Source organism: Actinomadura chibensis NBRC 106107 (assembly GCF_001552135.1).
GTDB classification, from domain to species: Bacteria; Actinomycetota; Actinomycetes; order Streptosporangiales; family Streptosporangiaceae; genus Spirillospora; species Spirillospora chibensis.
Map to the genome: position 1 here is coordinate 171,122 of NZ_BCQP01000010.1, position 112,480 is coordinate 283,601.

General features: G+C 74.9%; 104 protein-coding genes and 1 pseudogene (2 of these 105 cut by a window edge). 62 read left to right on the forward strand and 43 right to left on the reverse strand.

What is annotated here, in order from left to right:
* Together ACH01S_RS05425 and ACH01S_RS05430 are read left to right on the forward strand one after the other, a co-directional pair.
* Positions 1-1,836: the 3' portion of a phosphoketolase family protein gene (locus tag ACH01S_RS05425; RefSeq protein WP_067885994.1), read on the forward strand. 528 nt of this gene lie to the left of the window's left edge; only the last 1,836 of its 2,364 coding nucleotides appear in the window; its start codon lies off the left edge, out of view; the stop codon is at positions 1,834-1,836.
* A complete protein-coding gene (locus tag ACH01S_RS05430) occupies positions 1,824-2,936 on the forward strand; it encodes an acetate/propionate family kinase (RefSeq protein WP_306303232.1) in 1,113 nt (370 codons plus the stop codon). Before ACH01S_RS05425 ends, ACH01S_RS05430 begins: the two co-directional genes overlap by 13 nt.
* A 51-nt stretch (positions 2,937-2,987) precedes the next feature.
* Here the strand turns inward: ACH01S_RS05430 and ACH01S_RS05435 are convergent, their stop codons facing one another.
* A complete protein-coding gene (locus ACH01S_RS05435) occupies positions 2,988-3,443 on the reverse strand; it encodes a pyridoxamine 5'-phosphate oxidase family protein (RefSeq protein WP_067885998.1) in 456 nt (151 codons plus the stop codon).
* A 148-nt stretch (positions 3,444-3,591) separates the two neighbouring features.
* On the opposite strand from ACH01S_RS05435, the gene ACH01S_RS05440 reads away from it, so the two are divergent.
* Positions 3,592-4,095 carry a GNAT family N-acetyltransferase gene (locus ACH01S_RS05440; protein WP_067886000.1) on the forward strand — a complete coding sequence of 168 codons (504 nt, stop codon included), beginning with the start codon at positions 3,592-3,594 and terminating at the stop codon, positions 4,093-4,095.
* 7 nt (positions 4,096-4,102) lie between these two features.
* On the opposite strand, the gene ACH01S_RS05445 is transcribed toward ACH01S_RS05440, so the two are convergent.
* Entirely contained in the window at positions 4,103-5,626 is a 1,524-nt protein-coding gene (locus ACH01S_RS05445) for a beta-N-acetylhexosaminidase (RefSeq protein ID WP_067886002.1), read from the reverse strand.
* A 104-nt stretch (positions 5,627-5,730) separates the two neighbouring features.
* Between ACH01S_RS05445 and ACH01S_RS05450 the strand changes: the two genes are divergently transcribed.
* Positions 5,731-6,888 (forward strand): MFS transporter, encoded by a 1,158-nt coding sequence (locus ACH01S_RS05450; protein WP_218010150.1) that lies wholly within the window; start codon positions 5,731-5,733, stop codon positions 6,886-6,888.
* 3 nt (positions 6,889-6,891) lie between these two features.
* On the opposite strand, the gene ACH01S_RS05455 is transcribed toward ACH01S_RS05450, so the two are convergent.
* A complete protein-coding gene (locus ACH01S_RS05455; protein WP_067886006.1) occupies positions 6,892-9,345 on the reverse strand; it encodes a tetratricopeptide repeat protein in 2,454 nt (817 codons plus the stop codon).
* Between the two features lie 179 nt (positions 9,346-9,524).
* Between ACH01S_RS05455 and ACH01S_RS05460 the strand changes: the two genes are divergently transcribed.
* The 6 genes from ACH01S_RS05460 (at position 9,525) to ACH01S_RS05485 (ending at position 14,503) form a co-directional block, all read left to right on the forward strand.
* Positions 9,525-9,980: a carboxymuconolactone decarboxylase family protein gene (locus tag ACH01S_RS05460; protein WP_067886008.1), complete on the forward strand. Its 456-nt coding sequence runs from the start codon at positions 9,525-9,527 to the stop codon at positions 9,978-9,980.
* Between the two features lie 8 nt (positions 9,981-9,988).
* On the forward strand, positions 9,989-10,420 hold the full coding sequence (locus ACH01S_RS05465; RefSeq protein ID WP_067886520.1) for an iron chaperone: 432 nt from the start codon (positions 9,989-9,991) through the stop codon (positions 10,418-10,420).
* A 151-nt stretch (positions 10,421-10,571) separates the two neighbouring features.
* Positions 10,572-10,952 (forward strand): Pepco domain-containing protein, encoded by a 381-nt coding sequence (locus ACH01S_RS44300; protein ID WP_169809211.1) that lies wholly within the window; start codon positions 10,572-10,574, stop codon positions 10,950-10,952.
* Positions 10,949-13,315, forward strand: a complete 2,367-nt coding sequence (locus ACH01S_RS05475) for an Hsp70 family protein (RefSeq protein ID WP_067886010.1) — start codon at positions 10,949-10,951, stop codon at positions 13,313-13,315. The genes ACH01S_RS44300 and ACH01S_RS05475 overlap by 4 nt, the downstream gene beginning before the upstream one ends.
* Positions 13,316-13,373: 58 nt before the next feature.
* The gene (locus tag ACH01S_RS05480; RefSeq protein ID WP_067886012.1) at positions 13,374-14,075 is read left to right on the forward strand and encodes a TetR family transcriptional regulator; all 702 of its coding nucleotides are present in this window, start codon (positions 13,374-13,376) and stop codon (positions 14,073-14,075) included.
* A gap of 38 nt (positions 14,076-14,113) precedes the next feature.
* Positions 14,114-14,503, forward strand: coding sequence for a phosphomannose isomerase type II C-terminal cupin domain (locus ACH01S_RS05485; RefSeq protein WP_246179171.1), 390 nt, complete (start codon positions 14,114-14,116; stop codon positions 14,501-14,503).
* Between the two features lie 77 nt (positions 14,504-14,580).
* On the opposite strand, the gene ACH01S_RS05490 is transcribed toward ACH01S_RS05485, so the two are convergent.
* Entirely contained in the window at positions 14,581-17,376 is a 2,796-nt protein-coding gene (locus ACH01S_RS05490) for a family 20 glycosylhydrolase (RefSeq protein WP_067886014.1), read from the reverse strand.
* A gap of 185 nt (positions 17,377-17,561) precedes the next feature.
* Positions 17,562-18,119, reverse strand: coding sequence for a VOC family protein (locus ACH01S_RS05495; protein WP_246237116.1), 558 nt, complete (start codon positions 18,117-18,119; stop codon positions 17,562-17,564).
* Between the two features lie 157 nt (positions 18,120-18,276).
* On the opposite strand from ACH01S_RS05495, the gene ACH01S_RS05500 reads away from it, so the two are divergent.
* From ACH01S_RS05500 to ACH01S_RS05520, 5 genes are all read left to right on the forward strand, one after another.
* Entirely contained in the window at positions 18,277-20,490 is a 2,214-nt protein-coding gene (locus ACH01S_RS05500; RefSeq protein ID WP_148344689.1) for an anthranilate synthase component I, read from the forward strand.
* Positions 20,491-20,721: 231 nt separating this feature from the next.
* The gene (locus ACH01S_RS44305) at positions 20,722-20,868 is read left to right on the forward strand and encodes a GPGG-motif small membrane protein (RefSeq protein WP_169809212.1); all 147 of its coding nucleotides are present in this window, start codon (positions 20,722-20,724) and stop codon (positions 20,866-20,868) included.
* A gap of 64 nt (positions 20,869-20,932) precedes the next feature.
* Complete coding sequence (locus tag ACH01S_RS05510; RefSeq protein WP_067886022.1) at positions 20,933-21,880, forward strand: SDR family oxidoreductase; 948 nt, start codon at positions 20,933-20,935, stop codon at positions 21,878-21,880.
* Positions 21,881-21,974: 94 nt separating this feature from the next.
* Entirely contained in the window at positions 21,975-22,376 is a 402-nt protein-coding gene (locus tag ACH01S_RS05515) for a ChaB family protein (RefSeq protein WP_083980354.1), read from the forward strand.
* A 41-nt stretch (positions 22,377-22,417) separates the two neighbouring features.
* Positions 22,418-23,098 carry a hypothetical protein gene (locus ACH01S_RS05520; RefSeq protein WP_148344690.1) on the forward strand — a complete coding sequence of 227 codons (681 nt, stop codon included), beginning with the start codon at positions 22,418-22,420 and terminating at the stop codon, positions 23,096-23,098.
* A gap of 10 nt (positions 23,099-23,108) precedes the next feature.
* Here the strand turns inward: ACH01S_RS05520 and ACH01S_RS05525 are convergent, their stop codons facing one another.
* The gene (locus ACH01S_RS05525) at positions 23,109-24,080 is read right to left on the reverse strand and encodes a helix-turn-helix transcriptional regulator (RefSeq protein WP_067886025.1); all 972 of its coding nucleotides are present in this window, start codon (positions 24,078-24,080) and stop codon (positions 23,109-23,111) included.
* A gap of 109 nt (positions 24,081-24,189) precedes the next feature.
* On the opposite strand from ACH01S_RS05525, the gene add reads away from it, so the two are divergent.
* Complete coding sequence (gene add / locus ACH01S_RS05530) at positions 24,190-25,215, forward strand: adenosine deaminase (protein WP_067886027.1); 1,026 nt, start codon at positions 24,190-24,192, stop codon at positions 25,213-25,215.
* A gap of 34 nt (positions 25,216-25,249) precedes the next feature.
* Here add and ACH01S_RS41865 read toward each other — a convergent pair whose 3' ends face one another.
* The 3 genes from ACH01S_RS41865 to ACH01S_RS05545 all read right to left on the reverse strand — a co-directional run bounded on the left by ACH01S_RS41865 (position 25,250) and on the right by ACH01S_RS05545 (position 29,319).
* Positions 25,250-26,494 carry a DUF1266 domain-containing protein gene (locus ACH01S_RS41865; protein WP_083980355.1) on the reverse strand — a complete coding sequence of 415 codons (1,245 nt, stop codon included), beginning with the start codon at positions 26,492-26,494 and terminating at the stop codon, positions 25,250-25,252.
* A gap of 52 nt (positions 26,495-26,546) precedes the next feature.
* Positions 26,547-27,173 carry a GAP family protein gene (locus ACH01S_RS05540; protein ID WP_067886029.1) on the reverse strand — a complete coding sequence of 209 codons (627 nt, stop codon included), beginning with the start codon at positions 27,171-27,173 and terminating at the stop codon, positions 26,547-26,549.
* An 85-nt stretch (positions 27,174-27,258) separates the two neighbouring features.
* A complete protein-coding gene (locus tag ACH01S_RS05545) occupies positions 27,259-29,319 on the reverse strand; it encodes a molybdopterin-containing oxidoreductase family protein (RefSeq protein ID WP_067886031.1) in 2,061 nt (686 codons plus the stop codon).
* A 148-nt stretch (positions 29,320-29,467) separates the two neighbouring features.
* Between ACH01S_RS05545 and thyX the strand changes: the two genes are divergently transcribed.
* Together thyX and ACH01S_RS05555 are read left to right on the forward strand one after the other, a co-directional pair.
* Positions 29,468-30,265, forward strand: a complete 798-nt coding sequence (gene thyX / locus ACH01S_RS05550) for an FAD-dependent thymidylate synthase (RefSeq protein ID WP_067886033.1) — start codon at positions 29,468-29,470, stop codon at positions 30,263-30,265.
* A 132-nt stretch (positions 30,266-30,397) separates the two neighbouring features.
* On the forward strand, positions 30,398-31,198 hold the full coding sequence (locus ACH01S_RS05555; protein WP_067886035.1) for an MmyB family transcriptional regulator: 801 nt from the start codon (positions 30,398-30,400) through the stop codon (positions 31,196-31,198).
* On the opposite strand, the gene ACH01S_RS05560 is transcribed toward ACH01S_RS05555, so the two are convergent.
* Complete coding sequence (locus ACH01S_RS05560) at positions 31,113-32,348, reverse strand: globin domain-containing protein (protein ID WP_067886037.1); 1,236 nt, start codon at positions 32,346-32,348, stop codon at positions 31,113-31,115. The genes ACH01S_RS05555 and ACH01S_RS05560 overlap by 86 nt on opposite strands.
* A 438-nt stretch (positions 32,349-32,786) precedes the next feature.
* Between ACH01S_RS05560 and ACH01S_RS05565 the strand changes: the two genes are divergently transcribed.
* From ACH01S_RS05565 to ACH01S_RS05575, 3 genes are all read left to right on the forward strand, one after another.
* Positions 32,787-33,557 carry a gamma-glutamyl-gamma-aminobutyrate hydrolase family protein gene (locus ACH01S_RS05565; RefSeq protein ID WP_083980356.1) on the forward strand — a complete coding sequence of 257 codons (771 nt, stop codon included), beginning with the start codon at positions 32,787-32,789 and terminating at the stop codon, positions 33,555-33,557.
* Between the two features lie 77 nt (positions 33,558-33,634).
* Positions 33,635-34,627: an alpha/beta hydrolase gene (locus ACH01S_RS05570; protein ID WP_067886038.1), complete on the forward strand. Its 993-nt coding sequence runs from the start codon at positions 33,635-33,637 to the stop codon at positions 34,625-34,627.
* Complete coding sequence (locus ACH01S_RS05575) at positions 34,608-35,405, forward strand: enoyl-CoA hydratase/isomerase family protein (RefSeq protein WP_067886041.1); 798 nt, start codon at positions 34,608-34,610, stop codon at positions 35,403-35,405. Before ACH01S_RS05570 ends, ACH01S_RS05575 begins: the two co-directional genes overlap by 20 nt.
* Positions 35,406-35,427: 22 nt before the next feature.
* Here ACH01S_RS05575 and ACH01S_RS05580 read toward each other — a convergent pair whose 3' ends face one another.
* The 3 genes from ACH01S_RS05580 to ACH01S_RS05590 form a co-directional block, all read right to left on the reverse strand.
* Complete coding sequence (locus ACH01S_RS05580) at positions 35,428-36,609, reverse strand: acyl-CoA dehydrogenase family protein (protein ID WP_067886043.1); 1,182 nt, start codon at positions 36,607-36,609, stop codon at positions 35,428-35,430.
* An 82-nt stretch (positions 36,610-36,691) separates the two neighbouring features.
* A complete protein-coding gene (locus ACH01S_RS05585) occupies positions 36,692-37,267 on the reverse strand; it encodes a TetR/AcrR family transcriptional regulator (protein ID WP_067886045.1) in 576 nt (191 codons plus the stop codon).
* Between the two features lie 97 nt (positions 37,268-37,364).
* Complete coding sequence (locus ACH01S_RS05590) at positions 37,365-38,180, reverse strand: SDR family NAD(P)-dependent oxidoreductase (protein ID WP_067886047.1); 816 nt, start codon at positions 38,178-38,180, stop codon at positions 37,365-37,367.
* A 173-nt stretch (positions 38,181-38,353) separates the two neighbouring features.
* Here ACH01S_RS05590 and ACH01S_RS05595 point away from each other — a divergent pair, with 173 nt between their 5' ends.
* Positions 38,354-40,474 carry a HelD family protein gene (locus ACH01S_RS05595; RefSeq protein WP_083980357.1) on the forward strand — a complete coding sequence of 707 codons (2,121 nt, stop codon included), beginning with the start codon at positions 38,354-38,356 and terminating at the stop codon, positions 40,472-40,474.
* 3 nt (positions 40,475-40,477) lie between these two features.
* Here ACH01S_RS05595 and ACH01S_RS05600 read toward each other — a convergent pair whose 3' ends face one another.
* Positions 40,478-41,041, reverse strand: coding sequence for a TetR/AcrR family transcriptional regulator (locus tag ACH01S_RS05600; RefSeq protein WP_067886049.1), 564 nt, complete (start codon positions 41,039-41,041; stop codon positions 40,478-40,480).
* Between the two features lie 82 nt (positions 41,042-41,123).
* On the opposite strand from ACH01S_RS05600, the gene ACH01S_RS41870 reads away from it, so the two are divergent.
* The 4 genes from ACH01S_RS41870 (at position 41,124) to ACH01S_RS05615 (ending at position 44,392) form a co-directional block, all read left to right on the forward strand.
* The gene (locus ACH01S_RS41870) at positions 41,124-41,522 is read left to right on the forward strand and encodes a nuclear transport factor 2 family protein (RefSeq protein WP_083980358.1); all 399 of its coding nucleotides are present in this window, start codon (positions 41,124-41,126) and stop codon (positions 41,520-41,522) included.
* Entirely contained in the window at positions 41,519-41,986 is a 468-nt protein-coding gene (locus ACH01S_RS41875; RefSeq protein WP_083980359.1) for a nuclear transport factor 2 family protein, read from the forward strand. The genes ACH01S_RS41870 and ACH01S_RS41875 overlap by 4 nt, the downstream gene beginning before the upstream one ends.
* Before the next feature lie 100 nt (positions 41,987-42,086).
* Positions 42,087-43,280, forward strand: a complete 1,194-nt coding sequence (locus tag ACH01S_RS05610) for an acyl-CoA dehydrogenase family protein (RefSeq protein ID WP_067886051.1) — start codon at positions 42,087-42,089, stop codon at positions 43,278-43,280.
* Positions 43,277-44,392: an acyl-CoA dehydrogenase family protein gene (locus ACH01S_RS05615; protein ID WP_067886053.1), complete on the forward strand. Its 1,116-nt coding sequence runs from the start codon at positions 43,277-43,279 to the stop codon at positions 44,390-44,392. Before ACH01S_RS05610 ends, ACH01S_RS05615 begins: the two co-directional genes overlap by 4 nt.
* 37 nt (positions 44,393-44,429) lie before the next feature.
* Here the strand turns inward: ACH01S_RS05615 and ACH01S_RS05620 are convergent, their stop codons facing one another.
* The 3 genes from ACH01S_RS05620 to ACH01S_RS41880 are packed head-to-tail and all read right to left on the reverse strand — an operon-like array spanning position 44,430 to position 46,517.
* Positions 44,430-45,281, reverse strand: a complete 852-nt coding sequence (locus ACH01S_RS05620; protein WP_067886055.1) for a 1-aminocyclopropane-1-carboxylate deaminase/D-cysteine desulfhydrase — start codon at positions 45,279-45,281, stop codon at positions 44,430-44,432.
* On the reverse strand, positions 45,278-45,922 hold the full coding sequence (locus ACH01S_RS05625; protein ID WP_067886057.1) for an adenylate kinase family protein: 645 nt from the start codon (positions 45,920-45,922) through the stop codon (positions 45,278-45,280). Before ACH01S_RS05625 ends, ACH01S_RS05620 begins: the two co-directional genes overlap by 4 nt.
* A 40-nt stretch (positions 45,923-45,962) precedes the next feature.
* Complete coding sequence (locus ACH01S_RS41880) at positions 45,963-46,517, reverse strand: universal stress protein (protein ID WP_169809213.1); 555 nt, start codon at positions 46,515-46,517, stop codon at positions 45,963-45,965.
* A 198-nt stretch (positions 46,518-46,715) separates the two neighbouring features.
* On the opposite strand from ACH01S_RS41880, the gene ACH01S_RS05635 reads away from it, so the two are divergent.
* The 10 genes from ACH01S_RS05635 to ACH01S_RS41890 all read left to right on the forward strand — a co-directional run bounded on the left by ACH01S_RS05635 (position 46,716) and on the right by ACH01S_RS41890 (position 55,348).
* Entirely contained in the window at positions 46,716-47,249 is a 534-nt protein-coding gene (locus ACH01S_RS05635; protein ID WP_067886062.1) for an XdhC family protein, read from the forward strand.
* A 160-nt stretch (positions 47,250-47,409) separates the two neighbouring features.
* Entirely contained in the window at positions 47,410-48,396 is a 987-nt protein-coding gene (locus tag ACH01S_RS05640) for a sigma-70 family RNA polymerase sigma factor (protein ID WP_255220078.1), read from the forward strand.
* 247 nt (positions 48,397-48,643) lie between these two features.
* Complete coding sequence (gene pcaH, locus ACH01S_RS05645) at positions 48,644-49,312, forward strand: protocatechuate 3,4-dioxygenase subunit beta (protein ID WP_067886066.1); 669 nt, start codon at positions 48,644-48,646, stop codon at positions 49,310-49,312.
* Positions 49,309-49,860, forward strand: a complete 552-nt coding sequence (pcaG, locus tag ACH01S_RS05650) for a protocatechuate 3,4-dioxygenase subunit alpha (protein ID WP_067886068.1) — start codon at positions 49,309-49,311, stop codon at positions 49,858-49,860. Before pcaH ends, pcaG begins: the two co-directional genes overlap by 4 nt.
* Positions 49,850-51,043, forward strand: a complete 1,194-nt coding sequence (gene pcaB / locus ACH01S_RS05655) for a 3-carboxy-cis,cis-muconate cycloisomerase (protein ID WP_067886070.1) — start codon at positions 49,850-49,852, stop codon at positions 51,041-51,043. The genes pcaG and pcaB overlap by 11 nt, the downstream gene beginning before the upstream one ends.
* The gene (pcaD, locus tag ACH01S_RS46610; RefSeq protein WP_306303233.1) at positions 51,040-51,810 is read left to right on the forward strand and encodes a 3-oxoadipate enol-lactonase; all 771 of its coding nucleotides are present in this window, start codon (positions 51,040-51,042) and stop codon (positions 51,808-51,810) included. Before pcaB ends, pcaD begins: the two co-directional genes overlap by 4 nt.
* Complete coding sequence (gene pcaC / locus ACH01S_RS46615; RefSeq protein WP_067886072.1) at positions 51,807-52,229, forward strand: 4-carboxymuconolactone decarboxylase; 423 nt, start codon at positions 51,807-51,809, stop codon at positions 52,227-52,229. Before pcaD ends, pcaC begins: the two co-directional genes overlap by 4 nt.
* 37 nt (positions 52,230-52,266) lie before the next feature.
* Complete coding sequence (locus ACH01S_RS05670; protein ID WP_246237117.1) at positions 52,267-53,103, forward strand: IclR family transcriptional regulator; 837 nt, start codon at positions 52,267-52,269, stop codon at positions 53,101-53,103.
* 52 nt (positions 53,104-53,155) lie between these two features.
* Complete coding sequence (locus ACH01S_RS05675) at positions 53,156-54,316, forward strand: 4-hydroxybenzoate 3-monooxygenase (RefSeq protein ID WP_067886074.1); 1,161 nt, start codon at positions 53,156-53,158, stop codon at positions 54,314-54,316.
* Positions 54,317-54,436: 120 nt separating this feature from the next.
* Positions 54,437-55,348, forward strand: coding sequence for a phosphatase PAP2 family protein (locus tag ACH01S_RS41890; RefSeq protein WP_246237118.1), 912 nt, complete (start codon positions 54,437-54,439; stop codon positions 55,346-55,348).
* Positions 55,349-55,374: 26 nt separating this feature from the next.
* Here the strand turns inward: ACH01S_RS41890 and cphA are convergent.
* A pseudogene (gene cphA, locus ACH01S_RS45735) lies at positions 55,375-57,936 on the reverse strand (cyanophycin synthetase); the annotation flags it as partial.
* Between the two features lie 2 nt (positions 57,937-57,938).
* The gene (locus ACH01S_RS05685) at positions 57,939-58,775 is read right to left on the reverse strand and encodes a cyanophycinase (protein WP_067886078.1); all 837 of its coding nucleotides are present in this window, start codon (positions 58,773-58,775) and stop codon (positions 57,939-57,941) included.
* A 122-nt stretch (positions 58,776-58,897) separates the two neighbouring features.
* On the opposite strand from ACH01S_RS05685, the gene ACH01S_RS05690 reads away from it, so the two are divergent.
* Both ACH01S_RS05690 and ACH01S_RS05695 read left to right on the forward strand, forming a co-directional pair.
* Positions 58,898-59,569 carry a QsdR family transcriptional regulator gene (locus ACH01S_RS05690; RefSeq protein ID WP_067886081.1) on the forward strand — a complete coding sequence of 224 codons (672 nt, stop codon included), beginning with the start codon at positions 58,898-58,900 and terminating at the stop codon, positions 59,567-59,569.
* A gap of 81 nt (positions 59,570-59,650) precedes the next feature.
* Positions 59,651-61,009, forward strand: a complete 1,359-nt coding sequence (locus ACH01S_RS05695) for an ABC1 kinase family protein (protein ID WP_067886538.1) — start codon at positions 59,651-59,653, stop codon at positions 61,007-61,009.
* Between the two features lie 31 nt (positions 61,010-61,040).
* Here ACH01S_RS05695 and ACH01S_RS05700 read toward each other — a convergent pair whose 3' ends face one another.
* Positions 61,041-61,886: a siderophore-interacting protein gene (locus ACH01S_RS05700; protein WP_067886083.1), complete on the reverse strand. Its 846-nt coding sequence runs from the start codon at positions 61,884-61,886 to the stop codon at positions 61,041-61,043.
* Positions 61,887-62,053: 167 nt separating this feature from the next.
* Between ACH01S_RS05700 and ACH01S_RS05705 the strand changes: the two genes are divergently transcribed.
* The 6 genes from ACH01S_RS05705 (at position 62,054) to ACH01S_RS05730 (ending at position 68,527) form a co-directional block, all read left to right on the forward strand.
* Positions 62,054-62,518 carry a nuclear transport factor 2 family protein gene (locus tag ACH01S_RS05705; protein ID WP_067886541.1) on the forward strand — a complete coding sequence of 155 codons (465 nt, stop codon included), beginning with the start codon at positions 62,054-62,056 and terminating at the stop codon, positions 62,516-62,518.
* A 149-nt stretch (positions 62,519-62,667) separates the two neighbouring features.
* The gene (locus tag ACH01S_RS05710; RefSeq protein WP_246237119.1) at positions 62,668-63,435 is read left to right on the forward strand and encodes a cyclase family protein; all 768 of its coding nucleotides are present in this window, start codon (positions 62,668-62,670) and stop codon (positions 63,433-63,435) included.
* On the forward strand, positions 63,432-65,114 hold the full coding sequence (locus ACH01S_RS05715; protein WP_067886087.1) for a thiamine pyrophosphate-binding protein: 1,683 nt from the start codon (positions 63,432-63,434) through the stop codon (positions 65,112-65,114). The genes ACH01S_RS05710 and ACH01S_RS05715 overlap by 4 nt, the downstream gene beginning before the upstream one ends.
* A gap of 81 nt (positions 65,115-65,195) precedes the next feature.
* Positions 65,196-66,041: an MIP/aquaporin family protein gene (locus ACH01S_RS05720; RefSeq protein ID WP_067886089.1), complete on the forward strand. Its 846-nt coding sequence runs from the start codon at positions 65,196-65,198 to the stop codon at positions 66,039-66,041.
* 29 nt (positions 66,042-66,070) lie between these two features.
* The gene (glpK, locus tag ACH01S_RS05725; protein WP_067886091.1) at positions 66,071-67,588 is read left to right on the forward strand and encodes a glycerol kinase GlpK; all 1,518 of its coding nucleotides are present in this window, start codon (positions 66,071-66,073) and stop codon (positions 67,586-67,588) included.
* A gap of 96 nt (positions 67,589-67,684) precedes the next feature.
* On the forward strand, positions 67,685-68,527 hold the full coding sequence (locus ACH01S_RS05730; protein WP_067886093.1) for a S1 family peptidase: 843 nt from the start codon (positions 67,685-67,687) through the stop codon (positions 68,525-68,527).
* Between the two features lie 28 nt (positions 68,528-68,555).
* Here the strand turns inward: ACH01S_RS05730 and ACH01S_RS05735 are convergent, their stop codons facing one another.
* Entirely contained in the window at positions 68,556-69,344 is a 789-nt protein-coding gene (locus tag ACH01S_RS05735) for a SigB/SigF/SigG family RNA polymerase sigma factor (protein ID WP_067886095.1), read from the reverse strand.
* Positions 69,345-69,729: 385 nt separating this feature from the next.
* Between ACH01S_RS05735 and ACH01S_RS05740 the strand changes: the two genes are divergently transcribed.
* A complete protein-coding gene (locus ACH01S_RS05740; RefSeq protein ID WP_067886096.1) occupies positions 69,730-70,131 on the forward strand; it encodes a DUF2267 domain-containing protein in 402 nt (133 codons plus the stop codon).
* 34 nt (positions 70,132-70,165) lie between these two features.
* On the opposite strand, the gene ACH01S_RS05745 is transcribed toward ACH01S_RS05740, so the two are convergent.
* Together ACH01S_RS05745 and ACH01S_RS05750 are read right to left on the reverse strand one after the other, a co-directional pair.
* A complete protein-coding gene (locus ACH01S_RS05745) occupies positions 70,166-71,404 on the reverse strand; it encodes a glycosyltransferase (protein WP_067886099.1) in 1,239 nt (412 codons plus the stop codon).
* A gap of 145 nt (positions 71,405-71,549) precedes the next feature.
* Positions 71,550-72,992 (reverse strand): MFS transporter, encoded by a 1,443-nt coding sequence (locus ACH01S_RS05750; RefSeq protein WP_067886100.1) that lies wholly within the window; start codon positions 72,990-72,992, stop codon positions 71,550-71,552.
* 108 nt (positions 72,993-73,100) lie between these two features.
* Between ACH01S_RS05750 and ACH01S_RS05755 the strand changes: the two genes are divergently transcribed.
* Complete coding sequence (locus tag ACH01S_RS05755) at positions 73,101-73,973, forward strand: helix-turn-helix transcriptional regulator (RefSeq protein WP_067886544.1); 873 nt, start codon at positions 73,101-73,103, stop codon at positions 73,971-73,973.
* Positions 73,974-73,998: 25 nt separating this feature from the next.
* Here ACH01S_RS05755 and ACH01S_RS45115 read toward each other — a convergent pair whose 3' ends face one another.
* Together ACH01S_RS45115 and mgrA are read right to left on the reverse strand one after the other, a co-directional pair.
* Positions 73,999-74,382, reverse strand: coding sequence for a DUF6343 family protein (locus ACH01S_RS45115; protein WP_218010151.1), 384 nt, complete (start codon positions 74,380-74,382; stop codon positions 73,999-74,001).
* A gap of 49 nt (positions 74,383-74,431) precedes the next feature.
* Positions 74,432-75,457 carry an L-glyceraldehyde 3-phosphate reductase gene (gene mgrA, locus ACH01S_RS05765; RefSeq protein ID WP_067886102.1) on the reverse strand — a complete coding sequence of 342 codons (1,026 nt, stop codon included), beginning with the start codon at positions 75,455-75,457 and terminating at the stop codon, positions 74,432-74,434.
* A gap of 141 nt (positions 75,458-75,598) precedes the next feature.
* Here mgrA and paaZ point away from each other — a divergent pair, with 141 nt between their 5' ends.
* Positions 75,599-77,656, forward strand: a complete 2,058-nt coding sequence (gene paaZ, locus ACH01S_RS05770) for a phenylacetic acid degradation bifunctional protein PaaZ (RefSeq protein WP_174564859.1) — start codon at positions 75,599-75,601, stop codon at positions 77,654-77,656.
* A gap of 137 nt (positions 77,657-77,793) precedes the next feature.
* Positions 77,794-78,738, forward strand: coding sequence for a LysR family transcriptional regulator (locus ACH01S_RS05775; RefSeq protein WP_067886104.1), 945 nt, complete (start codon positions 77,794-77,796; stop codon positions 78,736-78,738).
* On the opposite strand, the gene ACH01S_RS05780 is transcribed toward ACH01S_RS05775, so the two are convergent.
* From ACH01S_RS05780 to ACH01S_RS05790, 3 genes are read right to left on the reverse strand one after another with little or no spacing between them, the layout of a single operon-like run.
* Complete coding sequence (locus ACH01S_RS05780; protein WP_067886106.1) at positions 78,698-79,861, reverse strand: Glu/Leu/Phe/Val family dehydrogenase; 1,164 nt, start codon at positions 79,859-79,861, stop codon at positions 78,698-78,700. The genes ACH01S_RS05775 and ACH01S_RS05780 overlap by 41 nt on opposite strands.
* A complete protein-coding gene (locus ACH01S_RS05785) occupies positions 79,854-80,993 on the reverse strand; it encodes an NAD(P)/FAD-dependent oxidoreductase (protein WP_083980363.1) in 1,140 nt (379 codons plus the stop codon). Before ACH01S_RS05785 ends, ACH01S_RS05780 begins: the two co-directional genes overlap by 8 nt.
* Positions 80,994-81,003: 10 nt before the next feature.
* Positions 81,004-82,542, reverse strand: coding sequence for an aldehyde dehydrogenase family protein (locus tag ACH01S_RS05790; RefSeq protein WP_067886108.1), 1,539 nt, complete (start codon positions 82,540-82,542; stop codon positions 81,004-81,006).
* A 223-nt stretch (positions 82,543-82,765) separates the two neighbouring features.
* On the opposite strand from ACH01S_RS05790, the gene ACH01S_RS05795 reads away from it, so the two are divergent.
* On the forward strand, positions 82,766-84,946 hold the full coding sequence (locus ACH01S_RS05795; RefSeq protein WP_067886110.1) for a thiamine pyrophosphate-dependent enzyme: 2,181 nt from the start codon (positions 82,766-82,768) through the stop codon (positions 84,944-84,946).
* Here ACH01S_RS05795 and ACH01S_RS05800 read toward each other — a convergent pair.
* The 4 genes from ACH01S_RS05800 to ACH01S_RS05815 are packed head-to-tail and all read right to left on the reverse strand — an operon-like array spanning position 84,904 to position 89,465.
* Positions 84,904-85,644 (reverse strand): ABC transporter ATP-binding protein, encoded by a 741-nt coding sequence (locus tag ACH01S_RS05800; protein ID WP_067886112.1) that lies wholly within the window; start codon positions 85,642-85,644, stop codon positions 84,904-84,906. The two genes, ACH01S_RS05795 and ACH01S_RS05800, sit on opposite strands and share 43 nt — an antisense overlap.
* Positions 85,641-87,401 carry a branched-chain amino acid ABC transporter ATP-binding protein/permease gene (locus tag ACH01S_RS45740; protein WP_067886114.1) on the reverse strand — a complete coding sequence of 587 codons (1,761 nt, stop codon included), beginning with the start codon at positions 87,399-87,401 and terminating at the stop codon, positions 85,641-85,643. The genes ACH01S_RS05800 and ACH01S_RS45740 overlap by 4 nt, the downstream gene beginning before the upstream one ends.
* A complete protein-coding gene (locus tag ACH01S_RS05810; RefSeq protein WP_067886116.1) occupies positions 87,398-88,297 on the reverse strand; it encodes a branched-chain amino acid ABC transporter permease in 900 nt (299 codons plus the stop codon). Before ACH01S_RS05810 ends, ACH01S_RS45740 begins: the two co-directional genes overlap by 4 nt.
* 10 nt (positions 88,298-88,307) lie before the next feature.
* Positions 88,308-89,465, reverse strand: coding sequence for a branched-chain amino acid ABC transporter substrate-binding protein (locus tag ACH01S_RS05815; RefSeq protein WP_067886118.1), 1,158 nt, complete (start codon positions 89,463-89,465; stop codon positions 88,308-88,310).
* Between the two features lie 294 nt (positions 89,466-89,759).
* On the opposite strand from ACH01S_RS05815, the gene ACH01S_RS05820 reads away from it, so the two are divergent.
* The 8 genes from ACH01S_RS05820 (at position 89,760) to ACH01S_RS05855 (ending at position 97,707) form a co-directional block, all read left to right on the forward strand.
* Positions 89,760-90,737, forward strand: a complete 978-nt coding sequence (locus ACH01S_RS05820) for an ornithine cyclodeaminase family protein (protein WP_067886120.1) — start codon at positions 89,760-89,762, stop codon at positions 90,735-90,737.
* Between the two features lie 61 nt (positions 90,738-90,798).
* Complete coding sequence (locus ACH01S_RS05825; RefSeq protein ID WP_067886122.1) at positions 90,799-91,422, forward strand: helix-turn-helix domain-containing protein; 624 nt, start codon at positions 90,799-90,801, stop codon at positions 91,420-91,422.
* A 62-nt stretch (positions 91,423-91,484) separates the two neighbouring features.
* Positions 91,485-92,645: an NAD(P)/FAD-dependent oxidoreductase gene (locus ACH01S_RS05830; RefSeq protein WP_067886124.1), complete on the forward strand. Its 1,161-nt coding sequence runs from the start codon at positions 91,485-91,487 to the stop codon at positions 92,643-92,645.
* The gene (locus tag ACH01S_RS05835) at positions 92,642-92,944 is read left to right on the forward strand and encodes a (2Fe-2S)-binding protein (protein ID WP_067886126.1); all 303 of its coding nucleotides are present in this window, start codon (positions 92,642-92,644) and stop codon (positions 92,942-92,944) included. Before ACH01S_RS05830 ends, ACH01S_RS05835 begins: the two co-directional genes overlap by 4 nt.
* Positions 92,941-94,371: an FAD/NAD(P)-dependent oxidoreductase gene (locus ACH01S_RS05840; protein WP_067886129.1), complete on the forward strand. Its 1,431-nt coding sequence runs from the start codon at positions 92,941-92,943 to the stop codon at positions 94,369-94,371. The genes ACH01S_RS05835 and ACH01S_RS05840 overlap by 4 nt, the downstream gene beginning before the upstream one ends.
* Positions 94,368-95,297 (forward strand): dihydrodipicolinate synthase family protein, encoded by a 930-nt coding sequence (locus ACH01S_RS05845; protein ID WP_067886131.1) that lies wholly within the window; start codon positions 94,368-94,370, stop codon positions 95,295-95,297. The genes ACH01S_RS05840 and ACH01S_RS05845 overlap by 4 nt, the downstream gene beginning before the upstream one ends.
* Positions 95,297-96,298 carry a proline racemase family protein gene (locus tag ACH01S_RS05850; RefSeq protein ID WP_067886133.1) on the forward strand — a complete coding sequence of 334 codons (1,002 nt, stop codon included), beginning with the start codon at positions 95,297-95,299 and terminating at the stop codon, positions 96,296-96,298. The genes ACH01S_RS05845 and ACH01S_RS05850 overlap by 1 nt, the downstream gene beginning before the upstream one ends.
* A complete protein-coding gene (locus tag ACH01S_RS05855) occupies positions 96,298-97,707 on the forward strand; it encodes an aldehyde dehydrogenase (NADP(+)) (RefSeq protein WP_067886136.1) in 1,410 nt (469 codons plus the stop codon). Before ACH01S_RS05850 ends, ACH01S_RS05855 begins: the two co-directional genes overlap by 1 nt.
* A gap of 9 nt (positions 97,708-97,716) precedes the next feature.
* Here the strand turns inward: ACH01S_RS05855 and ACH01S_RS05860 are convergent, their stop codons facing one another.
* From ACH01S_RS05860 to ACH01S_RS05870, 3 genes are read right to left on the reverse strand one after another with little or no spacing between them, the layout of a single operon-like run.
* Positions 97,717-99,096 (reverse strand): NADP-dependent succinic semialdehyde dehydrogenase, encoded by a 1,380-nt coding sequence (locus ACH01S_RS05860; RefSeq protein ID WP_067886138.1) that lies wholly within the window; start codon positions 99,094-99,096, stop codon positions 97,717-97,719.
* A gap of 36 nt (positions 99,097-99,132) precedes the next feature.
* Positions 99,133-100,191 carry a lactonase family protein gene (locus ACH01S_RS05865; protein WP_083980401.1) on the reverse strand — a complete coding sequence of 353 codons (1,059 nt, stop codon included), beginning with the start codon at positions 100,189-100,191 and terminating at the stop codon, positions 99,133-99,135.
* Positions 100,192-100,228: 37 nt separating this feature from the next.
* Positions 100,229-101,062 (reverse strand): acyl-CoA thioesterase, encoded by an 834-nt coding sequence (locus tag ACH01S_RS05870; RefSeq protein ID WP_067886140.1) that lies wholly within the window; start codon positions 101,060-101,062, stop codon positions 100,229-100,231.
* A gap of 254 nt (positions 101,063-101,316) precedes the next feature.
* Here ACH01S_RS05870 and pgi point away from each other — a divergent pair, with 254 nt between their 5' ends.
* A complete protein-coding gene (gene pgi / locus ACH01S_RS05875; RefSeq protein WP_067886142.1) occupies positions 101,317-102,972 on the forward strand; it encodes a glucose-6-phosphate isomerase in 1,656 nt (551 codons plus the stop codon).
* A gap of 90 nt (positions 102,973-103,062) precedes the next feature.
* Here the strand turns inward: pgi and ACH01S_RS05880 are convergent, their stop codons facing one another.
* From ACH01S_RS05880 to ACH01S_RS05905, 6 genes are all read right to left on the reverse strand, one after another.
* Positions 103,063-103,314, reverse strand: coding sequence for an EF-hand domain-containing protein (locus tag ACH01S_RS05880; RefSeq protein ID WP_067886144.1), 252 nt, complete (start codon positions 103,312-103,314; stop codon positions 103,063-103,065).
* A 58-nt stretch (positions 103,315-103,372) separates the two neighbouring features.
* On the reverse strand, positions 103,373-104,116 hold the full coding sequence (locus ACH01S_RS05885; protein ID WP_067886146.1) for a sugar isomerase domain-containing protein: 744 nt from the start codon (positions 104,114-104,116) through the stop codon (positions 103,373-103,375).
* Complete coding sequence (locus tag ACH01S_RS05890; protein ID WP_083980366.1) at positions 104,109-104,591, reverse strand: PTS sugar transporter subunit IIA; 483 nt, start codon at positions 104,589-104,591, stop codon at positions 104,109-104,111. Before ACH01S_RS05890 ends, ACH01S_RS05885 begins: the two co-directional genes overlap by 8 nt.
* A complete protein-coding gene (locus ACH01S_RS05895) occupies positions 104,588-104,890 on the reverse strand; it encodes a PTS sugar transporter subunit IIB (RefSeq protein WP_067886150.1) in 303 nt (100 codons plus the stop codon). The genes ACH01S_RS05890 and ACH01S_RS05895 overlap by 4 nt, the downstream gene beginning before the upstream one ends.
* Positions 104,891-104,916: 26 nt before the next feature.
* Positions 104,917-106,350, reverse strand: a complete 1,434-nt coding sequence (ulaA, locus tag ACH01S_RS05900; protein ID WP_067886152.1) for a PTS ascorbate transporter subunit IIC — start codon at positions 106,348-106,350, stop codon at positions 104,917-104,919.
* Positions 106,351-106,506: 156 nt separating this feature from the next.
* Complete coding sequence (locus ACH01S_RS05905; RefSeq protein ID WP_067886155.1) at positions 106,507-107,238, reverse strand: GntR family transcriptional regulator; 732 nt, start codon at positions 107,236-107,238, stop codon at positions 106,507-106,509.
* Positions 107,239-107,365: 127 nt separating this feature from the next.
* On the opposite strand from ACH01S_RS05905, the gene ACH01S_RS05910 reads away from it, so the two are divergent.
* Both ACH01S_RS05910 and ACH01S_RS05915 read left to right on the forward strand, forming a co-directional pair.
* Complete coding sequence (locus ACH01S_RS05910; protein ID WP_067886157.1) at positions 107,366-108,691, forward strand: hypothetical protein; 1,326 nt, start codon at positions 107,366-107,368, stop codon at positions 108,689-108,691.
* A gap of 98 nt (positions 108,692-108,789) precedes the next feature.
* Positions 108,790-109,908 carry a carbohydrate kinase family protein gene (locus ACH01S_RS05915; protein ID WP_083980367.1) on the forward strand — a complete coding sequence of 373 codons (1,119 nt, stop codon included), beginning with the start codon at positions 108,790-108,792 and terminating at the stop codon, positions 109,906-109,908.
* A 3-nt stretch (positions 109,909-109,911) separates the two neighbouring features.
* On the opposite strand, the gene ACH01S_RS05920 is transcribed toward ACH01S_RS05915, so the two are convergent.
* Complete coding sequence (locus ACH01S_RS05920; protein WP_067886159.1) at positions 109,912-110,853, reverse strand: AraC family transcriptional regulator; 942 nt, start codon at positions 110,851-110,853, stop codon at positions 109,912-109,914.
* A gap of 81 nt (positions 110,854-110,934) precedes the next feature.
* Here ACH01S_RS05920 and ACH01S_RS05925 point away from each other — a divergent pair, with 81 nt between their 5' ends.
* A complete protein-coding gene (locus ACH01S_RS05925; RefSeq protein WP_067886161.1) occupies positions 110,935-111,786 on the forward strand; it encodes an NAD(P)H-binding protein in 852 nt (283 codons plus the stop codon).
* A 37-nt stretch (positions 111,787-111,823) separates the two neighbouring features.
* The gene (locus ACH01S_RS05930) at positions 111,824-112,327 is read left to right on the forward strand and encodes an anthrone oxygenase family protein (RefSeq protein ID WP_067886163.1); all 504 of its coding nucleotides are present in this window, start codon (positions 111,824-111,826) and stop codon (positions 112,325-112,327) included.
* 59 nt (positions 112,328-112,386) lie between these two features.
* On the opposite strand, the gene ACH01S_RS05935 is transcribed toward ACH01S_RS05930, so the two are convergent.
* Positions 112,387-112,480: the end of an alpha/beta hydrolase family protein gene (locus ACH01S_RS05935; RefSeq protein ID WP_083980368.1), read on the reverse strand. Its footprint extends 1,346 nt past the window's final position; only the last 94 of its 1,440 coding nucleotides appear in the window; its start codon lies beyond the right edge, outside the window; it ends in the stop codon at positions 112,387-112,389.

The following is a 112,480-nucleotide window of genomic DNA, read 5'->3' on the forward strand; positions in this document are numbered from 1 at the left end:
GAGACCGGTCCGCTGGCGACCGCCTGGCATTCCACCAAATTCGTCGACCCGGTTCACGACGGGGCGGTGCTGCCGATCCTGCACCTGAACGGCTACAAGATCGCCAATCCGGCGGTGCTGGCCCGCGTCCCGGAGGACGAACTGGTCCGCCTCTTCGAGGGGTACGGCTACGCCCCCATCGTCGTGTCCGGGGACGACCCGGCCATCATGCACCGGGAGATGGCCGGGGCGCTCGACCGCGCGCTCGACGAGATCGCCCGCATCCAGCGGACGGCGCGGGAGGCGGGCGCGGCGGACCGGCCCCGCTGGCCGATGATCGTCCTGCGGACGCCGAAGGGCTGGACGGGTCCGAAGGAGGTCGACGGCCTCCCCGTCGAGGGGACCTGGCGCGCCCACCAGGTGCCGCTCGCGGGCGTCCGCGACAACCCCGAGCACCTCGCGCAGCTTGAGGAGTGGCTGCGGTCGTACCGTCCGGACGAGCTGTTCGACGCCGCGGGCCACCCGGTCGAGGAGGTCCGCGCGCAGGCCCCCGAGGGCGGGCGGCGGATGAGCGCGAACCCGCACGCCAACGGCGGGCTGCTGCTGCGTCCGCTCGACCTGCCCGACCCGCGCGAGTACGCGGTGCCGGTGAAGGAGCACGGCCAGGCGGCAGCGGAGGCGACCCGCGTCCTGGGCGACTATCTGCGCGAGGTCGTCGCGGCCAACCCGTCCAATTTCCGCATCATGGGACCGGACGAGACCGCGTCCAACCGGCTGGGCGCCGTTTTCGAGGTCACCGACCGGGTCTTCGGGGGCGAGCTGCTCCCCACCGACGACCACCTGGCCCGGGCCGGACGGGTCATGGAGGTGCTGAGCGAGCACCTGTGCCAGGGCTGGCTGGAGGGGTATCTCCTCACCGGGCGGCACGGCCTGTTCAACAGCTACGAGGCTTTCATCCATATCGTGGACGCGATGTTCAACCAGCACGCGAAATGGCTGAAGGTCACGCGGGGGCTGGCGTGGCGGCGTCCGATCGCGTCGCTGAACTACCTCCTTTCCTCGCACGTGTGGCGGCAGGACCACAACGGCTTCACCCACCAGGACCCCGGTTTCCTCGACGTCGTCATGAACAAGAAACCGGAGATCGTCCGGGTCTATCTGCCGCCGGACGCCAATACCCTCCTGTCGGTCGGCGACCATTGCCTGCGCTCCCGCGATTACGTGAACGTGATCGTCGCCGGAAAGCAGCCCGCCCCGGTCTGGCTTCCGATGGACGCCGCCGTCGCGCACTGCACGCGCGGAATCGGGATCTGGGAATGGGCGTCCACCGACGGCGGAGCCGATCCCGACGTCGTGCTGGCGTGCGCGGGAGACGTCCCGACCCTGGAGACCCTCGCCGCCGCCGACCTGCTCCGCCAATTGTTCCCGGAACTGCGCGTCCGGGTGGTGAACGTGGTGGACCTCATGCGGTTGCAACCGGTCGAGGAGCACCCGCACGGGCTGTCCGACACCGAGTTCGACGCGCTGTTCACCACCGACAAGCCGGTCATCTTCGCCTTCCACGGGTACCCGTACCTGATCCACCGGCTCACCTACCGCCGCGCCGGGCACCACAACCTGCACGTCCGCGGCTACAAGGAGGAGGGGACGACCACCACGCCGTTCGACATGGTCATGCTCAACGACCTGGACCGCTTCCACCTGGTCATGGACGTCATCGACCGCGTCCCGTCCCTGGGCGGACGCGTCGCCCACATCAGGCAGCGCATGGCCGACGAACGCCTCCGCCTGCGCGCCTACACCCGCGAACACGGCCAGGACGCCCCCGAGATCCAGAACTGGACGTGGCCGCAGTGAGGGTCCTCACCGTCAACCCCGGCTCCAGCAGCGTCAAGTTCAGCCTGGTGGAGGCCGACGACACCGTGCGCGCGCGTGTCGAACTCGCCACGGGCGGGGCGGACCGGGAGGCCGAGCGGGTGCTGGCCTCCGTGGCGCGGCTGCCGCGGCCCGACGCGGTCGGCATCCGCTTCGTCCACGGCGGCCGCGACCACACCCGTCCCGTGGTGATCGACGACGAGGTCGCCAAGCGCCTGCACGCGCTGTCCGACCTGGCGCCGCTGCACCAGCCGCTGTCGCTGTACGCGCTCGGGGAGATCCGCCGGGCCTTCCCCGACCTCCCCGCCGTGGCCTGCTTCGACACCGCCTTCCACGCCACCCTCCCGGAGGCCGCCGCGACCTACGCGCTGCCCGCCGAATGGCGCGAGCGGTACGGGCTGCGCCGCTACGGCTTCCACGGCCTGTCGCACTCCTACGCCGCCCGCCGCGCCGCCGAGCTGCTGGGCGCCGACCCGTCCGGCCTGCGCCTGGTCGTGTGCCACCTGGGCGCGGGCGCGTCGCTGGCGGCGGTGGCGGGCGGCAGGTCCGTCGACACCACGATGGGGTTCACCCCGCTCGACGGGCTCGTGATGGCCACCCGGGCGGGCGGAATCGACCCCGGCATCCCGCTGTGGCTGCTGGCGCACGGCGTCCCCGCCGAGGAGCTGCGGGACGCCCTTGAGCACCGCTCCGGCCTGCGCGCCCTGGCAGGCACCGGCGACATGCGCACGCTGCGGTCCCGCGCCGCCGCCCACGACGAACAGGCGGTCGCGGCGCTGGCGGTCTACCACCACCGGCTGCGCGCCCAGGCCGCCGCGATGACCGCCGCCCTGGGCGGGATGGACGCGCTGGTGTTCACCGGCGGGGTCGGCGAGCACGCCCCCGAGACCCGCGGGCGGCTGGTCGCCGACCTGGCCTACCTGGGCGCCCGGCTCGACCCCGAGCGCAACGCCGCCGCCCGCGCCGACGCGGTGGTCAGCCCGCCGGACGCCCCGGTCGCGGCGGTCGTCGTCACCGCCCGCGAAGACCTGGAGATCGCCGCGGGCACCCGCGCGGCCCTGCCCGGCGACGGCCGCGGGTGAGCTTCCGGCCGGTCGACGCCCCGGAGGAGCCGCCTGGCGGAACGTCGCGGGTCAGGTGGATTCGTCCGCGGCGGGGTCGACGTGTTCGACGGTGACTCCGCCCGGGTGCAAGGGGATCCGGCGGCCGGAGACGCGGTCGGGAAGCAGCCGCACGAAGGACGCCTCGGGCCATCGGATCCATGGGGTGAGGGGCAGCGCCCGGAGCCGTTCGACCTCCTCGGGGTCGGTGACGATCTCGGGCCGGCCGGTGACGAGGACGCTCCACGCGGTCCGGAGAGCGGGTTCGAGGTCGTCGGCCTCGAAGGTGAGCGGGCGCCCGGCGCGGACGGCGTCGAGCTTGGCTCCGGGCGCGGTCATGAAGACGAGGGTGTCCCCGTCCACGACGAAGTTGACCGGGAGGACGTCGACGATGCCGCCGTCCTCGGCCCAGGCGATGCGGCCGACCTGGACGCGGCGGACCAGCGCCAGGCAGGTGGCCCGGTCGAGTGTTTCCAGGGCGGTGCTCATATGGCCTCGATTCGGATGCCGGGCCGTGAGCGGCACGGCGGCGGCGCGTTTTCCCACCCTAAGCCGAGATCCCGACGGCCGCGTCGCGCCCCACCGGTCGGGGCCTCTCGATGATCATCAACCAAGGGGAATGGCCGATAATGGCGTTGTGAGCGGATATCTGGTCCGGCCCGCGCGGGCCGGAGACGGCGGTGGACTGGCCAAGGCGTGGTCGGACTTCGCGGAGTACTACCGGGAGATCGCGCCGGAGGCGGTCCAGACGCCGCGCGCCGACGGGCTCGCGGAGTGGCTGGAGGGCAAGCTGCTGAGCGGCGGCGCCGACGTGTTCGGGCGCGTGTGCGACGCCGGGGGAGAGGCGGTCGGGTTCGTCCGCGCCTCGTTCCTGCCGCCGCACGAGGACGCGGAACGGCAGGTGACGCGGGAGGTCGCGGTGCCCCGGGTCTACGTCAACGCCCTCGCGGTGCGGCGCGACCACTGGCGCGGCGGCGCGGGCACCGCGCTGATGAGGTCGGCGGAGGCATGGGGCCGCGAACGCGGAGCACGGCTGATCAGCCTTGACACCCTCGCCGCCAGCCCCGTGTCCGTGCCGTTCTACGAAAAGCGGATGGGCTACGAGAGGCACGGCATCATCTTCAGCGGGCCGCTCGGCTGAGCCGTCCTCAGGCGGTGTGCCAGGGGCGGCGCGGCTTGCCGTGCATCCGGCCGGGGACGCCGGGCCGCCGCTGCCAGGGACGCGGCCCGGACGGCGGACGGTAGCCGACCCCGAGCGCGTCCAGGCGGGCGTAGTGCGCGCGGTCCATGCGGCCCTCGAAGCCGGCGACGTCGCGGTCGCCGGGGGCGGGCAGCGCCGACCAGGCGACCTCCGCGAACGCGGCGAGCCGGGGGAACACCTGGTAGTCGACGCGCGCCCGGTTCTCGGTCACCTCGGACCACAGGTTCGCCTGCGCGCCGATGACGCGGGCCGCGTGCGGCGTCCCGGCGAGGCTCGGCGGGACGGGCTCGAACCGGTAGACGTCCTGGAGCGTGTGCACCCAGCCGAACGGGACGGGCTCGTCCGGCCCCGGGTCCTGGACGTGGTCGAGGTACACCTCCTGCTGCGGGCACATCACCACGTCGTGCCCGGCCTTCGCCGCGGCGACGCCGCCCCGGTACCAGCGCCAGCACATGACGGCCGCGCCGTCGGCGAGGCCGCCCTCCAGGATCTCGTCCCAGCCGATGAGGCGGCGGCCCCGCTCGGCGAGCCACCGGTCGAAGTGGCGGATGATCCAGGACTGCATGCCGTCCTCGCCCGCGACCCCCAGCTCGCGGATGCGGGCCTGCGCGGCGGGCGACCGCCGCCACTGGTCCTTCACGCACTCGTCGCCGCCGATGTGGACGAACCGGCTGGGGAAGACGTCCAGGACCTCTTCCAGGACGTCCTCGAAGAACGACACCGCGGCGGCGGTCGGGGCGAGGACGTTGGGGTTGATGCCCCAGTCGGTCTTCACCTCCAGCGCGCCGGTGTCGACCACGTCGGCGTTCCCGAGCCACGGGTAGGCCGCGATGGCCGCCTGCGCGTGCCCGGGCAGGTCGACCTCGGGGACGACGGTGACGTGCCGCTCCGCCGCGTACGCGACGATCTCGCGCAGGTCGTCGCGCGTGTAGAAGCCGCCGTGCGGGCGCTCGTCCCACATCGGCGGGTCGCCCCAGCCCATCCGGGTGCGGCGCCGCCACGCGCCCACCTCGGTCAGCCGGGGGTACCGCTCGATCTCGACCCGCCACCCCTGGTCGTCGGTGAGGTGCAGGTGCAGGACGTTGAGCTTGTGGACGGCGAGCAGATCGACGTACCGGAGGACGTCGTCCTTGGGCAGGAAGTGCCGGGCGACGTCGAGCATGAGGCCGCGCCAGGCGAAGCGCGGAGCGTCCTCGACCGTCAGGTACGGGACGGCGGCCGGCTCCCGCTCGACGGGGGCGCGGCGGAACGCGTCCAGGCCGCGGAGCTGGCGGAGGGTCTGGCGGCCCCAGAACACGCCCGCGTCGTCCCCGCCGGTGATCTCGGCGCCCTCGGGCGACACGGTCAGCCGGTACGCCTCGGCGGCCAGGGACGGATCGAGCGCCGTCCGCACGCGCCCGCTGAACGGGCCGGACGCCCCGTCCCACTCGACCTTCCCCGGAAGCGGAATGAGGTCCACCGTGGTCGCCATTCGCCCGCCTCCGGACTCGGCCGTTCAGGTAAGGGACCCGACGACGATACCTTGGCCCCGTCGCGACACGCGGAGGTCCTGATCGTGATCCTGGAACCGGGCTGATGGCGCCGGAGGCGCCACCCGCGAGGCGGATGTGGCCGCTGTACGCGGCGGGGTTCACCACCGCCTTCGGCGCGCACGGCATCGCCGCGAACCTCGGCGGCCGCTCCGGCGACGCCGTCACCTCGCTGCTGGTGCTCGGCGGGCTGCTCGCCCTGTACGACGGCGCCGAGGTGCTGCTGAAGCCCCTCTTCGGGACGCTCGCCGACCGGATCGGGGCCCGCCCCGTCCTCGTCGGCGGGCTGGTCGCGTTCGCCGCCGCGTCCGCCGTCTACGTCGCCGCCGACGAGCCCGGGTGGCTGTGGGCGGCGCGGCTCGGCCAGGGCGCGGCGGCGTCGGCGTTCTCCCCGTCCGCGTCCGCGCTGGTCGCCCGCCTCAACCCGGCCGCGAAGCACGGCCGCGCCTTCGGCGGCTACGGCTTCTACAAGTCGATCGGCTACACCCTCGGCCCGCTCCTCGGCGGCGTCCTGGTGTGGGCCGGGGGACTGCGGCTGCTGTTCGCCGTGCTGGCGGCGCTCGGCGCGGCCGTCGCCGGGTGGGCCGTGCTCGCCGTCCCCGCCGTGCCGCCGCTGCCGCGGGCCCGGCAGACCGTCGTGGACCTCGCCCGCCGGCTGGCCGATCCCGCGTTCCTCGCGCCGACCGCCGCGCTCGCCGCCGCGACCGCCGCGCTGTCGGCGGGCGTCGGCTTCCTGCCCGTGTCCGGACGCGCCGCCGGGCTCGGCACGGTCGTCACCGGCGCCGCCGTGTCGGTGCTCGCGCTCTGCGCCGCGCTCGTCCAGCCGCGCGCCGGGCGCGCCTTCGACGACGGGCGCCTCACCGCCCGCTCCGGCGTCACCGCCGGGCTGCTCGCCACGGCCGCCGGGCTGGGCTGCGCGGCGCTGCCCGGCCTCGCGGGCCTGCTCGCCGCCGCCGCGCTGATCGGCGCCGGGACCGGGCTGATCACCCCGCTCGGCTTCGCCGCGCTCGCCGCCGCCACCCCGCGCGAGCGGCTCGGCCAGACGATGGGCGCCGCCGAGCTCGGCCGCGAGCTGGGCGACGCGGGCGGGCCGCTGCTGGTCGCCGCCGTCGCCGCGGCCGCCGCGCTCCCGTGGGGGTTCGCGGCGCTCGCCGTCGTGCTCGCCGCGGCCGCCCCCGCCTACCGCCGGGCCGCGCCGCCGTAGGGGTCAGGCGCCGAGGAGGTCCCGCGCCGCCGCGCGGTGCTCGGCCGCGGCGGACGGGTCGGACCCGTCGAGGACGGCCGCGATCCCCTCGTGCGCGAGCGCCTCGGCGTGCCGGTACCCGAGCCTCGGGGCCAGTTCCAGCGCCTCCCGGTGCAGCCGCAGCGCCTCGCCCGGCAGGCCCGCGAGGCGGCAGGTCTCCGCGTAGCCGTCCAGGAAGCGGATCTTCCAGTGCTCCTCGAACAGCTCGTCCAGCAGGGCGAACGCCTCGCGGTGCGCGGCGAGCGCGGCGTCGAACCGGCCCATCCGGCGCAGCGCGACGCCCAGGCAGTTGAGGCACCACGCCTCGTTGTGCCGGTGCCCGTCCTCGCGGGCCAGCTCCAGCGCCTCCCGCAGGTGCGCGACGGCCCGGTCGGGCTCCTGGTCCGCGACGGCCATGCCGAGCGTGATGCGGGCGGTCAGCGTGGGCGGCCACGCGGGGTCGGCGTGCGGGACGTCCAGCACCGCCCGGGCCAGCCGCGCCGCCTCCTCGCACCGGCCGAGCTGGAGCATCGCCCAGCCCTCGTCCGCGGTCGCGTGCGCCGCGCCCGCCGGGCAGCCCGCCCGCTCGTACAGCTCGCCCGCCCGCCGGAACAGGCCGAGCGGCTCCTCCACGCGGCCCTCGTCCCAGCGCAGGTGGCCGCGCCGCAGGGTCAGGTCGGCGGCCGTCCTCGCGTCCCCGGACGCGGCGACGAGCGGCGCCGCCGCCGCGTACGCGGCGTCCGCCTCCGCCATCCGCCCGGCGTTGTAGCGGGCGAAGCCGAGGTCGCTGTGCGCCTCGGCCAGCCGCAGCGGGTCGCCGAGCCGGCGCGCGGCCTCCAGCGACCGCTCGAACAGGACGTTCAGGTGCGTCGTCCCGCACCGCCGGGCGAAGAACGCCCGCATGAAGCGCGGCAGCTCGGTCACGTGGTCGTCGGCCCCGGCGGCGGCCGCCGCCTCGAAGACGGCCATCAGGTTCGTGTACTCGGCGCCGAACCAGCCGAGCGCCGCGTGCTTGCCCGCGAACTCCGGCACCGCGACGGGGCACCCGGCCGCGGACGCGTCCCGGTTCGGCGGCAGGTACGCCATCGCCGCGTCGGCGGCGGCCGCCGCGCGCACGTAGTAGCCGAGGACGCGGCCGAGCGCCGCGTCCCGCTCCGCCTCCGGGTCCTCCTCGGCGGCGGCGCGCCGCGCGTGCTGACGCACCAGGTCGTGCAGGGCGTACCGGCCCGGCGCCGGCTGCTGGACGAGGTGCGCGTCGAGCAGGTCCTCCAGCGTCGTGCGGGCGGTGCGCGGCGGGACGTCGGCCAGCGCCGCCGCCACGTACTCGTCGAACGTCGAACCGGGCAGCAGGCCGAGCAGCCGGAAGAACCGGCGGCCCGCCCGGTCGAGCTGGCGGACCGACATCGCGAACGCGGTGTCGAACTCGTCGGCGCCCTCGGCCATCCGCTCGACGAGGATGCCGACCGTCCAGCCGGGGCGGTGCCGCAGCCGGGCTGCGGCCAGCCGCAGGGCGAGGGGCAGGCGCCCGCACAGCCGCAGCACCTCGGCGGCGGACTCCGGCTCGCGCGCCAGCCGTCCCGACCCGGCGGGGTCGCCGCTGGCGCGGGCCAGCAGCTCGGCGCTCTCCTCGGGGGACAGGACGTCCAGCGAGACCGGGGGCGCCTCGTCCAGGTCGAGCAGCCGGTTGCGGCTGGTGATCAGGGCGACCGACGGCCCCGCGCCGGGCAGCAGCGGGCGGACCTGGTCGGCGTCCGCGGCGTTGTCGAGGACGACGACGGCCCGCCGGTGCGCCAGCTCCGACCGCCAGCACGCGGCCAGCGGCTCGATGCCGCCCTCCTGCGGGATCCGCTCGGACGGGACGTCCAGCGCCGCGAGCAGCGTCCGCAGCGCCGGGTCGGGGCCGAGCGGCTCCCGGCCGTCGGTGAACCCGTGCAGGTCGATGTAGAGCTGCGCGTCGGGGTAGGCGGGGGTGAGCCGGTGCGCGGCGTGCACCGCGAGGCACGTCTTGCCGACGCCCGCCATGCCGTCGACGGCGACGACGCGGCCCGCGTCCACGGCCGCGAGCACGGCGGCGAGCTCGGCCTCGCGCCCGGTGAAGTCGGGCACGTCGCGCGGCAGGTCGTTGCGGGGCGGGCGCGGCGCCCCGGCGGGCGGCGCCGGCGGCTGGACGTGGCGGCTGCTCCGCGGCGGCGCGGGCAGCGTGCTCGACGCCCGCTCCCACAGCGGGCGCAGCGGCCGGGGGTCGCGCTTGACCAGGCGGCAGAGCGCGAGCACCGCCGACCACGGCGGCACCGTCCGCCCGCTCAGATAGCGGGACAGCGACGACGAGCTGAGCCCCGTGTCGCGGGCGAGCGCCCGCACGCCGCGCCCCGACAGCTCCTGGAGCAGGCGCAGCCGCTCGGCCAGCTCGTCCCCGGGTTCCACCCGCTGTACGGCCACCGTGTCCCCGCCCCCTTCTGTCCCACGACGAACGAAACTTAGTAGGACGAATCCGCGCAGGTCAAAGCCGTGTCAGGTGTCCCACGGTGTCCCGCCGCCCTCGCCGCGCCGGGCCCGCTCGGCTGTTCTTGGGTCATGCCCCGCGGGGACGGGGCGCTGACCGGGAAGAGGAGAAGGACATGCAGGCTCGGATGCAGAACCCCGCGATGGTCCTGTCGGACGCGATGCAGCCCATCCAGCAGGTGTTCAAGGCCGCGCACGGCGGCGGCGTGGACGCGCGGACCCTGGAGCTGGTGCACCTGCGGGTCAGCCAGATCAACGGGTGCAGCGCGTGCGTCGACGCCGGAGCGAAGACGGCCCGGAAGGCGGGCGTGGACGACGACCGGCTCGCCGCCGTCGCCGCGTGGCGGGAGGCCCCGTACTTCACCGACGAGGAGCGGGCGGCGCTCGCGCTGGCCGAGGCCGCGACGCGGCTGGCGGACCGCCCGGACGCGGTGAGCGACGAGGTCTGGGACGCCGCCGCCACCTACTACGACGAGCGGCAGCTCGCCGCGATCGTCCTGATGATCGGAGTCACGAACATGTTCAACCGGCTCAACGCGACCACCCGGCAGATCGCCGGGGCGTGGGGGTGACCGGCTCCATGGCCTACGACGGGTTCACGGCCGACGAGCGCGCCGCGATGAAGGAGCACGCCCGCGAGCTGAAGAAGACCGCGCGGCGCGCCCCCGGCAGGGCCGGGGCGGACGGCGAGCGGGACGTCCGCGCGAAGATCGCCGAGATGGCGGCGGCGGACCGCGTCCTCGCCGAGCGGGTGCACGAGATCGTCCGGGCGGCCGCGCCGCACCTCGTCCCGAAGCTCTGGTACGGGATGCCCGCCTACGCCAAGGACGGCAAGGTGCTCTGCTTCTTCCAGCCCGCGCAGAAGTTCAAGTCGCGGTACGCGACGCTCGGCTTCAACGACGCGGCGAGCCTGGACGACGGCGCCATGTGGCCGACCGCCTTCGCCCTGACGGCGCCGACCGCCGAGACGGAGGCGAGGATAGGCGCCATGGTGAAGCAGGCGGCGGGCTGACCGCCCGCGCGGCGAGGAGTGGCCCGGGGAACGCTCCCCGGGCCGCTCGCCGTTTCCGCTCGCCGTTTCCGCGCGGCGGCGCCGCGTGGCCGCTAGCGGGCGCGGCGCGGCCCCGGTAATCGCATGCCCGCCGCCGGTGCCGAATGTGACAATGCGGACGACGGCCGGGCAGCGCGGAGAGGCGGCGGTAGTGGCGGACGAGAAGACCGTGGAGCAGGCGGGGCCCATCCCCGTGGTGGTCGCGGGAGCGGAGCCCGTGGAGGGCGAGAAGGGCCTGTTCTCGGCGGCGCGGGAGGCGGCGACCCGGGTGGCCGACGTCGACCCGGCGCGGCTCGCGGCGAACCTGGCGGCGTTCTGCGCGTCCGTCCAGGCGGCGATCGACCAGGTGCCCGAGCGGTCCGGGCCGTTCCGGCTGGAGAGCTTCGAGGCCGTCGCGGAGATCACCGCGGGCGGGCAGTTCCGGCTGGTCGGCTCGCTGCAGGGCCAGGTCAAGGGGGGCGTCAAGCTGGTCTTCGCGCGCCCGCCCGCGTGAACGGCGCGATCGTCGTCGGCTGCGCCGGGTACGAGGACCCGGACCTCGCGCCGCTGCGCTACGCGCACCGCGACGCCCGGCGGCTCGCGGAGGCGCTCGTCGCGTCGTGCGACGTCACCCCCGACACCCTGGTGGCCTTCCACGACGACGCGCCCGACCCCCGCCGCAGGCCGACGAGGACGAACGTGCTCCGCGCCCTCACCGACCGGAGCTGGCTCGACCGCGTCGACGGCGTCCTGTTCTTCTTCTTCAGCGGCCACGGGTTCCAGACGGCGGACGGCGCGCAGTACCTCCTCCCGATCGACTGCGTCCGGGGCGCGCTCGCCGACACCTCGCTCCGCTTCGACACGGTGGTGCGCCACCTCGGCGGCGCGCGGGCCGACCACTCGGTCCTGCTGCTGGACGCGTGCCGCAACGTCGTCGAGGGCGGCAAGGCCGCCGCGGACGCGCCGCCCCGGCTGGACGTCGCCGCGCTGTGCCCGCCCGGCATGGTGACCTTCTGCTCGTGCCGTCCCGGCCAGGTGTCCTACGAGGCGGAGTCGCTCCAGGGCGGGGTGTTCACCGAGGCGCTCTGCGAGGCGCTCGGCGAGCGCGGGCGCTGCCGGACGATCTACGAGCTGGACGGCTACGTCACCGCCCGCGTGCCGGAGATCGCGCGGGCGGCGGGCAGGCCCGTCCAGCGGCCCTACAGCAGGGTGGAGCCGCTGGACGTCCAGCGGCTGGAGATCGTGTCGGCGCGGCGGTCGAACGAGTGGCGGGCCGCGACGCCGATCGGCGCGGAGCGGCGGTCCGGCCGGGCGCCGCGGATCGCGGCGGACCCGCCGCGCGACCCGCTCGTCGCCGTCGACTTCGGCACCAGCTACTCGGCCGTGTCCTGGTCGGACGGCGAGACCGTCCTGCTGCCGGGCACGGACGGCCGGGCCCTCGTCCCGTCGGTCGTGCACTTCCTGCCGGGCCTCGACTACCTCGTCGGCTCCGCCGCCGTGGAGGCCGACCAGTACCGTCCCGAGGGGACCGTCAAGGAGGCCAAGCGGCTGCTCGGCACCGACCGCTCCTTCGCCGTGGACGGCCGGAGCGTCGCCCCGGAGCTCGCCGCGAGCCTCGTCATCCGCTCGCTGCGGCGCAACGCCGAGGAGGCGCTCGGGACGCCGGTGCGCCGCTGCGTGGCGTCCTATCCGGCGAACTTCGGCATCGTCCAGCGGAACGCGCTGGCCCGCGCGTTCGAGCTGGCGGGCTTCGACGTCGCCCGGCTCGTCGCCGAGCCCAACGTCGCCGCGATGAGCCTCGCCCGGATCCGCCCGGACTGGCACGGCACGTGCGCGGTCGTCGACCTCGGCGGCGGCACCTTCGACGTCGCGTTCATCGACTACGACGGGAACGACGAGTACGGCGAGCTGGTGTCGTGCGTCGTGCTGTCGTCGGCGGGCAGCGACAAGGTCGGCGGGCTCGACTTCGACCGGGCCGTCGTCCGCTACGCGCTCGGGTGGCTGCGGGACCGGTGGGGCCCGGACGCCCCGCGCGACCCCCATCTCGGCTGGCAGCTGCGCCGCGAGGCGCAGCGGGCGAAGCGGGCGCTCGGCGCCCGGGAGGAGACGTCCCTGCTCCTGCAGGACGTCGAGGTCGGCGACCGCGGCCTCCACGACATCAGCATCCCCCTGGACCGGGACGTGTTCCGGCGGCTGACCGCGCCGCTCAACGAGGAGATCCGGTCGGTCCTGGAGCAGGCGAAGCGCGCCTGGCGGGCCAGCTTCCTGTACGACCCGGACGCGCCCCCGCTGGTCCTGCTCGCCGGGCAGGGGACGAAGATCTTCACCGTCCGGGAGCAGCTCGCCGCGGCCGACCTCGGCGGGGAGGTCGTCGACCACTTCCAGGAGACCGCCGTCGTGCAGGGGCTCGGCAGCCAGGCGGGCGTCCTCACCGGCACGGTGAAGAACACGCTGCTGCTCGACCTGACGCGGCGCGGCATCGGCGTCCGCTGCGCGGACCGCCGCGGCGACCCGCCGCTGGTGACGGGAGACCCCGCGGCCGACCGCGAGATCATGCCGGTCGTCGAGCCGTTCACCACGATCCCGACCAAGCGCACCGAGTCCGTCCGGCTCGCGCCGCCGGGCGGCGCGTCCCCGCGAGCCCTCCAGGTCGCGCTGCAGGTCGTCGAGTACCTCGGGGAGGACGTCGAGGTCGTCGGGACGGTCCCGGTCGAGACGGGCCCGCGCGGCCGGATCGTCGAGGTCACCGTGGACATCGACGCCAACGCGACGATCGCCGTGTCCGTGCCCGGGCTCGACGGCCGCGAGCGCCACCGCCAGCTGAACAACTTCTTCCTCCGCCGCCAGGCGGGCCCGGCGTCCGCGCCGGGCGCCTGACCGGCGGCGCGGGGCGCTGGTGTTGTCACCGGGTAACACCGCCGATACCTTGCTGTCCATGACGAGCGCGGCGGGCGCCCGGACGCGGCCGGGACCGGGGGCGAGACGCGACCCCGGCCGCCGCCGCGCCCTGCTGGAGGCCGCCGACCGGGTGATCCGGCGGGAGGGCCCGGAGGCGTCCATGGCCGCGATCGCCGCCGAGGCGGGGATCAGCAAGCCGATCCTCTACCGCCACTTCGGCGACAAGAGCGGCCTGTACCAGGCGCTGGCCGAGCGGCACACGCGCAGGCTGGTCGAGGGCATCCGGGCGGAGTTCTCGCGCGGCGGCCCGGTGCGGGCCCGCACCCGCTCCACCATCGACACCTACCTGGCGACGATCTCCGAGAACCTCAACCTGTACCGCTTCCTGATGCACCGGGCGAGCGCCGAGGACACGGCCACGCACAGCGCGATGAGCACGATGATCCGCGACGTCGGCCGGGAGCTCGCCGAGGTGATGATCGCCGAGGGCGAACTGGCGGACCGGACCCGCGCCTACGTGTGGGGCCACGCGATCATCGGCATGGTGCAGACCGCGGGGGACTGGTGGCTCGACCACGCCGAGGTCCCCCGGGACGCCGTCGTGGACGGGCTCGTCGACCTCGTCCTCGGCGGGCTCCCGGCCGCCGTGTCCGCCGCGTCCGGCACGGCCCCGCCGGGCGCGTCCGGGGCGGGGGCCGCCCGGCCGCCCTCCGGATCGCGGTCTCCCGACGAACCGTGACCGCGCCATAATTCGCAGGACGACCCGACCAACCCGAGGTGACCGTGCAGACCGACGAGCGCGTGCAGACCGATGTGCGTCCCGAGCCCGCCGTGGAGACCGAGCGGCGGCCCTGGGGGAGCTTCGAGCGCTTCACGCTGAACGAGGCGTCCACCGTGAAGATCATCCACATGGCGCCGGGGCAGCGGCTCAGCCTGCAGCGGCACCGCGACCGCGACGAGCTGTGGGTGGCGCTCGACCCCGGCGCGGTGTTCGAGGTGGCCGGGCGGCGCATCCTGCCGGAGGTGGGGGAGCGGGTCCTGATCCGGGCGGGCGACACGCACCGGCTCGGCTCGACCGGCCCCGCGGTCCGCGTCATGGAGATCGCGTTCGGCCGCTTCGACGAGGACGACATCGAGCGCCTGGAAGACGAGTACGGCCGCGCCTGACCCGCGCGGCCCGCGCCCGCGCGAGGGCCGGGAATGGCCCGGCCGCCCGGAAGGGACGGGCGGCCGGGCCGCGGCGGCTACTGGAGGAGAGCCCAGTAGCCGGCGTCCTGACCGGGCACCTTGCCGGCGCCGGCCCGGGTCGCCCGGAACAGCTCGCCCTGGTGGCGGACGAGCGCGCCGGGCTGGTAGGAGGTCCCGCTCTGCCAGGCGGGCAGCCCGACCTGGGAGATGCGGCTGGTGCGCCCGTCCGCGGCGCGGGTGCGGGTCAGCGCGTACGCGCCGACCTTGACCGGCGCGGTGTAGGGCAGCCACTTCGCGCCGTCCGTCGAGTACTCCAGCGCGAGGCCGGGGTCACGGACGTTCGCCGACAGCGTCCCGGCGTCGATCTTCGCGCCGGGCGGCGGGACGCGGTAGTTCACGCCGGTGCCCGACAGCCCGACCGGCCGGTAGAAGGACAGCAGCGGGAACGTCTTCTGGCCGAGCGTGTTGGTGAAGACCTTCCACGCGGCGTCCATCTTGTCCGGCGCGGGGGTTTCGCGGTTCCAGGCCCGCTCGGCGGCGCCGAGGAGCTTCGGGAACGCCTGGTACTCGCGGATCCCGGGGGCCTTGCCGTTCTCCGCCCAGAGCTGCGCCTCCAGGCCGAGGATGTTCTTCCTGCCCTCGGGGGTGAGCTTCGTCCAGGACGGGTTCGGCGTGATCGGGTTGCCCCAGCGGTCCTCGGTCGCGTTCGCGTAGACGTTGTACGGCTGGTAGGTGAAGGTGCTCTTCTCGTCGACGTAGGCGGCCCAGTAGTAGCCGGGCTCGTCCGGGTCCTTGTTGTAGGCGAGGTCCATGTAGAGGTTCGTCGCGTGGGCGAGGATCACCGGGGTGCCCTCGTTGGCGAACCGGTACGCCCAGTCCTCGCGTCCCCAGCCCCAGACGTTCTGCCAGGGCAGCGGGGCGAAGCCCTTGAGCCGGAACTTGGTGGTCGGGTTGGTGATGTCCTCCCACCCGGCCGTGCTGGCGGCGACGCCGTGCGCGATCTCGTTGTACCGCGCGAAGAAGAGCTCCTTGAGCTCCTCACCGGACTTGCCCGCCGTCTCGGGGTTGGCCTTGCACGCCGGGGACCCGGACCACCAGTTCTCCTGCGGGCCCGGCGGCTCGTCGCCGCCGAGGTTCAGCCGGTTCAGCGGGACGCCCGCCCGCTGGTACATCTTGCCCACCTCGGAGACGACCAGGGACAGGAACTTGTAGGTGCTGTCCAGGCAGGGGTTCGCGAGGTTGTCGTTGTAGTACTGGACGCTGACGTGCTTGCTCGTGTCCGCCGGGTCGAGCAGCCGGTAGGTCGAGTCGTGCGTCCGCTGGTACCGGCGCTCCATCGACTGGACGGCCGCCCGCGCGTGCGCGGGGAAGTTCAGCTCGGGGACGACGTCGATGTGCCGCTCGGCGGCGTACCGCAGGATCTCCTCGAAGTCCTTGACGGTGTAGTAGCCGCCGCCCTTGCCGACGAAGTTCAGCGTGTCCTGCTCGAAGCCCTGGTAGGCGGGGGCGCGCCCGAGGTTGGCCTCGGTCTCGTTCTTCGCCTTGCCGGAGACGCCGTCGCCGCCGCCGAGGTCGTTCACCGACCCCATGCCCTGGTGCAGCGCGCCGGTCTCCTTGAGGTCGAACGCGCGTTGCGACCCGAAGTCGGTCAGTTCGGGCAGCCCGGGGATCTGGAGGCGCCAGCCCTCGTCGTTGGTCAGCCCGAGGTGCAGCCTGTTGAGCTTGGTGAAGCTCATCAGGTCGAGGAACTTGAGGATGGTCTGCTTGGTCTCGAAGTGCCGCCCGGTGTCGATCTGCAGGCCGCGGTAGCCGAACAGCGGGGCGTCGGCGATCTCGGCGAGCGGCACGTCCACGGTGGCCTTGCGGTGCCTGCCCGCGGCCGCCTTGTAGCTCGCGGCCGGGATGAGCTGCCGCAGCGTCTGGACGCCGTACAGCACGCCGGCGTTGTCGGTCCCGACGATCCGGACGCCGTCCTTCGTGGTGGTCAGCGTGTAGCCCTCGGCGTCGGGTTTGCCGTCGCGGTCGACGTCCAGCTTCGGGTCGACGGCGAGGGTGATCGGGGCGCCCTTGTCGCTCGCGACGTCGGTGAGGGCGGAGCGCAGGTAGCCCGCCTCGCCGTCCAGCGAGTCGGGGGCGGAGACGGGGGAGCGCCCGCCGATCGCGACGGCGCCGCCGGTGGCGCGGGCCGACAGCGGCTGCGGGACGATGCTCTGCCGCAGCGTGAGGTCGAGCTTCGGGGAGGTGTTCGCGGCGAACCGGGTGCCCGCCGTCTCGACCGGCCGCTTGTCGCCGGACCAGGCGGTCGTCTGCTTCGGGTCGGCGGGGTCGAGCAGCGTCTTGGCGGGGACCCAGGACGGCTTCCCGTCGCCGTAGGCGATCGTCCATCCGGCGGGGGCGTCGGACTTGTGGATCGCCCACACCTCGAACGTGATGGCGATGTCGCGGTGCTCGCCGGGCCCGATCGGCTTGAACCCGGCGGCGGGCCTGAGGGTGTAGAAGTCGCCGCTCTGCGCGGCGTCCGCCCGGGCCACGGACAGGCCCTGGTCGGCGAGCTGCTTGCGGGCCGTGTCGCCCGCCGTGCCCCCGAGCACCGCGCCCGGCTGCCGGACGGCGTTGAAGTACATCGCCCATCCGGCCGCGTCGAGGGCGCAGCGTTTGTCGTTGTTGTCGATGGTCAGCCGCGCGAGGTGGTACTGCGCGTCGGCGACGGTGTGGTCGACGGGTTGGTAGGTGACCTTGAGATCGCGCGCGTCGGGATTGCAGGCCGCCGACGCCGGACCGGGCTGGACGACCACCGCGAGGGCGGCCGTGAGCGCGGCGGCCGCGAGCGCGGCCGTGTGTCTTCTCGGCATAAATAGGAAAGTAACCTAATAGTTTCGCGTGATCACGACCCCTGATCCGGCCATTCGCGTCGCCGCAGGCAGCGCCGTCCGGCCGTGTCCGGTCAGCCGGGGGATCTTGACGGGGCCCGCCGTGTGCGGAGCCCGGCGCGCCGCGTCACAGCGGGTCAGCGCCGCGGCGCGGCGGCCGCGCGGGGTCAGGCCGTCCGGTCGGCGGCGGTCCGCGGCTCGTGCCGCACGTCGGACGGCGGGTCCAGTTCGCGCGTCCAGGCGGCGAACTCGACCAGGATGCCGTCCGGGTCCTTGAAGTAGATCGAGCGGACGAACACCCCGTCGTGGTTCTCGGGGGCGACGCCGAACTCGCTGTCGTCGTGGTTCAGGATCACGCCGACGTCCACGCCCTTCGCGACGAGCCGGTCGCGGTACTCCTCGATCCGCTCCGGCGGGACGTCGAAGGCGACGTGGTTCATCGACCCGACGGCCGACAGCAGCTCGCCCCGGTCCGGCAGGTCCTTCGGGGCGGACACGCCGGGGACGCCCTCCGGCGCGTCCGGGAACCAGAAGAACGCGAGCGCGTCGCCGCCGCCGCAGTCGAAGAAGAAGTGCTGCCCCCAGCCCATCGGCAGCTCGATGGTCTTGATCAGCGGCATGCCGAGCACGCCCTGGTAGAAGTCGACGGTCCGCCGCATGTCGGCGCACACGAGCGCGAGGTGGTTGACTCCGCGCAGCTCGAACTCGGTGTTCTTCCTGGTCACGGAGCCGATCTCCCTTGTGTAAGCGAATGCTTGCGGCAGGGCCATGGTAACCTTCGGCGCATGAGAACCCCAGCTTCCCAACGGTGGTGGCGCCGCTAGGCGGCGCCGGTTCTCACGCGATCATCAGGCGACCGCCCTCACCGGCGGTCGTCTTCCCATGTTCCCGCCTGGTGGGGGCCCGACACGAGGGGCCACCGCGGTGGAGACCGTCTCACAGCAGCCGCAGACCAGGCAGTTCGCCACGGCCGGGGGCGTACGGGTGACCCGTACCGCCGCGCCGGTCGACTCCGAGCGCAAGTCGGACGTCCTCAACGCCCTCGTCGCCGCCGTGGCGGAGCGGCGCGGCGGCGTGCTCAGCTCGGGCATGGAGTACCCGGGCCGCTACAGCCGCTGGCACATGGCCTACGTCGACCCGTGCCTGGAGTTCGTCGCGCGGGGCCGGGCCGTCGCCGTCCGCGCGCTCAACGGGCGGGGGCGGATCGTCCTGCCCGCCGTCGCCGGGGTGCTGCGCGGGGTCGGCGACGTCCGCGCGGACGAGCCGGACGCGTTCGAGGTGTTCGTCCCGCCGGGGGAGGGCTTCTTCGCCGAGGAGGAGCGCAGCCGCCAGCCGACCGTCTTCACCGCGCTGCGCGCGGTGACCGACCTGTTCGCCTGCGACGACCCGCACCTCGGGCTGTACGGGGCGTTCGGGTACGACCTGTCGCTCCAGTTCGAGCCGCTGCGGACGAGCCTGGAGCGCCCCGCCGACCAGCGCGACCTCGTCCTGCACCTGGCGGACGAGATGGTCGTCGTCGACCGCAAGCGCGAGACGTCGCACCGCATCTCCTACGACTTCGCGGTCGGCGGCGAGAGCACGGCCGGGCTGCCGCGCGGCACCGAGCCGACGCCCGTCGCGCGGACGGCGGAGCTTCCGCCGCAGCCCGTCCCCGGCGTGTACGCGCAGATGGTGCGGGACGCCAAGGAGAAGTTCGTCAGGGGCGACCTGTTCGAGGTGACGCCCGGGCACGCCATGTACGGGCGGTGCGACTCGCCCGCCGCGTTCTTCGAGCGGCTGCGCGAGACGAACCCCGCCCCCTACGAGTTCATGTTCAACCTGGGCGACGGCGAGTACCTGGTCGGGGCGTCGCCGGAGATGTTCGTCCGGGTCACCGGGGACCGGGTGGAGACCTGCCCGATCGCCGGGACGATCAAGCGCGGCGGGGACGCGCTGGAGGACGCCGAGCAGATCCGCGCGATCCTGTCGTCCGCCAAGGACGAGTCCGAGCTGACGATGTGCACCGACGTCGACCGCAACGACAAGTCGCGGATCTGCGTGCCGGGCAGCGTCCGGGTCCTCGGGCGGCGGCAGATCGAGATCTACTCCCGGCTGATCCACACCGTCGACCACATCGAGGGGCGGCTGCGCCCCGGGTTCGACGCGCTCGACGCGTTCCTCACGCACATGTGGGCCGTGACCGTCACCGGCGCGCCGAAGGCGTGGGCGATGCAGTTCATCGAGGACCACGAGGAGTCGCCCCGCCGCTGGTACGGCGGCGCGGTCGGGTTCGTCGGGTTCGACGGGTCGATGAACACCGGGCTGACGCTGCGGACCGCGCAGATCCGCGACGGCGTCGCGACCGTCCGGGCCGGGGCGACGCTGCTCTACGACTCCGACCCCGACGAGGAGGAGCGCGAGACGCACCTCAAGGCCAGCGCGCTGCTCGGCGCGCTCGCCGAGTCGCAGCGCGCGGCCGGCGACCCGGCGGGCGCCGCCGACCCGGGCGAGGAGCCGGGGGAGGGACGGGCGGGCGACGGCATGAAGGTGCTGCTCGTCGACCACGAGGACTCGTTCGTCAACACCCTCGCCGACTACTTCCGCCAGCAGGGCGCCGACGTGGTCACCCTCCGGCACGGCTTCCCGCCGGAGATGCTGGACGAGCACGCGCCCGACCTGGTCGTGCTCTCGCCGGGCCCGGGCCGTCCCGTCGATTTCGGCACCCGCGCCCTGCTCGATGCGCTGGACACCCGTCCCGCCGCCGTGTTCGGCGTCTGCCTCGGCCTCCAGGCGATGGTCGAGCACGCGGGCGGCGAGCTGGCGCTGCTGCCCGAGCCGTCGCACGGCAAGCCGGGCCGGGTGAAGGTCAGCGGCGGAGCGCTGTTCGAGGGCCTGCCGGACGAGTTCACCGCCGCCCGCTACCACTCGCTGCACGCCACCCCGGACCGGGTCGCCGGGTACCAGGTGACGGCGCTGACCGGCGACGTCGTGATGGCGATCGAGGACCCGGCGCGGCGGCGCTGGGCGGTGCAGTTCCACCCGGAGTCGATCCTCACCGCGGCGGGCGGGGCGGGGCACCGGATCGTCGCCAACGTCCTCAGGCTGAGCCGGTCCTAGTCCCCGAGCATGAGGGCGGCGCGGCCGAAATGGTCCTCTGGGTCCTTTCGCGACCCACCCTGGCGAGAGAGACTGAGACCGGCCACCCGCGCCGCCCTTCCGCGACGTCGGTGATCGCCGTTATCCCGGCGGAGAGGGGAGTCCCTCCCCTCTCCGCACATAACGGCCATTTCGGTCATCCGAAACATGGGGCCAGTTTTCGGGACGAGCCCCTCGGGGATCCCGCACGCCATGATGACAATCCTCTGGCTCATCGCAGTGATCATGGTGATCGCCGGTATCTATGTGATCCTGGCCCGCCGGGAGCTGATCTTCGGCATCATCCTCATCGTCGTCGGGCTGCTCGTCGGCCCGGGCGGCGTGAGCATCTTCACCTGACCGGGCCCTTCCGGGGACGGAACGCTGACGCGGGCTGTCAGGTTTCGCTGCCAGCATCGTCCCCATGAGCAGTGCCGACACAGACGACAATGACAACAAGAACGCTCTGACGGGGAAGATCGCGCTGGTCGCGGGCGGGACGCGCGGCGCGGGCCGCGGCATCGCCGTGGCGCTCGGCGCCGCGGGCGCGACCGTGTACGTGACCGGGCGGTCCACCCGTTCGGGCCGGTCCGAGATGGACCGGCCCGAGACCATCGAGGAGACCGCCGAGCTGGTGACGGCCGCGGGCGGCGAGGGGATCGCCGTCCAGGTCGACCACCTCGACCCGGCGCAGGTGTCCGCCCTGGTCGCCCGCGTCGATGACGAGCGGGGGCGCCTGGACGTCCTGGTCAACGACGTGTGGGGCTCCGACCGCTACTTCGAGTTCGGCAAGCGGCTGTGGGAGCAGTCGCTCGACGACGGGCTGCGGATGCTGCGGCTCGGCATCGAGACCCACGCGATCACGAGCCACCGCGCGCTGCCGCTGCTGATCCGCGAGCCCGGCGGGCTCGTCGTCGAGATGACCGACGGGACCGCCGAGTACAACGCGACCTACCGCAAGGACGTCGGGTACTTCTACGACCTCGTCAAGACCGCCGTGATCCGCATGGCGCTCGCGCAGTCCGAGGAGATCGGGCCGCTCGGCGCGACGGCCGTCGCGCTCACGCCCGGCTGGCTGCGCTCGGAGGCGATGCTCGACAACTTCGGCGTCACGGAGGAGAACTGGCGGGACGCGACGAAGACCGTCCCGCACTTCGCGATCTCCGAGTCGCCCGCGTTCGTCGGGCGCGCGGTCGCCGCCCTCGCCGCCGACCCGGACCGGGCCCGCTGGAACGGGGCGTCCCTGTCCAGCGGCGGGCTCGCCAAGGAGTACGGGTTCACCGACGCCGACGGCAGCCGTCCGGACGCGTGGCGCTACATCGTGGAGGTCGAGGCGGCGGGGCGTCCCGCCGACACCACCGGCTACCGCTGACGCCCTTGCGCGACTGAGGCCCGCGCATCGCGGTGCGCCTGTTTGATCCAATTCTCGCCGGTTATCGCAACTGGAGACGTGGAAAGGAGGAGCCATGCCGATGATCAAGCGCGGCAAGCCGGTGAAGGACGAGCTCCCCGGCACGCTGCAGCGCTCTCCGAAGGAGGCGCAGGAGACGTTCGCCAAGGCCCACGACTCCGCCGTCGAGACCTACGGCGAGGGGCAGCGGGCGCACCGCACCGCCTACTCGGCGCTCAAGCACAAGTTCGAGAAGCGCGGCGACCACTGGGAGCCGAAGGGGCGCAAGGGGCCGTCCGACCCGCGGGCGAAGAACCCGCAGGCGCGCCGGGGCCGCGGCAAGAGCTACGGCGGCGTGGACGTCGAGGGCAGCAGCAAGAAGGAGCTGTACGAGCGCGCCGCCGACCTCGACGTCCAGGGCCGCTCGAAGATGACCAAGGAGCAGCTCGCCTCCGCCATCGCGCGCAAGCAGGGCTAGCGGAGCCGGCGGGACGAGGACGCGAGAGGAGGCGAACGGCCGTGCCCATGGACGAGCGCACCAAGGCCACCGTCCGGACGCTGCTGGACCGGCACCCGCGCGGCTACGTCGCCGAGACCGCGGGCTTCTCGGTGACGAGGACGGCCGCCGGGCTGTTCCGGCTGCTGGTCGTGTCGATCCTCGCGGACGACGGCGCGCCGTCGCGGTCCGCGATCGACGCGGCGAAGGCGGTGCTGGACCGGGGCTGGCACAGCGCGCCGGAGATGGCGAAGTCCGACGACCGGGAGCGCGCCGACGTCCTGGCGCGCGCCGGGTACCCCGGCGCGGAGGACGCCGCGCGGCGGCTCGGCGAGGCCACCCGCCTCGTCCTCGACCGCTACGACGGCGACCTCGGGCGGCTGCGGGACGCGGCGGACGGCGACGGCGGGCGGCTGCGCCGCCTGCTGGCGGAGATCCCCGGCATGGACGACGCCGGGCTCACCGTCTTCCTCCGCGAGGCGCAGATGTTCTGGCCCGAGGCCGGGCCGTTCGTCGACGCGCACGCGGCCGAGGCCGCCGACCGGCTCGGGCTGCCGTCCGACCCGCGCGAGCTGCTCGACGACGTTGCTCGCGGCGGCGGCGAGGAGGAGCTGTCCTGGCTGGTCGGCGCGCTCGCGCTCGCCGACGTCCGGGACGAGTGCGACGGCATCCGCCGCACCGCGGAGGCCGCCGCCCGCGGCTGACGCCGCCGGCTCAGCCGGACGCGTAGAGCCTCGCGAGGCGGGCGGCGCGGTCGGCCATCGCCGTCCGCAGCTCCGGCGGCGCGAGCACCTCGGCCTCGGCCCCGAGCCGCATCAGCTCGGACGCGGCGACCACCGCCGACTCGACCGGCAGCGTGGTCACCACCCAGCCGTCCGCGTCGGGGTCGCCCGCGTCCGCCGCCGCCCGCTCGGCCGCGTACGGCTCGACCGCGTAGCGCAGCAGCCGCATCCCGGTCGGCGACAGCCGGATCGTGACCTCCTCGCGCAGCATCGAGCGCAGGAAGGCGGCGGCCCGCTCCCGCCAGTGCGCGGCGAGGTCGAAGCCGTCGTCGCGGTCGAAGCGCTCGCCGGACGGGCGGACGTCCGTCACCCGGTCGACCCGGTAGGTGCGGTGCGCGTCCCCGACCCGCGCGACGAGGTACCACGTCCCGTTCTTCAGGACGAGCCCGTACGGCTCGGCCGTCCGGGCGACCTCGCCGTCGCGGCGGCGGTAGCGCAGTTCGACGGTCTCGTCCTCCCAGACGGCGCGGGCGAGGTCCCGCAGCAGCGGCGGCGGGCCCGACCCGCCGAACCAGCCGGGCGCGTCCAGGTGGAACCGCTGGCCCGCCCGCGCGGGCGCGTCGCGGAGCGAGGCGGGCAGCGCCGCGAGGACCTTCAGCTCGGCGGCGGCCACGGCGTCGGCGCGCCCCATGTCCCCGGCGGGGCCCGGCAGCCCGGACAGGAACAGCGCCTCGGCCTCCTCGCGGGTGAGGCCGGTGAGCCGCGTCCGGTAGCCGCCGACCAGCCGGTACCCGCCGCGCCTGCCCTGCTCGGCGTAGACCGGGACGCCCGCCGCCGACAGCGCGTCCATGTCGCGGTAGACGGTGCGCTCGGACACCTCCAGCTCCCGCGCCAGCTCGGCCGCCGTCATCGTCTCCCGCGACTGCAGGAGCAACACCATCGAGATCAACCTGGCCGCCCGCACCCGCCCTGTCTACCAGCACCGGACGCCGGGGGCGAGTTCCTGACAATTCTGTGGCAGGTTCGCCGTATTCGCCTGTCGCGCGGGGCGTTCCGGCTGTTAGCTTCGCGGCGTGCTGACCGAGATCACGTCCATCGAGGCGTTCATCCAGGCCCTCCCGAAGGTCGAGCTCCACGTGCACCTGGTGGGCTCCGCGTCCGTGCCGACCGTGCTCGAACTCGCCCGCCGCCACCCGGACGGGCCCGTCCCCGTGAACGAGCGCGAGCTGCGCGCCTTCTACGAGTTCCGCGACTTCCCGCACTTCGCGGAGGTGTACGAGGCGGTGTCGAGCCTCGTCCGCACGCCCGAGGACGTCGCGACGCTCGTCACCGGCGTCGCCCGCGACCTCGCGGCGCAGAACGTCCCGTACTTCGAGCTGACCGTCACCCCCTACACCCACCAGCGGGCCGGGATGCCGATGCCCGCGATCGCCGAGGCGCTCGACCTCGCCGCCCGCGAGGCCCGCGACCGGCTCGGCGTCCGCGTCGCCTACATCTTCGACATCCCCGGCGAGTTCGGCGCGGAGGGCGCCCGCGGCACCCTCGACCAGGCGCTGCGCCACCCGCCGGAGGCGCTCGTCGGGTTCGGGCTCGGCGGGATCGAGCAGTGCCGCCCGCCGCACCGGGACGCCTTCCGGGACGCGTTCGCCGCCGCCCGCGCCGCGGGCCTGCGCAGCCTCCCGCACGCGGGCGAGATGTCCGGCCCGGAGACGATCTGGGAGGCGGTCGAGGGGCTGCGCGCCGAGCGCGTCGGCCACGGAATCAACTGCCTGGACGACCCCCGCCTCGTCGCGCACCTGCGCGACGCGCGGATCCCGCTGGAGGTGTGCCCGACGTCCAACGTGTGCACCGGGCAGGTCGCGGACCTCGCCGCCCACCCGCTGCCGCGCATGCTGGACGAGGGCCTCTTCGTCACCCTGAACAGCGACGACCCGCCGATATTCGACACCACCCTCAGCGGCGAGTACCTCGTGGCCGCCGAGGTCTTCGGCCTGGACCGCGCGGCCCTCGCCGCCCTCGCGCGGAACGCGGCCGTCGCCTCGTCCATGGACGAGGAGTCGCGGCGCGCCGTCATCGCCGACATCGACGCGCTCGTCTGAGCCGCCGGGGCCAGCCCCGGGCTCAGCCCCAGACTCAGCCCCAGGCCATGCGGCGCCAGGGGCTCTCCGGGTCCTCGGCGAGCACGCGGTGCCCCGCGAGCGACCGGTCGTACCACTCGCCGAACGCGCCCTCGTCGAACCGGAGCATCCGGCCGAGGACGTACCCGGCGGAGAACGACCCCCACGACGTGTAGACCTGGTGGGCGCGCTGCCCGGCGGTGAGGACGCACTTCTCGGCCTCGGCGGCGTCGCAGTACCCGGCGTTCAGGCCCCAGCGGGCCATGTTCACGCCGCGCCCGAAGTCGTAGCCGTAGACGCTCTCGACCCGGCCGTCCGGCGGGAGCAGCCCGTCCGCGCGGAACCGCGCCTCGTACCGCAGGATCAGCTCGGACAGGTCCACCACCTCGCGGACGGTCTTCTCCGCGATGTCGCGTTCCCGGCACCACTCGACGATCGCGGCGTGCCACGTCCGCCGGTCGGCGCCGCGCCCGCGCCGGTCGAGCACCATCTGGATCGCGGGGTCGCTGTTGCTCGCGTCCAGCAGCGCGTCCATCTGCCTGCGCCAGCTCTCGTGGTCGGTGACGCCCCAGTCCCGCTCCAGCAGGACCCGGTCGTCGCCGGACGACTCGTCGTGGTCGTTCAGCGTGTTCCACGCGACGCCGTTGCCGACGGCGAGGTGCGCGCCGACGGCGAGGGCGGCGGCGAGCCGTCCCCACGCGGCGCTGTCCGGGTCGGTGACGAGGATGTCGTGGTCGCGGTCGGGACGGCGCTCGGCGTCGGCGAGCAGCTTCGCGACCTGGCGGCTCCCGTCCCCGCCGGGCGGCATCTGCGCGAGCAGCTCGCGCAGCGGCCGGAGCGCGCCGCGCGGCCCGGCGTCCTTGACGATGAGCCGCGCCGCGTGGACCCCGGCCGCGTCGGCGCGCTTCGCGTCGTGCAGCGACCAGAACCCGCTCATCGCCGCCCACGCGCGGCGCGCCGCCTCGCCGGTCCGCCCGGCGGCGGCGAGGACGTGCGAGGCCTGCGCGTCGAGCCCGGCCCTGACCTCGGGCGGCATGGACGCGGCCGCCCGGTCCAGCGCGTCGAGCAGGCGGTGCGCCTCGCCGGTCCGCCCGGCGGCGGCGAGCGCGCGGGCGCACCGGGCCCGCGCCGCGACGGCCGCCGCCCGGTCGCCGCGCGCCTCCATCGCCTCCGCCGCCTCGGCGAACGCGGCGGCCGCCTCGGCGGGGCGCCCCTGCCGCTCGAACTTCCTGGCCCGGTCGAGTATGGGCTGATACGTCATGGTCCCTCCGCGGGCACCACCGTATCGGCTCCGGCCCGCGCGACGATCTCCGTCACACGATGATCAGGATGAAGATCGCGCAGCAGACGATGTTGATCAGCCAGCTGTGGGTGTCCATCCACTCCCGCACCGCGGGCATCGCGCGCTTCGCCCGCCGGTGGAACAGCAGGAGCGCGAGCAGCGGCAACGCCGCGATCAGGACGGTGGCGCCGATGAACGCCGCCGCCGCGCCCGCGCCCGCGTGGTTCTGCGCCAGGTTGGCCCCGATGGTCAGCATGACCATGATGTCCGACGGCATCAGCAGGATCACCAGCAGCCCGGTCTTGAGCGCCCTGGCGGTACCGGCGGTCATCAGCGTCTCAAGCCACTTGGGCGGCTTCGCCGTCGCCCGTCTCAGATAGTTCCGCACCATGGCGGCCACCAGCAGGGCGATCAGCGCGAACTGGATGATCTTCCCCGCGGACGAGTCGTCGGAGGCGTCGCCCAGCGAGACGCCGTGCCCCACGAGCGCGAAGATCCCGCGCGCGAGCGCGACTCCGGCGGTCACCGCGACGAGCACGCCGGCGAGGAACGCGAGCGAGACCCGCACCGCCCCGGGCACCGTCACCAGGATGATCGCGGCCATGATCTGGGGCCCCGCCATCATCGTGATGGCGAGAGGGAGGATCTGCAGGCTCATGTTCCCTCCGCGCGACGACGGGGGAACTACCCGCGCGGCCGTCCGCGAAGAGGAGTGATCGGCAAGCGTTGTCCGGTGCGCACCGTTATTTGACCGTCTCCTGGTGAGCGGGGGTCGCGGTGATCTCCACGCGGGTGTCGTGGAAGACCGGGCCGCCGCCGAGGTCGGTGGCGCGCTCGGCGACGACCGCGTTGGCGTTCGCGCCGCCCGCGAGTTTGGCCCAGTGCCCCTTCGTCGTCGCCGCGACGCCCGGCCGCACCGTGTCGGTGATCTCCAGGACGGCGTCGAACGCGCCCCGGTCGTTGCCGACCCGCACCGGCTGCCCGTCGCTCAGGCCGCGCGGCCGCGCGTCGTCGGTGTGCATCCGGACGGTGAGCGCGCCCGCCCTCCGCCGCAGCTCCGGGTTGTTGGCGAACTGGGTGTTCAGGAACTCGTGCGGGGCCGCCGAGATCAGCGCGAGGGGGTAGCGGGCGGCGCGCTCCTCGTCGGCGACCTCGGCCGGAGGGACGTACCCGGCGAGCCCCTCGGCGGCGGAGCGGAACTCGAACCGCCCGGACGGGGTCGGGAAGCCGTCCGCGAAGGGCAGGAACGGGTCCGGGACGGACATCCGCGCGAACCCCTCCTTGCGCAGCCGGTCGAGCGTGATCCCCGCCATCCACGGGTGGTCGGACGCGAGCAGCCGCTCGGCCAGGCTCTCGTCGGAGTCGTAGAGGGCGGGCTCGGCCAGGCCCATCCGCCGCGCCAGCCGCCGGAACGTCTCCGTCGCGGGCAGGCACTCGCCGGGCGGCGCCACGGCGGGCTCGTTCCAGGTGAGGTAGAGGTGCCCGTAGCCCTCGTGCAGGTCGGCGTGCTCGTGCTGCGCCGTCGACGGCAGGACGATGTCGGCGTAGTCGGCGGTGTCGGTCGGGAACAGGTCCATGACGACCGTGAACAGGTCGTCCCTGGCCAGCCCGCGCCGCACCTTGTTCTGGTGCGGGGTGCTCGCCGCCGGGTTCGCCGCCATGACGAACAGCGCCTTGACCGGCGGGTCCTGGACGTCGAGCAGCCCCTCCCCGAGGCGGCTCATCGACAGCGTCCGGACGGGGCCGGGGCGCAGGTCGTCCCGCCACAGGGCCGCCTTGTTCAGCTTCACGTGCCCGGACGTCGAGAACGCGACCCCGCCGCCGTGCCGCGCCCAGTCGCCCGTCACGGCCGGGATGGCGGAGATCACGCGCAGCGCGGAGCCGCCGCCCGCGTGCCGCTGGAGGCCCTGCGTCGCCCTGATCGCGGTCGGCCGGGTGCGGGCGACGCGCTCGCCGAGCGCGACGATCCGGTCGGCCGGGACGCCGGTGATCCGCGCGGCCCGCTCCGGCGGGAACTCCGCGATCCGCTCCCGGAACTCCGCCCAGCCGAGCGTGCGCCGGTCGAGGTAGTCCTCGTCGTGCGCGCCGAGGCCGACGATGACGTGCAGCAGGCCGAGGGCGAGCGCGGCGTCCGTGCCGGGCAGCGGGGCGAGGTGCTCGTCGGCCTGCGCGGCCGTCCGCGTCCGGACCGGGTCGATCGCGACCAGCCGCGCCCCGTTCCGCCGCGCCCGCTGCACGAACTTCCACACGTGGTGCCCGCTGGTCAGCGGGTTCGTCCCCCACAGCAGGACGAGCCCGGCGCGGGCGATGTCCTCGGGGTCCATGCCGCCGGGGGAGCCGACCGAGGCGGTCAGCCCGGCGTTGCCCGCCGCCGAGCAGATGTCGGCCTCGTGCGCGGACGCGCCGAGGACGTTGAAGAACCGCCGTCCGGTATACCCCTCAAGACCTTGCAGGTAGCCGAGCGTGCCCGTGCCCCAGTACGGCCAGACGGCCTCGCCGCCGTGCTCGCGGATAATCCCCTCCAGCCGGTCCGCGATCTCGCCGAGGGCCTCGTCCCAGGTGATCCGCTCGAACCGGCCCTCGCCCTTGCGGCCGGCGCGGCGCAGCGGGTGCAGGATCCGGTCGGGCTGCCGGGACCGCTCCAGCCACCGGTTGACCTTCGCGCAGAGGGCGCCGCGCGTGTACGGGTGGTCGGGGTTGCCGCGTAGCGAGACCGCCTCGCCGTCCCGGACGGTCACCACCCACGAGCACCCGTCGGGGCAGTCCAGCGGGCACGCGCCCAGCACCTTCAGCTCTGCCGGCATCGGACCTCCCCGTCGACGCGAACGCCCCCAGTCTGGCATGTGCGTCATCTCGGACGCTCATTACCGCCGTCCGCCGGGCCAGGTCGCGGCCGTCCCCGCCGTGGTGGTTTGCTAGGGACGACGGAACCGACCCGTAGGGGGAACGAGAGTGAAGAGCGTCGAACCCGAGGTGTTCCTCGTCGCGCGGCCCGAGCTGGACTACGACGAGGTCGCCCGGTACCTGCGGGAGGTGGGCGGCGAGAGCTGGCTGGAGCGCCTCGACCGGGGCGACCTCGACGACGAGCTGAACGATCCGCAGAACCTCGCCGAGTTCGCCGGACGGCTCTGCTACCGCTCCTGGGAGCCCGGCCTCAACCCGAACGTGCGGAAGGTCCGCACGAACTCGGGGGAGTACCTGGAGAACATCCTGCGCAGCCTGCACGGGTCGGTGCTTGAGCACGTCAGCTTCAGCTTCGTCCTGCACAACGTGAGCCGCGTCCTGACGCACGAACTGGTGCGGCACCGTCCGGGGGTGGCGATCTCGCAGGAGTCGCTGCGGTTCGTCCGGCTGCAGGACATCCCCTTCTGGTTCCCCGAGTGGGCCCGCGAGGACGCCGAGCTGATGAAGCGCGCCACCGCGCTGCTGGAGCAGATGGAGGAGTTCCAGGGCTGGATGGCCGGGCACTTCCGGCTGGACGACGAGGGCGTCCCGTTCAAGGAGAAGAAGCACAAGACCTCGTTCATGCGGCGGTTCGCTCCCGAGGGCCTCGGCACGGGCCTGGTCTGGACGGCGAACGTCCGCACGCTGCGCCACACGCTGGAGAACCGCACCGCGCCGGGCGCGGAGGAGGAGATCCGCCTGCTGTTCGGCAAGATCGGCGAGCTGATGCGCGCGGAGGCCCCCGACCTGTTCGGCGACTACGTCGTCGAGGACGGCACCTGGGTCCCGCAGTGGCGGAAGGTCTGACCGGACCGGAGCGCCGACCGGTCGGCGCCGCCCGTCCTCCGAAAAAATCTACAACGTAAAGGCGCGCGGCCGCGACGCCGTTACCCGGGACGTAATCGCAGGCCTGACCGGTCGGCGGGTAGCGTCGATGCGGTGACGACGGCGTTGAGCGACGTGAGACCGGTGGGGGAGCGGCTGCGCGCCTGGCGGCAGCGGCGCAGGCTGAGCCAGTTGGAGCTGGCCTCGGAGGCGGACGTGTCCACCCGCCACCTGAGCTTCGTGGAGACGGGGCGCTCCACGCCGAGCCGGGAGATGGTGCTGCGGCTGGCCGAGCACCTGGACGTCCCGCTGCGCGACCGGAACCTGCTGCTGGTGTCGGCCGGGTACGCGCCGGTGTTCGAGGAGACGCCGATCGAGGAGCCGCGGATGGACTCCGTCCGCGCGGCGCTCCGGCAGGTGCTGGACGGGCACGAGCCCTACCCGGCCGTCGTCGTGGACCGCTTCTGGAACCTGGTCGACGCCAACGGCGCCGCCGCGTTCTTCATGGAGGGCGCCGCGCCCGAGCTGCTGGAGCCGCCGCTGAACGTGCTGCGGCTCAGCATGCACCCGGACGGCATGGCGAGGAACATCCTCAACCTGGCGGAGTGGCGCGCCCACATGATCGACCGGGTGCGGCGGCACGTGGCGCTGACCGCGGACGCCTCGCTCGCCCAGCTCCACCGGGAGCTGCGGAGCTACCCCGGGGACGTGGCGGAGGCGAGCGCGCCGCCGCCGGGCCACGAGGTGTTCGTCCCGCTGCGGCTGCGGCTGGACGGCCGCGAGCTGTCGTTCTTCACCACGATCGCGACGTTCGGCACGCCGGTCGACATCACGGTCGCGGAGCTGGCGATCGAGTCGTTCTATCCGGCGGACGCGCGGACCAGCGAATACCTGCGGGAGCGGGCGGGCTGGTGACCTCCGGCTCGTCCTCGGCCGACAGCAGGTCGTGGTGGACGCGGGCGAGGGACATCCCGTGCCGCTGCAGCGCGGTGACCGTCCGCCGGACGAACGGGACGGGCCCCGCGACGTAGGCGTCGTGGTCCCGCCAGCCGGGGACGCCGTCCAGGAAGGCGGGCAGGACGTCGGGGACGCGCCCGCGCAGCGCGCCGTCCGGCACGTCCTCCTCCGGCGACCGCGACAGGACCGGGACGACCCGCAGTCCCGCGCTCGCGGCCTCAAGCGCGCGCAGCTCGGCCAGGTCGTAGAGGCCGCGGGCGGTGCGGGCGGCGGCGAGCAGGCGGACGTCGCGGTCGCGTCCGGAGCCGGCGGCCTGCTCGGCGAGCGCCCGCATCGGGGCGAGCCCGGTGCCGCCGCCGATCAGCAGGAGCCCGCGCGGGGAGGCGGGGTCGAGCGTCATCGTCCCCTCGGCCGGGCCGAGCAGGACGGTGTCGCCCGGCCCGGTGCCGCGGACGAGCGCGCCGCTCACCCACCCGCCGGGCCGGGCCCGGACGTGCAGTCGCAGCGTCCCGTCGGCGCGCGGCGCGTTGGCGACGGAGTACGGCCGCCAGACCCGCGGCCAACGCGCGGTCTGCACGGCGACGTGCTGCCCGGCGCGGAAGGGCAGCGGCCGCTCGGGCCGCAGCGTGAGGACGGCGAGGTCGTGGTCGCGGCGGTCGTGCGCGGCGACCTCGGCGACCCACCAGGGCGGGGCGGTCGCGGCGTCCCGCTCCGCGGCGTCGATCATGATCGCGGCGGCCTCGCGGTAGGCGGCGGTCCAGGCGTGCTCGGCGGCGCGGGTCCACACGTCGGCGGCGTAGACGCGCAGGGTGGCGAGCAGCGCGGCCTCGACGGCGGCGTAGTGCTCGCGCCGGACGCCGTACTTGCGGTGCCCGCGGCCGAGCCGGCGCAGATGTCGGGCGAGATCCTCGGGATTGTCCTGGCTCCAGACGATCCGGGTGATCGCCTGGAAGAACCGGTCGTGCTGGGCGCCCATCGCCGCCGGGAACAGCGCCCGCAGCCGCGGCTCGGCGGCGAACAGGCGGCCGTAGAAATAGCTCGTCGCGCCCGCCGGATCCGCTTCCAGGCGGGTGAGGCATTCCTTCAGTATTCCGGGTTCCGGTGCCATTCTGGGAGCTCGCCCCCTGGTGTCTCGCGGGCCGGAGCCCGGGCTCGCGCGCTGGTCGCGCCCCATTCCCCGCCCGGGTCCGTGAGATTCTCGCACGCGGACCGGTGGCTGCCCAGCGCCGCCGCCCGCGGCGCTCCCGAATGGATTCCGAGCGTAGTCGGTCACCAATTTCCGGTGACTGACGGTAGAGCGGAAAGGAAAACCATACTGATCAGTATTCGGGTGTCGGCCCTGCCGTGATCGAGAACGCCCGCCGCGCCGGGAGAAGAATGCACTCCGCGGTGGAAGATTCAAGATTTTCTGCGAAGATCCGTCGCGTAAGGCAAGCTGACCGCAAGCAGCCCCGGGGGCGGGCGGCCGCGAGGGGACGGGTGGGGCACGAGGTCACCCGGATGTGGGCCGTCTTGGGGCAGGTGTCGACCAGAGGGGGAACCACGCATGTCAGAGGCCATCCGCGGGGCGCCGGCCCCGTCCGCCGGGGGAGCCGCGCCCGCCGGGGGAGCCGCCGCGCCGCCGCTCATCGGCGTGACCGCCTACCTGGAGCCGGCCCGCTGGGGGGCGTGGGTGCGGGAGGCGGCGCTGCTGCCCGCGCCGTACGTCCGGGCGGTGGAGCGGGCGGGCGGCGTCCCGGTGCTGCTGCCCCCGGCCGCGAGCCTGCGCGGGCTGGACGCCCTGATCGCCCGGCTCGACGGGGTGATCCTCGCGGGCGGCGGGGACGTCGCGCCCGACCTGTACGGGGCCGTCCGGCACTTCGAGACGGGGCCGCCGCAGCCGCGGCGCGACCGGTTCGAGCTGGCGCTCGCCCGCGCCGTGGTCGCGGCCGACCTGCCGTTCCTCGCGATCTGCCGGGGCATGCAGGTGCTGAACGTGGCGCGCGGCGGGACGCTCATCCAGCACCTGCCCGAGGCGGTGGGGCACACGGGCCACGCCCCCGAGATCGGGATCGTCGGCTCGCACCCCGTGCGGATCAGCGCGACGAGCCTGGTGGGCAAGATCCTCGGCGACGCCGCCGACGTCCCCACCTACCACCACCAGGCGGTGGGGCGGCTCGGCAAGGGCCTGTCCGCCGTCGCGTGGGCGGACGACCAGGTGGTCGAGGCCGTCGAGCTGCAGGGGCACCGGTTCGGGCTGGCCGTCCAGTGGCATCCGGAGGAGGGCGACGACGGGCGCCTGTTCGAGGCACTGGTCGCGGAGGCCGCGGGCCGCTGAGCGGGTTGATCCGCTGATCGCGGGGGAAGGCGAACCGGTAGGTCCGTGAACCCCGACACCCGCCCGGAGCCCGCCGCATGCCGCTGGATCCCCAGACCGTGCGTTTCCTGGACGTCCTCGCCGCGTGGACGGGCGCGTCCCCGGACGGGCGCGGGGCTCCGGGGCCCGCCCCGGAGCCCTCGGTCGAGGAGATGCGGGCGGCGGTCGGCGCTTTGCGCCCGGCCGTCGAGCGGGAGCTGCCGCTCGTGCGCGACGCGGCCGTGCGCGGTCCGGGCGGGCCGGTGCCGGTGCGGCTGTACCGTCCCGCGCCGCCCGGCCGGGGGCCGCTGCCGGTGGTGGTCTACCTGCACGGCGGCGGCTGGGTGCTCGGCGGTCTCGACGGCGTGGACGCCGTCTGCCGCGAGCTGGCGGCGGGCACCGGCTGCGCCGTCCTGAGCGCCGGGTACCGGCTCGCGCCCGAGCACCCGTTCCCCGCCGCCGTGGACGACGCGTGGGCCGTGGTCGCCTCCGCCGCCCGCGAGCCGGGGCGGTGGAACGCGCTGCCCGGCGCGGTCGCCGTGGCGGGCGACAGCGCGGGCGGCAACCTCGCGGCGGCCGTCGCGCTGCTGGCCCGCGACCGGGGGCTGCCGCTCGCCCACCAGTTGCTCGTCTACCCGGTGACCGACACCGCGATGGACACGCCGAGCTGGCGCGAGTACGGCTCCGGCTACGGCCTGGACGCCCGGACGCTCGCCCGGTTCATGGGCCTCTACCGCGCGGGCGCCGACCCGTCCGACCCGCGGCTCGCCCCGCTGCGCGCCCCCGACCTCGCCGGGGCGGCCCCCGCCACCGTGATCACCGCGGAGTACGACATCCTGCGCGACGAGGCCGAGGCGTACGCGCGCCGCCTCGCCGCCGCCGGGGTGCCGGTGGAGCTGCGCCGCTACGACGGCGTCGTGCACGCGTTCTTCCTGCTCCCGGAGTTCTTCGACGCCGGCGCGCGGGCGCTCGGGTTCGCTGTGCGACGATTGCGCGCGGCGTTCGGCGCGCGGACGCGGGAGGGAGCCGGGCATGGTCGGCGGGCGGTATGACGCCTACGAGCGACTGAAGATCGACTGGGCGGGGGAGGGCGTGCTGCGCGTCGTGCTCAGCACACCCGGCAAGCTCAACGCGGTCGACCGGACAGGGCACCGGGAGCTCGGCGAGATCTGGCGGGACGCCGACGCCGACGACGCCGTGCGCGCCGTCCTCGTCCGGGGCGAGGGGACGGCGTTCTCCGCGGGCGGCGACCTCGCCATGATCGAGGAGATGATGGACGACCACGCGGCCCGCCGCGCGATCATGCGCGAGGCCCGCGACATCGTGATGAACGTGCTGAACTGCTCCAAGCCCGTGGTCAGCGCGATCCAGGGCCCGGCGGTCGGGGCCGGGCTCGCGGTGGCGCTGCTCGCCGACGTCTCCGTCGCGGGCCGCACCGCGAAGATCATCGACGGGCACACGCGGCTCGGCGTGGCGGCGGGCGACCACGCGGCGATCGTCTGGCCACTGCTGTGCGGGCTGGCGAAGGCGAAGTACTACCTGCTGCTCAACGACGTCCTGACGGGGGAGGAGGCCGAGCGGATCGGCCTCGTCTCGCTCTGCGTGGACGACGGCGACGTCCACGACCGCGCGCTGGAGGTCGCCGCCCGGCTCGCCGCCGGACCGGCCGAGGCGCTGTCGCTGACCAAGCACGCCCTGAACAACTGGCTGCGCCTAGCCGGGCCGACGTTCGACGCGTCCCTGGCGATGGAGTTCCTCGGGTTCACCGGCCCGGACGTGCGGGAGGGCGTCGCGGCCGTCCGGGAGAAGCGCCGCCCCGACTTCGGCTGACCGGCGCGAACCCCTGCTACGACTAGTACGACTTGGGCAGGCCCAGCTCGTGCTGGGCGATGTGGGCCAGCACCAGCTCCTCGGCGACCGGGATGTTCTTGGCGATGCGCGCGTCGCGGAACAGGCGGGCGACCGGGTACTCCAGCGAGTACGCCATGCCGCCGTGCGCCTGGAACGCGCGGTCGGCCGCCTGCCAGGCCGCGTCCGCGGCGGTGAGCTTGGCGATGTTGGCCTCCGTCCCGCAGGGGCGGCCGCGGTCCCACAGCCAGGCCGCCTTGTAGGTCATCAGCCGCGCCAGCTCCAGTTGCGCCTTGATCCGCGCGAGCGGGAACGCGACGGCCTGGTGCGCGCCGATCGGCGTGCCGAACGGGGCCCGCTGGGCGGCGTACTCGCAGGCGATCCGCAGCGTCAGCAGGCCGGACCCGACGCCGCCCGCCGCCGCGAGCACGCGCTCGGGGTTGAGGATGTCCCACAGCACGGCGAAGCCCTGGTCGACCTCCCCGACGACGCGGTCGGCGGGGACGCGGACGCCGTCCAGGAACACCGTGCTGGACGCGACCGTGTTCGTCCCGAGCTTCGGGATCGGCTGATAGGCGAGCGTGCCGTCGGCCACGGCCCGCTTGACGTCCACCAGCAGGATCGTGAACCCGGACGTGCGCGGCCTGGCCTCGGCGGCGGGGACGGTCCGGGCGACGAGGACGAGGTGGTCGGCCCGCTCGACCCCGGAGATCCAGATCTTCTGCCCGCTGACCACGAACGAGTCGCCGTCCCGCCGGGCGAGGGTGGAGATGCCGATCGCGTTGCTGCCCGCGTCCGGCTCGGTGATGGCGAAGCACGTCTCGATCTCGCCGGCGGCGATCCCCGGGAGCAGCTCGCGCTTCTGCTCGTCCGTCCCGTGGCGGGCGATGGTCAGGCCGCCGAACGCGGGCGTGAGCAGGTACATGAACGACGCGGCGCCGCCCGCGCCGCCCTCGGCGAGGGCCTCCAGCGCGACCGCCAGCTCCAGCAGGCCCTGCCCGCCGCCGCCGTACTCCTCTGGGACGGCGAGGCTGTGCCACCCGCCCTCGACCAGCTCCCGCCAGACCTCCTCGGGCCAGCGCTTGTCGGCGTCGCAGCGTCCCCAGTAGTCCTGGCCGTACTTGCGGGCGATCGCCAGCACGCCCTCGCGGACGGCCGCCGCGCCCTCGGGCAGGTCGAAGTCCACCGGGCCTCCCTTCCACCTCGGTCCGGCGCCCACCGTAGCCCACCCGGTAAGTGCGCACTGACACGGGGTGGGGGCGGCGGGGTCAGCCGGGCTCGGCGACGCCCAGGTGGCGGGTGACCATGCGCGCGATGAAGTGCGCGAGCCGTTCCGGGGGCCCGGACGGCAGCATGAGGTGGCTCGCGGTCAGCCGCACCGCCGCGTCCGCGATCTCGGTGAGGGCGGCGCGGTCCAGGTCGGGCCACTGGCGCAGGCCGTGCTCGGCGATCCGCGCGCTCGCGGTGAACAGCACCGGCTCGGCCTGCGTGGTGAGCAGCGGCAGCAGCTCGTCGCCGCCCGCGCCGGTCAGCACCGCCTTCGTGAGCTGGTCGTCGGCGGAGGTCTCCAGCGTGAACAGGACGGCGGCGACCACGGCGGAGTAGAGGTCCTCGTGCTCGGACAGCACGGCGTCGATGCCGTCCAGGTACCGCTCGTTGTCGCGGATCACCACGGCCTGCGCGAGGCCCCACTTGTCGCCGAACTCGTTGTAGACGGTCTGGCGGCTCACCCCGGCGGCTTCCGCGACGTCCCGCATCCGGACGGCCCGGTACCCGCGCTCGACCAGGAGCGCGGCGGCGGCGTCCAGCAGCGCCTCGCGGACGGGACGCCCGGCGGTGGCCATGAGTCGTCGTTCCTCCGGGGGTGGCGGACGGTGAGGTGTGGGTCATTATCCCCCGTGAGCCGTCCCCGATCACGCCCCGGCGCGAGGCGGCGGCCGGTCAGGACTCCAGCCGGTCGCGCGTCCACTCCTTGACCCCGGCGACGAACGCGTCCACGTCGGCCGCCTTCCCGGACGCCATCTCCGCGAACCAGCCCGGCACGTACCGCTCGAACCCCCCGGTCGCGATCAGTTCGAGGACGGCGTCGGCGACCTCGCGCGGCGGCAGCGCGTCGGCCAGGTCGCTCAGCGGCTCCTCGTTGCCGGGCAGCGTGAACAGCTCGGTCCCGGCGATCAGCGCGGGCTGGACGACGTGGGCCAGCACGCCCGTCCCGTCCAGGTCGACGGCCATGCTCTCCCAGAACGCGGTGAGCGCCGCCTTGGACGCGCCGTACGCCGCCTCGTGCGGCGGGCCGAGCCGCGCCGCGACCGACCCGATCGCCACCAGGTGCCCGCTCCCGCGCGCGATCATGCCGGGCAGCAGCGCACTCGTGAGCCGCACCGGGGACAGGTAGTTGAGCCGCATGACCTCCTCGGCCTCGCCGGGGGCCATGTCCTGGACGCGCCGCCGCTTCGGCATGCCCGCGTTGTTGACCAGCACGTCCACGCCGCCGAGTTCGCGCTCGACGGCGGCGGCGAGGTCGTCGATCCCGTCCAGGTCGGCGAGGTCGGCCGTCCACATCGCCGACTCCGGCGCGTGGGCGCGGCACCGGGCGAGGACGTCGGCCAGCCGGTCCTTGCGCCGCGCCACGAGGCCGACCCGCGCCCCGGCCTCGGCGAGCGCCTCCGCGACGACCGCGCCGATGCCGGACGACGCGCCCGTGACCAGCGCGGTCCGTCCGCTGAGCGACGGCCGCTCCACTGCGTCCCGCGTCATTTCTTCGCTCCGCTCCGGGTCACCATGCCGCCCAACGTCACACACCCGGCCCGGCCCGGCAAGGCGCACCGCCGCTCTCCCCCCGGACGAGGGCGGCGGCCGGCGCCGCGCGGGACGGGTAAGCTCGTGGGTTCGCCCTCAAACCACCCTCTCGCCGCCGGAGGTCTGTCCGCATGCCCCCAGAACCGTCCGAGGAGCCCGCCGCCGCCGACCTCGCCGACCCCTCCGACCTGAGCGACTCCGACCCGGGCGACGCCGACCCGGCCGAGGACGCCGTGCTCGCGGCCGAGCGCGCCCACCTCGCCGAGTCCCGCGCCGCGCTGCGCCGGATGCGCGAGCACGCCAGTTCCCTGTCGGCCGACGTCGCGGCCGACTGGGTGTCCAAGCAGTTCCTGGAGTCGCTGCTCGACCAGCGCGTCGCCGCGCTCGCCGACCACCCGGACACCCCGCTGTTCTTCGGCCGCATGGACCGCGACGCCCTCGCCCCGGCGGACGCCGACTCCGATCTCCCGGCCGTGATGTACGTCGGGCGGCGGCACGTCCACGACGGCGACCAGGGCCGCCCGCTCGTGCTGGACTGGCGCGCCCCCGTGTCCCGCGCGTTCTACCAGGCCGGGCCCGCCGAGCCGATGGGCTGGCGGCTGCGCCGCCGGTTCGGCTTCCGGGCCGGGGAGCTGACCGCCTTCGAGGACGAGCCCCTCGACGGCGGCGCGGCGGCCGGGCCGTCCCGCATCCTGACCGAGGAGATCGAGCGCCCCCGCACCGGGCCGATGCGCGACATCGTCGCGACCATCCAGCCGGAGCAGGACGTGATCGTCCGCGCCGACCTGCCGCAGACAGTGTGCGTGCAGGGCGCGCCGGGAACCGGAAAGACGGCCGTCGGCCTGCACCGCGCCGCCTACCTGCTGTTCACCCACCGGGAGCGGCTGTCGCGGTCGGGCGTCCTCATCGTCGGGCCGAACCGGGCGTTCCTCGCCTACATCTCGGCGGTGCTGCCCGCGCTCGGAGAGGTCCGCGTCGAGCAGGCCACCGTGGACGACCTGCTCGGCGCGCCGGACGCGGAGGAAGCGGCGGAGGTCGGGGCGCTGAAGGGCGAGGCGCGGATGGCGGACGTCCTGCGCAGGGCGCTGTGGCTGCACGTCCGCAAGCCCGCGGACGGCCTCGTCGTCACCCGCGGCGTCACCCGCTACCGGCTCGCCGACCACGAGGTCCGCGAGACCGCCGCCGCGCTGCGCGGCACGACCCGCTACGGCGCCGGGCGCGCCGCGTTCGCCCAGCGGCTCGCCCACCAGATCCTCGTGCTCATGGAGAAGCGCGGGGAGGCGCCGGACGACCGCGTCCAGGACCAGGTGGCGCGCAGCCGCGAGGTGCGGCGGATCGTCGAGGAGGTGTGGCCGAAGCTGACCGCCGAGCAGGTGTTGCACCGGCTGCTGTCCGACGCCGACCTGCTGCGCAGGGCCGGGAAGGGCGTGCTGGACGACGCCGAGCAGGCCGCCCTCCTGTGGGCCAAGCCCGCCCGCTCCCACCGCTCGGCCAAGTGGACCGCCGCCGACCGCGCCCTGCTGGACGAGCTGAACGACCTCATCGAGCGGACCCCGTCCCTCGGCCACCTGGTCGTGGACGAGGCGCAGGACCTGTCCGCCATGCAGTTGCGGGCACTCGGCCGCCGCTGCGGGACGGGCTCGGCGACCGTCCTCGGCGACATCGCGCAGGGCACCACGCCCTGGTCGGCCGCGTCCTGGACCGACGTCCTCGGCCACCTCGGCCAGGAGGGCGAGGTCACCGAGCTGACGCTCGGGTTCCGCGTGCCCGGCACCGTCCTGGACTTCGCGGCCCGCCTGCTCCCGCACATCGCGCCGGGTCTGGAGCGGCCGCGGTCGCTGCGTCCGGGGACGGGCGCGCTGGACGTGCGGCGCGTCCCCGACCTCGCCTCCGCCGTCGTGGACGCCGCGCGCGCGGCGCTCGCCCGGCCCGGCTCGGTGGGCCTGATCGTCGCGGACGCCGCCGCCGGGGCGCACGCGGCGGCGCTGGCGGCGGCCGGCCTGGAGCACGCGGTGCTCGGCCCCGGCTCGGACGGCTCGGACGGCTCGGACGGCGGGGCGGCGCGGCTGCTCGTCGTCCCGGCGTCGCTCGCCAAGGGCCTGGAGTACGACCACGTGATCGTCGCCGAGCCCGCCGCGATCGCCGCCGCCGAGGCGCGCGGCCTGGCCCGGCTGTACGTGGTGCTGACCCGCGCGGTCACGTCGCTGACCGTCCTGCACCGCGACGACCTGCCGGTCGAGCTGGCGGCGTAGGGGTCAGCGCGGGCGCAGGCCGTCGAAGACGATCTTGAGGACGTCGGCCCCGGACCCGGCGTGGCCCGCCGCGTAGGACATCCCGGCGAGCAGCGCCATCACCTCGCCCGGCCCCACGTCGGACCGGACGGCCCCGGCCCGCTGCGCCCGGACGAGGAGCGCGCCGATCGCGTCCTTCAGGCCGGGCCCGGCGCGGCCGGTGACGCCCCGCGCGTCCACGCCCGCCTCCGCCAGCGCCTCGGTCACCGCCTGCTTGGCCGCCGCCTGCGCCACCACCCGGGAGAAGAAGCCGAAGAACGCGGCGCCCGCGTCGGCGGCGGACCGCAGCTCCTCGGCCTCGCCCGCGAGCCGCTCGACCAGCGTCACGAGGACGGCCTCCAGCAGCGACTCCTTGGTCGGGAAGTGCCGGAACACCGTGCCGATCCCGACGCCCGCCCGCCGCGCGACCTCCTCGGTGGACGCCGACGTCCCGAGGTCGGCGAAGACCTCCTCGGCCGCGGCGAGGACCTTGGCGCGGTTGCGCTGGGCGTCGGCGCGCAGCGGCCGACCGGACGGGGGTGATGTCATCGCGGCCTTCCGGTTGACAAGTGGAGTATCGACTCCGTATTTTCCATGCGGAGCACGAACTCCGATTGTAGGGGAGAAGGAAATGTCCGAGTTCGCCACCCCCCGCGCCGTCTTCCAGCGGATCATCGACGGCGTGACCGCGCGGCGCCCCGAGGGCCTGCCGGAGCTGTACGCCGAGGACACGGTCGTCGTCCACCCCTTCGCCGAGCCGCCCTCCCGGCTGGAGGGCCGCGAGGCGCTGCGCCGCCACTTCGCCCAGCTGGAGACCCTGCCGATCGAGATGGAGGCGCGCAACGTCGTCGTCCACCAGACGGCCGACCCCGAGGTGATCATCGCCGAGTTCGAGTACGAGGGCCGCAACACCGACACGGGGCGCCCCTTCGTCATCCCGAACATCTTCGTCATGCGCGTGCGCGACGGCCGGATCGTGGAGTCCCGCGACTACGCCCACCACCGCGCCTTCCAGGAGGCGATGGCATGACGCCGCCCGAGGGCACGCCGGACGAAGCGGCGGCCGCGACCCCGCGCGAGGTGTTCGCGCGGCTCAGCGCGGGAATCTCCGCGGGCCGCTGGGACGAGCTCGCCGCCCTGTACGCCGAGGACGCGGTCGTCCTCCAGCCGTTCTCGCTGCCGCCCGCGCCGCCGCGGGTGGACGGCCGCGCCGCCCTCGACCGGCACTTCCGCGCCGCCGCCCGGGGCCCGCTCGAACTGCGCGCCCGCGACGTCGTCGTGCACGAGACGGCCGACCCGGAGGTGATCGTCGCGGAGTTCGACTACGACGGCCGCGTCGCCACGACCGGGCGGACGTTCCGCGCCGCCAACATCCAGGTGCTCCGGGTGCGGGACGGACTGATCGTCGAGACCCGCGACTACCACGACCACCCGGCCTTCGCCCGAGCCCTCGCCAGTGAGGGGGACGCGGCGGACACGCGCGACGCTGGTTGACTCGCCGTCGCGGCGGTTCCTAGGCTGGACGCGCCATACCGACCGGTTGGTATGTTCGCGGGCGGCCCGGTCGCCGCCCGCCCGCGCGGAGGTCCGCCCTGTGAGCACAGCACCGCCCGACGCCGACGAGCTGGAGAGGCGGGCGGGCGAGTTCCTCGCCGCGCACGACCCGGCCGTCCTCGACCCCCTGGAGTTCCTGCGCGCCCGGTTCGACGCCGGGCTCGCCTGGGTCCACTACCCGGAGGGGCTCGGCGGGCTCGGGGCGCCGCGCGCCCTGCAGGCCGCCGTCGACCGGCGGTTCGCCGCGGCGGGGGCGCCGTCCAACCACCCCGAGCGCAACGGGATCGGGCTCGGGATGGCCGCGCCGACGATCCTCGCGTTCGGCACCGAGGAGCAGCGGCGCCGCTGGCTGCGCCCGCTCTGGACGGGCGAGGAGGTCTGGTGCCAGCTCTTCAGCGAGCCGGGCGCCGGGTCCGACCTCGCGGCGCTCGCCACCCGCGCCGTCCGCGACGGCGACTCCTGGACGGTCAACGGCCAGAAGGTCTGGACGTCCATGGCCCACGAGGCGCGCTGGGCGCTCCTCGTCGCCCGCACCGACCCGGACGTGCCCAAGCACCGCGGCATGACCTACTTCGTCTGCGACATGACCGCGCCCGGCGTCGAGGTGCGCCCGCTGCGCCAGCTCACCGGCGAGGCCGAGTTCAACGAGGTGTTCCTCACCGACGTCCGCGTCCCGGACGCGCACCGGCTCGGCGAGGTCGGGCAGGGCTGGCAGGTGTCCACGACGACGCTGATGAACGAGCGCGTCGCGATCGGCGGCACCGCCGCGCCCCGCGAGAGCGGCATGATCGGCGTCGTCGCGGCCCTGTGGCGGGACCGTCCCGACCTGCGCACCCCCGGCCTCCACGACGCCCTCATGCGCGCCTGGGTGGAGGCCGAGGCGGCCCGCCTCACCGGGGCGCGGCTGCGGCAGCAGCTCACCGCCGGGCAGCCGGGGCCGGAGGGCTCGGGCGCCAAGCTCGCCTTCGCCAAGCTCAACCAGGAGATCTCCGGCCTGGAGCTGGAACTGCTCGGCGCGGACGGCCTCCGCTACGACGACTGGACGATGCGCCGCCCCACCGAGGTCGACTTCACCCGCCGCTCGCCCGGCTACCGGTACCTGCGCGCCAAGGGCAACTCCATCGAGGGCGGCACCTCGGAGATCCTGCGCAACATCATCGCCGAGCGGGTGCTCGGCCTGCCCGGCGAGATCCGGGTCGACAAGGACGTCCCGTGGAAGGACCTGCCCCGATGAGCGTCCCGACGACCGATCACGTGGGCGACCTGCTGTACGGCGAGATCGAGGAGGACCTGCGGGCGAGCGTCCGCGAGGTGCTCGGCGACAAGGCGCCGTGGACGTCCGTCCTCGCCGGGACGGAGGAGGACGCCCCCTACGACGCGGCGCTCTGGGACGCCGTCGCCGCGCGGCTCGGCTGCGCCGGGCTGCCCGTCCCGGAGGACCTCGGCGGCGCGGGCGCGAGCTGGCGCGAGACGGCCGTGGTCATGGAGGAGCTCGGGCGGTCCGCCGCGCCCGTCCCGTTCCTGACCAGCGCGGTGATGGCGACGGCCGCGCTGCTCGCCGCCGGGGAGCGCGACCTGCTCGGCCGCCTCGCCGCCGGGGACGCGGTCGCGGTCCTGGCCGTCCCGTTCAGCACCGCGCCGGGCGACGACGTCCCGGGCGTCGCGGGCGTGCCGGGCGTCGCGGCCGCGGACGGGGCGCTCACCGGCGAGGTCGCCGCCGTCGCCGACGGCCTGGCCGCCGACGTGCTGCTCGTCCCGGCGTCCGGCGGCCTCTACGCGGTGGACGCCGCCGACGCCCGCCGCACCGCCGTGACCTCCCTCGACATGACCCGGCGGCTCGCCGACGTCGCGTTCGCGAGCGCGCCCGCGCGGCGCGTCGCCGCGGGGCCGGACGCCGTCCGCGCCGGCCTGCTCACCGGGGCGGCGATGCTGGCGTCCGAGCAGCTCGGGCTCGCGGAGCGGTGCCTGGACGACACCGTCGCCCACGTGAAGGCCCGCTACCAGTTCGGCCGCCCGGTCGGGTCGTACCAGGGCCTCAAGCACCGGCTCGCGGACCTGTGGACGTCGATCACGCAGGCCCGCGCGGTCGCCCGGCACGCCGCGGCCAGCGTCGCGGCAGGGGACGGCGACGCGCCGGTCGCGGTCGCCGTCGCGCAGGCGCACTGCTCGGGCGTCGCGGTCAGGGCCGCCGAGGAGTGCGTGCAGATGCACGGCGGCATCGGGTTCACCTGGGAGCATCCCGCCCACCTCTTCCTGAAGCGGGCGAAGGCCGACTCGATCGCGCTCGGCACCGCCGACCGGCACCGCGCCGAACTCGCCGCGCTGGTCGACCTGCCCCCGGCCTGACGGGCGCGCCGGGCGGCCCGCGCGGGCCGCCCGGCGGTCAGCCGGTGATCACCGCGAGGACGCGCGTGCCCTCCGCGAACGCGCCGCGCTCGGTGAGCGCGAGGATCCCGGCCATCATCTTCGCCGTGTAGATCCGGTCGAGGACGATGCCGTGCCGCGCGGCGAAGTCGTCGGCGAACGCGTCCAGCTCCGGGGTCGTCCTGGCGTAGCCGCCGAAGTGGAAGCCGTGCTCGACGCGCCAGTCCCCGCGCCGCCCGCCGTACGCCTCGCGCTGGAGGCGCTCCACCTCGCCGCCCAGGAAACCGCCTTTCAGCACGGCGAACCCCAGCGCGCGTTGGCCCGGCGCCAGCCCGGCGGCGAGGCCCGCGAGCGTCCCGCCCGTCCCGCAGGGGACGCAGACGACGTCGTGCCCGGGGACCTCCCGCCCCAGCTCCTCGCAGCCCCTGACCGCGAGCGCGTTGCTGCCGCCCTCCGGCAGCAGGTGGAAGCCGCCCCACCGCTCGCGCAGCGCGGCGATCACGCCGGGCTCGTGCTTGCGCCGGTAGGACGCCCGGTCCAGGTAGGTCAGGCGCATCCCGCACCGCTCGGCGAAGGCGAGCGTGTCGTTGAGCGGCAGCCGCTCCTCGCCCCTGATCACCCCGATCGTCGCGAACCCGAAGATCCGCCCGGCCGCCGCCGTCGCCCGGACGTGGTTGGAGTAGGCGCCGCCGAACGTCAGGACCGTCCCGGCCCCGCGGGCGGGCGCGATGTTGTGCTTCAGCTTCCGCCACTTGTTGCCGGGCAGCTCGGGGTGGAGCAGGTCGTCCCGCTTCAGGAAGAGCCGCACGCCGCGCCGGGCGGCGCGGTCGTCGGACAGCTCCACGACCGGCGAGGACCCGGGCGGGATCACCGCGGAGCGGGCAGGCCGAGCCGGGCGCGGATGTCGCGCTGCACGTCCTCGGCGGGCGGCCGCGCGTCGACCGTGACGACGTACTCCTTGCGGCCGAACAGCTCAAGGATCGGGTCGGTCCGCTCGCGGTAGCCGCGCAGCCGCTCCGCCAGCGCCTCCTCGGTGTCGTCCTCGCGGGCGGCGAGCGCGCCCCCGCACACGTCGCAGCGCCCCTCCTCGGTCGGCCGGTCCGCGATCAGGTTGTAGTCCATCCCGCAGCGGGAGCAGAACCGGCGGGCGAGGACGCGGCGGCGGACCTCCGCGTCCGGCAGGTCCAGGTTGATCACGCCGTCGATGTCGTAGCTCTCCAGGAAGAACTCCGTCTGCCCGCGGCTGCGCGGGAAGCCGTCGATCACGAACCCGTAGTTCCAGTCGTGCTGGTCGAGCCGGTCGCGGACGACGCCCTCCACCAGGTCGTCGCCGACCAGCTCGCCGCGCGCCATGATGCGCCGTACCTGCGCGCCGAGCTTCGTGTGGCTCTTCACATGCCAGCGGAAGATGTCCCCGACGCCGATGTGCACGATGTCCAGGTCCCGCGCGAGCAGCGCCGACTGCGTCCCCTTACCGCTGCCGAGCGGGCCGATGATCACGTACTTGCGCATGCCGAAAGCCTATGCGGGACGCCCCGGCGGGGCCGCCCGGCTAGAGGGGCAGGCGCAGGCGGCGGCCGAGGCGGCGGAACCGGGACCCGGGGACGTGCTCGGGCTCCTCGTCCCCGGCGGTCAGCGACTCCAGCAGCAGGTCGAACGCGGGCGGGCGGACGCACACGAGCGTCGCCCTGGCCCGGCGGGCGCAGTGCAGCCGCACCGACGGGCGCAGCAGCCGGGACAGCACGCCGCGCGTCCCGTGCCCGACGACGAGGATGTCGTCGTCGCCCGCGAGGCGCACCAGCGTCGCGCCCGGCTCGCCGACCAGCGCCAGCGCGGTCATGGCCACGCCGTCCGGCGGGCCGTCGCTGACCTCGGCGAGCAGCCGGGCGATCAGCTCCGCGCCGGAGCCGCGCAGCGCCTCGGTGATCCCGCAGCCGAGCTGCCCGGCCGCCGACACGTGCGGGGGCAGCGGCGCGGCGTGCGCGACCAGCAGCGGCAGCCGCCGCAGCCGGGCCTCGCCGATCGCCCAGGAGAGGGCGCAGCGGGCGCCCGCGGAGTCGTCCACCCCCACCACGACACGGGGGCCGCCCTCCGGTCTCGCGATCACGGTCCCTCCCGAGGCCGCCGGTTGTGTGCAGTCTAGGGTGCAGTGATACCCGCTCTCAGGGAAGTGTTTCGCGTTTCGGCGAGGCCGGTTTCCGCGAAGTCTCCGTCCGGTTCGGCGATCGCCGCGAGGACCGGCGGCCGGGACCGCCCGCCGCGCGGCCGCTGGACCGGGCGGCGTCCCCGGCGGCACACTTCCGGTATGGGCACACCCGGTACGGGCACGCCGCGCACCGGCGGCGGCGACCCGCATGAGAGCGACCCGTCCTGCGCCGTCGCGCACGGCGACGTCCGCCCGGACGCCGCCGACCGGACGCTGGTCGCGGTGTTCGCGAGCTCCGTCGCCGACCACCTGCTGCGCTACGGCGCCGACCTCGGCTACCGCACGTTCCTCGTCGACCCCGACAAGGACCGGGACGGCTCCGCCGACCTCCCGCCGCTCGACGGGACCGCGGACGTCGTCGTCACCGACCACCACCGGCCGGAGCTCGGGCCCGTCCTGCGGGACGTGCTGACCCAGCCCGTCCGCTGGGTCGGCGTCATGGGCAACCCGCGCCACCCGGCCCCGCACATCCCGGCGCTCACCGAGCTCGGCGTCCCGGCGGCCGACATCGCCCGCGTGCGGCGGCCGATCGGGCTGAACATCGGCTCGCGGACCCCGGCCGAGATCGCCATCGCGGCGCTCGCCGGGCTGATCGCCGACCGCAACGGCCGTCCCGGCGGTTTCGAGTTCTGACCCGCTCCGGCCATCGCCAGGCCGCGCCGATCGGCGGACGATCTCCCAGGTCAGCGCGTACGATGTGGGAATTGAGCGTGTTCTGTCGGTGGGCTGGCCTACCGTCGGGACCGACGGGGCCCGTCGGCGGCGCCCGTCCGAGCGACGACGCCGAACGAAGGTGACCAGCATGGCGAACAGCACCATCGAGACAGACCGGGACTTCCAGCAACTCGCCGATCCGTACCGGCGGGAGCTGTTGGCGCACTGCTACCGGATGCTCGGCTCCATCCACGACGCGGAGGACCTCGTCCAGGAGACCTACCTGCGGGCGTGGCGCTCCTACGCCAGCTTCGAGGGGCGGTCCTCGCTGCGGACGTGGCTGTACCGCATCGCGACCAACGTGTGCCTGACCGCGATCGACCAGCGCGGCAACCGGCCGATGCCGTCCGGGCTCGGCGCGCCGAGCGACGAGCCGGAGCGCCCCGTGGTGGCCTCGCCCGAGGTGCCGTGGCTGGAGCCCGCGCCCGACAGCGTCCTCGGCGCGGACGCCGCCGACCCCGCCACGATCGTCGCCGCGCGGGAGAGCACCCGCCTCGCGTTCATCGCGGCGCTCCAGCACCTGCCCGCCAAGCAGCGGGTCGTGCTGATCCTGCGGGACGTCCTGAAGTGGAAGGCCGCCGAGGTCGCCGAGCTGCTCGACACCTCCACCGCCGCGGTCAACAGCGCGCTGCAGCGCGCCCGCGCCCAGCTGGAGGAGAACGCCCCGCTGCGCGACGAGCTCGTCGAGCCGACCGACCCCGGCCAGCGCGAGTTCCTCGAGCGCTACGCCAAGGCGTTCGAGGACGCCGACATCGCCGGGCTCATCGAGCTGTTCAAGAAGGACGTCATCTGGGAGATGCCGCCGCACCTCGACTGGTTCGTCGGCGCGGAGAACGTCGTCCGGCTCATCGCCGTCCAGTGCGCCCCCGACCCCGGGGAGCTGCGCATGGTCCCGGCGGCGGCGAACGGGCAGCCCGCGTTCGGCCTCTACCGGCGCGGCGAGGACGGCGTGCACCGCCCGTACCAGCTGCAGGTCGTCAGCCTGACCGACGGCGGCGTCTCGCACGTCTCGGCGTTCTTCGACACGACCCTGTTCCCGCTGTTCGGGCTGCCCGAGCGGCTCTGACCCGCCCTCTCCCGTCCTCTCCCGCCCTTTCCACTCAGCGGAAACCCGGGGGCGGCGGCGCCGTGCCCGGATGCCAGGGTGGAACCGCTGGCACGGTCCCGCGCCGCCCGTGACCGGGCCGCGGACGTGCGCCGAGCGGGAACGGGAGGCCCATGGACGAGGTCGTGGCGCCGGCGGCGGAGCCCGCCGCCCGCACCGGCGACGGCGCACGGGTCCGACCGGCCGCGATGGGAGAGGGGATGACCGCATGACGCACCCGCCGTATCTGTACCCGCCTTATAAGAGCACCGTCCTGCGGGCGCCCGCGCGGGAGCCGGTCATGCCGAAGCTCGGGCCCGACAGCGTCGAGCTGACCGCGCCGGTGTTCGGCCACCAGGAGCTCGGCCGCCGCGACCACGACCTCACCGTCCAGCACCGCGGCGAGCCGCTCGGCGAGCGGATCGTCGTGACCGGGCGGCTGCTCGACTCCGCGGGCCGCCCGGTGCGCGACGCGCTGGTCGAGATCTGGCAGGCGAACGCGGCCGGACGCTACGCCCACCTCGGCGACATCCACCCCGCGCCGCTCGACCCGAACTTCACCGGCGCCGGGCGCTGCCTCACCGACGACGACGGGCGCTACCGGTTCGTCACGATCAAGCCGGGCGCCTACCCGTGGGGCAACCACCACAACGCCTGGCGGCCCGCGCACATCCACTTCTCGGTGTTCGGCACCGCGTTCACGCAGCGGCTCGTCACCCAGATGTACTTCCCGGGCGACCCGCTGTTCGCCTACGACCCGATCTTCCAGTCGATCCCCGAGCAGAAGGACCGCGAGAAGCTGATCTCCCGCTTCGACATGGACACGACCGTCCCGGAGTGGGCGCTCGGCTACCAGTGGGACATCGTCCTCGGCGACACCCCCGTGGAGGCCCCGTGAACGCCGCGTCCCCGATCACGCCGTCGCAGACGGTGGGGCCGTTCTTCGGCTACGCGCTGCCCTACGCCGCCGGGCCCGAGGTCGTGCCGGCCTGGCGCCCGGACGCGATCCGGGTGCGCGGCCGCGTCCTCGACGGCGCGGGCGAGCCCGTCCCCGACGCGCTGGTCGAGATCTGGCAGGCGGACGAGACCGGCGAGGTGCACCGGCGGCCGGGCGGGCTCGTCCGGGACGGGAACGACTTCGCGGGCTTCGGGCGCTGCGGCACCGACCCGGACGGCGGCTACTGGTTCAGCACCGTCAAGCCGGGCGCGACCGGCGACAACGCCCCCTACATCGCCGTACTCGTCCTCGCCAGGGGCCTGCTGAAGCCGGTGTTCACCCGGCTGTACTTCCCCGAGGACGACGCCGCGCACGCGGGCGACCCGCTGCTCGGGATCGTCCCGGCGGAGCGCCGCGCGACCCTGGTCGCCGAGCGCGAGGGCGAGCGCGGGTACCGTTTCGACATCCACCTGCAAGGGGAGCGGGAGACGGTCTTCCTTGGCTTCTGACCACGACGACGCCGGCCGCGCGGCCGCGCCGGACGCGGGGCTGCTGTCGCCGGTCCGCGCCGGGACGGCGGCCGAGGCCGCGACGAGCGACCACGCCTACCTGGCCGCGATGCTGGACGCCGAGGCGGCCCTCGCCCGCGCGCAGGCGCGGCTCGGGATCGTCCCGGCGGACGCGGCCGAGGCGATCGGAGCCGCCGCCGTGCCGGAGCGGTTCGACCTCGTCGGCCTCGCGCGCCGGGCGCGCGGGTCGGGCAACCCGGTCGTGCCGCTGGTCGCCGACCTGCGGGCCCTCGCCGGGACGGCGGGCGAGCACGTCCACAAGGGCGCGACCAGCCAGGACATCGTCGACACCGGGGCGATGCTCGTCGCGTTCCGGACGCGGCGCGTCGTCGTCGCCGAGCTCGACCGGGCGCTGGAGGCCCTCGCCGGGCTCGCCGCCCGGTACCGCGACACGCCGATGCCCGCCCGCACCCTCGGCCGCCAGGCGCTGCCGACGACGTTCGGCGCGAAGGCCGCGGGCTGGCTGCTCGGCTGCCTGGAGGCGCGCGGGCGGCTCGCCGCCGTGATCCTGCCGGTCCAGCTCGGCGGCCCGGCCGGGACGCTCGACGCCTACGGCGACCGGGCGTTCGACCTGGTGGCCGCGTACGCGGAGGAGACGGGGCTGGCGCGTCCCGTCCTGCCGTGGCACACCCGCCGCACCCCCGTGGCCGAGCTGGCCGGGGCGCTCGCGCTGACCGCCGGGGCGCTCGGCAAGATCGGCACCGACGTGTGGCTGCTGGCGCAGAGCGAGGTCGCCGAGGTCGCGGAGGCGGCCGGGCCGGGCCGCGGCGGCTCGTCGTCGATGCCGCACAAGCGCAACCCGGCGCTGTCGGCGCTGGTCCGCTCGGCGGCGCTGCAGGTCCCCGCGCAGGCGCAGGTGGTGTACGCGGCGCTGGCCGCGCCGCACGAGCGCCCGGCGGGGGAGTGGCACGCCGAGTGGCAGCCGCTGCGCGAGTGCCTGCGGCTCACCGGCGGCGCCGCCGAGACCGCCGCCGAGCTCGTGTCCGGCCTGGAGGTGTCCACCGGGCTGATGCGCGCCGACCTCGACGACCTGCTGGACGCGCTCGGCGGCGACCCCGGGCCCGGGGCCGCCGGCGCGATCGTCGACCGGGCCCTCGACGCCTACCGGAGGAGCCGCGCGTGATCGCGCCGCACGCCCGCGCGGACGGCCCGGCCGACGCGCCCGCCGTCGTCCTCGGACCGTCCCTCGGCACGTCCATGGACCTGTGGCTCCCGCAACTCCCGACGCTCGCGGCCGGGTGGCGCGTCCTGCGCTACGACCTGCCCGGGCACGGCGGCTCGCCGCCCCCGGACGGCCCGTTCACCGTCGCCGACCTCGCCGACGCCGTCGCCCGCGTCATGGACGACCACGGCGTCGACCGCGCCGCCTACGCGGGCGTGTCGCTCGGCGGGGCGGTCGGCCTGGAGCTCGCGCTGCGCGCCCCGGACCGGGTCGCGAGCCTCGTCCTGTGCTGCACCTCGCCGCGGTTCGGCGAGCCGGGCCCGTGGCGGGAGCGGGCCGCGCTCGTCCGCCGGGACGGCACCGGGGCCCTCGCCGCGACGGCGCCGGGCCGCTGGTTCACCCCCGGCTTCACCGGCGCCGACCCGTACGTCGCGATGCTCCGCGCCGCCGACCGCGAGGGCTACGCCGCCTGCTGCGAGGCCCTCGCCCGGTTCGACGCCGCGGACCGGCTCGGCGGGATCACCGCCCCGACCCTGGTGATCGCCGGGGCGGACGACGTCCCGACCCCGCCGCGCGGCCACGCCGACCGGCTCGTCGCGGGCATCCCGGACGCCCGGCTCATCGTCCTCGACGGCGCCGCGCACCTCGCCAACGCCGAGCGGCCGGGCCCGGTCACCGGCGCGATCGCCGCGCACCTCGACCGCACGTGGAAGGGAATCCGACGATGAGCGAGCGCCTCACCGACCCCGAGCGCACCGACGCCGAGCGGCTCACCGAGGGCGAGCGGCACGCCCGCGGCATGGCGACGCGCCGCGCGGTGCTCGGCGACGCCCACGTCGACCGCGCCGAGGCCCGCAAGGACGCCTTCACCGCCGACTTCCAGGACCTCATCACCCGGTACGCGTGGGGCGAGATCTGGAGCCGCCCCGGCCTCGACCGCAAGACCCGGAGCTGCATCACCCTCACCGCCATGGTCGCGGGCGGCCACCTGGAGGAGCTGGCGATGCACGTCCGGGCCGCGCTCCGCAACGGCCTCACCCCGGACGAGGTCAAGGAGGTCCTGCTCCAGACGGCGATCTATTGTGGAGTGCCCGCCGCGAACTCGGCGTTCGCCGTCGCCCAGCGGGTACTCGCTGAGCAGGAGTGAACACAGCCGAGTGAACACAGCCCAGGCGGAGGGCCACGTGGCAGGTGACGGCGCGGATCCCGGCGAGGCCGGCGGGACGGGGCGCGCGCGGCCGGTCAGCGTGGCGGCCAAGGTCATGGCCATCCTGAACGCGTTCGCGCAGGGCGGCGTCCGGCTGAACCTCAGCGAGATCTGCCGCCGCGCCGGGCTGCCGCTCGCCACCGGGCACCGGCTCGTCGGCGAGCTGGTCGCGGGCGGGTTCCTGGAGCGCGTCCCGGACGGCACGTACCGCATCGGCACCCGGCTGTGGCGGATCGGCAGCCAGGCCCCGGCCGTCACGGGCCTGCGCGAGCTGGCCCTCCCGCACATGGAGGACCTGTACGAGGCGACGCACGACAACGTGCAGCTCGGCGTCCTGCGCGACGGCCGCGTCCTGATCGTGGAGCGGCTGCGCGGCACCCGCTCGGTGCCGGTCCTGACGCAGGTCGGCGCGACGCTGCCGCTGCACGCCACCGGCGTCGGCAAGGTGCTGCTCGCCCACGCGCCGCCGGACGTCCGCGAGCGCGTGCTGCGCGGCGCGCTGCCCCGGCACTCGGCCCGCACCACCACCGACCCGGACGAGCTGCGCCGGACGCTCGACCGGGTCCGCCGCGCCGGGTACGCGCTGACCCGCGACGAGATGACGCTCGGCGCGTCGTCGGTCGGCGCCCCCGTGCGGGACGGGAGCGGCGAGGTCGTCGCCGCGCTGTCGATCGTGTCGAGCACGCGCGGCGCGGACCTGCGGCGGCTGCTGCCGCCGCTGACGACGGCGGTGCGCGCCCTGTCCAGGGACGTGGCGCAGCACTGGAACGGGCACCCCGACATCTTCTCCGCGGAGCGGAAGACCGGCGCCTGACCCCGGGACGGCGCGCGCGAGGCGCCGCCGGGCGGAAACACGAGGAGGTTCGATGCGTACCCAGGTCGCGATCATCGGCGGCGGCCCGGCGGGACTGCTGCTGTCCCGGCTCCTGCACCGGCAGGGGATCGAGTCGGTCGTGCTGGAGAGCCGCGACCGCGCCTACGTCGAGCACCGGCAGCGCGCCGGGATGCTGGAGCAGGGCACGACCGACGCGCTGCGCGAGTGCGGCGCGGGCGAGCGGCTCGACCGGGAGGGGCTCGTCCACCACGGGCTGGAGCTGCGGTTCGGCGGCGCGGGCCACCGCATCCCGATCACCGACCTCACCGGCCGGACGGTGACCGTCTACGCGCAGACCGAGATCGTCAAGGACCTCGTCGCGCTGCGGGAGGCGGACGGCGGCGACGTCCGGTTCGAGGCCGAGGTCGTCGGGCTGGACCCGTCCGCGCCGAACGTGACGTTCCGCCGCGGCGGCCGGACGCACACGCTGGAGTGCGACTACATCGCGGGCTGCGACGGGTTCCACGGCGTCAGCCGCCCGGCCGTGCCGGGCCTGCGGACGTTCTCCCGCGAGTACCCGTTCGCCTGGCTCGGCATCCTCGCCGACGTCCCGCCGTCCACCGAGGAGCTGATCTACGCCTACCACGACCGCGGGTTCGCGCTGCACAGCCTCCGCTCGCCCAAGGTCAGCCGCCTCTACCTCCAGGTGTCCCCGGACGAGGACGCCGCCGCCTGGCCCGACGCCCGCGTCTGGGACGAGCTCGCGACCCGGTTCGCCACCGACGACGGCTGGACGCTCCGCGAGGGCCCCGTCACCGACAAGTCGATCACGCCGATGCGCAGCTTCGTCGCCGAGCCGATGCGGCACGACCGGCTGTTCCTCGCTGGAGACGCGGCGCACATCGTCCCGCCGACCGGGGCGAAGGGGCTGAACCTCGCGGTGTCCGACGTGATCGTCCTCGCGCGGGCGCTGGCCGAGCGGTACGCGTCCGGCTCGGAGACGCTGCTCGACGGCTACTCCGCCGCGTGCCTGCGCCGCGTCTGGCGGGCCGAGCACTTCTCCTACTGGATGACGACGCTGCTGCACACCGACCCGGCCGCGAGCGCGTTCGAGCGGCGGCTCCAGCGCTCCCACCTGGAGTACGTGGCCTCCTCGGAGGCGGCCGCGACGTCCCTCGCGGAGAACTACGCAGGACTGCCCATCATGGGATGAGATGGACGTCACGCGAACTGGCAGCGTCTGAAATTCTGCCATTGCGGCAAGATCGGACTACCGTGGGCGGATGACGTTCGCCTCCCCAGCGCCGCCGGGGGCCTCCGGCCGGGCCGCGCGTTGAGCCTGCTCGACCGGCCGCGCCGGGAGCCCGCCGCCCCGGCCGCGCCGCGCGGACCGTCGCGTCCGCCCTGGTCGCGCCGCGTGCGGTGGCCGCGACGCGTGCGGTGGTCGGCGATCCCGCTCCGCGCGCACGCCGGGCGGCCCCGGCCGATCCGCGAGCTGCTGCTGATCGTCGCGCTGTTCGCCGCGTACAAGCTCGGCCGCCTGTTCGCCGCCGACCGCGTCGGGGAGGCGTTCGGCAACGCCCGCGACGTCTGGCGGCTGGAGCGGACGCTGCGGCTGCCGTCCGAGACCGGCGTCCAGGACGGGCTCATGCACAGCGACGTCCTCGTCCACGCGGCGAACTCCTACTACGCCTTCGTGCACTTCCCGGCGGCGGTGGCGTTCCTGCTGTGGATGTACCTGCGGCGGCCCGGCCACTACCGGTGGATCCGCCGGGTCCTCGTCGGGCTGACCGCGGCGGCGCTCGCCCTGCACCTGCTCGTCCCGCTGGCGCCGCCGCGCATGCTCCCCTCGACCGGGCTGGTCGACACGGCCGCCCGGTTCGGGCCCGCGGTGTACGGGGCGCCGCAGAGCGACGCGATCGCCAACCAGTACGCGGCGATGCCGTCCCTGCACATCGGGTGGGCGGCCGTCATCGCGGTCGGGCTCGTCGCCGCGTCCCGGACGCGGTGGCGGTGGCTGTGGCTCGCGCACCCGGTCGTGACCGTCGCGGTCGTCGTCGCCACCGCCAACCACTACTGGCTGGACGGGATCGTCGTGCTGGCGCTGCTGTCGGCCACCGTGCTGCTGCTCCGCCCGCCCGCCCCCGACGGCGGCGCCTCCGCGGCCGCCTCGTCCGGCGGGCCGGGGGACTCCGACGCCAGCGGCTCGGCGCCCAGCGTCTCCAGCAGCTCCAGGACGGGCTGAAGCTTCTCGTACAGCAGCAGGACCGGCTCGCCGGGCGCGGCGATGTCCAGCGCCGACGTGACCGCGCCCTTCAGATCGCCCGCCGGATGGGCCCGCACGTCCGGCCTGACCTCCCGCAGCCCCTGGACGATCAGCCGCGTCATCTCCCCGGAGCGGCGGCCGCGCAGGTCCTCGTCCTCGTAGACGACGACGCGGCCGAACGTCGCGGCGAGGGCCCGCGCGGTCTCGCCGACCAGCTCGTCGGACCGGTCGCCCGGCAGCGTGACCGCCGCGACCGCGTCGCCCCGCCACCGCCGCGCGACGAGCGCCCCGACGGCGGCGACCGCCGCCGGGTTGTGCGCGTAGTCGACCAGGACGGGGTTCTCCCCGACCCGGTACACGCAGCCCCGCCCCGGGTTGCGGGTGTGCGGGTCGAACGTGCGCAGCGCCCGCGCGACGACGTCGACGGGGACGTCCAGCGCGCGGGCGGCGGCGACGGCGGCGAGCGCGTCCGCGACGACGTGGGCCGCGTGCCCGCCGAACGAGCCCGCGACGTCCTCCACCGGCAGGATCCGGGTCTTGCGGTCGCCGCGCGCCTCGGTCAGCCAGCCGTGCTCGGCGTAGTAGCCCACGCCGCCGTCGCGCAGGTGGTCGACCAGGACGGGCGCGTCCGGCGACGGCGCGAAGTAGCGCGGCTCCGGCGCCCGCTCCCGCACCACCGGGCGCTCGGCGAGCCGCGCGGTCGCCGGGTCGGCGGCGTTGAGCACGAGGTGCCCGCCCGGCCTGACCTCCTCGGCGACGAGCGCCTTGATCTCGGCGAGGTCGTCCACGGTCTCGGTGTCGTCCATGCCGAGGTGGTCGCGGGTGACGTTGGTGACGACGGCGACGTCCGCGCGGTCGTAGCCGAGACCGCGCCGGACGATCCCGCCGCGCGCCGTCTCCAGCACGGCCGCGTCCACCGACCGGTCGCCGAGCACCATCTCCGCCGACCGGGGCCCGGACGCGTCCGACAGGTGGACGAGCCGCCCGCCGACGAACACGCCCTCGGTGCTGGTCATGCCGGTCCGGCGGCCGTCCAGCTCCAGCATGTGCGCGATCATCCGGACGGTCGTGGTCTTGCCGTTCGTCCCCGTCACCGACACGATCGGGACCCGCGACGGCGTCCCGGCGGGGTACATGAGGTCGATGATGTCGCCCGCGACGTCGCGTCCCGCGCCCTCGTGCGGGGCGAGGTGCATGCGCAGCCCCGGCGCGGCGTTGACCTCCAGGATCCCGGCCGCGCCGCGGTCGGCGGGCGGCGGCGCGCCGATGTCGGGCAGCCGCAGGTCGATGCCGCACACGTCCATCCCGACGGTCGCGGCGGCCCGCACGCACATCTCCGCGACCTCGGGGTGCGTCTCGTCGGTCACGTCCCGGCTGGTCCCGCCGGTGGACAGGTTCGCGTTGCGGCGCAGCCACACCCGCTCCCCGCCGGCGGGCACCGACCCGGGGCCGTGGCCCTGCCGGGCCAGCAGCCCGAGTTCGGTCGGCCCGAGCGCGAGGCGGGTCAGCGGGCGGTCGTGCCCCTCGCCCCGCGCCGGGTCGGCGTTCACCCGCGCGACCAGCGCGGCGACCGTGCTGGAGCCGTCGCCGGTGACGCACGCGGCGGTCAGCTCGGCCGCCGCCACGACCCGGCCGCCGACGACGAGGACGCGGTAGTCCTTGCCCGGGATGTAGGACTCGACGAGCACCTCGCCCTCGTCCCCGGCGGCGGACGCGAACGCCGCCACCACCTCCGCGGGCTCGGTCAGCTCGATGTGCACGCCCTCGCCCTGGTGCCCGGACAGCGGCTTGACCACGACCGGGCCGCCGATCTCGCGCAGGACGGCCAGCGCCTCCGCCGGGGACGCCGCGACCCGCCCCTCCGGGACGGGCACGCCGGCGTCGGCGAGGACCCGGTGCGCGAGCCGCTTGTCGCCCGCGACCTCCATCCCGATCGCGGACGTGCCGTCGGTCATCGCCGCCCACACCGTCCGGCGGTGCCGGCCGTACCCGAGGCGCAGCAGGTTCAGGTCGCCGACGCGGCGGACCGGGACGTCCCGGCGGCGCGCCGCCCGCGCCAGCGCGGACGTGCTCACCCCGAGCCGCTCGCCCTCGTGCGCGGCGCGGATCCGGGCGAGGTCGGCGGACAGGTCGGGCACCGTCCCGGCGAGCGCCCCGGTCACGGCGCGCAGCGCGAGCGCGATCAGCATCTCGACGACCGTGCTGCCGGACGGCTCGTCCCGCGGGCACTCGAGGATGACGTCGTACTCCGACGGCCCGCCCGCGCGCACCGTCCGGCCGAAGAACACCTCGCGGCCGATCAGCCCGGACAGCTCCAGCGTGACGTGCTCGGTGACGTGGCCGAAGTAGGTGCCGCGCGCCATCGCGGCCAGCAGCCCGCCGGGGCGGCCCGCCGAGCAGTGGTGGGTCTCCAGGCCGGGCAGCGCGTCCACCAGCCGCTCGGCGAAGCCGGGGTGGTCGGTGGTCTCGTGCCCGGTCAGGCCCTGCAGGTCGAGCCGCGCGATCGCGACGGGACGGGCCAGGTAGACGTTCGGGCCGCTCAGGCGGCGCACATGGTCGAGCCGCACGGCTACTCCACCTCCTCCGGGCCGCGCATGTCGCCGAGCGCGGGGAGCTTGTCGTTCATCTGGAACGCGCAGCCGGCGGGGAGCAGGTGCAGCGACACGTCCAGCATCGCCATCGGCTCGTCGTCGGAGGCGGCGTAGGCGATCGTGGACTGGCCCGCGTCCACGACGGTGACGACGCCGGTGCCGACGACGTCGAACCGCCCGTCGCCGACGACGATCGCGGTGTCCTCGTCGATGCCGACGCCGAGCAGCCGGGTGTCGAGCGCGATGCCGCTCATCAGCCGCGGCAGCCGCCCCCGCTCGTTGAAGTGCATGTCGATGAGGACGTTGTCGAGCAGCCCGAGCCCCGGCCCCACCTTCACGCTGGACGCGGCGACCTCGTGGCCGTGGCCGCCGAGGATCATCCAGTGGCCCATCGCGGTCGCGCCCGCGCTCGTCCCGGCGATGACGAGGCCCTCCTGGTCGAGCCGCCGCTGCAGCAGCTCGTTGGTCCGGGACCCGACGAGGGTCCGCAGCCGCGACTGGTCGCCGCCGCTGAACAGCACCCCGGTCGCCGACTCCAGGGCCCGCAGCGTCGCCGCGTCGTCGGCCGCGGCCCGGCCGAGCAGCCGCAGCTCCCGCACCGAGGTCACGCCGAGCCTGCCGAACACCGCGCTGTACTCCTCGGCGACCTCCTCCGGCACCTCGGTGGCCGTCGTGACCACCACGATCCGCGCGTCCTCGCCGCCCGCCAGCTCGGCGAACGTCTCCAGGGGCCCGGACCCGCAGGTCCGGTTCTCCGCCCCACCGATGATCAGCAGCCGGCCCTTGCGTCCGGCGTCCCGCTGTTTCTGCTTCACACCTGCTGACTACCCCTGATGACCCCGTGTAGTCCCGAGGTGACGGTGGGGCACCGGCCCGCCGCGCGGAGGCGCGCGCGCACCGCCGGAACCCCCGCCGCGCCGTGTGTCATGCTGGTCGGATGAGCGGCAGCCCCGTCGCCCCGGACGCGCCCCTGCGGCCCCAGCCTCCGCCTCCGCGCTCCGCCCGCAGGCCGGGACCCGGCGCCGCGGTCGCCGCCGCCTCCGCCCACTACCTGCGCGGCGAGCCGATCGACATGTCCGCGCTCGCCGCCGAGCTCGGCGTCGGCCGCGCCACCCTGTACCGCTGGGTGGGCAGCCGCGAGCGCCTGCTCGCGGCGGTCCTCGCCGAGATGGCCGAGCGCACCTTCCGCGTGGCGGTGCGGGACGTCGGCGGCGCCGGCCCCGAGCGGATCGTCGCGGTGCTCGACCGGTTCATGCGCGCGGTCGTGGACGCCGCGCCGCTCGCCGCGTTCACCGCGCGCGAGCCGCGCCTGTTCGTCCGGCTGGCCACCATGCCCGGCGCCGCCGAGGACCGCGCCACCGACCTCATCGCCCGCGAGGTGCAGGCCGAGATCGACCGCGGGGAGCTGCGCGCCCCGCTGCCGCCCCGGGCGCTCGCGGAGGCGATCGTCCGCGTCGCCGACTCGTTCATGTACACCCACTACCTGGGCGGGAGGCGGCCGGAGATCGAGCGGGCGATCGAGGTCGTCGAGCTGATGCTGCGCCCCCTCGGGCGCGCCGGACCGGGCTCGCCGGGAATCTCCCGGCGGCCCTGGACAGTTCTCCTCTAAGGCGGGTATTGACCATTTCGTGGCAAATCACCGCCATGAGAGGGTGTATTGGACGAAACGTCGAACGAGGGGCGGCCGGCCGTGAACGACATCCCCCGCCGCGCGGTGACGCGGACCGCCAAGCTGGCGACCCTGCCGCTCGGCTTCGCCGGGCGCACCGCGCTCGGACTCGGCAAGCGGACGATCGGACGTCCCGCCGAGGCCGTCGCGCTGGAGGTGCAGCGCCGCACCGCCGAGCAGCTCTTCGCCGTGCTCGGCGAGCTGAAGGGCGGCGCGATGAAGGTCGGCCAGCTCCTGTCGATCTTCGAGGCCGGGCTGCCGGAGGAGGTCGCGGGGCCGTTCCGGGCCAGCCTGACCCGGCTCCAGGAGTCCGCGCCGCCGATGCCCGCCGCCACGACCCACAAGGTCTTGGCCGAGTGGCTCGGCGACGACTGGCGCGACTACTTCGACGCGTTCGACGACCGCCCGGCGGCGGCCGCGTCCATCGGGCAGGTCCACAAGGCGGTCTGGCACGACGGCCGGACGGTCGCCGTCAAGGTCCAGTACCCCGGCGCCGCCCAGGCCCTGATGAGCGACTTCAACCAGATCTCCCGGCTCAGCCGCCTGTTCACGCCGCTGTTCCCCGGCGTCGAGGTCAAGCCCGTCGTCGCCGACCTGAAGCGGCGCCTGGAGAAGGAGCTCGACTACGTCGACGAGGCCCGCGCGCAGACCGCCTTCCACGACGCCTACGCGGACGACCCCGACTTCGTCGTCCCCGCCGTGGTCGCGCAGGCGGGCAACGTCCTGATCACCGAGTGGCTGGACGGCACCCCGCTCGCCAAGGTCATCGCCGACGGCCCGCAGGACCGGCGCGACCGCGCGGGCCTGCTGCTGTTCCGCTTCCTGCTGTCCGGCCCGGCCCGCTGCGAGATGATCCACATCGACCCGCACCCGGGCAACTTCCGGCTCCTCGCCGACGGGCGCCTCGGCGTGCTGGACTTCGGCGGCGCCGCCCGCGTCCCCGCCGAGCTGCAGTGGTCGATCGGCCGCCTGCTGCGCATCGGCACCCTCGGCGACCCGGACGAGATCGTCGACGGCCTGCGCGCGGAGGGGTTCCTCGCGCCCGACGCCGAGGTCGACCCCGAGGAGGTCGCCGACCTCGTCGGCCCGCACGCCGCCCCGTTCGCCGTGGAGCGGTTCCGCTACTCGCGGGAGTGGATGCGCGAGCAGACCGCCCGCGGGTTCGGGCTCGCCGCGGACATGCGCCCCGGCTCGCTCGCCCGCCAGTTCCGGCTGCCGCCGCAGTACCTCGCGGTCAGCCGCGCCCTGTCCGGCTGCGGCGGCGTCCTCTGCCAGCTGGAGGCCGAGGGCGCCTACCGGGCCGAGGCCGAGCGCTGGCTGCCCGGCTTCGCCGACGGCGACGGCCCCGACCTGGACGACCGCACCGAGGCCACCGCCTGACCCCGCGTCGAGCGGTCCCTGAGGGCGGGGCTCACGCGAGGGCGCGGGCCTCTTCCTCCTCGACCTCGCGGTTCCAGTCGCGCTTGCTCGACTGCCAGCCGTCCTCGTCGCGGCCGCGCCGCCAGTAGCCGGAGATCGACAGCCGCTCCATCGGCAGGCCCCGGTCGACCCGCAGGTGCCGCCGCAGCGCCTTGACGAAGCCCGCCTCGCCGTGGACGAAGGCGTGCACGTCCTCGGACGGGAACTCCAGCCCCCGGACGGCGTCCACCAGCAGGTCGCCGACCGCGCCGCCGTTCCGGTGCAGCCAGACGATCTCCGCGTCGCCCGGCGTCGGCAGCTCCTGCTCCTCCTCTGGGCCCGCGACCTCGACGAACACGCGGACGGGCGCGCCGTCCGGGATCCGCTCCAGGGACGCGCCGATCGCGGGCAGCGCGCTCTCGTCCCCGACGAGCAGGTGCCAGCCCGCGTCGGGGCGCGGCGCGTACCCCCCGCCGGGCCCCATGAACAGGATCTCCTCGCCCGGCCGGACGCTCGCCGCCCACGGTCCGGCGAGCCCCTTGTCGCCGTGGTGGACGAAGTCGATGGTCAGCTCGGCGGCGTCGGCGTCCCACGCGCGGACGGTGTAGGTCCGGGTGGTCGGCCACTGCTCGCGCGGCAGCTCGGCGCGGATCCGGTCCATGTCGAACGGCTCGGGGTAGGCGACGCCGGGCCGGGGGAACAGCAGCTTCACGTAGTGGTCGGTGAACTCGCCCGCGCCGAAGCCGGCGAGGTCCGGCCCGCCGACGACCACGCGGATCATGTGCGGCGTGAGGCGCTCGGTGCGCAGCACCGTCGCCCGGTTGAGCCTGCGTCCCTTGCGCGCCGGTTCCGTCGCCATTCGGCCCTCCGCTGTCCGGTCAGAGTTCTTAGGGAAGCCTAACCTGCAATGCGTCCGAAATGTTCCGTGAAATCGGCCACGGCGCGTCCGGAAAACGACGGGCGGGGCCGCGCGGCCCCGCCGCGTTACGGTCTGGTGGACGGCCCGGCGACAGGATGGTGGAACGGGTGGCGCTCAGCAGGACGACGATGACGGACGAGCAGCGCAAGTCGGTGGCGCTGGAGTACCTCAAGGGCTTCGACAACGGCGGCGTGACCTCCGACGGGTCCCCGCTCCTCGACCTGTTCGCCGACGACGCGCAGGTCTACTTCCCGAAGTGGGGCCTCGCGAACGGCAAGGACGAGATCGCGCGGCTGTTCGGCGACGTCGGCGCGACGATCACCTCGATCCGGCACCACTACGCCGGGTTCAACTGGATCCTCACCGGCACCGACACGCTGGTCTGCGAGGGCACCAGCCACGGCGAGCACCGGGACGGCCCGTGGCGCGCGGGCGTCCCCGAGTGGGGCGCCGGACGGTGGTGCGACGTGTTCGAGATCCGCGACTGGAAGATCCAGCGCGTGTTCATCTACCTCGACCCCGACTACGCGGGCGCCGACACCGCCCGCTACCCCTGGCTCGCGGACGAGTGACGCGCGCGGGCACCGGGCGGCCTGCGCCGGGCGACCCGTGGCGGGCGGCCTGCGCCGGGTGACCCTCCGAACAGGCTCGTCTGCGATAAGTTCGGGAGGCCCCGCGCCGACCCCCAGCCCGTCCGCGCCACGCCGGAGGAACGTTGTCCGTGCTCGCCCAGTTGCTCGCCGCCGTCGACGACGGCTCGGTGGAGATCGTCGACCTGACCGCCCCCCTCTCGGACCGCACGCCCATCCTCCAATTGCCGGAGCCGTTCGCCAACACCGTCCCGTTCCGGCTCAAGGAGATCAGCCGGTACGACGACCGCGGGCCCGCCTGGTACTGGAACGACATCGAGACCGGGGAGCACGTCGGCACCCACTTCGACGCGCCCGTCCACTGGGCCACCGGGCGCGGCGGCGAGGACGTCTCGCAGGTCGCCCCGCGCCGCCTCGTCGGCCCGGCCGTCGTGCTGGACGCGTCCGAGCGGGCCGCCGCCGACCCCGACTTCCTGCTGGAGATCGACCACGTCCGCGACTGGGAGCGCGAGCACGGCCCGCTGCCGGACGGCGCCTGGTTCCTCTACCGGACGGGCTGGGACGCCCGCGCCGCCGACCAGGACGAGTTCCTCAACGCCGACGAGTCCGGCTCGCACACCCCCGGCATCTCCGCCGAGTGCGCCCGCTGGCTCGCCGAGGAGACCTCCGTCGTCGGGCTCGGCGTCGAGACGGTCGGCACCGACGCGGGCGCCGCGCCCGGCTTCGACCCGCCGTTCCCGTGCCACTCCTACTTCCTCGGCGCCGGCAAGTACGGGCTCACCCAGCTCCGGAACCTCGACCGGCTGCCCGCCCGCGGCGCGGTGCTGCTCGCCTCGCCGCTGCCGATCGTCGGCGGCTCCGGCAGCCCCGCCCGCGTGCTCGCGCTGGTCGAGCGGTGAAGGTCGCGGAGGCCGTCGGGGAGGCCATCGCGCGGCTCGGCGCCGACACCGTGTTCGGGGTCGTCGGCAGCGGCAACTTCCACGTCACGAACGCGCTCGTCGCGAACGGGGCCCGGTTCGTCGCGGCCCGGCACGAGGGCGGCGCCGCCACCATGGCCGACGCGTACGCGCGGGTCGGCGGCGGGCTCGGCGTGGTGACCGTGCACCAGGGGCCCGGCCTCACCAACGCGGTCACCGGCCTCGCCGAGGCCGCCAAGAGCCGCACGCCGCTGCTGGTCGTCGCGGGCGAGGTCGCGGCCGCCGCGGTCCGCTCCAACTTCCGGATCGACCAGGCCGCGATCGCGGCGGCGGTCGGGGCCGTCCCGGAGCGGGTCCACTCGCCCGCGACCGCGCTCGACGACGTGGCCCGCGCCTGCCGGACGGCGGTCGCCGAGCGCCGCACCGTGCTGCTCGGCCTGCCGCTCGACATCCAGGACGCCGAGCACCCCGGCCCCGCGCCGGACCCGCCGCCGCTCCCGCACCGGCCGCGCCGCGCGCAGGTGCCGCCGCTGCCGGTGCCGCCGCCGGGCGCGATCGCGCGGCTCGCCGACGCGCTGCAGGCCGCCGAGCGCCCGGTGTTCATCGCCGGGCGGGGCGCCCGGCTGTCCCGCGCCGCCGAGCCGCTCGCCGAGCTGGCCCGGCGCTGCGGGGCGCTGCCCGCGACGTCCGCCGTCGCGCGCGGGCTGTTCGCGGGCGACCCGTTCTCGCTGGACGTGTCCGGCGGCTTCGCCACCCCCGCCGCGGCCGGCCTGATCGCGGGCGCCGACCTCGTCGTCGGCTGGGGCTGCTCGCTCAACATGTGGACGACCCGGCACGGCGCCCTCATCGGCTCCGGCGCGACCGTCGTCCAGGTCGACGTGGACGCCCGGGCCCTCGGCGCGCACCGCACCGTCGACCTCGGCCTGATCGGCGACGCCGCCGAGACCGCGCGGGCCGTGTCCGCCGAGCTGGAGCGGCGCGGCCACGCCTCCACCGGCTACCGCACGCCCGAGGTGGCCGAGCTGCTCGTCCGCGAGGGGCGCTGGCAGGACGTCCCCTACGAGGAGCACCCGGCCGAGGACGGCGGCCCCCGCATCGACCCCCGGACGCTGACGATCGCGCTCGACCGGATGCTGCCGCCCGAGCGGACCGTCGCCGTCGACTCGGGGAACTTCATGGGCTACCCGTCGATGTTCCTCGACGTCCCCGACTCCGACGCCCTCGTGTTCACCCAGGCGTTCCAGGCCGTCGGGCTCGGCCTCGCCACGGCGATCGGCGCCGCGGTGGCCCGTCCCGACCGGCTGACCGTCGCCGCGCTCGGCGACGGCGGCCTGCTGATGTCGGTCGCCGAGCTGGAGACGGCCGTCCGGCTCGGCCTCGGCCTGCTCGTGGTCGTCTACGACGACGAGGCCTACGGCGCCGAGGTGCACCACTTCGCGCCCGGCGGGCACCCGCTGGACACCGTCACCTTCCCGCCCGTCGACGTCGCCGCCGTCGGGCGCGGGTTCGGCTGCGCGGCGGCGACCGTCCGGGGCCCGGACGACCTCGCCGCCGTGGCCGCCTGGCTGGACGGTCCGCGCGACCGCCCCATGCTCGTGGACGCCAAGGTCACCCGCGGTCAGGCCGCCTGGTGGCTGGAGGAGGCGTTCCGGGGACACTGACCATGTTTCCCCGCCTGCTCCTGGGAACGATCAGCGGCAAGATCGACCGTGGCCGCGGTCACACATCCCGGAGGAGGACAGATGGCGGGAGAGCAGCGGCTTCCCACGCTCGCCGCTGAGGTGTTGGCCGAGTTCGCCGGAACCCTGATCCTGATCCTCTTCGGGGTCGGCGTCGTCGCGCAGGCCGTCGCGGGCAGCGGGCTCGGCGAGCCGCAGAGCCTCGGCGGGCACGACAGCATCGCCTGGGCCTGGGGCATCGCGGTCACGCTCGGCGTGTACGTGTCGGCGCGGCTCAGCGGCGGGCACATCAACCCGGCCGTCACCCTCGCGCTCGCGGTCTACAAGGGCTTCCCCTGGCGGAAGGTGATCCCGTTCTGGACCGCGCAGTTCCTCGGGGCGTTCATCGCCGCGCTGATCGTCCGGTGGGACTACAACGAGATCCTCACCAAGTTCGACCCGGGCCTGACGACCAAGTCGCAGTTCGTGTTCTCCACGATGCCCGGCAACGGGTCCCTGCCGGTCGGCCTGTGGGGCGGCTTCCGGGACCAGGTGATCGGCACCGCGATCCTGCTGTTCCTCGTCCTCGCGCTCACCGACCTGAAGAACGCGCCGCCGCTCGCGAACCTCGCGCCGCTCATCATCGGGCTCGTCGTCGTCGCGATCGGGATGGCGTTCGGCGCGGACGCCGGGTACGCGATCAACCCGGCCCGCGACCTCGGCCCCCGGCTCGCGCAGTTCATCACGGGATACGAGCACGCCTGGCGAGATCAGTACGGGGACTTCTATTTCTGGGTGCCGATCGTCGGACCGCTGATCGGCGGGGTGATCGGCGCCGGGCTCTACATCCTGCTCATCGGGCGCCACATCCCCGAGGAAGGGGCGGGCGAGGTGCCCACGAGGCCGGAGCCGGAATACGACGTCTCCTGACGGAGCACGCGGAGAGGGGAGAAGAGTCCATGGCCGACTTCGTCGGGGCGCTGGACCAGGGCACCACCAGCACGCGCTTCATGGTCTTCGATCACGGCGGCAACGAGATCGCCCGCCACCAGCTCGAACACGAGCAGGTCCTGCCGCGGGCCGGGTGGGTGGAGCACAATCCCACCGAGATCTGGGAGCGGACGCGCGCCGTCGTCCAGACGACGCTGAACAAGGCGCACCTGGCCTTCGGCGACCTCGCGGCGTTCGGCATCACCAATCAACGCGAGACGACGGTGGTGTGGAACCGGCGGACGGGGCGTCCGTACTACAACGCGATCGTCTGGCAGGACACCCGCACCGACCGCATCGCGGCCGCCCTGGAGCGCGACGGGCGCGGCGACACCATCCGGCACCGCGCCGGGCTCCCGCCCGCCACGTACTTCTCCGGCGGCAAGATCCAGTGGATTCTGGAGAACGTCGACGGGGTTCGGGAGGCGGCCGAGAACGGCGACGCCGTGTTCGGCAACATCGACACGTGGGTGCTGTGGAATCTGACGGGCGGCGTGGACGGCGGTGTGCACGTCACCGATCCGACCAATGCCAGCCGCACCATGCTCATGGACCTGGAGACCCTGGACTGGGACGAGGAACTCCTGTCGTTCTTCGGGATCCCGCGCTCGATGCTGCCGCAGATCAAGCCGTCGTCCGCGCCGGATCCCTACGGGGTGACCCGACGTGACGGCCCGCTCGGCGGCGAGGTCCCGCTGACCGGCATCCTCGGCGACCAGCAGGCGGCGACGGTCGGGCAGGTGTGCTTCGCGCCCGGCGAGGCCAAGAACACCTACGGCACCGGCAACTTCCTGCTGCTCAACACGGGTGAGGAGCTGGTCAGGTCCAAGGCCGGGATGCTCACGACCGTCTGCTACAAGTTCGGCGACTTCGCGCCGGTGTACGCGCTGGAGGGGTCGATCGCGGTGACGGGGTCGGCGGTGCAGTGGCTGCGCGACCAGCTCGGCATCATCTCCGGCGCCGCCCAGAGCGAATCCCTGGCCCGGCAGGTCGACGACAACGGCGGGGTCTACTTCGTGCCCGCCTTCTCCGGCCTGTTCGCCCCCTACTGGCGCTCGGACGCCCGCGGCGCCATCGTCGGCCTGTCCCGCTACAACACCAACGCCCACCTGGCCCGCGCCACCCTGGAATCCATCTGCTACCAATCCCGCGACGTCGTCGAAGCCATGCGCGCCGACTCCGGCGTCTCCCTGGACGTCCTCAAGGTCGACGGCGGCGTCACCGCCAACGAACTGTGCATGCAACTCCAAGCCGACATCCTCGGCGTCCCGGTCTCCCGCCCCGTCGTCGCCGAGACCACCGCCCTCGGCGCCGCCTACGCCGCCGGACTCGCCGTCGGCTTCTGGAACACCACCGACGAACTCCGCCAGAACTGGAACGAGGACAAACGCTGGCACCCCGCCTGGGACGACGACCAGCGCCGGACCGGCTACGCCGGATGGAAGAAGGCCGTGGAACGGACCTACGGCTGGGTCGAGGTCGACTGAGCGTGGCGGTCCTTCACCGAGGGTAGCCGTTGGCCTAGAATCCGCCGGGACAGCGTCGTCCCGGCCGCTCCCGACCGGCCCGCCGAGAGGATTCCCATGACCAGGCGCTTCGCCGCAGCCTTCGCCCTCGCCGCCATGGCCGCCGGGACACTGGCCGCCGTCGGACCGGCCCAGGCCGCGCCGTCGCGGACGGTCCCCGCCCGGGCGGAGGTCGACTTCACCGGGATCGTCGCGCTCAGCAACTGCTCGGGGGCGCTCGTCCGCGGGCCGCGCTCGCGCGACGCCGACGCGGCGCTGGTCCTGACCAACGGCCACTGCCTGGAGACGGGCATGCCGAAGGGCGGCGAGGTCATCGTCGACCAGCCGTCGTCCAGGACGTTCACGCTCCTCGACCGGACGGGCCGGAGCGACCTCGGCACCCTCCAGGCCACCAGGGTCGAGTACGCGACCATGACCGACACCGACGTCACGGTCTACCGGCTGAACACCACCTACGCCGACATCCAGCGCAGGTACGGCGTCCCGGCGCTGCGGCTCGCGGCGGCGAGGCCGCGCGACGGCGCGGAGATCCGCGTGGTCTCCGGCTACTGGCGGACGATCTACGGCTGCCGCACCGACGCGACCGTCCACCGCCTGCGCGAGGCGGGCTGGACGTGGAAGGACTCGATCCGCTACCGGCCCGAGTGCGAGACGACGCACGGCACGTCCGGCTCGCCGATCGTGGACGTCCGGACCGGGCAGGTCGCCGGGATCAACAACACCGGCAACGACGACGGCGAGCGCTGCACCCTCAACAACCCGTGCGAGGTCGACCGGAGCGGCAGGGTCACCGTCCGGCGCGGCGCCCACTACGGCCAGCAGACCTACCCGCTCGCCCGCTGCCTCGGCGCGGACAGCGACGTCGTCCTGAGCCGGGACTGCGCGCTTCCCACGCCGTGACCGGGCGCCGCCCGCGGCGGGGGCGGCGTCAGCGCTCGGCGAGGAGCCCGGCGCGGAGCCTGTCCAGCGTGGCGCGGAGCAGGCGGGACACGTGCATCTGGGACAGGCCGATCTGCTCGGCGATCTGCGTCTGGGTCTTGTTGCCGAAGAACCGCAGCAGCAGGATCGTCCGCTCGCGCTCGGGCAGGCCGGCGATCAGCGGGGCGAGGGCGTGGCCGTCGATGAGGGCGTCGAGCGCCGGGTCGTCCGTGCCGAGGTACTCGCCGACCGTCCCGGCGCCGCCGCCCGGCGCGCCGTCGGCCGGGGCCTCCAGGGACAGCGGGCGGTAGGCGTCGCACGCGGCGATGACCTCCGCGGTCTCCTCCTCGGTGAGGCCCATCCGCGCGGAGATCTCCGTGGTCGTGGGGGAGCGGCTGTGCTCGCGGGTGAACTCCTGGACGGTGTGCTGCAGCACCGGCCGCAGCTCCTGGATGCGGCGCGTCACCCGGACGCCCCAGGTCTTGTCGCGGAAGTGCCGCTTCACCTCGCCGGTCACCACCGGGTAGGCGTAGGTGACGAAGCGGTCGCCGATCCCGGGGTCGAACCGGTTGATGGCCTTGACGAGCCCCAGGTAGGCGACCTGCTGGAGGTCGTCGAGAGGTTCCCCGCGGTCGGCGTACCGGCGCGCGACGCCCCGGACGAGCGGGGCGTGGATGTCGACGATCCGGGCTCGCAGGCGTTCGCGTTCGGGGTCGTCGTCGCCGAGCCGGTTCATCTCCGCGAGGAGCGTCTCGGCCTGGCCGTCGTCGAACCGTCCGGTGGACTGCGCCGACGTCATGCGGGTCGTCTCCCTTCGGACGAGACCGGGCGAGCCGGGGGGCGATCGCTCGGTCCAGTCCCTCTACCCGACGATCGGCCGGTCACACGGACGCTCCGCCGGGCAGGGCCCCGGAGGGGGAGGGGGAAACGTGGCGCGGCCCAGGCTCGCAGCTCGAAGCACATGGCACCGAGCCGACGAGTGGGCCGCGAGATGACTCTGCCCATCCGGCTCACTCGGTAAACCGATAAGTGTCTGAAGTGTCGCGCCGCGGCACGGCGACCTGACCGGACGGGCCGCGGCGGTCCGCGGAACCGGACGTTCCCGGGCGCACGTTAATAGCCCGGCATTCCGGGAAGCCCCAGCAATTCAGGCTGGACAGGCGGGATAGGAAGGAGTGTCCACCATGCGGCACGAAGCGTTCATCGGCCAGGTGCAGGACCGTGCCCGCCTCTCCGGGCACGGCGAGGCGGAACGGGCGACCCGCGCGGTGCTGGAGACGCTCGGCGAGCGGATCCCGGAAGGGCTCGCCGACAACCTCGCGGCGCAGCTGCCGCACGAGATCGGCGAGCACCTGCGCCGCACCGAGGTCTACGGCGGGGCCGGGTCGGGCGAGCGGTTCGACCGGCACGACTTCATCGAGCGGGTCGCCGCCCGGTCCGGGACGGACGAGCCGCGCTCGGCCTACCTGGCGCGGGTCGTGCTGGAGGTGACCGACGAGGCCACGCAGGGAGGCATCACGCGGAAGGTGCGCGACAGCCTCCCCGCCGACATCAGGAGCCTGGTGACCGCCGGGCACACCGGCTGACCCCTCACGGCGCGGCGGCGCGGCGGCGGGGCGGTCATGCCGCGACGTCGCTGAGCGCGGCGGCCTCCCGGTAGACGGCGACGGTGTCGGCGGCGACGCGCGACCACGCGTAGTGGGCGCGCGCCCGGTCGGCCCCGGCGAGCCCCATCCGGGCGCGCCGCGCCGGGTCGGTGAGCAGCGCGCGGACCGCGATGGCGGCGGCCTCCGGCTCGCGCGGCGGGACGAGGACGCCGGTGATGCCGTCCACGACCGTGTCGAGGTGCCCGCCGACGGCGCTCGCCACGACGGGCGCGCCGCAGGCCATGGCCTCCAGCGGCACCATGCCGAACGGCTCGTACCAGGGCAGGGCGACGACGAGGTCCGCCGAGCGGAGCAGCGGCGGCGCCTCGGTGTGGCCGACCCGGCCGAGGAAGCGGACCCGGCCCGCGACCCCCGCGTCCCGCGCGACCCTCCGCAGCCTGCTCACGCCGGGGTCGCCGTCGAGGCGGGCGGGCGGCGGGCCGCCCGCGACGACCATTTCGGCGTCCGGGACGCTGGCCAGTGCCCGGACGGCGGTGTCGACGCCCTTGCGTTCGGCGAGCCGCGACAGCACGACCAGCCGGTGCGGCCCGCCGCCCCCGGGCTCGCGGCGCCCGTCCCCCTCCGGGGTGAACAGGCCGACGTCGATGCCGCACGGCACCACCCGGACGCGGCCCGGCGGGACGCCGATCGCCTCCAGCTCGCGGGCCTCGTCCGAGCAGGCGGCGATGACCCGGTCCGCGGCCCGGCCGATCGCCCGCTCCAGCCGCACCCGGGACGCCGGGCTGGTGTCGGCCGCGCCCCGGTGGCGGCGCAGCACGGTGCCGAGCGCGTGGTAGGACTGCACGACCGGCACGCGCCGCGACCCGGCCGCCTGCGCGGCCTGGATCGCGGCGAGCCCGCTCATCCAGTGGTGGGCGTGCGCGACGTCCGGCGGGTCGGCGGCCCACCGGCGCTCCAGGTGCCGTCCGAAGTCGTGCATCCAGGGGAGCAGCGCGTCCTTGGCGATGCGCTCCGCCGGGCCCGCGGGGACGTGCTCCACCGTCACGCCGGGCGCGAGCCGCACCCGCTCGGGCCGCGCGGGCGTGTCCCGCCGCGTGTACACGGTGACGTAGTGGCCCTGCCGTCCGAGCTCGGCGGCGAGCTCGGCGACGAACACCCCCTGCGCGCCGCCCGCTCCGGGAGGCCCCTGCCCCGCCGGTCCGCCCGCGGCGGCGAGCGGGCTGGCGTGCTCGGAGACCATCGCAATCTTCATCGCGCTACCTCCCGGAGATGTCACCGCCATTCGCACAGGAAGCGGGGGGATGAGCCGGATTCGACATTGCCTGTGTCGATCGTCCTAAACGCCGGAGTTCCGGAAACCCGCAGGTGGACGGCGTGTCCGGTGGGGCGCGGCGGCGTCAGGCGGCGGGCGCGGCCGTCCGGCCGCGTGCCAGCCGCAGCGCGCACACCGCGCCGAGGAGCGCCGCCCCGGCGAGGGCCCAGCCGGTGCCGTACTCGGCGTGCCGGGTCGAGGCGCCGGACTCGGCCAGCGTGAGGAACAGCGTCCCGATGGTGGCGATGCCGACGACCTGGGCGATCTGGGTGAGCGTGAGCAGCAGGCCGCTGGCGTCCGCCGCGTCCTCGGGGGCGACGTGCCGCAGCGCGACCGTCATGATGATCGGCATCACGCCCAGCCCGAACCCGATGACCACGGTGAGCAGCTCGTAGGGGAGTCCGCCGCCCGCGAGCGGGCCGACGCACAGGTAGCCCGCGGCCGCGATCGCGAACCCGGCGGGGACGGCGGGCCGGTGCCAGCGCGCGGGCAGCCGCTGCCAGTTCAGCCCGACCAGCGCGAACGCGGCGACGCACGGCACGAACGCGAGGCCCGACTCGACCGGCGACAGCCGCAGGTCGCCCTGGAGGTGCAGCGTGGTGGTGAACAGGAACGAGCCCCAGCTCCCCGGCCCGAACACCATCGCGACGCAGGCGGGGACGAGCAGCGGAGCGCGCAGCACCCGGGGGGAGATCAGCGGCCGCCCGCCGGTCGCGGCGACGCGGCGCTCGACGGCGACGAAGGCGGCGAGGAGGACGGCGCTCGCGGCGAGCGACGCCCAGCCCCACAGCGGCCAGCCCAGCTCGTGCCCCATGATCAGCGGGACGACGAACAGCAGCACCGCCGGGGCGAGGGTGAGCAGGCCGGGCAGGTCCAGCTCCTCCCGGACGCTCGCGGTCCGGGGCGGGACGTCGTCGGCGGGCAGCACGCGGGGCGACGCGAGCAGCAGCGCCACGCCGATCGGGACGTTCACGAGGAACACCGTCCGCCAGCCGGTGCCGAGCAGGTCGGCGCTGACCAGCAGGCCGCCCGCCGCCTGGCCGACGACGACGCCGCCCGCGATGACGGCGGAGTAGACGCCGAGCGCGCGCGCCCGTGCCGCGCCGGTGAAGTTCCGCTGGATCATCGACATGACCTGGGGCGTCAGCAGCGCCGCGCCGACGCCCTGGAGGAACCGGAACACCACCAGGGTGCCCGTGGTCGGCGCCAGCCCGCAGGCCAGGGACGCGACGGTGAACGAGACGAGCCCGATGTGGTACATCCGGCGGTGCCCGGCGATGTCGCCGAGCCGCGCGCCGGTGATCAGCAGCACGGCGTAGGAGATGATGTAGCCCGCGACGACGAGCTGCAGCCCGGCGCCCGACGCGTGCAGGTCGGCGCGCATCGTGGGGAGCGCCACGTTGACGATGCTCACGTCCAGGATGGACATGAACTGGCCGAGCAGGATGACGGCGAGCGCCAGGCCGCCCGGTCCGCTCCGCGTCCCCCGGTCGGGAACAATCCCGCGCAGATCGGTTGCTTGTGTCATGTGTACGATCATGGCGGGCGACGGGTACCGGTAACGAGAGCCTGGCGATACTGGTACTGACAGCACCTGGCAACGGCGGGCGACCGGATGCATCCTGGGGGCGTGACGATGACGAGCGCGGACACCACGACGAGGCCGCGCCGCCGGACGGAGCTGGCGGCGTTCCTGCGCAGCAGGCGCGAGCGCATCACGCCCGAGGACGTCGGGATGCCGCCGGGACCGCGCCGCCGCACCCCCGGACTGCGCCGCGAGGAGGTCGCGCAGCTCGCCGGGGTCGGCGTCACCTGGTACACGTGGCTGGAGCAGGGCCGTCCGATCAACGCGAGCACCCAGGTGCTGGACGCGGTGGCCCGCACCCTCCGGCTCGACGGCGCCGAGCGCGAGCACCTGTACCGGCTCGCCGACGTCCCCGAGGCGACCGTGGACGAGGAGGCCGACACCCTGCCCGCCGAGGTGCAGGGCATCCTGGACGCGCTCGTCCCGATGCCCGCCGCCGTGGCGAACGGCCGGTCCGACATCCTCGCCTGGAACGCCGCCTACGCGGCGATCTTCCCGCACATCGTGACGGCGCGGCCGTGCGAGCGGAACTCGCTGTGGATGGTCTTCACCCTGCCGCCCTGCTGCAACCCGGTCGTGAACCTGGAGGAGGCGGCGCCCGGCCACGTCGCGGTGTTCCGGCACCGCTACAGCCGCCACCTGGGCGAGCCGGGCTGGAAGGAGCTGGTCCGGCGGCTCCAGGCGGTCAGCCCGCAGTTCGCCCGGCTGTGGGCGTCGCACGACGTGGCGCTGCCGGGGCAGAGCGACAAGGTGTTCCGGCACCACGCCGTCGGCGTGATCCGGACCCGCACCACGAACATGGACATCACGGCGTCCCCGGACGCGCGGCTCGTCGTGTACACCCCGACCGACGAGGAGAGCCGCGAGCGGATCGCGTGGCTGCTCGCCAACCCGGGCGCCGCCGCCGTCGACCACACCCACTGAGCCGCCGGGCCCGCCGCCGCCTCCGTCAGGTGCGGGACCGGCGCGCGATCACGACCAGGTCCAGCGCGGCGATCACGGCGACGGCCGCGCAGATCGCCGCCGCGGCCCAGGCGCCGTCGCCGCCGCCGGACTGCGCCCGCACGGCGAACACGACGGCGGCCGCGGCCGCCCCGACCAGCGCGATGCCGGACAGGACGGCGCGCAGCCGCAGCGGGCTCCGGGCGGTCAGCGGCTCGCGGCCGCTCGGCTGCCCGTGCCGGTAGGGGCCGTGCGAGCCGGGGCCGTGCCAGTCCGGGTCGCGCCACTCGGAGTACTCGGGCCCGGGCTCGCCGCGGCCGGGCTCGGCTCGGTCCGGCTCGGCTCGGTCGGGCTCCGGCCGGTCGGGCTCCTCGCGTGCGGGCTCGTCCATGGCCTGCTCGTGCCCCCTGAGGCCCGGACGATGCGTCCGAAACCGCAGGTCACCCCGCGCTGGACGCCGCCCAGATGTTGATCCCCGCCTCGACCGCGTCCCGGTCGATCGCGGCGAGCTCGTCCGCGCCGAGGTCCGGCGCGTCGAGCGCGGCGAGGTTCTCCTCCAGCTGCGCGACGCTGCTGGCGCCGATCAGCGCGGAGGTGACGCGGCCGTCCCGCAGCGCCCAGGCGAGCGCGAGCTGCGCGAGCGACTGGCCCCGCCCCCGGGCGATCTCGTTCAGGGTGCGGACGTGCCGGACGTTCTCCTCGCTGAGCAGGTCGGCGGAGAACGACGTCCCCTTGCTGGCCCGCGACCCGGCCGGGATCCCGCCGAGGTACTTGTCGGTCAGCATCCCCTGCGCCAGCGGCGAGAACGCGATGCAGCCCGCGCCCACCCGTGCGAGCGTGTCGAGCAGGCCGCCCTCGATCCAGCGGTTCAGCATCGAGTAGGACGGCTGGTGGATCAGCAGCGGCGTCCCCATGTCCCGCAGGATGGCGGCGGCCTCGGCGGTGCGCTCCGGCGAGTACGACGAGATCCCCGCGTACAGCGCCTTCCCGGACCGGACGGCCCGGTCCAGCGCCCCCATCGTCTCCTCAAGCGGCGTGTCCGGGTCGAACCGGTGGCTGTAGAAGATGTCGACGTAGTCGAGGCCCATCCGCCGCAGCGACTGGTCGAGGCTGGCGAGCAGGTACTTGCGCGACCCCCATTCGCCGTACGGTCCCGGCCACATGTCGTACCCGGCCTTCGTCGAGATGACGACCTCGTCCCGGTAGGGCGCGAAGTCCTCCCGGAAGATCTGGCCGAAGTTGGTCTCGGCCGAGCCGTACGGCGGGCCGTAGTTGTTGGCCAGGTCGAAGTGCGTGACGCCGAGGTCGAACGCGCGCCGCAGGATCGCCCGCTGGACGTCCAGCGGGCGGTCGTCGCCGAAGTTGTGCCACAGGCCGAGCGAGATCGCCGGGAGCCGCAGCCCGCTGCGCCCGCACCGCCGGTAGGTCATCCGCTCGTATCGTCCGCCGTCCGCCGCGTAGGTCATGATCGGGAGTATTCCAGGGCGGGCCGGGCACGGCGCCGCGCGGGCGTCCGGGGCGGCGCGAGTACACAAAGGATCCGGTCGGCGGCTGTCATCTCTGCCATGCGTGAACGGGCCCCGGAAGTGGCAAGGTTACTCAGAGATATGGACGAGGAGGTCCCTGTGGTCGCGCTGCGCAGTTACGTGTCGGGTTCCTGGCATGCTCCGGAGGACGAGGGGGCGCCGCTGCACGACGCCGTCACGGGCGAGGAGGTGGCCCGGATCTCCTCCGCCGGGATCGACCTCGGCGCCGCGCTGGAGCACGGCCGCCGGGTCGGCGGCCCGGTGCTGCGCGAGCTGACCTTCCACCAGCGCGCGTCCCTGCTCAAGGCGCTGGCCTCCCATCTGCGCGAGCACCGCGACGAGCTGTACGCGCTGTCGGCCCGGACGGGCGCGACCCTGGGCGACTCGAAGTTCGACGTGGACGGCGGCATCGGCGTCCTGTTCGGCTACGCGAGCAAGGGCAAGCGGGAGCTGCCGAACGACACGGTCCTCGTGGAGGGGAACGTGGAGCCGCTCGGCAAGGGCGGGACGTTCGTCGGCCAGCACCTGTGCACCCCCTCGCGCGGCGTCGCGGTGCAGATCAACGCGTTCAACTTCCCGGTGTGGGGGCCGCTGGAGAAGCTCGCCCCGGCGTTCCTCGCGGGCGTGCCGAGCCTGATCAAGCCCGCGAGCCAGACCGCGTACCTGACGGCCCGGCTGGTCGAGCTGATCGTCGAGTCCGGGATCCTGCCGGAGGGGACCGTGCAGATGGTCTGCGGCGAGCCGCGCGACCTGCTCGACCACCTCACCGAGCAGGACATCGTCGCGTTCACCGGGTCGGCGTCCACCGCGCGGCTGCTGCGCACGCACCCGGCGGTCGTGGCGAACGCGGTCCGCTTCAACGCGGAGGCCGACTCGCTGAACTGCTCCATCCTCGGCCCGGACGCGACGCCCGGCAGCGTCGAGTTCGACCTGTACGTCAAGCAGCTCGTCAGCGAGATGACGGTGAAGGCGGGGCAGAAGTGCACGGCGATCCGCCGCGCGCTCGTCCCGGCCGGGCTGGTCGGCGAGGTCGCCGAGGCGGCCCGCGAGCGGCTGGCGCGGATCACGATCGGGAACCCGGCCGACCCCGACGTCCGGATGGGCGCGCTCGCCACCCTCGACCAGCGCGAGGAGGTCCGCCGCTCGCTGAAGGCGCTGCTGGACGCGGGCCGCGTCGTCGCGGGCGACCCGGACCGGGTCGAGGTCGTCGGCGCGGACGCCGAGCGCGGCGCGTTCATGTCGCCGGTCCTGCTCCGCGCGGACGACCCCGGCCGCGCCGAGCCGCACGAGGTGGAGGCGTTCGGGCCGGTCAGCACGCTGCTGCCGTACGAGGGCGCCGAGCAGGCGGTGGAGCTCGCCGTGCGGGGGCGCGGCAGCCTCGCCGGGTCGATCGTGACCGGCGACCCCGACTTCGCGCGCCGGGTGGTGCTCGGCACGGCGCCGTGGCACGGGCGGCTGCTCGTGCTGAACGCCGAGGACGCGAAGGAGTCCACCGGGCACGGGTCGCCGCTGCCCGCGCTCGTCCACGGCGGGCCGGGACGCGCGGGCGGCGGGGAGGAGATGGGCGGGATCCGCGGGGTCGTCCACCACATGCGGCGCACCGCCGTCCAGGCCGGGCCCGCGATGCTCACCTCGATCACCGGCCGCTGGGTGCCCGGCACCGACCGGACGGTCACCGACGAGCACCCGTTCCGCAAGCACCTGGAGGACCTGCGCGTCGGCGACACCGCCGTCGGCGGCCCCCGCGTCGTCACGCTCGACGACGTGGAGCACTTCGCCGAGTTCACCGGCGACACCTTCTACGCCCACACGGACGAGGACGCCGCACGCGCCAACCCGTTCTTCGGCGGCCGGGTCGCGCACGGCTACCTGGTCGTGTCGTTCGCGGCGGGGCTGTTCGTCGAGCCGTCGCCGGGGCCCGTCCTCGCCAACTACGGCCTGGAGAACCTGCGGTTCCTCACCCCGGTCAAGCCGGGCGACGAGCTGACCGTCACGCTGACCGCCAAGCAGATCACGCCGCGGGACGGCGCCGACTACGGCGAGGTCCGCTGGGACACCGACGTCACCAACCAGGAGGGCGCCTCGGTCGCCAAGTACGACGTCCTGACCTTGGTGGCGAAGAGGCCGAAGCACGACTGACCGGCGCCCGGAACGGAGCGCTAGCGGAGTGGAGGGTGTCGGTCAGTCTCCGGGGGGTCTGGGGGGTCGTCCCCCCAGAAGCGACACTAGAAGGATGTCTGGCGGGGGAGACGTCACCGGAACGGGGTGCGCCCAAAATGATCAGTCCCCTGCACATCCAGACGGTGCGCGAGGTCGTCCGCACCGGCTCCTTCGCGGACGCCGCCCGCAACCTCGGGTACACGGCGTCCGCGGTCTCCCAGCAGATCGCCGCGCTGGAGCGGGCCTGCGGCCTGGTGCTGTTCGAGCGCCGGGCCCGCAGCGTCCGGCCGACCAGCGCGGCGTTCCTCGTGGTCAGCAAGGGCAACGACGTGCTGTCCGCGCTCGACACCCTCGAACGGGAGCTGCGGACGGTCGCCGTCGGCGAGCGCGGCGCGCTGCAGATCGGCAGCTTCCCGACCGCCAGCGCCCGCATCCTGCCGCGCATGCTGGCGGAGCTGTCCCGCGTCCGGCCCGGCATCGAGATCAAGCTGTCGGAGGGGGAGCCCGACGAGCTGCTGCCCGAACTCCTCGACGGCGACCTCGACCTCCAGCTCGTCTACCGGTACGACCTGTTCCCGCGCACCTGGCCCGCCCAGATCGTGGAGACGCCGGTGATGGACGAGAACCTGGTCCTGTGCGTGCCGGAGGAGCACCCGCTCGCCGGGGGGCGCACCGTGCGGCTCCGCGACCTCACCTCGGAGACGTGGATCGCGAGCCGCCCGGAGAGCTCCGGCGCGCAGGCCCTGTTACGGCTGTGCAGCACGGCCGGGTTCACGCCGAACATCGCGTTCCGCAGCAACGACTACGCGGTGGTGTGCGGGCTCGTCGGCTGCGGGCTCGGGATCGCGCTCGTCCCCGCGCTCGGCTGCGTGCCCGCGCCGGGCCTGCGGACGCTGAAGCTGAGCCGCCGCAGCCCGCAGCGGCACGTCACCGTCCTGCGCCGGACGACGAACACGAACCCGCTGGTCAAGGACGCGATGCGCGGCCTGGCCGAGGTCGCGCGGACGGTCGAGGCGCAGATCAGCGGGGTGACCGGGCCGCGCGGGGGAGGCGGCCCTTGAGCTCCATCGCCGCCCGCACCCGCCGCTGCGCGAGCGCGACGGCCGCCCGGTGCGTGGTCGTGCCGCCCGCGCGGGCGGCGTCGAGGACCGTCCCGGTGTTCTCCCGCAGCTTCGCCGAGACGGCCGCGAACACCGCGTCCGGGTCGGGGCGGAACGGCGAGTAGCGGGCGTCCATCGCGAACCCGGCCGCGACGACGCCGCCCGCGTTGGCGACGAAGTCGGGCACGACCGTGATCCCGCGCGCGGCGAGGACGTCCTGCGCGGCCGGGCCGGTGGGCAGGTTCGCGCCCTCCACGACGATGCCCGCCCGGATCTCGGCGGCGACGCGCTCGTCGACGACGTCCTGCGTCGCGGCGGGGACGAGGACGTCGGCCGGGACGAGCAGCTCCGCGCCGACGTCCAGCAGCCGCCCGCCGCCGTACTCCTCGACCGCGGCGTCGCCGACCTCGGCGCGCAGGGCGAGCAGGCGGGCGACGTCCAGGCCGTCCGGGTCGTGCAGCGCGCCGCGCGCGGTGGACACCGCGACGACGGCCGCGCCCAGCTCGGCGAGCCGCCGCGCCGCCGCGTGCCCGACCGCGCCGAACCCCTGCACCGCGACCCGCGCGCCGCGCAGGGACGTCCCGGCGTGCCGCGCGGCGGCGTCGGCGGCCTCCGCGACGCCGAAGCCGGTGACGCCGAGCTCGTCGTAGGGCATCCCGCCGAGCGCGTGCGGCGTGCCGACGGCCGCGCCCCGGTCGGCGAGCTCGTCCTGGACGATCGCCGCGTCCCGCTCCGTCAGCCCCATGTCGAGCCCGGCGACGTACTGGCTCGGGATCTCCCGCGACAGCGCCCGGACGAACGACCGCAGCACCGCCTCCCGGTCCGGCGCGGCCGGGTCGGCCATGATCCCGGCCTTCGCGCCGCCGAAGAACAGGTCGACGCCCGCCCACTTGTACGTCATCACCCGCGCGAGCCGCGCCACCTCCGCGACCGTCAGGGACGGGCTCATCCGCATGCCGCCCTTGCCCATGCCCCGCGCGGTGTTGTCGATGACGAGGACGCCGCGCATGCCCGTCCGCGAGTCGGAGACGCAGACGACCCGTTCGGGGCCCCACTCGTCCATCAGGGTGAGCACGTCAGACACGGTTCAGCTCCGGGCGGTGCCCGTCCCCGCTGTACCGCGTGGCGTGCAGCGGGCCGACGTCCACGAACGGCTCGCGGCCCAGGTACAGGTCGCGGACGACCTCGCCGACCGCCGGGCCCTGCAGGAACCCGTGCCCGGAGAAGCCCGTCGCGTACAGGAACCGGGACACCGACGCGTCCTCCCCGATGAGCGCGTTGTGGTCGGGCGTCACCTCGTACAGGCCCGCCCAGCCGCCGGTGAGCCCGACGTCGAGGAGGGACGGCGCGCGGGACGCGATCGCCGCGGTGAGGCGGGGCAGCCAGGCGTCCGAGCGGTCCAGCGCGAAGCCCGGCTCCTCGTCCGGGTCGGACATGCCGAGCATCAGCCCCTCGCCCTCGCCGTGGAAGTAGAACGTCGTCGTGAAGTCGATCGTCATCGGGACGGGCCGCGGCAGCCCCGGGATCGGCTCGGTGAACACGATCTGGCGGCGCAGCGGCTCGACCGGCAGGTCGACCCCGGCCATCCGGCCGACCGCCGCCGACCACGGCCCGGCCGCGCACACCACGGCGGAGGTCGCGATCCGGCCGCGCGACGTCGCCACGGCCGTGACCTCGCCGCCGTCGGTCTCGATGCCGAGCACCTCGCAGTGCGTGCGGATCGTCGCGCCGTGCCGCCGCGCGCCGGTCGCGTACCCGAGGACGACCGACTCGGGCGTGCAGTGCCCGTCGTCGGGGGAGAACGCGGCGCCGAGCAGCCCGCCGGTGTCGATCAGCGGGGACAGCCGCCGCGCCTCCGCCGCGGAGACCATCCGGCTCGGCACGCCCAGCTCGTTCTGCAGCGCGACGCCCGCCTCGAACGACGCGACGTCCTCGGGGCGCGACAGCAGGAACAGGTACCCGACCCGGCGCAGGTCGATCTCCTGGCCGGGACGCTCCCCGAACCGTCCGAACGCCTCCAGGCTGCGGGCGCCGAGCCGGATGTTGACCTCGTCGGAGAACTGCGCCCGCACCCCGCCCGCCGCCTTGCACGTCGAACCGGAGCCGAGCTCGTCCCGCTCGACCAGGACGACGCCGCGCACGCCCGCCTCCGCCAGGTGGAAGGCGATGCTCGTGCCCATCACCCCGCCGCCGATGACGACGACCTCCGCCTCCACCGGTGCCGCCCTAGAGCCGGAAGCCGGGGTCGGGGACGATCTCGGGGACGTCCATCTGCGCCTTCTGCAGCCGTCCCGAGTAGTCCCAGTTCATCGACTGCCAGCGGGTGAACTGGTCCAGCACCCAGACGCCCGACTGGCGGCTGCCGTTGCCGGAGCGCCCGTTGCCGCCGAACGGCAGGTGCGCCTCCGCGCCGGAGGTGGAGTTGTTCACGCTCACCATCCCCGCCGAGACCCGGCGGCGGAACGCGAAGACCTTCGCCGGGTCCGTCGTGTAGATCGACGCGGACAGGCCGTAGCCCGGCGCGTTCGCCAGCTCGATCGCCTCGTCCAGCGTCCGGTAGGGGGCGACGCCGATGATCGGGCCGAACGTCTCGTTCATGAACAGCTCGTCGGCGGGGCCGACGCCGTCCACGACCACCGGGTGGTAGTACAGCCCGGCGCCGGCGTCGCCGGTGAACCCGGCGCGCGGGGCGGCGGCCGTGATCCGCCCGGTCGCGGACGAGCCGTGCACGGCGTGGTGCGGCCCGATCCAGCCGAGCGCCTTCTCGAACCCGTCCGCGAACCGCTCGTTGATCATCGGGCCGTACAGGACGTCGCCGGACGGGTCGCCGACCGCGGCGGCGCGGACGGCCTCGTCCAGGAGCCGGACGAACTCGCCGTGGACCGACGTGTGGACGATCGCCGTCCCGAGCGACGTGCAGCGCTGCCCGGCCGTCCCGAACCCGGAGAACAGGGCGCCCTCGACGGCGAGCGGCAGGTCGGCGTCCTCGGTGACGACCATCGGGTTCTTGCCGCCGAGCTCCAGGCACGGCGACTGGAGGTGCCGCCCGCACAGCTCCCCGATCCGCGACCCGACCTCGGTGGAGCCGGTGAACCCGACCTTGTCGACCAGGCCGCGCCCGAGGGCCTGCTCCAGGCCGCGGAACGTCTCGGGGCCGTCGGCGTAGACGACGCTGAGGACGCCGTCCGGCAGCCCCGCGTGCGCGCACAGCTCGTAGAACGCGTCGGCGCAGGCCGCCGCGTACTCGGCGGGCTTCCACACGACCGCGTTCCCGCACAGCAGGGCCGGGACGATGTACCAGGACGGCACCGCCACCGGGAAGTTCCCCGCCGTGACGACGGCGACGACGCCGACCGGGTCGCGGAAGGTGAAGAGCTGCTTGTCCGGCATCTCCGACGGGACGGTCTGCCCGTAGAGTCGCCGCCCCTCGCCGAGGAAGAACGCGCACGTGTCCGCGATCTCCTGCACCTCGCCGAGCGCCTCCGCGTACGGCTTGCCGACCTCGCGGGTCACGGTGCGGGCGAGGGCCTCCTTGTTGGCCTCGACGAGGCGGCCGAGCGCGGCGACGGCCTGGCCGCGGACGGGCGGCGGCACGTCCCGCCAGCCGTCCTGCGCCGCGCGGGCGGCGGCGCAGGCGCGGACGAGGTCGCCCGCGTCCGCGAGGGACACCTCGGCCACGACCTCGGACGTCCGGGACGGGTCGGTGGAGCGGTACGGGCGCGGCCCCGCCGAGACGCGGGCGCCGCCGATGACGGAGGAGAGCACGGTCTCAGGGTGAACAGGCCCGGGCGCCCGCGCCAAGATCGGGCAGAGCGCGGCTTCCTTACCGCGAGCCCAAGCCCGGCTGACGCTCCCTCGGCGAGCCGTTCCCGCAGGGCGTAAGCGTTTCTTGGTGAACCGCCAACCGGTTCGCGGCCTCGCCTGGGTCGACCCGGGGCCCGGCGGCGTCGGATGCTCGAAGGGCGTCCTCGTCCACGGAGGAGACCGCATGTCCGAGCCCGCCGACGTCCACTTCGTCGAGACGGTCGCGTCCCTGGCGCCGCCCGCCGAGCCCGCGCCGCCCGGCCCCGTGGACGACGCGCGCCTGCTGGAGCTGTTCGACGCCCAGCTCGGCAGCCGCCACCTCGACCTCGCCGCCCGCCGGCTGAGGTCGCAGGGGCGCGGCTACTACACGATCGGGTCGGCGGGGCACGAGGGGAACGCGGCCGTCGCCGCAGCGCTGCGCCCGGACGACCCGGCGCTGCTGCACTACCGGTCCGGCGCGTTCTTCCTGGAGCGGGCCCGCCAGGTCCCCGGCGGCGACCCGCTGCGCGACGTGCTGCTGGGTCTCGTCGCCGCCGCCGAGGAGCCCATCGCGGGCGGACGCCACAAGGTGTTCGGGAGCCACCGGCTGCACGTGATCCCGCAGACGTCCACGATCGCCTCGCACCTGCCGCGCGCGCTGGGCGTGGCGTTCGCGATCGAGCGCGCCGCCCGGCTCGGGCTCGGCACGCCGTGGCCGCGCGACGCGGTCGCCGTGTGCGGGTTCGGGGACGCCTCCGCCAACCACTCCACCGCCGCGGGCGCGATCAACGCGGCGGTGAACTGCGGCTACCAGGGGCTGCCGCTGCCGCTGCTGCTGGTCTGCGAGGACAACGGGATCGGGATCAGCGTCCGGACGCCGCCCGGCTGGATCCGCGCCGCGTACGGGTCGCGGCCGGGCCTCGCCTACTTCCACGCCGACGGCTGCGACCTCGCCGAGGCCCTCGCCGTGTCGGCGGCGGCGGTCGCGTGGGTGCGGGAGCGGCGCCGTCCCGCGTTCCTGCACCTGCGGACCGTCCGGCTGATGGGGCACGCGGGGTCGGACGTCGAGTCGTCCTACCGGACGCCCGCCGAGCTGGCCGCCGACCTGGAGCGCGACCCGCTCGTCCGGACGGCGCGGCTGCTCGTCGCGCGCGGCGCCGCGACGCCCGCCGAGGTCGTCGACCGGTACGAGGCGAAGCGCGCCGAGGTGACGGCGCTCGCCGCGAAGGTCGCGGACGCGCCGCGGCTCGCGTCCGCCGCCGCGGTGATGGCGCCGCTCGCCGCCGCGCCCGCGCCCGCCGCGGAGACGCGGGGGAGCGGGGAGCCGGTCACGGTCGCGCGGGCGGTCAACCGGACGCTCGGCGACCTCCTGGACGAGCGCCCCGGCCTGCTCGTCTTCGGCGAGGACGTCGCCCGCAAGGGCGGCGTCTACGGCGTGACGCGCGGCCTGCTTCGGAGGGCGGGCGCGGCGCGGGTGTTCGACACGATCCTGGACGAGCAGTCGGTGCTCGGGCTGGCGCTCGGGCTCGGGCTCGCCGGGATGCTGCCCGTCCCGGAGATCCAGTACCTCGCCTACCTGCACAACGCCGCCGACCAGATCCGCGGGGAGGCGGCGACGCTGCCGTTCTTCTCGGCCGGCCGGTACCGCAACCCGATGGTCGTCCGCGTCCCCGGCTACGCCTACCAGAAGGGGTTCGGCGGGCACTTCCACAACGACAACGCCGTGGCCGCGCTGCGCGACATCCCGGGGCTCGTGATCGCCTCCCCGGCCCGTCCGGACGACGCGGCGGGGATGCTGCGCGCCTGCGCCGACGCCGCCGAGACCGCCGGGCGGGTGTGCGTGTTCCTGGAGCCGATCGCGCTGTACCACGTCCGCGACCTGCACGAAGAGGGCGACGGCGGCTGGCTGGCGCCCGCCGGGGGCACGGTCGCGCTCGGCCGGGCGCGCACCTATGGCGACGGCCGCGACCTCACCATCGCCACGTTCGCGAACGGGCTGCGGATGAGCCTGCGCGCCGCGCGGCGGCTGGCGCGGGCCGGCGTCCGGTGCCGCGTCCTCGACCTGCGCTGGCTCGCGCCGCTGCCCGCCGACGACCTGCTGCGCGAGGCGCGCGCGACCGGCGCCGTCCTCGTCGCGGACGAGACGCGCCGGACGGGCGGCGTGTCCGAGGCCGTCCTGACCGCGCTCGCCGACGCCGGGTTCCGGGGCCGGGCCGCCCGCGTCGCGAGCGCGGACAGCTTCGTCCCGCTCGGCGACGCCGCCGACCACGTCCTGCTCTCGGAGTCCGCGATCGAGGAGGCCGCGCTGCGGCTCGTCCGGGACGACCCTTACGGGGACGGCGCCTACGGGGACGGGGAGTCGACGGCGGGGTCACCGCCGAGATAGGCGGCCTTCACCCGGTCGTCGCTCGCGAGGTCGGACGCCGCGCCGTCCAGCACGATCCGGCCCGTCTCCAGGACGTACGCGCGGTCGGCGAGGCGCAGCGTCTGGTGCGCGTTCTGCTCGACGATCAGGACGGTCGCGCCGCCGTCGCGGATCTCCCGGACGACCTGGAGCACCTGCTGCGCGGCGCGCGGGGCGAGGCCCATCGTCGGCTCGTCCAGCGCCAGCAGGCGGGGGCGCAGCATCAGCGCCCGCCCGATCGCGAGCATCTGCTGCTCGCCGCCCGACAGCAGGCCCGCGAGCTGCCCGCGCCGCTCGCCGAGCCGCGGGAACATCTCGTACACCTCGTCGCGGCGGGCCGCGACCCCGGCCCGGTCGCGCCGGTGGAGGTAGCCGCCCAGCAGCAGGTTCTCCGCGACGTTCAGGGCGGGGAACACGCGCCGCCCCTCCGGGACGTGCCCCAGCCCGGCCGCGACGATCTTGTGCGCGGGCAGCCGGGTGATGTCGCGGCCGTCGAACTCGACGCGTCCGGAGCGGGCCCGGTGCAGGCCGGTGACCGTCCGCAGCGTGGTCGTCTTGCCCGCGCCGTTGCTGCCGAGCAGCGCGACGATCTCGCCCTCCGCCACCTCGAACGAGATCCCGGCGAGGGCCTCCACCTGCCCGTACCGGCTGTGCAGCCCGCTCACCCGCAGCAGCGTCACCGCAGCACCTCCGTGACGAGGTCGGTCTCCGGGTCGTCCGGGACGCCGAGGTAGGCGGCGATGACCCGCTGGTCCTCCTGGATCTCGGCGGGCGGGCCCTCGGCGATCGTCCGGCCGTACTCCAGCACGGTCACCCGGTCGGAGATCGACATGACCAGCGCCACGTCGTGCTCGATCAGCACGACGGCGGCGCCGAGCGCGCTGATCCGGGCGATCAGCTCCATCAGGGCGCGCTTCTCGGTCGGGTTCGCGCCCGCGGCGGGCTCGTCCAGCAGCAGGACGCGCGGGTCCCCGGCGAGCGCCCGCGCGATCTCCAGGCGGCGCCGGTCGCCGTAGGACAGCCCGCCCGCCGGGCGGTCGGCGGCGTCCAGCAGCCCGGTGAACTCCAGGCAGCGCCGGACGGCGCCGAGGTCGGCGCGCGACAGCGGCCGCAGCAGCCCCCGGTCCCGCGCGAACCGGCCGATCAGCACGTTCTCCGCGACGGTCATGTCGTCGAACAGCCGGATGCTCTGGAACGTGCGGGCGAGCCCGGCGGCGGCGACCCGGTGCGGGGCCCGGCCGACCACGTCCCGGCCCGCGAGCACGACCGTCCCGGCGGACGGCGCGATCATCCCGGTGACGCAGTTGAACGCCGTCGTCTTGCCCGCGCCGTTCGGCCCGATGACGCTGACCACCTGGCCCGCGGCGGCGCGCAGGTCGAGCCCGTCCACGGCGGTGACGCCGCCGAACGAGCGGGACAGGCCCGCCACCTCCAGCAGCGTGCCCTCCGCCGCCGGGAGCTCGGGCGCGGGCCCGGCGGCCGCGGGCAGCCGCAGCCGCCGGGGCCGGTACGGCCACACGCCCTGCGGCCGCAGCAGCACGATCAGGATCAGCAGCAGCGCGAAGAACAGCCCCCGGTACTCCTGGACGGTCCGCAGCACCTCCGGCAGCCCGATGATCACGATGGCGCCGACCATCACCCCGGGGCGGCTGCCCATCCCGCCGATGATCACCACGAGCAGGATCATCAGCGAGGTCAGGAACGTGAAGCTGGACGGGTCCACGGTGCCGAGCTGCGCCGCGTTCAGCGGCCCGGCGGTCGCGCCCGCCGTCGCGCCGAGCACGTAGGCGAGCAGCTTCACCCGCCGCGCGGGCACCCCGACCGCCTCGGCCGCCGTGTCGTCGGACCGGATGGCGCGCCAGGCGTAGGCGAGCCGGGACCGGGCGAGCAGCGCCGTCGCGGCCAGCACGACCACGAAGAACGCGAGCGCCAGGTAGAAGAAGTCCCGGGGCGTGACGATCTCCCGGCCGCCGACCGTCACCGGCGGGATGCCGGTCAGCCCGTTCGGCCCGCCGGTCGTCTCCAGGTTGATCACCGTGATCCGGATGATCTCCCCGAAGCCGAGCGTGACGATGGCGAGGTAGTCGCTGCGCAGCCGCAGCGTCGGATACCCGATGACGACCCCGGCCGCCGCCGCGGCGGCCACCGCCACCGGCAGCGTCAGCCAGAAGTTCCACTCCTGCTTCACCATCAGCAGGCCGGAGGTGTACGCGCCGATCGCGAAGAACGCGGCGAAGCCGAGGTCGAGCAGCCCGGCGTAGCCGACGACGATGTTGATCCCGAGGCCGAGGATGGCGTAGATGAGGATCGTCCCGGCGACGGTCAGCGCGTAGTCGTCCATCGTCGCGCCCGCGACGAGCGCGACGACGATGAGCAGCGGCCAGCCGCCGAACCGGGCCGCCGCCTCCGCCCGCGCGGGCACCGCCGGGCGCCTCATGCCCGCTCCACGACGCGCTCGCCGAACAGGCCGGTGGGTCTCAGCGCCAGCACCGCGATCAGCAGCCCGAAGATGATCACGTCGGTCCAGCGGGACGAGACGTACCCCGCCGAGAACGACTGGACGAGCCCGATCGCGACGCCCGCGACCATCGTCCCCGGCAGGTTCCCGATGCCGCCGAGCACGGCGGCGGTGAAGGCGCGCAGCCCGATGAGGAACCCCATGCCGAAGCTGATCTGCACGTAGTACAGCCCGTACATGACGCCCGCCGCGCCCGCCAGCATCGAGCCGATGAAGAACGTCGTGAGGATCAGGCGCTCGACGTTGACGCCCTGGAGGCGGGCGGCGTCCCGGTCCATGGCGAGGGCGCGCATCGCGGTGCCCGTCACGGTCCGCGTCACGAACAGCCAGAGGCCCGCCATCAGCGCGACCGACAGCAGGACGAGCGTGAGCTGCCCCCACGTGACGTGGACGGCGCCGCTGAAGATCCGGCCGCCGTCCAGCGCGTGCGGATACGACTTGAAGCGCGCGTCGGTGAGCACCTTGACGCCCTCCTCCAGCGCCAGCGACACCCCGATCGCCGCGATCAGGATCGCGAGGCGCGGCGACGACAGCAGCGGGACGTAGGCGGCCTTCGCGATCCCGGTCCCGACGACGCCGGTGGTCAGCGCGCCGACGACGACCGCCGCGACGATCGCGGGCAGCGCCGTCCCGCCGGTGACGCCGAGCGTGGTCAGCGTTCCGAACCCGGCGAACGCGCCGATCATGAACACGTCCCCGTGCGCGAAGTTGATCAGCCGCACCACGCCGTAGATCATCGAGTAGCCGAGCGCGATCAGCGCGAGGAACGCCCCGATCGTCAGGCCGTTCACCAGGTACTGGACGAACTCGCTCATGGGGCCCCGCTCATGAGGTCTTGGCGTCCACCCAGGTGCCGCCGCTCTTATCCAGCTTCTTGTAGGCGGTGAACGCGCCGGCCTGGACCTGGACGGTGATGTACAGCGGGTCGGTCCGGTCGCCCTTCTGGTCGAAGGTGATCGGCCCGGTGATGCCCGGGAAGTCCTTGATCTTGTGGAGGGCGTCGATGACGTCCTTGCCATCGGTCGACCCGGCGTCGCCGATCGCCTTCGCGATGACCTTCACCGCGTCGTACTCGTACACCGAGAACGGCCCGGGGTCGGCGTTGTTCGCCGCCTTGTAGGCCGACACGAACCCGGCCGCGGCGGGCAGGTCCTTGGCGAGCGGCGCGGTGGTGGCGATGTAGCCGTCCGCCGCCGGCCCCGCCGTCTTCAGGACGGTCGAGTCGGTCGTCGCGTCCCCGCCCATCAGCGTGAACTTCAGCCCGAGCTGCTTGCGCTGTTTCATAAGGAGGCCTGCCTCGGCGAAGTACCCCGTGAAGTACAGGACGTCCGGATTGGTCGAGGCCGCCTTCGTCAGGACGGGGCTGTAGTCGGACTGGCCGGGCTGGAGCGCGTCCTCGTAGACGACCTGCCCGCCCGCCTGCTTGACGGAATTCGCCGCCGCGTCCGCGAGGCCCTTGGCGTAGGTGGTGTTGTCGTGCAGGAGCGCGACGCGCTTCGCGCCGAGCGGGCCGGTCATGAACTTCGCGGCGACGAGGCCCTGGTTGTCGTCGCGCCCGCAGGTGCGGAACACCTTGCCCTTGCCGGTGTCGGTGAGCGACGGGTTGGTGGAGGCGTCCATCACGAAGGGGACGCTCCGCCGCCCGTAGATCGGGATCGCGGGCACCGCCGCGCCCGAGCAGTAGCCGCCCGCGACCGCCACGACCTTGCTGTTCAGCAGCTTCTGCGCGGCCTGCGCGCCCTGCTGGGCGCTGCACTGGTCGTCGGCCTCCACGATGTCGATCTTGCGGCCCTTGACCCCGCCCGCCTTGTTGATCTCGGCTGCGGCGACCTTGGCGGCGGCGAGGATGTCCTGCCCCGCCGAGGCCGAGTCGCCGCTCAGCGGCGCCGGAACACCGATCTTGATCGGCCCGGACCCGTCCGACCCGCCCGAGTCCCCGCACCCCGCGGCCAGCGGCGCCACCAGCACACCGATCCCGACCACCGCGACGCCGCGAAACCGCCGCCCGCGCGGCCGGGAGGGGAGCCTGGTCCTCGGTCGGACCTCCGGTCTGGGGGTCTGGGGGTCGCCTCCCGGACCCTCGGGCGGGTGGCCCGAAGATCCTCGCTTCGCTGCGGTCATCGGGCCTCCGTCGCTCGCGGGCGGGATGGTGAAAGCGTGAAACGTCGGCGCACCTGCGTCGAGACGACCAAGCATGCGATCTCATGTAGTGATCGATAAGAACCGCTTGCCCTTCCGCGCTGGACGGCGCGGGAAGGCCCTCGGGAGGATCGTCGGATGGCCGACGTGCTGCTGCTCTCCGCCGCCGACGTGCGCGCGGTGTTCGACCTGCCCGCGGCGATCGCCTCGCAGCGCGCCGCGTTCCGCGCGCTCGGCCGCCGGGAGGCGCGGCTCGCGCCGCGGCTGCTGCTGGACGGCCCGGACGGCGACGTCGCGTTCTGCTACGTCTCCCGCATGCCCGGCACGGGCGCGGTGTCCAAGTTCGGCAGCGTGCACCCGGGCAACGCGGCGCGCGGCCTGCCGACCGTGTCGGCGCTCGTGATCGTCCAGGACCCGGAGGACGGGCGGCCCGTCGCGATCATCGAGGGCGAGTCGGTGACGACGCTGCGGACGTCCGCGGCGAGCGCGGTCGCCGCCGACCACCTCGCCGTCCCCGGCGCGTCCCGGCTCGCCGTGCTCGGCTGCGGCCCGCAGGGGCGCGCGCACGTCCGGGCGATGGCGGAGGTCAGGCCGGTCGGGCGGGTCGCGCTGGCCTGCCGCCACCCGGACACCTGCGGCGTCGCCGCCGGGCTCGCCGACGAGCTGGGCCTGCCGGTCGAGGCGGCGCCTTCCGTCCGGGACGCCGTGGAGGGCGCGCAGATCGTCGTGACCGCGACGACGAGCGCGGAGCCGGTCGTCCGCGCGGCGTGGCTCGACCCCGGCTGCACGGTCCTGAGCGTCGGCTCCTTCGCCCCGGACCGGGCGGAGGTGGACGACGACGTCCTCACCCGCGCCGCGTCGATCGTGGTGGACGACGTGCCGACCGCGCTGGAGCACGCCGGTCCGGTCGTGGCGGCGATCCGCGCGGGACGGCTCAGCCCCGAGCGGGTGCGGCCCCTCGGCCCCATCGTCGCGGGCCTCGCCGAGGGCCGCGAGTCGGACGAGGACGTCGTGTTCTACAACAGCGTCGGCGTCGGCGTGCAGGACACGGCGGCGGCGTCCGTCATCGTCGAGCGCGCCCGCGATCTCGGCGCGGGACGGCACGCGGACCTCTGACCGTCCCGCCGCCCGATAGGATGGTTCGGTATACCGAACGCTGGACGAGAGGGCGGGGACCGTGGGCGCGTCAGGGAACTCGGTGCGGGACGTGCTGGCCGGCAACCTGCGGCGCGCCCGGCTGGCGCGCGGCCTGTCGCTGTCGGAGCTGTCCCGCCGGTCGAAGATCGGGAAGGCGACGCTGTCGCAGCTGGAGGCCGGGGCGGGGAACCCGACGATCGAGACGGTGTTCAGCCTGTCCAGGGCCCTCGAAGTGCCGATCTCCGACCTGCTCGACCACCGGGAGCCGTCCGGGCCGACCGTGGTCCGCGCGGCGGACGTCGAGGTGCTGCGCGGCGCGGGCGTCGACCTGCGCCCGCTGCGCGGCATCGAGTCCGGCGGCGCGATCTTCGAGGTGTACGACCAGCAGGTCAGGGCCGGATGCCGGCAGGACTCGCTCGGCCACGTGGGGACCGAGCACACGATCGTCCAGGCCGGTCGCCTCGGCGTGCGGGTGGACGGCGCGGACGTCGAGCTCGGGCCCGGCGACTACGTGGGCTTCGACGCCCGCCTCCCGCACGCCTACACCGCGCTGGAGGGCGCCGTCCGGTCGGTGCTGCTCCTGGAGTACCGCTCCGACCAGCGCCTGCACGCCGCCCCCGAGGCGCCGCCGCATCTGCTCCGGCCGGGGGACGAGGCGCGTTGACAGGCCGCGGGCGGCGGTCCTAGTCTCGGAGCGTTCGGTTTAACGAACGAGACGGAGGGCCGATGACGCGGGTCGTGGTGGTGGGCGCCGGGATCGTCGGCACCGCCTGCGCCCGCGAGCTGACGGCCGCCGGATGCGCGGTGACCGTCGTCGAGCGGGCGCGTCCCGCCGCCGCGACCACGGCGCACGGGGAGGGCAACGTCCTCGTCTCCGACAAGGGCCCGGGGCCCGAGCTGGAGCTGGCGCGGCTGTCGCTGCGGCTCTGGCCGCGCCTCCTGGAAACGCTTCCCCATGCCGGGGCGGTCGAGTGGGACGCCAAGGGCGGGATCGTCGTCGCGACGACGCCGGAGGGCGCCGCCGCCCTGCGCGACTTCGCCGCGGGCCAGCGCGCCGCCGGGACCACCGCCGCCGAACTGGACGCCGCCGCCTTCGCCGAGGCCGAGCCGCACGCGGTGAAGGACGTCGCCGCCGCCGTCCACTATCCCGAGGACGCGCAGGTCCAGCCCGCCGCCGCGGCCACCGCGCTGCTCGGCGCCGCCGTCTCGGCCGGGGCCGTCCTGCGCACCGGATGCGAGGTGACCGGCGCCGTCACCCGCGGGGGCCGGATCACCGGCGTCCGCACCACCGGCGGGACGGTCGGCGCCGACGCCGTCGTCAACGCCGCCGGTCCGTGGTCGGGCGGGGTCGCGGCGCGGCTCGGCGTCCGGCTGGACGTCCGCCCCCGGCGCGGCGAGGTGCTCGTCACGGCCCCGCTGCCGCCGACCGTCTTCCACAAGGTCTACGACGCCGACTACGTGGGCGCGGTCGGCAGCGGCGAGGCGGAGCTCCAGGCGTCCGCCGTGGTCGAGTCGACCCGCGCGGGGACGGTCCTGATCGGCTCGACGCGCCGCCGCGTCGGGTTCGACGACCGGATCCGCCCCGGCGTGCTGTCGGTGCTCGCCGGAAGGGCGCTGCGGCTGTTCCCCTCGCTGGCCGGGGTCCCGGTGATGCGCGCGTACGGCGGGTTCCGCCCGTACGTCGCCGACCACCTCCCCGTGATCGGCCCCGACCCGGAGCTGGCCGGGCTCTGGCACGCCACCGGCCACGAGGGCGCCGGGATCGGGCTCGCCGCCGGGACCGCCGCCGTCCTGCGCGACCTGCTGCTCGGCCGCGAACCCGAGGTCGACGCCGCGCCGTTCCGCGTGGACCGGCCCGCCGTCCGCCCGGAGGGACGCGCCGCATGAGGCTCGTGGCCGACGACCCGGTCGGACGCCGCGACGTCCCGCTGCGGATCACCGTGGACGGCGAGCCGGTCGCCGGGATCGCGGGCCAGACCATCGCGGGCGTGCTGCTCGCCGCCGGCCGCCGCGCCTGGCGGACGGGCCCGTCCGGCGCGCCGCGCGGCGTGTTCTGCGGCATCGGCGTGTGCTTCGACTGCCTGGTGACCGTGAACGGCGTCCGCGACGTGCGCGCCTGCGCCCGCCGCGCCCGCGACGGCGACGCGGTGACCACCCAGTCCCGGCTCCCGGAGAACCCGCGATGACGAGGCATGTCGTGGTGGTCGGGGCCGGGCCCGCGGGGCTCGGGGCGGCGGCGGGGGCGCTGCGGGCCGGGGCGGCGGTGACGCTGCTCGACGCCGCCGAGAACCCGGGCGGCCAGTTCCACCGGATGCTTCCCGGCGCCTTCGCCGCCGCCGACCCCGGGCGCCTCCACCACGGCTGGCGCGGCTTCGAGCGGCTCCGCGACCACGTGCTCGGGCACGCGCGGTGCGAGTGGTGGCCGGAGAGCGCGGTGTGGGCGGTCGAGCGTCCCGACGAAGGCGTCCCGCACGTCCACGTGCTGCGCGGCGAGGCCGACGGAGCCGGACGGGAGCGGCACGTGCTCGCGCCCGACGCGCTCGTCCTCGCGCCCGGCGCGCATGACCGCGTGCTGCCGTTCCCCGGATGGGAGCTGCCCGGCGTCCACACCGCCGGGGCGGCGCAGGCCCTCGTCAAGGGCGAGCGGCTCGTCATCGGAGACAGCGTGCTGATCGCCGGGTCCGGGCCGTTCCTGCTCCCGGTCGCCGCGTCGCTGCTGGACGCGGGCGCCGCCGTCCGCGCCGTGCTGGAGGCCAACCCCGCGTCCACCGTGGCGCGGGGCTGGGGACGCCGCCCGTGGGAGCTCGCCGCCGAGTCCGCCAAGGCCGGTGAGCTGGCCGGATACCTCGGCCTGCTCGCCCGCCGCCGCGTCCCGTACCGGACGGGCCGCGCCGTCGTCGAGGCGCGCGGCGACGGACGCGTCGAGGAGGCGGTCACGGCGCGGCTGCGTCCCGACTGGTCCGTCGTGCCCGGCACCGAGCGCACGACCCCCGTCGACGCGCTGTGCGTCACCCACGGCTTCAGCCCGCGCCTCGAACTCCCCGCCGCCGCCGGGTGCGCGCTCCGCGCCGGCGCGTTCACCGAGGTGGACGCCGACCAGCGGACCACCGTCCCCGGCGTCCTCGCCGCCGGGGAGATCACCGGCATCGCGGGGGCGCAGGCCGCCCGCACCGAGGGCCTCCTCGCCGGGTGGATCGCCGGGGGAGGCGCCCCGGACGCCCCCGAGGCGGTCCGGACGCGCCGCCGCCGCGACCGGGCCCGCGCGTTCGCCGCGCGGCTCGCCGCCGCGCATCCGGTCGGCGCGGCGTGGCCCGGCTGGCTCCGCCCGGAGACCGTCGTGTGCCGCTGCGAGGAGACGACCTACAGCGCGCTGCTGAGCGCGGGCGGCGACCCGTCCCGCGGCTCGGCGCACGCGGTCAGGCTCGGCACCCGCGCGGGCCTCGGCCCCTGCCAGGGGCGCGTGTGCGGCCCCACCGTCGCCGAGCTGCTGCCGGACGTGGGCGCGGACCCGCACCACCGCCCGGTCGCGCAGCCGATCCGGCTCGGCGAACTGGCCGAGCCGCCGGTCGAGAACCAGATCGAGAACACCGACAGGAAAGAGAACGCCCGATGAGCGACACGCAGCCCACCGGCCTCGGCGGCGTCATCGTGGCCACGGCCCTGCCCTACCGCGCGGACACCGCCGCGCCCGCCGGGCTCGCCGTCGACTACGACGCCTACGCCGAGCACTGCCGCTGGGTGGTCGGCAACGGCTGCCGCGGCGTCGGCCCGAACGGCTCCCTCGGCGAGTACTCCTCGCTGACCGACGCCGAGCGCCGCCGCGTCGCCCGCACCGCCGTGGAGGCGGTCGGCGGGGACGGCGTGGTCGTCGCCGGGGTCCACGCCCCCGGCTCCCACCAGGCCCGGCACTGGGCCGAGATCGCCGCCGAGGACGGCGCGGACGGCGTCCTCTGCCTCCCCCCGACCATGTACCGGGCCAACCGGGGCGAGATCGTCGCGCACTTCGAGGCCGTCGCGTCCGTGGGGCTGCCGGTCATGGTCTACAACAACCCGATCGACACCAAGGTCGACCTGACGCCCGACCTGCTCGCGGAGATCGCGCAGATCGACGGGGTGGTGGCGGTCAAGGAGTTCTCCGGGGACGTCCGCCGTGTCCTGGAGATCCGGGAGAAGGCGCCCGGGCTGGCGGTGGTCGCGGGCGCGGACGACGTCGTCCTGGAATCGCTGCTGGTGGGCGCGACCGGATGGTTCGCGGGCTTCCCGAACGTGTTCCCCGCCGAGTCGGCGCTGCTGTACGACCTCGCCACCGGCGGCGCGCTGGAGGAGGCCCGCGCGCTGTACGAGCCGCTCGTCGCCGCGTTCCGCTGGGACTCGCGCACCGAGTTCGTCCAGGCGATCAAGCTCGGGATGGACCTCGTCGGCCGGTACGGCGGGCCGTGCCGCCCGCCGCGCGGACCGCTCGCCGCCGCGCACCGCGCCGCCGTCGCCGACGACATGGCCCGCGCCGTCGCGGCCCTCGACCGGCGGCGGGCCGCCTGATGCGCTCGGTCCGGACGATCAGCGCCGTCGACTCCCACACCGAGGGGAACCCGGCCCGGATCATCACCGGCGGCGTCGCGCCGATCCCCGGCGACACTATGGCCGCGAAGCGGCTGCACGCGATCGAGCACCTGGACGGCCTGCGCCGCTTCCTCATGGACGAGCCCCGCGGCCACTCCGCGATGAGCGGCGCGATCCTCCAGGAGCCGACCCGCCCGGACGCGGACTGGGGCGTCGTCTACATCGAGGTGTCGGGGTTCCTGCCGATGTGCGGGCACGGCACGATCGCGCTGGCGACCGTCCTCGTCGAGACGGGCATGGTCGAGGTCACCGAGCCGGAGACCGTCGTCCGGCTGGACGCGCCCGCCGGGCTCGTCGAGGCGAGGGTCGCGGTCCGCGGCGGGCGGGCGGAGAGCGTCACGCTGCGTATGGTGCCGTCCTTCCTGCTCGAACGCGACGCCGTGGTGGACGTCCCGGGGCTCGGCGAAGTCCGCTACGACATGGCCTACGGCGGCAACTTCTACGCGATCACCGAGCTGGACGCCCTCGGCCTGCCGTTCGACCGGTCCCGCAAGGACGACATCGTCCGCGCCGGGCTCGCGATCATGGCCGCGATCAACGAGCGGAACCCGCCGGCGCACCCGGAGGCGCCGGGCGTCGGCGGCAACAAGCACGTCCAGTTCCTCGCGCCCGGCTCCGACGCGAAGCGGTCCCGCAACGCCATGGCGATCCACCCCGGCTGGTTCGACCGGTCGCCGTGCGGCACCGGGACCTGCGCGCGGATGGCGCAGCTGCACGCGCGCGGTGACCTGCCCCTGGACACCGGGTTCGTGAACGAGTCGTTCATCGGCACCCGCTTCCACGGCCGGCTCGTCGGCACGACCGAGGTCGGCGGGCTCCCGGCCGTCGTCCCGGAGATCTCCGGCCGCGCCTGGATCACCGGCACCGCCACCTACCTCCTCGACCCCGCCGACCCGTTCCCCGAGGGCTTCTCCTTCTGATGAACCACGCTCCGAAGACCCCCGTCGACGCCGCGGTGTCGGCCGCGGTGTCCGCCGCGCCCGGCTGGGCCGCCGCGCCGCCCGGGACCCGCGCCGCCGCCCTGACCTCGGTCGCCGCCGCCCTGGAGGACGCCAGGGCCGACCTCGTCGCCCTCGCCGGCGCGGAGACGCGCCTCGGCGAGGCCCGGCTGAACGGCGAGCTGACGCGCACGACGTTCCAGCTCGCGATGTTCGCCGACGCCGTCCGCGCGGGCGCCTTCCACGACGCGCGCATCGACCGCCCCGACCCGGACTGGCCCACCGGCCCACGCCCCGACCTGCGCCGCTACCGGACGCCCGTCGGGCCCGTCCTGGTGTTCGCGGCGAGCAACTTCCCGTTCGCGTTCAGCGTCGCGGGCGGCGACACCGCGTCCGCGTGGGCGGCGGGCTGCCCGGTCGTGGTCAAGGCCCACCCCGGGCACCCGCGCCTGTCCCGCCGGACGGCCGAGGCGATCCGCGCCGCCGGGCTCCCGGCCGGCGTGTTCGGCCTCATCGAGGGAGAGGACGCGGGCGTCGAGGCCCTGCGGCATCCCGGCGTCGCCGCCGCCGCGTTCACCGGCTCGCAGCGCGGCGGGCTGGCGCTCGCGGGGATCGCCGCCGAGCGTCCCGTGCCGATCCCGTTCTACGCGGAGATGGGCAGCGTCAACCCGTCCGTCGTGACGCCCCGCGCCGCGCGGGCGCGCGGCGACGAGATCGCCCAGGGGTACGCGGCGTCGCTCACCCTGGGCGCGGGGCAGTTCTGCACCAACCCCGGCCTGCTGTTCGCGCCCGCCGGGCTGGTGGGCCGGCTCGCCGGGCGCGTCCGGGACGTCCCGGACGCGCCGATGCTGAACGACCGCATCCGGTCCGCGTTCCTCGCCGGGGCGGACGCGCTGGCGGCCCGCCCCGGCGTCCGGCGGCTGGTCTGGCCGGACGACCCGTCCTCCACCGCGCCGCGCCTGCTCGCCACGGACCTGGACGCGTTCGACGCCGGCGCCGCCGCGGAGTGCTTCGGCCCGCTCGGGCTGGTCGTCGCCTACGAGCGGACGTCCGACCTGCCCGGCGTCCTCGCGGCGCTGCCGGGCCAGCTCACCGCGTCCCTGCACGCCGAACCGGACGAGGCCGCCGGCCTCGCCGCGCTCGCCGGGGTGCTCGCGGGACGCGCCGGACGCGTCCTGTGGAACCAGTGGCCGACCGGCGTGTCCGTCACCCACGCGATGCAGCACGGCGGCCCGTACCCGGCGACGACCGCGCCGTCCACCACCTCGGTCGGGACGGCGGCGATCGACCGGTTCCTGCGTCCCGTCGCGTTCCAGGGCTGGCCGCCAGAGCTGCTGCCGCCCCCGCTGCGCGACGACAACCCGTGGAACGTCCCGCAGGACGTCCGCTAGGAGGAGGGGTCAGCCGACCCAGACCGTCTTGGCGTTGCAGAACGCGTGCATGCCCTCGGCGGACAGCTCGCGCCCGTAGCCGGAGCGCTTCGTCCCGCCGAACGGCAGCTCCGGGTAGGACGTCGTCATCCCGTTGACGAACACCTGCCCGGCGTCCAGTTCCCGGACGAACCGCTCCCGCTCGGCGTCGTCGCGCGTCCACGCGTTGGAGCCGAGCCCGAAGCCCGTGGCGTTCGCGACCTCGACCGCCTCCGACACCCCGCGCACGCGGAACAGCGACGCGACCGGCGCGAACACCTCCTCGTGGTACATCCGCATCTCCGGCGTCACCCCGGACACGACGGTCGGCGGGTAGAACCAGCCCGGGCCGTCCGGGCGCTCGCCGCCGCACAGCACCCGCGCGCCCTTCGCGACCGCGTCCGCGACCAGCTCCTCGGTCTCGGCGCGGGCCCGCTCGCTGACGAGGGGGCCGATGTCGGTGGCCTCGTCCAGCGGGTCGCCGACCCTCTTCGCGCGCATGTTCGCGACGAACCGCCGCTCGAACTCGTCCGCGCAGCCGATGTCGACGATGAACCGCTTCGCCGAGATGCAGCTCTGCCCGTTGTTGAGGCACCGGGACTCCGCCGCCGTCCACGCCGCCGCCTCGATGTCGGCGGACGGCATCACGACGAACGGGTCGCTGCCGCCGAGCTCCAGCACCGTCGTCTTGACCTCGCTCCCGGCGATCGAGGCGACCGACCGCCCGGCGGGCTCGCTGCCGGTGAGCGTCGCCGCCTTCACCCTCGGGTCCCGCAGCACCCGCTCGACCTGCGACGACCCGATCAGCAGCGCCTGGAACGCGCCCTCGGGGAACCCGGCGCGGCGGAACACCTCCTCCAGGAACAGCGCCGTCTGCGGGACGTTCGACGCGTGCTTCAGCAGCCCCACGTTCCCCGCCATCAGCCCCGGCGCGGCGAACCTGATCACCTGCCACAGCGGGAAGTTCCACGGCATGACCGCGAGGACCGGCCCGAGCGGCTCGTAGCGGACGTAGGCGTCGCGCGCGTCCACGTCGCGGGGGTCGGCGGGACGCCGGTCGGCGAGGAACTCCGCCGCGTGCTCCGCGTAGTACCGGCACGCCTTCGCGCACTTGCGCGCCTCCGCGCCGGCGGCCTTCAGCGTCTTGCCCATCTCCGCGGTCATGATCGCGGCGATCCGGTCGGCCTCCCGGTCGAGGACGTCGGCCGCCGCGTTCATCCACCCGGCGCGCTCGGCGAGCGCGGTCGTCCGATAGGAGGCGAACGTCTGCGCCGCCCGGGCGATCCGCCGGTCGACCTCCTCGTCGGTCAGCGCGTCGAAGGTCTTCTCCACCTCGCCCGTCGCGGGGTTGGTCGTCGCGATCGTCGTCATGCCCGGGACGTGCCCGTGGCGCCGACCAGGAAACCGTCAGGCGGGTATCACGCAGACGGGCGACGGCACCTCCAGCGGCGGGCCGGCCGGGACGGGCACGCCGTCCGCGCCGATCCGGAACGTCGCGACCGTGTCGTCGTGCTGGTTGGCCACGTGCATCCAGGCGCCGTCCGTCCAGGCGTCGTCGACGTGGAGGTCGCGGGGGCCGCGCCCGCCGGACGGGACGTCCGCGACCGCCGCCAGCGCGGCGCCGCCGTCCAGCACCCGGTGGGCGGTCACGACGTCCGCGCCGCGCGTGGAGGTGTACACGAACCGCCCGCCGCCGCCGAGCCCGATCGCCCCGGGCAGCGGCGTGCCGCCCGCCGGAGCGGCCGTCACGGGCGTCTCCGCGACGACCTCCAGCCGCGCGTACCCGTCCACCGGCCGCAGCACGAGGACGGTCGCGGCCAGCTCGGTCACCACGTGCACGTACCCGCCCGGATGGACGACCAGGTGCCGAGGGCCGGACCCCGGCGGGACCGGCGTCTCCCCGGCGAGGCGCAGCGCGCCGCCCTCGATCCGGAACGACCGGACGAGGTCGGCGCCGAGGTCGGTGGTCAGGACGGTCCCGTCCGGCGCGGAGGCGCTCGCGTGGGCGTGCGGCCCCTCCTGCCGGTCCGCGCGCGGCCCGCCGCCGTGCCCTTCGGCGACGGCGGGCTCGCCCGCGAACGCGCCGTCCGGGCCGAGCGGGACGGCCCGGACCGTCCCCGACCCGTAGTCCGCGACGACGAGGTGCCGCGCGCCGGGCGGCACGTGCAGGTGGCACGGCAGCGCGCCCGCCGCGCGGCTCCCGATCTCGCGGAGCCGCCCGCCGGACGCGACGCCGGACGCGTCGAACGCGACGACGCCGCCCTCGTCCTCCTCCCGCACCGCGTAGAGGACGTCCCCGCCGGGACGCACCGCCAGGTACGACGGGCTCACCGCCTCGGCGGCCAGCAGGGGAGCGGTCAGGACGCCGTCGTCGCGCCGCGTGACCCGGTAGATCCCGGCGCCTCGCCCGGCCCCGCCGGTGTAGGTGCCCACCCAGAACGCCCGCTCGCCCACCAGAACTCCCATCACGCCGAGACGGGGTGAGCCTAGCGCGAGCGGAGGGTCACTCCGTTGACCGGGCGGACGACACGGGACGCAGGAGCGCCTCCTGCTGGACGGACGCGAGCAGCGTGCCGTCCTCGGCGCGGAGGGCGCCGCGGGCGAGGCCGCGGGCGCCGTGGTTCGTCACCGGGTCCACCGTGTAGAGCAGCCACCGGTCGACGCGCGGCGGACGGTGGAACCACACCGCGTGGTCCAGCGACACCGCAGTGGCCAGCTCGCGCGGCGAGCCCGGCGCGCGGGCGCCGCTGACCACCGCCATGTCCGACAGGTAGGCGATCAGGCAGGCGTGCAGGCCCGGGTCGTCGCCGACCGGGTCCGCCGCCCGGATCCAGAACGGGTGGCGGAGCGGGAACCCGCCCTCCTCCGGCGGGTCGACCAGGCGGACGTCGAACCCGAACGGGCGTCCGAAGAACTCCGGCGGGACGAGCTCGGTCAGGCCCTCCGGGCCGGGCGTGCCGGACGGCGCCTCCTCCTGCCAGTCGAACCCGTCCTCCGGGTCGTGGAACGAGGCGATCAGCTCCAGGATCGGCTTGCCGCCCTGGCTCGCCGTGACGTGCCGGGTGGAGAAGGACCGGCCGTCCCTCGTGCGGGCGACCTCGAACGTCAGCGGCTCGTCCGGCATGCCCGGGCGGATGAAGTAGGCGTGCAGCGAGTGCGGCGGCCGCCCGTCCGCCGTGAGGCACGCGGCGCGCAGGCTCTGCCCGGCGACCTGCCCGCCGAACAGCCGGGGCCGCCCCACCGACCGGGACGTGGTGGCGAACACGTCCTCGCCGAGCGGCGCGAGGTCGAACAGCCGCGCGAGCCGGGAGGGTGCCTCGGAAGGGATGTCGCTCATCGGGAACCTCCTGCGCCTGCCGCCGTGCTCGCTCGTGCCCGCTCGTGCCCGCTCGTGGCCGCGACCTTATCGGCGCGGCGGCGGGCGGCCCCGCATCGGGTGGGACGCCTGCGCGTCCGGGCGGCGCCCTGATACGGTCACGCGCGGTCGACCTATGATCGCCGGCAGGGGACGGCGGGCGCCCGGGGGACGCGGCGCCCGTCCTCGCTCCGTGAGGGGACGGGCCCCGCCGCGCGAGGAGATGAGAGAAGGCAATGGCTGATATCACCGAGTCGCCGGAGTGGTCCGCGCTGGCCGACCACCAGGCGGCGCTCGCCGGGCGGCACCTGCGCGAGCTGTTCGCGGACGACCCGGGCCGCGCCGACCGCATGACGGTGACCGCGGGGGACCTGTACCTGGACTACTCCAAGCACCGCGCCACCGCCGACACGGTGCGGCTGCTGGTCGCGCTCGCCGAGCGGGCCGGGCTGCGCGGGCGGATCGACGCGATGTTCGCGGGGGAGCGCATCAACGTCAGCGAGGACCGGGCCGTCCTGCACACGGCGCTGCGGCTGCCGCCCGGCGAGGCGCTCGCCGTCGACGGCCAGGACGTGGCGGGCGACGTGCACGCCGTCCTCGACAAGATGGCCGACTTCGCCGGGCGCGTCCGCGCGGGGGAGTGGACCGGCTTCACCGGCAAGACGATCACGACGGTCGTGAACATCGGCATCGGCGGCTCCGACCTCGGCCCCGCCATGGCGTACGAGGCGCTGCACGACTACGCCGACGCGGGGATCTCGTGCCGGTTCGTGTCCAACATCGACCCGGCCGACATCGTCGGGAAGCTCGCCGACCTCGACCCCGAGCGGACGCTGTTCGTCGTCGCCTCCAAGACGTTCGGGACGCTGGAGACGCTCACCAACGCCAAGGCCGCCCGGCGGTGGCTGGTCGACCGGCTCGGCGCCGACGAGGCCGTGTCGCGGCACTTCGTCGCGGTGTCGACCAACGCCGAGCGGGTCGCGGACTTCGGCATCGACACCGCCAACATGTTCGGCTTCTGGGACTGGGTCGGCGGGCGCTACTCCTTCGACGGCGCCATCGGCCTGTCCCTGATGATCGCGATCGGCGGCGAGGCGTTCCGCGAGATGCTCGCCGGGTTCCGCGAGATCGACGAGCACTTCCGCACCGCGCCGTTCGAGGCGAACATGCCGGTGCTGATGGGCCTGCTCGGCGTCTGGTACACCGACTTCTTCGGCGCGCAGACCCGGGCCGTGCTGCCCTACAGCCAGCGGCTCGCGCGCTTCCCCGCCTACCTCCAGCAGCTCACGATGGAGTCGAACGGCAAGTCGGTGCGGGCGGACGGCGCGCCCGTCGTCGCGCAGACCGGCGAGATCTTCTGGGGCGAGCCGGGCACCAACGGGCAGCACGCCTTCTACCAGCTCCTGCACCAGGGGACGCGGCTCGTCCCGGCCGACTTCATCGGCTTCGCCGAGCCGTTCGCCGAGCCCGCCGTCGACGGCGCCGCCGGGTCCGCCGGGATGCACGACCTGCTCACCGCGAACCTGCTCGCGCAGACGTCCGCGCTCGCGTTCGGCAAGACGGCCGAGGAGATCGCGGCCGAGGGGACGCCGGCGGCGATCGTCCCGCACAAGGTCATGCCGGGCAACCGCCCGACCAGCACGATCCTCGTGCCGAAGCTCACGCCGAAGACGCTCGGCTCGCTCGTCGCCCTCTACGAGCACATCGTCTTCGTCGAGGGGACGATCTGGGGCATCGACTCCTTCGACCAGTGGGGCGTCGAGCTGGGCAAGGTGATGGCGATGGACCTCGCGCCCGCGCTCACCTCGGCGGAGCCGCCGGCGCGGGCGCCGGACCCCTCGACCGCCGCGCTCGTCCGCCGGTACCGCGAGCTGCGCGGCCGCCGCGTCTGACCCCGCGGACGACCCCCGAGGGCGAAACGACCCCCGAAAACGACATGGGGCCCGCCGGTCGGAACCGGCGGGCCCTTCGCGTGCGGTCGGTCAGGCGCGTGCCACGGGGCCGTCGGCCCAGCCCTGGGCCTCCATGATGGCGCGGAACTCCTCGTAGGAGATGAACCCGTCGAGGTTGCTGTCGGCCTTCTCGAACCTGTCCTGCGTCTCCGAGCGCGTCCACGACAGGCCGAGCTCCTCCAGGACGAGCGTGAACTCCATCAGGTCGAGCCTGTCGTCGCCGCCGAGGTCCGCGCGCCTGAACACGGTGGGAAGGTCGTCCCCGGTCGGTGTTGTCGTCATCTCGCTCCTCGTTCTGGTCAGATGTGCCGCATCCTGCCACAGCGGGAGCCGTTCCGCGCTACGCGTCGCCGGTCAGCTCGGGGATGCGGTGCCGGTAGCGCTCCAGCAGCGCGATGTTCACCTCGTCGCCGCCGGGGACGTTCGCGCTCGTCCAGCGGGGCAGCTCCACCCCGCGCTCCGCGGCGAGGTCGTCGAGCGCGGCCAGCACCCGCGACCACGCGTACGCGGCGAGGATCGTGGACACCGCCGCCGTGCGCGGCCCCGCCGCCGGGTGGACGACGTCGCCCGGCGGGACGCGCGTGTCCAGCACGATCGAGGCGTGGTCGGCGAGCGTCGTCGCGGTCCGCGCGGCCGCGCCCTCCGCCGCCCGCGCCGACGTCACCGCGACGACCGGCACCCCGCGCGCCGCGCACTCGGCGGCGACCTCGACGGGGTAGGGGTTGCGCCCGCTGGTGGAGAACACGACCGCCACGTCCGGCGGGGCGGGCGCGGCGGCCTCCACCACGGCCCGCCCGACCCCGGCGCGGCGCTCGACGCGCGTGCTCCGGACGGCGTGGTCGAGCGGGAACACGCCGGGGTCCCAGATCGGGCGGACGGCGGCGAGCCCGCCCGCCCGGTAGAACGTCTCGAACACCATGGCGAGGGAGTGCCCCGCCCCGGCGACGTGGACGATCCCGTCCGCCTCCACCGACGCCAGCAGCAGCGCGGCGGCGTCGCCGACCGCCGCGCCGGAGGCGGCGTCGAGATCGTCCAGCAGCGTCCGCACCCGGCTGGAGAACTCGGACCGGGTGCTCTCAAGCATCGGGGACGGCCTCCTTCAGCACGCGGGCGAGGTCCCGCTCGCCGGACGCGCCGCGGAGCCGGTCGGCCAGCCCCCCGGACAGCGCCCGGGCCAGCGCGGACAGCGTCCCGACGTGCACGTCCGGGTCGGGCGTGCAGAACGCGAGCAGCAGGTCGACGGGGTCGTTGTCAGGGTGCCCGAACTCGACGGGCGACGCCAGCCGGGTCACGCCGACGCCGACCGCGAGCCCGCCCTCCTCCGGACGGGCGTGGACGAGCGCGAGCCCCTTCGTCAGCACGATGTAGGGGCCGTTCTCCTCCACCACGCGGACGCACGCCTCCGGGTAGCCCTCGCCCGCCGCGCCGGCGGCGACCAGCGCGGCCGCCGCCGCCCGGACGGCCTCCCGCCAGTCGTCCGCCGCGACCGCGTCGGTCGCCGTGACCACCGGCGCCCGCCGGGGGGCCTCGGGGGTCGTCCCCTCGGAACGATCCGTCATGGCAGCCAGCCCTGGTCGGTGAGGCGGTCGCGGAGCTGCGCCTCCAGGCCGTCCTTGTCCAGGAAGTCGCTGACCGTGATCACCACGGGCGCCAGCTCGGAGATCTCGCTGGTGTGCATGCCCTGGCCGATCACCACGTCGGGCGTCATCCCGCGCGCCGTGGACACGTCGGTGTTCTCCACCCGGGCGTCCACGCCGAGCGAGCGGAGTGCGTCCTCGGCGGTCATCTTCAGCATCAGGCTGGAGCCCATCCCGACGCCGCAGACGGCGAGGACCTCCAGTCGCCGGTCCAATGCCATGTCGCCCCTCTCTCGTTGCGGTTGCGTCATGCCTCGGCGGGGGCGCTCTCGGGCGCCGCCGCGTCGCCGGGCTCGTCCGCCCGGCGCTTCTCGGCGCGGCCGAGCAGCACCAGCGTCGCCACCATCGCGGCGAGCGCGACGGCGGGCACGAGCCAGATCGAGTTCCCGCCGACGACCGGGTCGGCGGCCTTCAGCAGCCACGCGATCGCGTACCAGTCGGGGTCGGCGAGGGTCGAAAGCTCCGGCGCGGTCTTGTCGAACAGGTCCCAGGTGACGGCCTGCCCGACGGCGAGGACCAGGCCGGTGATCACGCCGCCGAGGACGGCGCCGCGCCAGCCCGCCACCACGTTGCCGAACAGCGCGGCCGCGCCGCCGACGAAGAACAGCATGATCATGGGCGGGGCGAGGGTGAACCAGCCCGCCCCGGCGAACACCCCGAGGCAGATCAGGAACACGCCGGTGGACGCCACGAACCCGACCATCACGGCGGTCGGCGCGACGGGGAACACGGTCGGCGCGTCCAGCGCGGGGCGGGTGCCCGGGATCACCCGGTCGCTGAACCCCTTGAACGCGGGGACGATCTCGCCGAGGAACATCCGCACGCCGAACAGCAGGATCGCGATGCCGCCCGCGAACCGCAGGCCGACCAGCAGCGCCCACACCCAGGGGGACAGCTTGGCGTCCATCTCGGCGGCGGCCTTGGTCACCACGCCGTGGTCGGCGAGCGCCACCCCGATCAGCATGATCACTGAGATGATCAGCGCGGTGCTGACGTTGACGTCCTTGAAGAACGAGAGCTGGCGGGGCAGCTTCAGCTTCTCGGTGTCGTGCTTCTCGCGGCTGCCGAGCGGGCGGGCGGCGTAGCCGGTGATCAGGCAGGCGAGCGAGCTGGTATGGGCGTAGCCGAACCGGTCGTCCGGCATGACGCGGCGCATCAGCGGGCGCATCCACAGCGGCTGGAGCGTCCAGTACGCGGCGACGAACCCAGCGCCGCACAGCACCAGCGTGAACTGGTCGGCGCCCGGCGCGATCGTGACCAGCGACGCGACCGTCACCGTGCTGACCCAGAACATGAGGTGCCCGGTCAGGTACAGGTACCGGGCGGCCGGGAACAGCCGCACCACCAGGACGTGGACGAGGAACGCGACGGTGATGACGAGCGCGATCGTCCCGCCCTGGTCGGTGAGGAAGTCGGCGAGGCTCCGGTCCGCCTTCGGCGGCGTCGTGCCCATCGCGCTCGCGAGGACGGTCTGGAAGCTCGTCAGCCCGCCCGTGAACACCTCGACGCCGATGAACAGGATCACGACGCCGATGGTGGCGCGCAGCGCGCCGGCGAAGACGTCCTCGAACCGCTTGCGCTGCAGCACCAGGCCGATGAGGGTGATGAGCCCGATGAGGATGGGCACCTGGCCGAACACGTTGTCCGCCAGGAAGGTGAGGATGTCCTTGATGACGTCCATGGGTGAAAGCCTCACTTCTCGGGGGTGGGTCGTGCGCTGTCGCCCCCGTCAGCGCGGATGGACGGTCGTGCGTCCGGGCGGCGCGTCCGGAGCGTGCCGGGCCGCCTGTCTGTCGGGTGGGTGGTGGGTGGCCGGTCCTTCGCGGTGGCCGGTCGTTCAGTGGGTGGGTGGTCGCAGGTCCAGTTCCAGCCGGTACCGGTCGCCCCGGTACAGGGAGCGGACGTATTCCAGGGGACGGCCGCGCTCGTCCCGCGTGACCCGCTCGAACAGGAACGCCGGCGTGTGCACCGGCACGCCCAGCTCGGCGGCCTCCTCGGCGGTGGTCACGGTCGGCTCGATCGTCTCGGTGCCCGAGGCGATCTCGACGCCGTTGCCGCGCAGCAGGTCGTAGAAGGAGCGCCCCTCCAGGTCGTGCCGGCGGAGCCCGGGCATCAGCGAGCGCGGCAGGTACAGCGTCTCGATGGCCATGGAGGCGCCGTCCGCGAGCCGGAGCCGGCGAATGGTAAATACCTCTTCGACGGGGGAGAGGGCCAGCCGCCTGCCGATCCGCGCCCCCGCGGTCTCGGTGCGGAACGACAGGACCCGGCCGCCCGGCTTCATCCCGCGCCTGATCATGTCCTCGGTGAACGAGGTCATGGTCAGCGACACGGCGATCCGGGGTTCGGCCACGTAGGTGCCGCTCCCGTGCCGCCGGTCGAGCAGGCCCTCGGCGACGAGGCCGTCGATGGCCTGGCGCAGGGTGGGCCGGGACACGCCGAGCTCTTCGGCCAGCTTCCGCTCCGACGGCAGGGCGTCCCCGACGTCGAGCCCGTCCAGCATCGCGAGGAGCTCGCGGCGGACCGCCTGCCGTTTCGTGCTCCCGGACCGGGTCTCACCGGTGGATGTCATGCCGCTCACCCCCTTCGATGCTCTTCCTGCTGTTGCACACCGTATGTCCCATTATGGCGACTGGTCAATACCACTTTGGCGATGTTTGCCGTGGTCGTGGCGCGGAGGGCCGACCTACCGTCGCCGGATGAGACATCTCACGCGCCGCGCCCTGGCGCTGACGCTCCCGCTGGTCCTGCCCGCCGCCCTGTGCGCGGTCCCCGCGCGCGCCGCCCCGCCGGGCGCGCGGGACGGCTGGCGGCTGGTCGCCGCCGAGCCCTTCGACCGCCGGATCGACGACGCGAGGCACCCGTGGCGCCCGGACGGCGACGGCCCGTCCAGCCCGTACGACGTGGACATGTACGACAACGACGGAGCGTACTTCGACACCGTGGGTGGTCCGGCGTTCCGCGCGCAGCTCGCCGCCATGCGGACCTACCGCAAGTCGTTCACCTTCGGCGAACACGGCTGGCTGACCGCCGAGCTGGCCGCCCGCGACGCCGACGGCGACGGCAGGCCGGACGCGCCACCCGCGCTCACGTCCCGGAACGGCGTCGCGCGCCTGGACGAGCCCTCCCACCAGGCGGGCGTCGTGATCCGCTCGACCCGCGACCTGCCCGCCGAGTACCGGGTCGAGATGACGCTGCGCGGCCTCGACTTCGGCGGGCAGCGCGGCGGCTCCTGGGACTACCCGGACGGGCGGATCAACGGCTACTCGCCGAAGGGCTGCAAGACCAACTTCCCGTGGGCGTCCGGCGGCGACTTCGCGCGCCCGGAGTGCGAGTGGGCGGACGTCCGCACCGACTCCAACGGCTTCTACTACATGTCGATCATGGACTACCGGCGGGTCGCGCCCCACAACAACGTCTTCATTCACGGCCACCGGAAAGTGGCCATGGACAGCTACAACAGGTACCGCTACGCCGGTTCGGGCCTGCTCTACTGCAACCCGGTCACCCGCCAGTACGAGCCGTACTCCGCCGGGACGGGCAACGGCGTCAACGCGATCTTCATGACCGACGACCGCCGGTACGCGGCGATGCCCGGCACGGAGTACCTGATGCAGAGCGAGTGCGGGTACCGCAAGGGCGGCGCGATCGTCTCGACCGTCGACCTCAAGCCCGAACTCCTGCCGGACGAGCCGTACACGTTCGCGGTGGAGCGGCGCGGCGGCGCCTACACGATGGAGATGTCCGGCGTGTTCGCGCACGCGGGACGCGCCACGTTCCGGTACACGCGGTCGTTCGTCCAGGACGGCGAGCCGATCTGGCACTACAACCAGCGCCCGGACGAGTACGACGGCCGCTTCGACGCCGACTGGACCTGGACGGGCCCGGGCGGCACGCTCGTCGACCGCGGCACGTGGCCCGCCGGGTCCGCCTACCCCGACAGGTTCATGATCGGTGACCCGCACATGAACTTCTACGAAGGGAGCGCGCGGGTGGACGACATCCGCATGTACGTTCCGGACTAGATGTCGGTGGCGCGGGCTAGTGTCCGTTAGAACGTGCCAACGAACGTTCCCGAGCCTCCCCACGGGGCCTCCGGGCCCCAGAAAGGCAGGGCCGCCTCGTGACCGAGCAGACCGTCCCGGGCCGGCCGCCGGAGCCGTCCCTCGCCGACCCCTGCGCCGAGCGGCGGCCGGCGGGGGAGCGGCTGCGCGGCGACTGGACGGGCCCGTCCCCCGCCCTCGACGTGTTCCTGTCCGGCCGCGTCTTCATGGACATGATCTTCACCGGGCTGCCCGGGCTGCCGCCGCCCGGCACCGAGATCGTCACCGACGGGCTCGGCTCCGCCCCCGGCGGCGTCGCCAACATCGCCGTCGCGATGAGCCGGCTCGGCCTGCGGGTCGGGCTGGCGGCCGCGTTCGGCGACGACATGTTCGGCGCCTACCTGTGGCGGACGCTCGCCGAGCAGGAGGGCGTCGACCTCGGGGCGTCCCGGAAGGTCCCCGGCTGGCCGACGCCGGTGACGGTGTCGATGGCCTACGACTCCGACCGCAGCATGGTCACCTACGCGCGTCCCGCGCCCGGCCCGGTCGACGACCTCGCGGGCGCGGAGCCGCCGCCCGCGCGGGCCTGCTTCGTCGACGTGGACCGTCCGGTCCCGGCGTGGGCGGCGGCGATGCGGCGGCGCGGGGCGCTGGTCTTCGGCGACCTCGGCTGGGACCAGACCGGCGCCTGGCCCGCCGAGGTCCTCGACCGGCTGGAGCACGTGGACGCGTTCCTCCCGAACGCCGCAGAGGCGATGGCCTACACCCGCACCCGCACGCCCGAGGACGCCGCCGCGGCGCTGGCCGGGCGCGTCCCGGTCGTCGTCGTCAAGCGCGGCGGCGACGGCGCGATCGCGATCGACTCCGCGGCCGGGGAGCGGGCCGAGGTCAGCGCGCTGCCGGTGGAGGCGCTCGACCCGACCGGCGCGGGCGACGTGTTCGCCGCCGGGTTCGTGTTCGGCACGCTCGCCGGGCTCCCGCTCACCGAGCGGCTGCGGTTCGCCAACCTGTGCGCCGGGCTGTCGGTCCGGCACCGCAGCGGCTCCCTCGGCTCGCCCTGCTGGGGCGAGATCGCCGCGTTCGGCGAGTCCGGCGAGGTCCCCGAGCGGGTCCTCGCCGACTACGCCTTCGTGATCCCCTTCATCCCCGACGCGGCCGACGACGAAGTCGTCCGCGCCGAACCCACCCTGCGCGGGTGAGCGCTATGCGGGGGCGAGGGCGGTGCGGTACTCCTGGGGGCTCACGCCGTGCTCGCGCTTGAAGGCGGTGCTCAGCGCGAACGCGTTGCCGTAGCCGACCTGGCGGGCCACCGCGTCCAGGGTGGCGTCGCTCTCGCGGAGCAGGTCGGCGGCCTGCGCCAGCCGGGCGCCCGTCAGGTACGACATGGGCGGCTCGCCGACCAGCTTCGTGAACCGCTGCGCGAGGGCCGCGCGGGACGCGCCGACCTCGGCGGCGAGGGCGGCGACCGTCCAGGGGTGGGACAGGTCGGCGTGCAGCAGCCGCAGCGCCGGGCCGACGACCGGGTCGCCGTGCGCGCGGTACCAGCCGGGCGCCGCCGCCTCGGGCCGGGAGAACCAGGCCCGCAGCGTGGCGATGAGCAGCAGGTCCAGCAGCCGGTCGAGGACGACGTCCTGCCCCGGCTCGTCCCTGCCGATCTCCTCGGCGAGCACGTCGACCAGCGGCGACCGCCACGTGTCGCCGCGGACGACCGCGATCGGCGGCAGCGCGGACAGCAGCCGCCGCGTCACCGCCCCGCGCATCTGGTAGGTGCCGACCAGCATGACGGTGGTCCCGTCGGGGTCGTTGCCCCAGGCGCGGACGCCGAGGTCCATCGCCTCGGACAGGCTCGTCCCGTCCGGGGTGGTGCAGACCTGGCCGGGGTGGATGACGATCTGCGGCGCGGTCGCCGGGTCGTCGGCGACGGTGTACGGCTCGGGCCCGCGGAAGATCACCATGTCGCCGGGGGAGACGCGGACCGGCTCGGCGCCGTCCGGGACGAGCCAGGCGTCGTCGCGGACCATCGACAGCAGTGTGAGGGGCGCCTCGTCCTGGATCCGCATCGACCACGGCGGGGAGAGGGACGCGCGGAGCAGGAACGCGCCCCGCGCGCGCGGCCCGTCCAGGAGATCGGTGAGGGCGTCCATGCGGCCAGCGTAGACGCTCGCGTATGCGGGCGAGCTTCTCAACGATGGTGGCCCGGACGGCGCGCCGGTTGACTCAAGGGCATGACGAACAAGGCTCTGAACAGCGAAGACGGCGACGACCTCACCCTCGTCCTCGGCGGGACCGGCAAGACCGGCCGCCGCGTGGTCGAGCGGCTGGAGGCGCTGGACGTCCCGGTCCGGATGGGCTCGCGGTCGGCGTCCCCGGCCTTCGACTGGGACGACGAGGCCACCTGGGCGCCCGTCCTCCAGGGGGTGGCCAAGGTCTACCTCTCCTACTACCCCGACCTGTGCGTGCCGGGCGCGCCCGAGGCGATCCGGGCGTTCACCGGGAAGGCGCGGGACGCGGGCGTCCGGCACGTGGTCCTGCTGTCCGGGCGCGGCGAGGACGAGGCGCGCGAGTGCGAGCGGATCGTCCAGGGCTCGGGCCTCGCCTGGACGGTCGTCCGGGCGAGCTGGTTCGCGCAGAACTTCAGCGAGGACTACCTGCTCGACCCGGTCCGCGACGGCGAGGTCGTCCTCCCGGCCGGGGACGTGCCCGAGCCGTTCGCGGACGCCGACGACATCGCCGACGTGGCCGTCGCCGCGCTCACCGACCCCGCGCACGCGGGCGAGGTCTACGAGGTGACCGGGCCCCGCGCGCTGACCTTCGCCGAGGCCGTCGCGGAGATCGGCCGCGCGACCGGACGGGAGATCGCGTTCGTCCCGGTCGCCGTGGACGACTACGCCGCCGCCCTCGCGCACCACGGCCTCCCCGACGAGGTCACCGGCCTGCTGACGTACCTGTTCGGGACCGTCCTCGACGGCCGCAACGCCGAGCCCGCCGACGGCGTCCGGCGGGCCCTCGGCCGCGCGCCGCGGGACTTCGCCGACTACGCGCGGGACACCGCCGCCAGCGGCATCTGGAACACCTGACACCCACCCCCACCCACGACCACGGATTGGAACGACGATGAAGTTCTCGCTCGCGGGCGTCTCGGCGACGCTGTCGATCATCATGGCGGCCGGCATGGCCGGGACGTTCTTCGGCTTCTCCACCGGCGTCATGCCGGGCCTGAACGCGGCGCGGCCCGGCTCGGCGATCGACGCCATGCAGGGCATCAACCAGAAGATCCAGAACCCGCTGTTCGTCGCGATGTTCATGCTGGTCCCGGTGGTCGCGGCCGCCGCGGGCGTCCTGCTGCTGACGCTGGACCAGAAGGCGGCGGCCGTCCTGTTCTTCGTCGCGGCGGGCGTGTACCTGCTGGGCGCGCTCTTCCCGAGCTTCGCGGTGAACATCCCGATGAACAACGACCTGGACGCCGTGAAGATCCCGGACGGCGCGTCCGAGGCCGCGAAGACCTGGTCGGACTACTCCGGCCGCTGGACGGCCTGGAACAGCGTCCGCGCCGTGGCCGGCTGGGCGAGCGTCCTCGCGATGTCCCTCGGCCTCTACGTCTGGGGCAAGAACGCCTGACCGGACGCGCGGACGCGGCCCGCCCTCCCTCGAGGAGCGCGGGCCGCGTCCGCGTCGCGTCACGGCAGGAGCAGCCCCCAGTACACCGCCCACGGGACGAACACCGTGCCCGCCGTCACCAGCAGCCCGAGCCGGACGCGCTCGACCGCCGGC

Excerpts from the sequence above, each read along its gene's own strand:
- ACH01S_RS05745 (WP_067886099.1), bottom strand. The coding sequence starts at position 71,404 with ATGAAGATTGCGATGGTCTCCGAGCACGCCAGCCCGCTCGCCGCCGCG.
- ACH01S_RS05675 (WP_067886074.1), top strand. The coding sequence starts at position 53,156 with ATGCGTACCCAGGTCGCGATCATCGGCGGCGGCCCGGCGGGACTGCTG.
- ACH01S_RS05930 (WP_067886163.1), top strand. The coding sequence starts at position 111,824 with ATGAAGTTCTCGCTCGCGGGCGTCTCGGCGACGCTGTCGATCATCATG.
- ACH01S_RS05890 (WP_083980366.1), bottom strand. The coding sequence starts at position 104,591 with ATGACGGATCGTTCCGAGGGGACGACCCCCGAGGCCCCCCGGCGGGCG.
- ACH01S_RS05565 (WP_083980356.1), top strand. The coding sequence starts at position 32,787 with ATGTCAGAGGCCATCCGCGGGGCGCCGGCCCCGTCCGCCGGGGGAGCC.
- ACH01S_RS45115 (WP_218010151.1), bottom strand. The coding sequence starts at position 74,382 with ATGGACGAGCCCGCACGCGAGGAGCCCGACCGGCCGGAGCCCGACCGA.
- mgrA (WP_067886102.1), bottom strand. The coding sequence starts at position 75,457 with ATGACCTACGCGGCGGACGGCGGACGATACGAGCGGATGACCTACCGG.
- ACH01S_RS05585 (WP_067886045.1), bottom strand. The coding sequence starts at position 37,267 with ATGGCCACCGCCGGGCGTCCCGTCCGCGAGGCGCTGCTGGACGCCGCC.
- pcaC (WP_067886072.1), top strand. The coding sequence starts at position 51,807 with ATGAGCGAGCGCCTCACCGACCCCGAGCGCACCGACGCCGAGCGGCTC.
- ACH01S_RS05515 (WP_083980354.1), top strand. The coding sequence starts at position 21,975 with ATGCCGATGATCAAGCGCGGCAAGCCGGTGAAGGACGAGCTCCCCGGC.
- ACH01S_RS05625 (WP_067886057.1), bottom strand. The coding sequence starts at position 45,922 with ATGCGCAAGTACGTGATCATCGGCCCGCTCGGCAGCGGTAAGGGGACG.
- ACH01S_RS41870 (WP_083980358.1), top strand. The coding sequence starts at position 41,124 with ATGTCCGAGTTCGCCACCCCCCGCGCCGTCTTCCAGCGGATCATCGAC.
- ACH01S_RS44300 (WP_169809211.1), top strand. The coding sequence starts at position 10,572 with ATGCGGACGACGGCCGGGCAGCGCGGAGAGGCGGCGGTAGTGGCGGAC.
- ACH01S_RS05865 (WP_083980401.1), bottom strand. The coding sequence starts at position 100,191 with ATGGGAGTTCTGGTGGGCGAGCGGGCGTTCTGGGTGGGCACCTACACC.
- ACH01S_RS05465 (WP_067886520.1), top strand. The coding sequence starts at position 9,989 with ATGGCCTACGACGGGTTCACGGCCGACGAGCGCGCCGCGATGAAGGAG.
- ACH01S_RS05795 (WP_067886110.1), top strand. The coding sequence starts at position 82,766 with ATGTCCGAGCCCGCCGACGTCCACTTCGTCGAGACGGTCGCGTCCCTG.
- ACH01S_RS05880 (WP_067886144.1), bottom strand. The coding sequence starts at position 103,314 with ATGACGACAACACCGACCGGGGACGACCTTCCCACCGTGTTCAGGCGC.
- ACH01S_RS05855 (WP_067886136.1), top strand. The coding sequence starts at position 96,298 with ATGAACCACGCTCCGAAGACCCCCGTCGACGCCGCGGTGTCGGCCGCG.
- ACH01S_RS05600 (WP_067886049.1), bottom strand. The coding sequence starts at position 41,041 with ATGACATCACCCCCGTCCGGTCGGCCGCTGCGCGCCGACGCCCAGCGC.
- ACH01S_RS05500 (WP_148344689.1), top strand. The coding sequence starts at position 18,277 with ATGTTCCCGCCTGGTGGGGGCCCGACACGAGGGGCCACCGCGGTGGAG.
- ACH01S_RS05860 (WP_067886138.1), bottom strand. The coding sequence starts at position 99,096 with ATGACGACGATCGCGACGACCAACCCCGCGACGGGCGAGGTGGAGAAG.
- ACH01S_RS05570 (WP_067886038.1), top strand. The coding sequence starts at position 33,635 with ATGCCGCTGGATCCCCAGACCGTGCGTTTCCTGGACGTCCTCGCCGCG.
- ACH01S_RS05750 (WP_067886100.1), bottom strand. The coding sequence starts at position 72,992 with ATGACACAAGCAACCGATCTGCGCGGGATTGTTCCCGACCGGGGGACG.
- ACH01S_RS05480 (WP_067886012.1), top strand. The coding sequence starts at position 13,374 with ATGACGAGCGCGGCGGGCGCCCGGACGCGGCCGGGACCGGGGGCGAGA.
- ACH01S_RS05885 (WP_067886146.1), bottom strand. The coding sequence starts at position 104,116 with ATGCTTGAGAGCACCCGGTCCGAGTTCTCCAGCCGGGTGCGGACGCTG.
- ACH01S_RS05560 (WP_067886037.1), bottom strand. The coding sequence starts at position 32,348 with ATGGCACCGGAACCCGGAATACTGAAGGAATGCCTCACCCGCCTGGAA.
- ACH01S_RS05435 (WP_067885998.1), bottom strand. The coding sequence starts at position 3,443 with ATGAGCACCGCCCTGGAAACACTCGACCGGGCCACCTGCCTGGCGCTG.
- ACH01S_RS05735 (WP_067886095.1), bottom strand. The coding sequence starts at position 69,344 with ATGACGTCGGCGCAGTCCACCGGACGGTTCGACGACGGCCAGGCCGAG.
- ACH01S_RS05460 (WP_067886008.1), top strand. The coding sequence starts at position 9,525 with ATGCAGGCTCGGATGCAGAACCCCGCGATGGTCCTGTCGGACGCGATG.
- ACH01S_RS44305 (WP_169809212.1), top strand. The coding sequence starts at position 20,722 with ATGATGACAATCCTCTGGCTCATCGCAGTGATCATGGTGATCGCCGGT.
- ACH01S_RS45740 (WP_067886114.1), bottom strand. The coding sequence starts at position 87,401 with ATGAGGCGCCCGGCGGTGCCCGCGCGGGCGGAGGCGGCGGCCCGGTTC.
- ACH01S_RS05830 (WP_067886124.1), top strand. The coding sequence starts at position 91,485 with ATGACGCGGGTCGTGGTGGTGGGCGCCGGGATCGTCGGCACCGCCTGC.
- ACH01S_RS05720 (WP_067886089.1), top strand. The coding sequence starts at position 65,196 with ATGGCGGGAGAGCAGCGGCTTCCCACGCTCGCCGCTGAGGTGTTGGCC.
- ACH01S_RS05510 (WP_067886022.1), top strand. The coding sequence starts at position 20,933 with ATGAGCAGTGCCGACACAGACGACAATGACAACAAGAACGCTCTGACG.
- ACH01S_RS41865 (WP_083980355.1), bottom strand. The coding sequence starts at position 26,494 with ATGACGTATCAGCCCATACTCGACCGGGCCAGGAAGTTCGAGCGGCAG.
- pcaH (WP_067886066.1), top strand. The coding sequence starts at position 48,644 with ATGACGCACCCGCCGTATCTGTACCCGCCTTATAAGAGCACCGTCCTG.
- ACH01S_RS05850 (WP_067886133.1), top strand. The coding sequence starts at position 95,297 with ATGCGCTCGGTCCGGACGATCAGCGCCGTCGACTCCCACACCGAGGGG.
- ACH01S_RS05575 (WP_067886041.1), top strand. The coding sequence starts at position 34,608 with ATGGTCGGCGGGCGGTATGACGCCTACGAGCGACTGAAGATCGACTGG.
- ACH01S_RS05730 (WP_067886093.1), top strand. The coding sequence starts at position 67,685 with ATGACCAGGCGCTTCGCCGCAGCCTTCGCCCTCGCCGCCATGGCCGCC.
- glpK (WP_067886091.1), top strand. The coding sequence starts at position 66,071 with ATGGCCGACTTCGTCGGGGCGCTGGACCAGGGCACCACCAGCACGCGC.
- ACH01S_RS05540 (WP_067886029.1), bottom strand. The coding sequence starts at position 27,173 with ATGAGCCTGCAGATCCTCCCTCTCGCCATCACGATGATGGCGGGGCCC.
- ACH01S_RS05590 (WP_067886047.1), bottom strand. The coding sequence starts at position 38,180 with ATGACGCGGGACGCAGTGGAGCGGCCGTCGCTCAGCGGACGGACCGCG.
- ACH01S_RS05920 (WP_067886159.1), bottom strand. The coding sequence starts at position 110,853 with ATGGACGCCCTCACCGATCTCCTGGACGGGCCGCGCGCGCGGGGCGCG.
- ACH01S_RS05690 (WP_067886081.1), top strand. The coding sequence starts at position 58,898 with ATGAGCGGCAGCCCCGTCGCCCCGGACGCGCCCCTGCGGCCCCAGCCT.
- ACH01S_RS05775 (WP_067886104.1), top strand. The coding sequence starts at position 77,794 with ATGATCAGTCCCCTGCACATCCAGACGGTGCGCGAGGTCGTCCGCACC.
- ACH01S_RS05755 (WP_067886544.1), top strand. The coding sequence starts at position 73,101 with ATGACGAGCGCGGACACCACGACGAGGCCGCGCCGCCGGACGGAGCTG.
- ACH01S_RS05835 (WP_067886126.1), top strand. The coding sequence starts at position 92,642 with ATGAGGCTCGTGGCCGACGACCCGGTCGGACGCCGCGACGTCCCGCTG.
- ACH01S_RS05700 (WP_067886083.1), bottom strand. The coding sequence starts at position 61,886 with ATGGCGACGGAACCGGCGCGCAAGGGACGCAGGCTCAACCGGGCGACG.
- ulaA (WP_067886152.1), bottom strand. The coding sequence starts at position 106,350 with ATGGACGTCATCAAGGACATCCTCACCTTCCTGGCGGACAACGTGTTC.
- ACH01S_RS05845 (WP_067886131.1), top strand. The coding sequence starts at position 94,368 with ATGAGCGACACGCAGCCCACCGGCCTCGGCGGCGTCATCGTGGCCACG.
- ACH01S_RS05445 (WP_067886002.1), bottom strand. The coding sequence starts at position 5,626 with ATGGCGACCACGGTGGACCTCATTCCGCTTCCGGGGAAGGTCGAGTGG.
- ACH01S_RS05490 (WP_067886014.1), bottom strand. The coding sequence starts at position 17,376 with ATGCCGAGAAGACACACGGCCGCGCTCGCGGCCGCCGCGCTCACGGCC.
- ACH01S_RS05840 (WP_067886129.1), top strand. The coding sequence starts at position 92,941 with ATGACGAGGCATGTCGTGGTGGTCGGGGCCGGGCCCGCGGGGCTCGGG.
- ACH01S_RS05740 (WP_067886096.1), top strand. The coding sequence starts at position 69,730 with ATGCGGCACGAAGCGTTCATCGGCCAGGTGCAGGACCGTGCCCGCCTC.
- ACH01S_RS05615 (WP_067886053.1), top strand. The coding sequence starts at position 43,277 with ATGAGCGTCCCGACGACCGATCACGTGGGCGACCTGCTGTACGGCGAG.
- ACH01S_RS05905 (WP_067886155.1), bottom strand. The coding sequence starts at position 107,238 with ATGACATCCACCGGTGAGACCCGGTCCGGGAGCACGAAACGGCAGGCG.
- pgi (WP_067886142.1), top strand. The coding sequence starts at position 101,317 with ATGGCTGATATCACCGAGTCGCCGGAGTGGTCCGCGCTGGCCGACCAC.
- ACH01S_RS05450 (WP_218010150.1), top strand. The coding sequence starts at position 5,731 with ATGGCGCCGGAGGCGCCACCCGCGAGGCGGATGTGGCCGCTGTACGCG.
- ACH01S_RS41875 (WP_083980359.1), top strand. The coding sequence starts at position 41,519 with ATGACGCCGCCCGAGGGCACGCCGGACGAAGCGGCGGCCGCGACCCCG.
- ACH01S_RS05925 (WP_067886161.1), top strand. The coding sequence starts at position 110,935 with ATGACGAACAAGGCTCTGAACAGCGAAGACGGCGACGACCTCACCCTC.
- ACH01S_RS05595 (WP_083980357.1), top strand. The coding sequence starts at position 38,354 with ATGCCCCCAGAACCGTCCGAGGAGCCCGCCGCCGCCGACCTCGCCGAC.
- ACH01S_RS05635 (WP_067886062.1), top strand. The coding sequence starts at position 46,716 with ATGGGCACACCCGGTACGGGCACGCCGCGCACCGGCGGCGGCGACCCG.
- ACH01S_RS05810 (WP_067886116.1), bottom strand. The coding sequence starts at position 88,297 with ATGAGCGAGTTCGTCCAGTACCTGGTGAACGGCCTGACGATCGGGGCG.
- ACH01S_RS05820 (WP_067886120.1), top strand. The coding sequence starts at position 89,760 with ATGGCCGACGTGCTGCTGCTCTCCGCCGCCGACGTGCGCGCGGTGTTC.
- paaZ (WP_174564859.1), top strand. The coding sequence starts at position 75,599 with ATGGACGAGGAGGTCCCTGTGGTCGCGCTGCGCAGTTACGTGTCGGGT.
- ACH01S_RS05910 (WP_067886157.1), top strand. The coding sequence starts at position 107,366 with ATGAGACATCTCACGCGCCGCGCCCTGGCGCTGACGCTCCCGCTGGTC.
- ACH01S_RS05545 (WP_067886031.1), bottom strand. The coding sequence starts at position 29,319 with ATGCCGGCAGAGCTGAAGGTGCTGGGCGCGTGCCCGCTGGACTGCCCC.
- ACH01S_RS05895 (WP_067886150.1), bottom strand. The coding sequence starts at position 104,890 with ATGGCATTGGACCGGCGACTGGAGGTCCTCGCCGTCTGCGGCGTCGGG.
- ACH01S_RS05870 (WP_067886140.1), bottom strand. The coding sequence starts at position 101,062 with ATGAGCGACATCCCTTCCGAGGCACCCTCCCGGCTCGCGCGGCTGTTC.